Below are 113,658 nucleotides of genomic sequence, written 5' to 3'. Positions count from 1 at the left end.
CCTACCCCGGATGCGTCAGCACCGGATGCCTGGAAAATGGATCCAGCTCACGCTCGGCCGCAGCCACCAGCGCCTGCGTCAACAACCGGATCAGTTCCGACCCCAGATTCCACACATGCCAGTACAGCGGCACCGCCAGATATTGTCCCGGCGTCATGTCAACCGCCCGCCCCTGTCGAATCATCAACTGCCCCTGCTGATCAGGTACCATGCCACAGGCCAGGCCCAAGGCTATCAGCTCGCAGAAGGCTTCGGACGACGGAATGCGGTGCCGCGGATAGCTGTGCGGGGCCAAACCGAAGAACTGCTGTAGATAGCGATTCTGCAACCGATCCTTGCGGCTGAACTCGGCAACCGGCGCGTGACGAAAGCCTTCAGCCGTGACCCCCTCGGGGAAGTAACGCGCCAGATACGCCGTACTGGCCAGGCAGCGATACGGCACCACTCCCAGCGGCACGCACTGGCAGCCCGGCATCGCACGGGGCGACGAAGTAATGCAGCCGATCACTTCACCGTCGCGCAGCAGCTGGTGCGTCACATCCTGATCATCCACCTTCAGATCCAGCAGCAACCGCTGCTCGGTCACTAGCGTCGCCACTGCGCCCGGAAACCAGGTTTCCAAGCTATCGGCATTCAGGCCCAACGCCACCCGACTAAACCCCTGAGCATCCTGTTGTGAAAGCGTTTGTAGCAACTCCTGCTCCAACAGGCTGACCTGACGGTAGTGCTTGAGTACCCGCTGACCGGCTTCAGTGGCCTGTACAGGCGTACTGCGCACAACCAGTACCTGACCAAAGCGCTCCTCCAGCTGCTTGATGCGCTGGGATACGGCCGACTGGGTGACATGCAGACGCTGAGCAGCGCGCTCGAAGCTGCACTCTTCGATAACCGCGGCCAGTGCGGCCAGTTGACGCATCTCCAGTTTCATTAATGTCTCTAATGATTGATTAAAAAGATTAGTTTTACTTACCACCGTCACGAACGCAATATACGCCCCCTTATCGACCCCTGCCGCCACGGAGGATACCCCGGCATGACCCCATTATTGACGCTGGAATGGCTGGCCTGGAGCAAAGGCCTGGCCACCTCGGCCGGCCTGATCATGGCTATCGGTGCCCAGAATGCGTTCGTCCTGACACAAAGCCTAAAGCGCGAGTTTCACTGGCCCATCGCACTGCTGTGCATGTTTTTTGATGCCGTGTTGATGACCGCCGGCGTCATCGGCCTCGGCGTTGCCTTCAGCCAGTCACCCCTGCTGCTGGAAATTGCCCGCTGGGGCGGTGCACTGTTCCTGTTCTGGTTTGGCTTGCAGGCGGCACGCCGCGCGCTGGACAGCCATGCCCTCACGACGGACAACCGCGGTGCTGCCAGCCTCAAGAGTGCCCTGCTGACGACCGCCGCCGTCACGCTGCTTAACCCCCATGCCTATATCGACACCATCGTACTGATTGGCGGCATCGGCGGTCAGTATGCGCCGGAATTGCGCATCTGGTTTGCCGTGGGCGCCGTGAGCTTTTCAGTCATCTGGTTCAGCAGCCTGTGCATCGGTGCGCGCTGGCTGGCGCCCCTGTTCCGCAAACCGGTCGCTTGGCGCATTCTGGATGGCCTGATTTGTTTGATGATGTGGAGTATTGCTGTCAGCCTGATTTTCACCCTGTAAATCCGGCACAAAAAAAGCTGCCCGATACCGGGCAGCTTGAGCGGCCAGAGAGCCCGACCATAACCATACCTGAGGGGTATGGAGCGAAGAACACCTCTTACCTGCACCAGTATAGTCAGGCCATTGGCCTTTACCGGCAGCACAGCCCTATAATGCGTGAAACTTTTTCAATTGGGAGCTGACTGGCCATGACCACTCTGGGTACACCTTTATCAGCCAGCGCCACTCGCGTGCTCATGTGCGGCGGTGGTGAACTGGGCAAGGAAGTCGTAATCGAATTGCAGCGCCTGGGCGTCGAGGTCATCGTAGTTGATCGCTATGCCAACACACCGGCCATGCAGGTTGCACACCGCGCCCATGTTATCTCCATGCTGGATGGCGATGCGCTGCGGGCGGTGATCGAGCAGGAAAAGCCGCACTACATCGTGCCCGAGATTGAAGCCATTGCGACCGACACCCTGGCCGAGCTGGAAGAGGAAGGCTTCACGGTCATCCCGACGGCACGTGCCACCCAACTCACCATGAATCGAGAAGGCATTCGCCGCCTGGCTGCCGAAGAATTGGGGCTGAACACTTCGCCCTATCGCTTCGCTGGCGACCTGGAGGAGTTCCGAGCGGCCGTTGCCGCAATCGGCATGCCCTGCGTGGTCAAGCCAATCATGAGCTCATCCGGCAAGGGCCAGAGCACCATCAGGCAAGCTGACCAAGTCGATGCAGCCTGGGAATACGCACAGGAAGGCGGCCGCGCCGGTGGCGGGCGTGTGATCGTCGAGGGCTTTGTCGAGTTCGACTATGAAATTACCCTGCTGACGGTACGCCACATCGGCGGCACCAGTTTTTGCGAGCCGATCGGGCATATTCAGGTCGATGGCGACTACCGTGAGTCATGGCAACCGCAGCTGATGTCACCGGCCGCACGCAAAGCGGCTCAGGTGATGGCCGAAAAAGTAACCCACGCGCTGGGCGGACACGGCATTTTTGGCGTTGAGCTGTTCATTCGGGGGGATGACGTGATTTTCAGCGAAGTCTCGCCTCGCCCGCACGACACCGGCATGGTGACCCTGATTTCACAGGACCTGTCCGAGTTCGCCCTGCATGCCCGTGCCATTCTCAATCTGCCCATTCCGCAGATCCGCCAGCATGGCCCTTCCGCCTCGGCCGTCATCCTGCCGACCGGCGAATCAACACAAACCTGCTTTGCTCACCTGCAGGCTGCACTGGCAGCACCGGACACCGACCTGCGCCTGTTCGGCAAGCCTGAAATTCATGGCCGCCGGCGCATGGGCGTTGCGCTGGCGCGTGGCGAGACTATAGAGGAAGCCCGTGACAAGGCGCGCACCTGTGCCCAAACCGTGAGAGTTGAACTTTAGGGCGCGACAATCAGTCGCGACTTTCGAACCAGGGCAAGCGGCCGCTGCCATCAGGGTGGCCGTATCCCGGGCAATACCCTTGGTCACGCTCTACGAACCAGGGTGCCCCCGTCAGGGTATCCGCCGACTGCGCCAACGGGATCAGCTTGTCCTGCTGCACAATGAATTCCGCTTCGGTGGAAGGGCCGTCCGGGTGACCGTAGCTGCGGAACACCTTGCGCCCGACACGCTCATACCAGGGCAACACAGCGCGCCCCGCAGGGTGGTAGGCCGTTGGAAAGAGTTTGGTGCGGTCAGTCTTAAACATGTGGCATCAAAGCATCTATGGATGAGTGTCGCCGTATAGTAACACCACTCGTCGCCTTATGGATACATCTTACTGATCAACCGTTCCTTCTGATCCCGTTTCAACCGCTTCAAGGCCCACTCGCGCTGCAAGGCTGAACGGCGATCGTGCCCGCCTTCCACCCACGCCAGCTCAACCGGGCGGCGCGCTCGGGTATAGCGCGCGCCTCTTGGGCTGCCGCCTTCACCGTTATGCTCGGCCAGGCGCCGCCGAGGGTCGGTCGTGACACCGGTATAGAGACTGCCATCGGCGCAGCGAAGCATATATACCGACCAATTGTTCACTTCCATGTCGCTCACCTGCACCACACCAATGTCGGATTCCCCTCTGTTGTCACACCCGGTACGGGCGTAGAATTCATACTCCACATAATTTTGGGGGCTCGGTAACACCGATGCAAACGCTATTACTCATGATCGCAGGGCTCGCCTTCCTGATGATCGTGCTGGAAGATGTGATTCACATCAATAAGGCGAAAACGACACTTTTCCTCGGCACTCTTGCCTGGTTATTGCTCTTTCTCTTCCCGCCACACGGCACCGACAGCCACTTCATTCAGGAAAAACTCGACGAGAACATTCTCGAAATCGCCAGTCTATGGCTATTTCTCATGGCTGCCATGACGTTCGTGGCCTTCCTGAACCACCAGGGACTGATCGAGACACTCATCTACAAGGTCTTGCCCAAACGGCTCAGCGAGCGCAGGCTCATGTTTCTGGTTGCTGGTTTTGCCTTCTTCTTCTCCTCCCTCTCCGACAATATCACCGCTACCCTGATCTCCATCGCGCTGGTGCTGTCGCTGAAAATGGAAGCGAAGAAAACGGTCCGCTTTGCCGTACTGGTCGTATTTGCAGTGAACTCGGGCGGGGTAGCGCTGATCACCGGCGATGTCACCACCCTGATGATCTTCATGCAGCAGAAAGTAATGATTGATGACCTGCTGTGGCTGAGTCTGCCGGCCTTGGCCAGCGTCATGCTATTGGCCACACTGCTGGCACGCCCTCTGCAAGGCGAGGTGGTAATCAGCCCCAGCCCGCGTCGGGACGACAAGGTGGGCATGATGATCGCATTCATCTTCCTGCTGACCATCATCTCGACCATCATTCTCAACGTGATCGCGTCGGTACCGCCGCTGCTGACCTTCCTGTTCGGGCTGTCGATCATGTTCCTGATTGGACGACTGTGCTACAAGGACGATGAACGGGAAAGCCTGCTGGACTATATTCGGGTCATCGAGTTTGACACCCTGCTGTTCTTCCTGGGCATTCTACTGCTGGTGGGCATGATGAAGGAGATCGGCGTGCTGGACTCGCTGGTACGCGTCTACGAGGTGCTGCCCACCACCGGGGCCAACTTTGTCATGGGCCTGCTGTCGTCGCTCGTGGATAACGTGCCACTGACAGCCGCACTGCTCAAGTCCGATATCAGCATGGATGCCGCCAGCTGGCTGACCCTGACCTACGCGGTTGGCGTGGGTGGCTCACTGCTGGTGATCGGCTCTGCTGCCGGCATTGTTGCCATGAGCAAAGTGGAAGCCATCACCTTCATCAGCTTCATGCGCTACTCGGCCGTGATTCTGGTGGCCTATAGCGTCGGCTTTGCCGGCAGCTATGTGGTCGGCCACCTGCTGCACTGAGCCTCAGGCGCTCGTCGGTGCCAGACTCACCGGCGAGCGCTCCTGCCCAAACCAGGACAGCTGCGACTGGAGGGCCACAACTTCGCCCACTATGATCAGCGAGGGGGCCGGCAACTGAGCTTCAGCCTGCAGCTGCGGCAAGGTCGCCAGGGTACCGACCAGTACCTGCTGGTCCTGTGCCGTCCCGCGCGATACGATAGCCGCCGGCGTATCCGCCGGTTTGCCATGCGCCAGTAGCCCGGCACACAAATGCTCCAGCGTATGCAGCCCCATATAGAACACGATGGTCTGGTTGGGGTGGGCCAGTTCGGCGTAGTTAAGTTCAGTGGTGCGATTTTTCAGCTGACCGGTGACGAACTTCACCGACTGGGCATAGTCACGGTGCGTCAGCGGAATGCCGGCATAGGTTGAGCAAGCACTGGCCGCCGTGATACCCGGCACCACCTGAAAGGGAATGCCCGCCCGCTTCAGTTCAGCCAACTCTTCGCCACCGCGTCCGAAAATGAAAGGGTCGCCGCCTTTCAAGCGCACCACCCGCTTACCCAAGCGCGCATGATCAATCAGCAGCTGGTTGATGCCGTCCTGGGGCACGGCATGGTTGTCACGCTGCTTGCCCACAAAGATCAGGTCCGCATCACGGCGACACAAATCCAGCACGTCCGGCGACACCAGTCGATCATAAAGCACGACGTCGGCCTGCTGCATCAGTCGCAGCGCCTTGAAGGTCAGCAGCTCAGGATCCCCCGGGCCGGCACCGACCAGGTAAACCTCGCCTGTCTGATGTGAGGCATTGCCGGCCTTGATCTGTTCTTCCAGCAGGGATTCAGCTTCCGCTTCCTGACCGGCAAATACGCGCTCGGCCACTTGCCCCTGCAGTACGGACTCCCAGAAGATGCGACGCTCGTTCACGGTGCCGAAGCGCGCCTTAACCTTGTCACGCAGGCGCCCGACCAGCTGCCCAAGACGGCTATAACCCGTCGGAATCCAAGTTTCCAGCTTGGCCCTCAGCAAGCGTGCCAGCACCGGTGACTGACCACCGGAACTGATGCCGATCACGATGGGCGAACGGTCAACAATCGCCGGGAAGACAAAGGTACACAGCTTGGGATTGTCAACGACATTAACCGGCACGTTGCGGTCGACGGCATCGTAATGTACACGCTCATTGAGCGCATCATCATCCGTCGCAGCCAGTACCAGCACCTTACTGTCGATCAGTTCGGGATGATACTCACCGATGATGATCCGCCCCTGATGCTGCTCCAGCATCTCGCGTAGCTCTGGCAATACGGCATGGGCAACCAGGGTGATGTGTGCACCGGCCCGTGTCAGCAGCCGGGCCTTGCGCAGAGCGATATCACCGCCCCCCACCATCAGCACGGGGCGTTGTTTAAGATCGAAGAAAAGCGGCAGGTAATCCATCGTGTCGGCTCCGGGACGGTACAACTTGATACCGACCCACTATAGCCGCTTTTATGGTAATAAAAAATATATTATTGATAACTATTAGGTATATTAGTTATCACTTTTGTAATGGGAAGCGACCTTCCAAAAAGGCAACAATATCACTGGATTCGTACATCCACTCGCTGTGACCATCAGCATGATCAATACGCAGGCAAGGCACCTTCATGCGGCCACCCCCCTGGATCAGGTCCTGACGGTGATGATCATCTTCTCGCACATCACGCAATTCGATTGGCAAGTTTAGGCGGCGCATGGCACGACGCACCTTCACGCAGAATGGACAGGTGGGCAACTGGTACAGCGCATAACCTTCAATCGCCTCCTCGACCTGCTGCTGTGCCTGCGGGCTACGCTTGCCGCGGCGTGGCAGTGTCAGATAATGAAGGCCCATGACGATAAGACCCAGCACCCAGCGAACAGCTTTCATGGTGGCTTCAGCTCCTGTTCAAGAATAATCGCGCAGTGTACTACAATGATCAGGATCAAAAAACTGAGCAGCGGCCCCGGATGCCTGTCGGCCACTGCCGGTTACATGATATGGTTAACCGCATATCCAGAACCCACGAAGTTTCATGCACAGGGACTTCTTTCGTGAGCAAGAAAATGCCGATGGGCCACGCCGTGAATCAGGAATCCAACACCTGCTGCTTTCAGTTCAAGAGTACTCGCGCAGCGCTCAACGAACTGATTCTGAGCACCAGCGATACCGAGCAGCTGCAACCGCAGCTGGCCGCACACGCCGCCAAGGTTCCGATGCTGTTCAGCAACATGCCGGTTGTGCTTAACCTACAGCAACTGACCAGCGCCCCCACTCTGGTGGAGTTGCAGGCGCTGATCCGGCTGTGCCGGGAGCTGGCGCTGGTCCCCGTCGGCCTGAAGGCTGACCCAGAAACCTCTGCCGAGCTGTGCAATGTGACTCAGCTGGCCGACTTCAGCCACCAGCGCAGGCCCGTTCGTGATATGGAGGCGGCCCCCGAACCGGTTGCAGCCGAACCGCCTGCAGCGCCTGAACAGCCGTCGGCACCGGCTGCCAAGGTTATCACCACACCGGTACGCTCGGGCCAACAAGTCTATGCGCGCGGAACCGATCTGGTAATTCTCGCTCCGGTCAGTGCCGGCGCCGAAGTCATGGCCGATGGCCATATCCATGTTTATGGTCCCTTGCGTGGCCGCGCCATGGCCGGTGTCAACGGTGACACTGAAGCACGCATTTTCTGCCAGAGTATGGAAGCCGAGCTGATCTCCATCGCCGGCTACTTTAAGACCAGTGAAGATCTGCATGCCGAGTGCTGGCAGCAGCCGATACAGGCATTGCTCCGTGGCTCACGACTGGATACAGTTTCACTTTAATCTAACCGCTTCTTCAGATTTGATGGATACACATGCATGGCTGAAATTATCGTAGTCACTTCCGGCAAGGGGGGTGTGGGCAAAACCACCAGCAGCGCCGCGATCGGTACCGGGCTCGCCCTGAAAGGATTCAAAACCGTTTTGATCGATTTTGACGTCGGCCTGCGCAACCTGGACCTGATCATGGGCTGTGAACGCCGTGTTGTCTATGATTTCGTCAATGTCATCAACAAGGAAGCGACGCTCAACCAGGCGCTGATCCGTGACAAGCGTACCGAAAACCTGTATATCCTCCCGGCCTCACAGACACGTGACAAGGATGCCTTGAGTATCGAAGGTGTAGAAGCGGTGCTGAACGAGCTTGGCGAGAGTTTTGATTACATTGTCTGCGATTCCCCGGCCGGCATCGAAAAAGGTGCCCATCTGGCGCTCTATTTTGCCGACACAGCCATCGTGGTAACCAACCCGGAAGTCAGCTCGGTACGTGACTCAGACCGCATTCTGGGTGTACTGCAAAGCAAATCCCGCAAGGCCGAACAAGGCGAGACCGTCAAGGAGCACCTGCTGCTGACCCGCTATAACCCGAGCCGCGTCGATGCTGGTGAAATGCTCAGTGTTGAAGACGTCAAGGAGATTCTGGCCATCCCGTTGCTGGGTGTTATTCCCGAATCAGAAGCGGTTCTCAAGGCCTCCAACCAGGGTGTGCCGGTCATCATGGATAGCGACAGCGATGCCGGTCAGGCCTATGATGATGCCATTGCCCGCTTCATGGGTGAAGATCGCGAGCATCGCTTCCTTAACGTCGAGCGTAAAGGCTTCCTGAGTCGAGTATTTGGACGGAAAGGCTAATGGGTATTCTGAGTTATTTTCGCCCCAAACAGCAGACGTCAGCGAGCGTCGCCAAGGAGCGCCTGCAGGTCCTGGTGGCTTACGAACGCAATCAGCGCACCCAGCCCGAATATCTGCCCCAGATGCAGCAGGAGATTCTGGCTGTTATCGCCAAGTATGTCGACGTATGCACCGATGACATCCAAATCAACCTGGATGAAGACTGCTCCATTCTCGAACTGAACGTCACGTTGCCTGACAAAAGCTGAGCCCCCCAAAGATTTCCCCGAGAGGCTGCTTCTGGCCTCTCTCCTTCCTGCCAAGACGCCAACCCTCTCTCACCACTCCAACGGCCGTTAACGGGCCATCAGGCAAAAAGTAAAATAAAGCTTTGACTCACTCGGCAAATAGTATATTCTGAACAGGCTTAAGAGTAACACAAGCATTTATGCACCATTTCGACGTCCTGCCTAGTAGTTAGTACCTCGTTCTGTATCCATAAGTACCAACATTACCTCAAGCACTACTCGAACCTCAGGCAATGATGCCAGGGTTCAAAAACATTACTTAGATCGAGATTATTATTATGTCTACTACTACCGGCACAGTTAAATGGTTCAACGAAACTAAAGGCTTCGGTTTCATCGCTCAGGAAAACGGCCCGGACGTTTTTGCTCACTTCAGCGCTATTTCCGGCAGCGGTTTCAAGACCCTGGAAGAAGGCCAGAAGGTTGAGTTCACCGTGACTCAGGGCCAGAAAGGTCCTCAGGCAGAGAACATCGTCGCTATCTAAACCCCGGGTTTAGTCAGCTGACAAGAAAACGGGCCCCTGCGGCCCGTTTTTTTATGCCCCATTTCATCGCCTCACAGCTTTTTCTCCCAAAACAGCGCCACCCCGGTTTCCGGATCAAGCTCATAACCGGCAAAGCCGAAACGCTGATAAGACGCTTTCGCTGCCTCATTACCGCTTAAGACTTCCAGCGTGACCTTGCAGCATCCTCTTTCGCGAGCAATGGTTTCCACCCTCTCCAGCATTCTGTGACTCAGACCAACACCCCGATAGGGTTTCAATACCACAACGTCGTGTATATTGATGATCGGCTTGCAGGCAAACGTCGAAAACGCCTGGAAGCAATTCACCAACCCGGCCGGCTGCTCATCCACATATGCCAGCACGGAAAAGGCATTGGGCACGCGTGCCAGCGCATCCACCAAGCCAGTCTGCACCCGAGGGTCCAGCCCTTTGCCACCGCCCATGGGGTCTTGTGCATACTCGTTCAGCAGCATCGGAATATCATCCGCATGCCGCAGGTTGGCATAATCAGCCCGTACGATTTCAATATTCATCGGTAATGTTTTATCCCTTTGCGTGTATTCACTCAAAACGCGTGTATGTCCGTCAGTGCTGTATACCTGAACGCGCCACCGGGGCATTTCAACGTGTGATAAGAACGAGACACACCGACTGCACCGCCCTCTTCATGCCTCTCACACCTCTCGCCCGGCTCAACCCACGGCCGCACTCAGCACGCCCGATACGGCTGGCGGCAACGTAAACGGGCATGATATTCAGGCCTTGCCCAGTGCCGCAGTCGCCTGGAGACGGCATCTACCCATACATTCAACAGAGCAGTAACCGCGATCAGCAGGAAGGCGCGATCATAGCGCAGCTCTTCAAATGCGGAATCGACATAGAATCCCAGCGTGGTAATACCCAAGATGCCCAGAATCGCACTCTCGCGCAAAATGACTTCCCAGCGGTAGAACAGCAATGCCAGCAGCGCAGGGAAGCGCCGTGGCGTTTCGATATAGGCATATCGCAACAGCCCGCGCGGATCGTCCGGGCGCTGTCGGCTCGCCTGCTGCTCGGCATCACTGGCATTTGCGATCAGAAACGCGATCAGGCCCCCGTTATGCAACGCTAGCGCCAGCACAGCCGGAAGCCCCGACGGGCCGCACAGCAGCATGAACACGAAGGCCAACACCATCTCCGGTATCGAGCGCAGCACCAACAGCAGAAAACGGCCCGGCCAGCGCAACAACGGCCCGGCCAGCGCATACGTGGCCAGCGGGTAGACCAGTAGCGCAACGCCGGCTGTCAGCACCAGGGCCAATTGAGTCAGCAACAGCGTTTGCAGCAGCCCCGGCCACACCTGCTCGCTCAACATGCGGCCGTACCAGTCCAACGTACCGACCAGATCCCCCGTCCGCAGGGTGGCCGGCCAGATATCCTCACTGACAAATTGCCAGAAATAGCCGCCGTTGCTGAAGCCGATAGTGTCCGGCAACAGCCAGGCGGCCACCGGCAGATAGACCGGCAGCAGCCAGGGACGCAGCCAGAAACGGGTGGTGGCTATCAAGACCAGGAAGGCCCACAACAAGGTACCGGCCTCTGCATACTGTCCTTGCTTGAAGGCGGTTTCCAGGTGAAACCCAAGTGTCGGCAGCCCGATAAAACCGAGGATCGCACTGGAGCGCAGCGCACATTCAAAGCGGTAGCGGGTATAACTCAGCAGCGCCGGCAATGCCTGGGGGATCAGGGTATAGGCGTAACGCTTGCCGATGGCCAGCCCGGGCGCCAGCGTCAACGCCGGATCGCGGGCCTGCTGCTCGAAAATTTCGGCAAACACCTTGGCAAACATGCCGGCAAAGGGCACCAACAGGGCCAGCAGCCCGGTAGTGGCGCTCAGCCCGTACAGCTGCATGAAGATAAGCCCCCAAAACAGCTCATGCACTGAACGTATCGTCGCACAGAAAACGCGCACCAGACGCCAGTGAAACAGCATGGCCAATATCAGGCCCGCCGGAGCGGAAATCACCACCGCCAGCAGCGCGAAGGCCACCGTCTGCCCCACCGCCTCAAGCAGTATCCGAGGCTCATCCCAGGCGGGCAACAGCAAGCCATGCCCGATGCGTCCCAGCTCCTGCCAGGGGTCCACCGGGTACAGCGCCAGATCGGCCCAGGGCAGCGCCAGCAGGGCGCCCACCAACAACAACAGGCAGACACGATTCATGGCGCCCACGCTGGACGGCGCACGCACCAGCGACTTCATGGCCGACTCATCAGCCAGGGATCGGCGGCATCCGGCTGGCGTGCGGATTCCAGCGGCTCATCCTGCCGGTACCAGGCATTCAGGGCGGCTTCCGACAACGCGGATGCCGCGCAATCACAGCTGATTCGCCCGTCTCGCATGACGATGATGCGATCGAAATGCTGCAGCGCCAGCCGACGGTCATGCAGGCTAACAACCGCCGTCTCATGGCGCTCCAGCAGCAGCTCCAGCAGCAGCCCGGCCTGCAGCGGATCCAGTGCCGATACAGGCTCATCCCCCAGAAAAACCGGCTGCTGACGATACAGGGCACGCCCAATGGCAACACGCTGACGCTGGCCGCCCGAGAGCCGGTCCACCGACTGCCAGAGTTTGTCCGTCAGACCCAATGATTCTACCAGCGCCGCGATTGCTTTCCGGTGTGACGGCAAGGGCCGCAGCAGATTCCACAACGCAGGCAGTGTACCAACCCGCGCCAGCCCGCCCATGAACACGTTCTGGTACACCGACAGCATATCTACCAGGCCACCAGATTGCGGCTGCAGTGCGACTTGCTCAGGTTGCTGGTCGTGCAGAATATGCAACAGCGTGGTCTTGCCGGCACCGGACGGCCCCAGCAAGGCCACCTTCTCGCCACGACGAATCTGCAGGCTGATGTTGTCCAGCACCCGGTGGTCGCCATACGCCAGGGAGTGCCCCGAAAGCCGAAATACAACCGGCAGCCCACTCATGAGTGTTCAGTCATCCAGCAGGCCGATCGCTTTGGCTGTCGCCTCGATGGGCGCGTAGTCGTCATTGTCGGCCGGTACAAACGCTTGGCGCGGGAAGCTGGACAACAGCTCGGGATCCTTCATCTCCAGCAGCGCCGCGCGCACCCGCTCCTTGAAGCCGGCACCGAAATGCGCGTCGACATCGCCCCGCACGGTCCACTGGTAGTCCGGGTAGGTCGGTGTGGTCCAGATCACCCTGACCTTGTCGGCATCCACCCTGCCCTCTGCCAGCTCCTTTTCCCAGACGGCAAAGTTGACCGCACCCACCTGGTAGGCACCGGCCTGCACCTGTGCAATGGTCCGACTGTGGTCGCCGGAAAAACCGACCCGGTCGAAGATGTCCTCGGGGGCGGCCCTGAAATGCTCACGCAAATAGAATTCCGGCATCAGGCGGCCCGATGTGGACCCCTTGGAGCCGAAGGTGAACGTCTTGCCCTTGAGGGCATCGCTCAAACTCTCCGTCGGTGTCAGGCCGGTGTCGGCGTGCGCAATCAGGTAACTCTTGAAAAACTGATCCTCATAGCCCTGCGCCAGCGCTTCGGAGCCCGGCACCAGCCGCCGCGCCTGTACGCCCGACAAGCCGCCGAACCAGGCCAGCTGTACCTGGTTGTTGCGAAACGCCGTGATCGCCGCCGCATAGGACTTCACCGGGATATACCTAACCTCGACCCCCAGCGTCTCAGTCAGATAATCGGCCACCTTGCCGAAACGCTGCTGCAGGCGTGATTCGTCCGCATCCGGGATGGCCGTGAACACAAAGGTTTCGGCTTGGGCCAGTGCCGGCAGTACCAGCAGCGCCAGCACCATCAAGCGACGTATCAGCGTTGTCGTATCCCGGATGATCAAGGACTTACTCATTCGGCGCAGCCAATTGCTTGAAATGCAGAGCATGAAGAAAAACCGCCTCCAGAGCTTACCCAAAGCCCTGCACCGCTCTATCAAAGCGCTGCTACGTTCGCTGGAAACTCAAATCAAGACGATCACCAAACAGATCGATGAAGCTGTTGTGCAGGTCAAGCATTGGCGTATCAAAACCGAGATCCTGACCAGTGTACTGGGGGGCGGCAAAGTCCTCGCGTACACCCTGCTCAGCGAGCTTCCAGAGCTCGGCAAACGCAACTCGACGCGCTCGTCGGTGTCGCACCCATGAACCGTGATAGCGGCTCCTGGAATGGCAAACGGCGCATCCATGGAGGCCGTCACCGCATAGGCACCGTTATGTTCATGGCGATGCTGTCATCCATCCAATGTAACCCCGTTTTCAAACGCTTCTACGAGCATCTAAAAGCCCAAGGCAAACGGCCAAAGTCGCCATCATCGCTTGCATGCGAAAGCTCATTGTGGTGCTGAATACCATGCTCAAGAATGAGACACGATGGGGCGAAAATATTGCGTAAGTATTTAACTAGACACCACAGTCACTTGTGTCTGCCGGCACCCAAGCCATTACCCTGAATGCTATCGTGTTTGTCAAAACCAAATGTCTGGATCAAGCCGTTGGTGACTTGTCCGGCTACTGCAAGGCCCATACCCCCCAAACTGCCCATTGTACTGACGACTCGGGAAGTCTCTGCGCTGCTTTGTGAGCTGAACGGTATTCACTACTTGATGGCGGCGATGCTGTACGGCTCGGGCCTGCGGCGTATCGAGCTGGTAAGGCTTAGAGTCAGGGATATAGACTTTGATTACCGACAGGTTCGGGTGGTCAACGGAAAGGGTGGCAAGCACAGGTTGGTAACGCTGGCGGAAGAGCTTCTGCCCTTGCTGAATGAGCAAATCAGGAAGGTCGACAACTTCCTGCTGCAAGACCTGAGAACAGCCGGTTATGCCGGCGTGTGGCTGCCTGATGCGCTTGCTCGCAAGTATCCCAATGCGCCGTTCGAGTCTGGCTGGCATTATCTCTTCCCTGCTTCCCGCCTGAGTATTGACTCCGCCGGCAAAGTCCTGCGCCGGCACCATTACAATGAGAGTAACCTGAACAAACGGGTAAAAAAAGCGGCGCGGGATGCAAATATCCGTAAACCGGTATCCTGTCACACCTTACGGCACTCCTTTGCTACACACCTGCTGCAATCGGGCGTGGATATTCGGACGGTACCGCAACAGCTCGGCCACGCCGATGTCAAGACCACCGAGATCTATACGCACGTGTTGCAACGGGGAGTCCAGGGCGTCAGAAGTCCGTTAAGTACCCTGTAAGCGCCTTGTTTGTCTGGCTCTGCCCGTTCGACCCGGCTGTGACTGCCCTACCCGTGCCCACCAACCTGCTAAGCTGTGAACAGCGTCTCGTTCCTTAAGCAGGAGAAAAGTAATGAGCTATCAACATATTCTTGTCGCTGTGGACCTGTCTGACGCGAGCAAAGCTCTGATCGATAAAGCCATCGAACAAGCCAAGTCGGCCAATAGCCGGCTTTCAATCGTGTATGTTGAAACGGACCACATCAGGGAAGACCCAAAAGAAGAACAGCGAATACAGGCGCAGCTACAAACACTTGCCAACGAGTCTGGCTATCCCGTAGCGGAGACACTGTCGGTCATCGGGGATTTGCATATGAAGGTGGCCGGTTTGGTCGAGACCAGTGGTATTGATCTTGTCGTATGTGGCCACCACCATACCCTGATCAGCCGCCTCTTCAGTTCCGTTCCCAAACTCGTCAACCATGTGAAGGCCGACTTGCTGATCGTCAATCTCGATGAATAACGGCCTGCTGTAAACGCAAAAACCCGCACACGGCGGGTTTTCAAGACAACGACAGTGCCGAGATTACAGCTGCGTATGCAGCCCGCACTCACGCGTTTCAAGCGCCTTGGTCGGGTCGAAATAGTCGTGTTCGTTGGGCAGATCATGCGCGGCCAGGTAGGCGTCCATATCCGCTTCGCTCCAGTTGAACAGCGGTGCCACCTTGATGATGCCGTCCTTGCTGGCAGACACGATATCCAGTGACTGGCGGAATTCGGTCTGATCCTTGCGGATCGCGTTCAGCCAGAGGTCCGGCTTGAGCTCGGCCAGCGCGCGCTGGAACGGCTCCAGTTTTACCTGACGGGTAAACTCGTCATGCTGAGGATCATCCACGTCCGGGATGCCGCCCATCAGCACGTTGCGGCGTGCGGCACTCATCTCGGGGATATAGGTAACGATGTTCAGGTTCAGGTCCTTGATCAGCTTTTCCGCGAAGCGGTACGTGGCTGACGTGTTGTAACCGGAATCCACCCACAGCACCTGGATGTCAGGCTTGGCCTGTACGGCCATGTGCAGTATCACCGACTCGTAGGGACGAAAGTTGGTCGTCACCAGCGGCTGGTTGCTGTTGGCGACCGCCCAGGCAACGATTTCCTGCGGGGTCTTGCCCGCCAGTTCGGCGTTGGCAGCGGCCAGATCGATGCTCATTCCTGTTCTCCTTGTCAGCTTTGCGGGTAGGCCGGGCGGGTTACGGATGCGCCACCCTGGTAGCGAACGCTCATTTCGTCGAAGGCGTTCAGCACTTCCGGCGCGTAGCGGTCTTCCGGTACCAGCAGGGCATCGAAGCCGCAGCGCTCCAAGTGCGCCAGACGGTCACGGGTGACATCACCCACGGCCCGCAACTGGCCTTTGTAACCGGCACGGCGCAGCAAACGCGCAATGCTGAAGCCACGGCCATCGGTAAAGGCCGGGAATTCCACGGCGATCAGCTCAACCTGACCGTTCAGGGCCAGCACCTGCTCCAGATCGTCGTCGCCGTTGACCTGTACGCCGATGTCACGACCCGCCAGAGCCTCACGGTTTTCCAGCCACTGCGCCAACGGCAGAATGATGGCGCCGTCAGCGGGAATCGCTTGGTCTTCTGCCAGAGTGACCCACGTGTCTTCAGTGACCGGGGTACGATTAATGATCAGCGGCATATACGGCCTCCTTGAACGGCTGAACTCCGACACGACGCACCACATCCAGGAAGCTTTCCGCTTCGGATTCGCGCTGATCGATGTACGCGAGCAAAATCTTTTCGATGGTGTTGGCGACGTCATCCGCCGCGATGGCCTTGCCCAGCACCTTGCCCAGGGACGCGTCCGCTTCGGATGAGCCACCAAGCGTGAACTGATACCAGTCCTCGCCTTTCTTGTCGACGCCGAGAATACCAATGTGGCCCACGTGATGATGCGCACAGGCGTTGATGCAGCCGGACATATTCAGGCGCACTTCGCCGATGTCGTGCAGGTAATCCACGTTTTCGAACTTTTCGTTGATCTGGTCGGCGATATTCAGTGTCTTGGCGTTGGCCAGGCCACAGAAATCGAAGCCCGGGCAGACGATCATGTCGGTCAGAGTGCCGATGTTCGGGCGTGCCAGATTGTTGGCATTGAGGATCTTCCACACCTCGAGCAGGTCGCCCTGCTTAACGTCGGCCAGTACCAGGTTCTGGTGATGGGTGGCACGAATCTCGCCAAACGAGAAACGATCGGCGAGATCGGCTACAGCATCCATCTGCAGATCGGTGATGTCGCCTGGCGCTTGCAGGTGTGGCTTGAGCGATACCACTACAATACGATAGCCCGGCACCTTGTGCTCAACGGTGTTGCGCTCGAACCAGATGCGGAAGTCATCATTCTGAGCCAGTTGCGCATCCAGCGTGTTGTTGACCGCATCGGCCGCGTAGGCCGGCGGTGCAAACTGAGCCTTCACCTGGTCAATCTCGTCCTGTGACAGGCGCAGGTCGGATTCACGGATCTCGGCCCATTCGGCTTCCACCTGCTCGCGGAAGGCATCGATGCCCATGGCATTGACCAGGATCTTGATGCGCGCCTTGTACTTGTTGTCACGACGACCGTTGAGATTGTACACGCGAATGATCGCTTCGAGGTACGACAACAGATCCTGGGGTGCCAGGAAGGGTCGAATCTGCTTGCCGATGATCGGCGTACGGCCCAGACCGCCACCCACCAGCACTTCAAAACCGATTTCACCCTGTTCGTTCTTCACCAGATGCAGACCGATATCATGCACCTGAGACGCGGCACGGTCTTCCGGGCCACCGGTCACGGCAATCTTAAACTTGCGCGGCAGGTAGGCGAATTCCGGGTGCAGCGTGGACCACTGACGGATAATTTCACACCAGGGACGCGGATCTTCCAATTCACTGGCGATCACGCCGGCATAAGGGTCTGTGGTGGTGTTGCGGATACAGTTGCCAGACGTCTGGATGGCGTGCATCTGCACTTCGGCCAGCTCGGCCAGGATATCCGGCACTTCTTCCAGCTTGGGCCAGTTGTACTGAATGTTGGTACGCGTGGTGAAGTGGCCATACCCCTTGTCGTAGGTACGGGCGATATGGGCCATCTTGCGCAGCTGCGTGGACGACATCAGGCCGTAGGGGATAGCCACGCGCAGCATCGGCGCCTGACGCTGGATATAGAGGCCATTCATCAGGCGCAGGGCACGGAACTCTTCATCCGGCAGCTCGCCAGCCAGAAAACGCCGGGTCTGGTCGCGGTACTGCGCCACCCGTTCGTCAACCAGCTTCTGGTCCACTTCGGTGTACTGGTACATGTCAGGTCAACCTTGTTATTAAGCGTCATTAAAACAGGCTGACATGCTACCCACCCTCTTTTATAACGTAAAATACTAATTAATAATTTTGTTATTCTATTTTAGAATTTTAGACCTTAGTGGCGTCCGCAGGCTGGCATTCATGAACCTCCTTTATAGCTTAAAGGCATATGAGGATTCATATATATTCTTTTTTATTTTATAAACTCTTCGACATAATGCTTTTCAGTTATGAGCCCACAGGTTTACATGGGCTTTAAGGACTAACCAACTGAAAGAGTCGAATGATGAATCTGTTGCCGGAACACCGCCTGACCCATCTGAAACAGCTCGAGGCCGAGAGCATTCACATCATCCGCGAGGTGGCGGCCGAGTTTGATAATCCGGTCATGCTCTACTCCATTGGCAAGGACTCTTCGGTGATGCTGCACCTTGCCCGCAAGGCCTTTTATCCGGGTAAGCCGCCCTTCCCGCTGCTGCACGTGGACACCACCTGGAAGTTCAAGGAAATGATCCAGTTCCGTGACAAGATGGCACAGGAAGCCGGCATGGATCTGATCGTGCACATCAACCCGGAAGGCGTTGAAATGGGTATCAGCCCGTTCGAGCACGGCTCGGCCAAGCACACCGATATCATGAAGACTCAGGGCCTGAAGCAGGCACTGGACACGTACAAGTTCGACGCCGCTTTTGGTGGCGCGCGCCGCGACGAGGAGAAGTCCCGCGCCAAGGAGCGCGTATTCTCCTTCCGTGACAAGCACCACCGCTGGGACCCGAAAAACCAGCGCCCGGAACTGTGGAACACCTACAACACCCGTGTCGACAAAGGCGAGAGCATCCGTGTATTCCCCTTGTCCAACTGGACCGAGCTGGATATCTGGCAGTACATCCATCTGGAGCAGATCCCGCTGGTGCCGCTGTATTTTTCCGCCGTGCGCCCGGTGGTGGAGCGCGATGGCATGCTGGTCATGGTGGACGATGAGCGCCTGCCGCTGGCCGAGGGCGAAGTGCCGATGATGAAGAACATCCGCTTCCGCACCCTGGGCTGCTATCCGCTGACCGGTGCTGTCGAATCCGACGCCGACACTCTGCCCGAGATCATCCAGGAAATGCTGCTGACCACCACGTCGGAGCGCCAGGGCCGCGCCATCGACCACGACAGCGCCGGCTCCATGGAACAGAAGAAGATGGAAGGCTACTTCTGATCTCGATTTAACACGCGGTTACAGCCTTCATTGCGGGAGCCCGCCCTCCTGGGCACAGGCACATATTGAGACGCGCCGGACGGGCTCCACAGACAGAACACGGGAAAAGATAACATGTCACACCAATCCGATTTGATCGCTACCGACATCGATGCCTACCTGGATCAGCACGAGAACAAGGAACTGCTGCGCTTTCTGACCTGCGGCAGCGTGGATGACGGCAAATCCACCCTGATCGGCCGCCTGCTGCACGATTCCAAAATGATCTATGAAGATCAGCTGGCCGCCATCCAGAGCGACAGTAAGAAAGTCGGCACCACCGGTGAAGAGATTGACCTGGCCCTGCTGGTTGATGGTCTGCAGGCTGAGCGCGAACAGGGCATCACCATCGACGTGGCCTATCGCTACTTCTCTACCTCCAAGCGCAAGTTCATCATCGCTGACACCCCGGGACACGAGCAGTACACCCGCAACATGGCCACCGGCGCCTCCACTTGTGACCTGGCGATCATTCTGATCGATGCCCGTCACGGCGTGCAGGTACAGACTCGCCGTCACAGCTTCATCGTGTCCCTGCTGGGCATCAAGCACACCGTGGTCGCCATCAACAAGATGGACCTGGTCGGCTTTAGCCAGGAACGCTTTGAAGAGATCAAGCGGGAGTACCTGGACTTCGCCAAGGGCCTGGGCCTGAAGGATATCCACTTCGCGCCGATCTCCGCGCTCAAGGGTGACAACGTGGTCAACCCGTCGGAGAACATGCCCTGGTACAGCGGCGAATCGCTGATGCAGACGCTGGAAAACGTGGAGATCGCCGGCGACGCTAACTTCGAGGAGCTGCGTTTCCCGGTGCAGTACGTCAACCGCCCGAACCTGAACTTCCGCGGGTACTGCGGCACGCTCAGCGCCGGCATCGTGCGCCCGGGCGACGAAGTCACTGTGCTGCCCTCAGGCAAGTCCAGCAAGGTGAAGTCCATCGTCACCTTCGACGGTGAACTGCAGGAAGCCTTCGCGCCCATGTCCGTGACTCTGACGCTGGAAGACGAGATCGACATCTCGCGCGGTGACATCATCGTGCACAGCCATCAGGTACCGGAATCCACGTCACGCTTCGGGGCGCATCTGGTATGGATGTCCGAACAGGAGCTGGTGCCGGGCCGCAACTATGAGATCAAGCTGGCCAGCACCCGCACGGCCGGTCGTATCAGCGCCATTCGCCATCGCATCGACGTCAACACACTGGAACAGAGCCCGGCCGCGACCCTGGGCCTGAATGAAATCGCGCAGGTAGAAGTGACCCTCGAGCGCCCGATCGTTGCCGACGACTACCGTCGCCACAAGGGCACCGGTTCGTTCATCGTGGTTGACCGCCTGACCAATGCCACCGTTGCGGCCGGCATGATTGAAGCGCGCAGCGTCAATGACAGCGCCATCGAGCTGCAGAATGCGTCGGTTGTCAGCACTGAACTGCGTGCCCAGCGCTGTGGTCAAAAGGCTGCGGTGGTTCGCCTGCAGGGTGGCAACGAGGATCTGCGCAACACGCTGATATTCACTCTGGAGCAGCAGCTGTTTAACCGAGGCCGTCTGCCGCTGGCAGTGACCGACCAGAGCGCCGAGCAGATCGCGGCACTGAAAACGGCTGGTCTGCTGCTGCTGGATGGCCGTACAGACGGTGATGCCGACCTGGTGCTGACGCTGGACGCATCTCTGGACGGCACGCCGGCGGCTCAGGTCGAGTTTCTGCTGCAGCAAATCGAGCAGGCCGGCCTGATCTGAGGGCCTGCGCGGGCCGGCACTGCGCCGGCTTGCGCGTCAGCAGTTGTCAAACGTCAACAGGCTGATCTATACCCTGAGGTTATAAATCCGGTAAAATTAAGCAGAATCTAATACGCCTTGCAGGTTTTTTCTGCAGTGGCCGAGGCAATGACAGGGGCTATGACTGATTTTCTGCTCATCCTGATCAGCACCGTTCTGGTGAACAACTTCGTACTGGTACAGTTTCTGGGACTCTGTCCCTTCATGGGCGTGTCCAACAAGCTGGAAACGGCCATGGGCATGTCACTGGCCACCACCTTTGTACTGACGCTGTCATCGGTGTGCAGTTATCTGGTGTATTCAGCCCTGCTGCAGCCGTTCGGGCTGGAGTACCTGCAGACCATCGCCTTCATTCTGGTGATTGCCGTGGTGGTCCAGTTCACCGAAATGGTAGTGCATAAGACCAGTCCCATGCTGTACAAGCTGCTGGGCATCTTTCTGCCGCTGATCACCACTAACTGTGCCGTGCTGGGTGTCGCCCTGCTCAACATCAAGAAACAGAACGGCTTTCTCGAATCCATCGCCTACGGCTTTGGTGCCGCAGTCGGCTTTTCCATGGCACTGGTTCTGTTCTCGGCCATCCGTGAGCGCATCGCCGTGGCGGATGTACCCGTTCCCTTCCGTGGCGCCGCCATCGGCATGGTTACGGCCGGCCTGATGTCACTGGCGTTCATGGGGTTTGCCGGCCTCGTGCAGTTCTGAGGCGGAGTGTGCAATGACCACTGTTATTACTGCAATCCTGATTCTGTTTGGCCTGGCGGTGGTGTTCGGCATCATCCTGGGCTATGCCTCCGTCCGGTTTCGGGTGGAAGGCAACCCCATTGTTGACCAGATCGACGGCCTCTTGCCGCAGACTCAGTGCGGTCAGTGCGGCTATCCGGGGTGCCGCCCCTACGCCGAAGCCATCGCCAACGGAGATGCCATCAACAAGTGCCCGCCGGGCGGCCAAAGCACCATTGATGCCCTCGCCGACCTGCTCGATGTGGAAGCCGTGCCGCTGGATGCCGAGCACGGTGAAGAGCAGGCCAAGATGGTGGCCTTTATCCGCGAAGACGAGTGCATCGGCTGCACCAAGTGCATTCAGGCCTGCCCGGTGGACGCCATTCTGGGCGCCGCCAAGCAGATGCACACGGTCATCACCGACGAATGCACCGGTTGTGATCTGTGCGTGGAACCCTGCCCCGTGGACTGTATCGACATGATTCCGATTGAAACCACCATTGCCAACTGGAAGTGGCCGGCACCGGCCGAAGCGCCGGGTCTGATTGCCACCGACCGTGGCCGTGGCGAACTGCAGCAACAGGAGGCGCACTGATGGGCAAGGTATTCGCCTTTCATGGCGGCATTCACCCGCCGGAAAACAAGAAGCAGTCGACACGCACGCCCATTCGCCCGGTGCCGCTGCCCAAGCGTCTGTACCTGCCGCTGCAACAGCATATCGGCATGGCCTCCAGCCCGGTAGTGGACGTAGGCCAGCAGGTCCTGAAGGGCCAGCTTATTGCCGAGCCGGTCAGCCGCATCAGTGCTGGCCTTCATGCACCGACATCCGGCACCGTAGTATCCATAGGTCCGCACCCGGTTCCCCATGCCTCCGGTCTGGATTCGGACTGCATCTGCATCGAGTCGGATGGCCGTGACCAGTGGATCGAACACCAGGGCTTGGGCGATTACACCCGCCTTGAACCCGCCGAGCTGATCGACCATATCCGCCAGTGCGGCATCGCCGGCATGGGCGGCGCCGGCTTTCCGACGGATGTGAAACTGCACCTGGGCGATGATCACATCGTCAACACGCTGATCATCAACGCGGCCGAGTGCGAGCCCTACATCACCGCGGATGACATGCTGATGCGTGAACGCGCTGATGAAATCCTCGGCGGTATCCGCATCATCAGCCATCTGCTCAAACCCAGCCATGTAATCATAGGGGTTGAGGACAACAAGCCCCAGGCGATTCATGCGCTGGAGGCCGCGCTCAAGGGCTGTGAGCTGAATATCGATATCCGGGTGGTGCCCACCAAGTACCCATCCGGCGGCGAGCGTCAGCTGATCAAGCTGCTGACCGGCCTGGAAGTGCCCAGCGGGGGCATTCCGGCCGATATCGGCATTGTCTGCCAGAACCCCGGCACCGTGCGCGCTGTATACCGTGCCGTCACGTTCGGCGAGCCGCTGATTTCACGTATCGTCACAGTAACCGGTGATGCCGTGGCCCAGCCGCAGAACCTGGAAGCCCTTATCGGTACACCCTTTGGCGACCTGCTTGATGCTGCGCATGTATACGAGAACAAGCTGTACCGACTGGTAATGGGCGGCCCGATGATGGGTGTGACCGTCGAGCATGACCAGATTCCGGTCATCAAGACCAGTAACTGCATCATTGCTGCCAGCATCGACGAGATGCCGCCAGCCCCACCCGAACAGCCCTGCATTCGGTGCGGCATGTGTGAGCAGGTGTGCCCGGCCGAGCTGCTGCCGCAGCAGTTGTACTGGTTTGCCAAGGGCCGGGAATTCGACAAGGCCAAGCAACACAACCTGTTCGACTGCATCGAGTGTGGCGCCTGTGCCTATGTGTGCCCCAGCAGCATTCCACTGGTGCAGTATTACCGCTTTGCCAAATCGGAGATTCGCACCGAGGAAGCCGAACAGCGCAAATCCGACCACGCCCGGGCCCGCTTTGAGGCACGCCAGGCACGCCTCGAGCGCGAAAAGGCCGAGAAGGAGGAGCGCCGCAAGGCGCGTGCCGAAGAAGCTGCACGTAGCCAGAAGGTACGCAAGAGCGCAGAGAGCAGCGGTGTGGCGACTGAGCCAACCCAGGATATCAGTGCACTAAAGACCGCAGCGGCCGTGGCCCGCACCAAACTGAAAAAGGCGCAGAAGGCACTGGATGCGGCCCGCGACAGCGGTGACGGTGACATTCCAGCGCTGGAAGCGGCCGTGCAGGCTGCCCACACCAGTGCTGAACAGGCACAACAGGCGCTTGAAAAAGCCGAAGGAGTCAAGCCGACCGCTGCAAACATCGATACCAAACAGCTGAAGACGGCCGCCGCCGTCGCCCGTACCAAGCTGAAAAAGGCGCAGAAGGCACTGGATGCGGCCCGCGACAGCGGTGAAGGCGACCTGTCCGCGCTGGAAGCCGCGCTCAAGGCCGCCCAGGCCAGTGCCGACCAGGCACAGCAGGCGTTTGAACAGGCCGAATCCGGTGCTGCTGCAGGCACAACCGGGCCGGACCTCAAGCAGCTGAAAACCGCAGCAGCCGTAGCCCGCACCAAGCTGAAAAAGGCCCGCGATGCGTTGAAAAACGCCGAGGACAAGGGCCTGGAGGGCCTCGACAAGCTACGCGCAACCGTCACCACACTGGAGCAAAAAGCAGAAGAGGCGGACAAGGCCTACAAGGATGCCGAAGCCTCTGCCGGTGCAACCGAGGCCCCCGTGAACCAGCCCGTTCCGGTCGACCTGAAAGCGCTGAAGCAGCAGGTGTCGATCATGCGCACCAAGATCAAGAAGGCCGAAACGGCGCTGGCGGGTCTGGAAGGTGAAGCCCGTAGCCAGGCTGAACAGGCGCTGGAGGAACTGCGTCAGCGCCATGCCGAGGCAGACAAGGCCTTCAAGTCCGCCGAGCAGGCCCAACTGGACGCGGCTGCCGCTCAGGGGGTCGACCTCAAGCAGCTCAAGATCGATGCCGCCATGGCCCGCGCCGCCGTCACCAAATTGGAACGCAGCCTGGCCAAATCCGAGGCCAATGACGAACGTGCCAGCCTGGAGGCAGAACTGGCCGCCGCGCGCGACAAGGCCGAAAACCTGAACACAACGCTCAAGCAGCATGAGCCGGCCTGACGCCATGGCTGCTTGCACCCCTTTTTGTCGATAACGGGATCGAATTACACATGTCACTGATCCGGATGAGTTCACCTCATGTCTACAAGGCCAACAGCACCGCCAACGTTATGCGGCTGGTACTGTTGGCAACCCTGCCCGGCATCATTGCCCTGACCGTGTTCTTCGGCTGGGGCACGCTGATCCAGATTGCCTGGGCCGGCCTGCTCGCCGTCACGCTGGAAGCCGCCATTCTCAAGCTGCGCAAGCGCCCGATCGGGTTTTACCTGCGCGACGGCAGCGCCCTGGTGACAGCACTGCTGCTGGCGGTGGCCATTCCTCCCTTTGCACCTTGGTGGGTCACGGGCGTGGGCGTTATCGTCGCAATTGCCATTGCCAAGCACCTGTACGGTGGGCTGGGTCAGAACCCGTTCAACCCGGCCATGGTGGCCTATGCCCTGCTACTGATCTCCTTTCCGGTTGAAATGACACGCTGGAGCGCCCCCTTTGTGCTCAACGGCGATGGCTGGCAGATCGCCTCCTTCACCGACACCCTGGCGGCCATATTCGGTTCTGTTGAAACGGTCTGGTATGACAGCTTCACCGGTGCCACGCCGCTGGATGAACTGCGCCATCGAGGCGGCCTGACTAACGAAGAAGCCTGGCGCCAGTCTCGGGTGCTGTCGGAAGGCATCGGGGCCTGGCATGCGGTCAGTGCAGCCTGGCTGATGGGCGGCGTGTTTCTGTTGTACCGCAAGATCATCACCTGGCACGCGCCGATCTCCATGCTGCTGGCGCTGGCCATCTGCTCGGCCATGTTCTACGGCTACGATCCGGACAACTACGCCGGGCCCTTCTTCCACTTGAGTACCGGCGCCACCATGCTGGCCGCCTTCTTCATCATCACCGACCCGGTTTCCAGTGCGACCAGCAACCGCGGCCGCATCATCTTCGGGGCCGGCATCGGCGTGCTGATTTTCATCATTCGCACCTGGGGCAACTACCCCGACGGCGTAGCCTTCGCCGTACTGCTGATGAACCTAGCGGCGCCTTTCATCGATCTGTACTCGCAACCACGCAGTTACGGCCACCAGAAAGCCAACAAGGGACAGGGAGGCAAGGCATGAACGATATCATCGCCGCGATTCGCAGCAATGCACTGGCCATCGGCCTCTTTGCCATTGTCACCTCAGCCGTTATCGCGTTTACCCAGCTGGCCACCCGTGAACAGATTCGCCACAACAAGGCTGAATTCCAGGCCCGCGCCCTGTTCGAGATCGTGCCACAGTCGGTGGACCCGAACCTGATTGATCATCGCCTCTACCTGCAGGCCCCTGAACTGGGGCTGGACGCGCCCGCCGAAATCTACCAGGCGATTCAGAATGACCAAGTCACCACGGTGCTGATGCCGGTGGTGGCGCCGGACGGCTACAGCGGTGATATCGAGCTGCTGGTGGGCATCCATGCTGACAGCAGTCTGGCCGGTGTCCGCGTGCTGAGCCATAAGGAAACCCCCGGACTGGGTGACAAGATCGAGCTGGAAAAGTCGGACTGGATTCTGTCGTTCAACGGCGCTGAAATGGCCATGAGCGGCGATGATGACTGGGCCGTCAAAAAAGACGGCGGCCGGTTTGATCAGTTTACCGGCGCGACCATTACCCCCCGTGCCATCGTTGGCGCTACCGCACGCGCCATTGAATTCTTTCGCGCCCACCGCGAGCGTCTACTGACGCCGGTGACCGCATCAGCGCAGCCCACCGCTGCAGGAGCACCCCGATGAGCGTCGATTATCGCAAGATTACGCTGGACGGCCTCTGGCACAACAACCCCGCCCTGGTACAGCTGCTGGGCCTTTGCCCCCTGCTGGCCGTGACCGCATCGGTCGTGAATGCCCTGGGCCTCGGCCTGGCCAGTACCCTGGTATTGGTTAGCTCGAACCTGACGGTGTCCCTGTTCCGCAAGCTGGTACCGGAAACCGTACGACTGCCCATTTTCGTGATGATTATCGCGTCTTTCGTAACCGCAATCGAGCTGGTCATGCAGGCGCTGACCTATGAGCTATACCTGATTCTTGGCATTTTTATCCCACTTATCGTGACCAACTGCGCCATCATGGGCCGCGCCGATGCTTTTGCCGTCAAGAACCCGGTGCGCGCCTCGGTGCTGGACGGCCTGATGATGGGTATTGGCTTCAGCCTGGTGTTGGTGGTGCTGGGCGGCATGCGCGAACTGTTGGGCACCGGTGCCCTGTTCAACAACATGCACCTGCTGTTCGGTGAAGCGGCACGCACCTGGGAGCTGGTGATTTTCACGGATTATCCCGGCTTCCTGTTTGCTATCCTGCCGCCGGGCGCCTTTGTTGGGCTTGGCTTGCTGATCGCCCTGAAAAACGTGTTTGATGCGCGCGCCGAACGCCGACGCAAGGCGCAGGCCCCTGCCGAACCGGCCGTCAGCAAGCGCGTACGCGTGACAGGATAAACCTGCGGCAACTGCTGGTTGTATCACGCGGCGGTTTTGATTAACCTCAAAGTTAATCCGTGTACCCAAATACAACCGCAGGAGCCAAGGTGGGCAATCCCTTACCGGTCATCATTTGTGATGACTCGCGCCTGGCGCGCAAGCAGATGGAACGTGCACTGGCACAATGGAATCTGGACATCACCCATGCCACCCAAGGCCTGGAAGCGCTGGAAGCCGTTCGTGCCGGCAAGGGCGAACTCCTGTTTCTAGACCTCAACATGCCACTGCTGGATGGCTATGAGGTATTGGAGCGCATTCGTCGTGAAGATCTGCCCATTCTGACCCTTGTGGTGTCCGGCGATATTCAGCCCGAAGCCCGCGAGCGCGTTCGTCAACTGGGTGCACTCGACTTCATCCGCAAGCCGATCGACATGGAGCAACTGCGCCAGTCCCTGCGTGCCTTTGGCCTGCTGGAAGAACTGGAGCGTCCGGCCGCCGCCGTCACAGTACCGGTAACCGCTGCACCACCGGCCCCTGCGCCTGGTGTCATCAGTGAAACCCTGTCACTGCAGGAGCATTACCAGGAGCTGGCCAATGTGGCCATGGGCCAGGCCGCTGACCTGCTGGCACAACTGCTCAATACCTTCATCGAACTGCCCATTCCCAGCGTCAAATTACTCGAATATGGCGAGTTGGATATGGCCATGCAGCAAGCCCTCAGCCAAAGCGACTTGACCACGGTCTGTCAGGGGTTTGTAGCTCAGGGCATCTGCGGCGAAGCGCTGTTGATGCTCACGGGCACCCAGATCAACCAGCTGGCACACCTGCTGCGTCATCAGGGTGAACTCAACGCGCTAATCGAGCGCGAGCTGACCATGGAAATTGCCAATGTGCTGATTGGTGCCTTCCTGAACGGCCTGGGGCAACAGCTGGATATGACATTCAGCCAGAGTTCGCCACTGCTGATGGCAGACCTGCCAACACAAACATCACACCGCAACCGTCAGGAACGCATTCTCAGCATCGATATCAGCTACCGAATTGAAGGCTTGGCGGTTAACTGCGATCTGCTGCTGCTGTTCACGGAAGACTCGCTGCCCAAACTCAACGAACTGACGAGCCACCTGTAATGACCAATCTTTCCGAGCCCGTTGTCACCATGGATGAATTTCACTGGCAGCTGGGCCTGCTGCAGCATCTGGACGTCGGGTTGATGGTGCTGGACCGGTCCCACCAGGTGGTACTCTGGAACAGTTTCATGAGCAATCATTCTGGTATCAGCGATACCGCGGCCCGTGGCAAGAAGCTGGAAACCCTGTTCACCAATTTCCCCGTCGACTGGTTCAAGCGCAAGCTTGACAGCGTGTTTCTGCTGCGCAATCGCGCCTTCATCACCTGGGAAGAACGCGACTATCTGTTCCGCTTTAAGCCGCACCACCCGATCACCGGCACGGCGGAGTTCATGTACCAGAATGCGACGCTGATTCCACTGTCATCGCCCAACGGCACCATCGATCATGTCGGCGTGATCATTTATGACATGACCGCTGTTGCCGTCAGCCAGCAGGCGCTGCGCCGCGCCAATGCGGAACTGGAAACCCTCAGCCGCACCGACAAGCTCAGCGGCTTGGCCAACCGGGGCCATTGGGAAGACTCCCTGAGCCGGGAATATGAACGCTTCCGCCGTACCCAGACGCCTTCCAGCCTGGTGATGATGGACGTCGACCATTTCAAGAAAATCAATGACAGCTACGGACATCAAGCTGGTGACGAGGTCATCCGCGCCCTGTCAGCCCTGCTGCGTGACCATGCTCGCAGCAGTGACCTGCCGGGCCGCTACGGTGGCGAGGAATTTGGTGCCCTGCTGGTCAACACCAGCGCGGACAATGCACGCGTGTTTGCCGAGCGTGTCCGCCAAGCCGTGGAAGCACTTGAAGTACAACACGGCCCCCACCGGATCCGCTTTACCATCAGCCTGGGCATTGCGCAGGTGAGCAATGAACACCAATCCCACGAGGATTGGATGCGCGCGGCCGATGAAGCGCTATATCACTCCAAATCCAGCGGGCGAAACCGTACCACCCTGATTGAGGATCTGGAATAATATCGGGCTCATTCATAACAGCCGCCGTGCGCAACCATGAACGCCGACAAACGATACCAGATCTTCGCCCGCCTGCAGGCTCAGAACCCCAACCCCAAAACCGAGCTTGAGTACAACTCTCCCTTTGAGCTCCTGATCGCCGTGCTGTTGTCGGCACAGGCCACGGATGTCAGTGTCAACAAGGCGACCCGCAAGCTATTCCCTGTTGCCAATACGCCCGAGGCCATGCTGGCCCTAGGGGTTGAGGGCATCAAGGAGCACATCAAGACCATTGGCCTGTTCAATACCAAAGCCGAAAACGTCATCAAGACCTGCCGCATGCTGATCGAGCTGCACAACAGCGAGGTACCGCAAACCCGCGAAGCGCTGGAAAAACTGCCGGGCGTCGGGCGCAAGACCGCCAACGTCGTGCTGAACACGGCTTTCGGCCAGCCGGCCATGGCAGTGGACACGCATATCTTCCGTGTCTCGAACCGAACCCGCATCGCACCGGGCAAAACCGTGCTGGAAGTCGAGAAGAAGCTGCTGCGCTTTGTACCCAAACCTTTCCTGATCGATGCACACCACTGGCTGATTCTGCATGGCCGATACGTATGTACGGCACGCAAACCACGCTGCGGTGCCTGTGTGATTGAGGACCTGTGTGAGTACAAGGAAAAGACCGAAATCTGAGCCTGATGCTTACTCACAGAATCTGTGGATAAAATAGTGGATAGAGTTTGGAATACCGGCGCCAGACAGCGTATTTCAAGGCTTTCAGCGAATTGTAAAAAAAATGAACAGTTTTGCATAAAATGCAATAAAAACAATGGCTTATATATGTCAATAGGATTACGAGACTGTTTCATTTGTGGTTATGCACCGATGCTGGCGACGCCTGATCAGCCATGTGTACAAGCCGAAAAAAAAGCGCCTTGTCAAGGCGCTTTTCCACGTTTCAATGGCACAGAACTACACCGTCAGTCATCGGGCAGCTCAATCTCGATATGGGTCTTGGGCCGGCTACAGCAGGTCAAAATCTCGCCCTCCTGAAGATCCACGAGATTGTCCTGTACCTGCTCCACGGCACCGGCTACCAGCTTCACCTTGCAACAGCCACAATAGCCACCACGACAGTTATACGGTGCCGGAATATTCTGCGCCTCCAGGGCATCCAGCAGCGAGAATTCGTACTGGTAGTAAAAGGTGTGATAGTCGTTGACCTTGACGCGCGGAATGCCGGACATGGTCACCTCAATTACAGATCAAAGCCGTCGAAGTCATCCGTATCGACATCATTGTCGATCTGACCCACCAGATAGGAGCTGATCTCGGCTTCCTGCGGCGCCACCTGCACGTTATCGCTGACCAGCCAGCCATTCATCCAGGGCAGCGGATTCTGACGGGGCGGAAACAGCTCGTTCAGCCCGAGCGCCTTCATGCGCACGTTAGTAATATACTCGACATAGTCGCCCAGGATACGGGCGTTCAGACCAATCATGGAGCCTTCACTGAACAGATACTCGGCCCAATCCTTTTCCTGCTGCGCGGCTTCACGGAAGATATCGTAGACCTGCTCTTCACACTCGGCAGCAATCTGCTTGAAATCCGGGTCGTCGGCACCGGATGCCATCAGGTTGATCATGTGCTGCGTCCCGGTCAGGTGCAGCGCCTCGTCGCGGGCAATCAGCTTGATGATTTTGGCATTGCCCTCCATCAGCGCTCGCTCGGCAAAGGCAAAGGAGCAGGCAAAGCTAACATAGAAGCGAATGGCCTCCAGCACGTTCACCGATACCAATGTCAGGTACAGCTTCTTCTTCAGGTTGTAGAGGCTGGCATCGTAGCTTTCACCTTCAATGCGGTGCACGCCCGGACCATACAGGCTGTAAACGTTGACCAGCTGGATGAACTCGTCATACAGGCGAGTCACTGCCTCGGCACGCTTGATGATTTCCGGGTTGGTGACGATGGTATCGAACACCTCGGAAGGCTCGGTAATGATGTTGCGGATGATGTGGGTATAGGAGCGACTGTGAATCGTCTCGCTGAATGCCCAGGTTTCGAACCAGGTTTCCAGTTCCGGCAGCGAAACCACCGGCAGGAAGGCGATGTTGGGCGAACGCCCCTGCACCGAATCCAGCAGGGTCTGGTATTTCAGGTTGCTCAGAAAGATGTGGCGTTCATGGTCCGGCATGTCCATGAAGTCCTTGCGATCGTTGGTCAGATCGACCTCTTCCGGGCGCCAGAAAAAGGACAGCTGCTTCTCGATCAGCTTTTCGAAAATCGGGTACTTCTGCTTGTCATAACGGGCCACATTCACTGAACGACCGAAAAACATCGGCTCGCGCGTTGCATCGTGGTTGCTCGTGCTGAAAGTAGAATATGACATGAGTCGCGTGTTCCTGAACAAAACTTGCCGACCCTCCCCGGCAAGAACCGGGGAGGCGCGTTAACATTGGAGCTGAAACAGACCTGCAATCAGAGCTTGCAGGCGCCACCTTCACAGCCGCCGTCATCGGCCTGATCCGAGGCGCCGTCGCGAGTGTTGTGGTAGTACAGCGTCTTCACACCGTACTTGTACGCAGTCAGCAGATCCTGGAGCAGCTGTTTCATCGGCACCTTGTCACTGGTGAACTTGGACGGGTCATAGTTGGTGTTGGCCGAGATCGACTGGTCAACGAACTTCTGCATGATACCCACCAGCTGCAGATAACCGGTGTTGCTGGGGATGTTCCACAGCAGCTCATAGGCATCCTTGAGCTCCAGGTACTCGGGCACGACCTGCTTCATGATGCCGTCCTTGCTCGCCTTCACCGATACGAAGCCACGCGGCGGCTCGATGCCATTGGTGGAGTTGGTGATCTGTGAGGAGGTTTCACAGGGCATCAACGCAGTCAGGGTACTGTTGCGCAGGCCGAATTCACGGATATCTTCGCGCAGCGTCTCCCAGAAGTAATGCAGCGGCTCTTCACAGTAGCTGTCGACATCACGCTTGTACGTGTCGATTGGCAACAGGCCCTTGGCGTAGGTGGTCTCGTTGAATTTCGGACAGGCCCCCACTTCCTTGGCCAGCTGGTTAGAGGCCTTGAGCAGATAGTACTGGATTGCTTCAAAGGTGCGGTGCACCAAACCATTGGCACTGCCATCGGAGTATTTCACGCCATGCTTGGCCAAGTAGTAGGCAAAATTGGTAACGCCCACGCCCAGGGTGCGACGCGACATGGTGGCGTTGCGTGCCGCCGGGATCGGGTAGTCCTGGTAGTCCAGCAGGCTGTCCAGCGCACGCACGATCAGGTCGGACAGCTCTTCCAGCTCGTCCAGATTTTCCAGCGCGCCCAGGTTGAAGGCCGACAGGGTACAGAGAGCGATTTCACCCTCCGGATCGTTGACGTCGTTCAGCGGCTTGGTCGGCAGCGCAATTTCCAGACAGAGATTGGACTGCTTCACCGGTGCCACGCTCGGGTCAAACGGGCTATGAGTATTGCAGTGGTCCACGTTCTGCACGTAGATGCGACCGGTCGAGGCACGCTCGGACATCATCAGGCCGAACAGTTCGACCGCCTTGATGGTTTTCTTGCGAATCGATTCGTCCTGCTCGTATTGCAGGTACAGACGCTCGAACTCGTCCTGATCGGCAAAGAAGGCATCATACAGACCCGGTACATCATGCGGGCTGAACAGGGTAATGTTGCCACCCTTGATCAGACGCTGGTACATCAGCTTGTTGATCTGTACGCCGTAGTCGATATGACGCACACGGTTCTCTTCAACACCGCGGTTGTTTTTCAGCACCAGCAGGGATTCTACTTCCAGGTGCCAGATCGGGTAGAACAACGTGGCGGCACCGCCGCGCACCCCGCCCTGCGAGCAGGATTTCACCGCCGTCTGGAAATGCTTGTAGAACGGAATGCAGCCGGTGTGGAAGGCTTCACCGTTACGGATCGGGCTACCGATGGAACGAATACGGCCGGCGTTGATGCCAATACCGGCACGCTGGGATACGTATTTGACGATTGCCGCCGCCGTGGCATTGATCGAGTCCAAGCTATCATCGGTCTCGATCAGCACACAGGAGCTGAACTGGCGCGTCGGCGTGCGCACACCGGCCATGATCGGAGTCGGCAGCGACAACTTGAACAGTGAGCAGGCGTCATAAAATCGCTTGACGTAACCCAGGCGCGTTTCACGTGGATAGTTTGCAAACAGACAGGCCGCCACCAGCATGTACAGCTGCTGCGGACTTTCAAAGATCTGGCCGCTGACGCGGTTCTGCACCAAGTACTTGCCTTCCAGCTGCTTGACTGCGGCATAGCTGAAATTCATGTCACGGCCATGGTCCAGGTAGGCATTCAGCACATCGAATTCTTCGCGGCTGTAGTCTTCCAGCAGGTGGCGGTCATAGCGTTTCTGCTCCACCATGCTGACGACGTGGTCGTACAGGTGCGGCGGTTCGAAGTCATTGAAGGCTCGCTTTCGCAGGTGGAACACAGCCAAGCGTGCTGCCAAGTACTGATAATCCGGCGCTTCTTCAGAAATCAGATCTGCCGCTGACTTGATCAGCGTTTCATGGATATCGGACGTCTTGATGCCGTCATAAAAATGCAGATGCGCACTCAACTCAACCTGTGATACCGATACATTCTCGAGCCCTTCAGAGGCCCAGATAATTACACGATGGATTTTTTCAAGGTCGATCTGCTCACGCCGACCATCGCGCTTGGTAACCATCAGATCTTGCTGCATTGTGCACGCTCTTCCAGTTCTGTCATTGATAATACGTGAAACCCGTCTGGGCCCCGTTCCCTGCTCGTCCCTGTGTGCAACATTTCAGAACCAGTAACAAAAGGCGAGATACGGAGAAAACGCCTGTTGGGGTCACTTTGTTGAAAAAACACAAGATATAGTGCGGGATCGGTTACAGGGCACTAAATATAGATATTAGCCCGAGGATTTCAATCTTGATTTCTTACGCTTTCAGGTGTAACCCGAGAGAGCACTTACCCTGAAAGCCGCGCATTATGAGGGCTTGGCGTCGCTTTTGCCATGCTCTTTTCAACAAGAGTTTTTTTCATGCCTTAGGCTTAGCACATGAAAATCAAGCATAAGCCTCTCGGCCACTCCAGACGGGCCAACAGGGGTTTACAAGCCGTAACGGGATGTCTAAAATGCGCAGCCAATGTGGTGGGGTTCCCGAGTGGCCAAAGGGATCAGACTGTAAATCTGACGCGCAAGCTTCGGTGGTTCGAATCCACCTCCCACCACCATCGAATTCTCAAAAAAGCCCCGCTCAATCAGCGGGGCTTTTTTGTTGCCTGGCGGTTGTTGCCAGCCAGCGAAACAGCCTTAGTTGAGACGGCAAATACCACAAATACTCCGGGTGCCACTGCACGCCCAGTATCGGCTCATCCTCGGATTCAAACCCTTGCACGATCTGATCCAGGTCTCGTCCCACTACTTTCAGCCCTCGGCCGGAGCTGCGCACGGCCTGGTGGTGCAGACTGTTCACCCGCAGTCGTTCACGCTTGCAAACCTTTGCCATGTGACTTCGAGGGGCTAGCTGAACCTGCTTGGTCGGCAACAGACCGGGACGGTTGTAGGTCAGGCGGCGCAGCGCTCTCAGATCCTGGTGCAACTGCCCGCCGAGTACCACATTGATCAACTGCGCTCCTCTGCAGATACCCAGCATGGGCATGCCTGTCGCCAGCGCGTGGCTGATCCAGCGCATCTCCAGCTGATCGCGCTCCGGATCTGTACGCACCGGCATGCTCAGGTCGCCATCATAGTGCTCGGGACTGATATCATCGCCACCACCGATCACCAGTGCAGCCACGCTATGTTCAGGCACCGGATGGCGCACGCTGACACGCACCGCTTCAGCACCAACCAGCCAAAGCGCCAGACGCGTGCACCACCAGGACGGCGACCAGCGCCGACTGCTGCCGGTTACAGCCACCCGCGGTCGTTCAGCCATTGACTTACCTCCTGTACCCACTCGGAACGATTGACACCCAGCAGACCGGCAGATCGCTGCTGCCAATGCTGTGACAACACCTGTATGCCGTCGGTATCTGCTGCCAGGCGCTCGACCATCCACCAAGTATTCCATTCGTCAGCCAAGTCCCAGTCGGCGCGATCGATTTCACAATTGGGCAAGCGGTAATGCAGTGCCGGTCGTGATTTGATACGCGCATCATCTACATGGGCACGCACACGTGCTTCATCCAGATGGGCCAGCAGTGGCAGCAGGTCCAGGGCACGGTTACGGGTATTGTTGTGTGTCAGATAGAGCTCGAACAACCTGTCTCGGTCATCATCGGGCTGCTGCAACAACTGATCGACATAGGCCTGCGGATAAAGGTCCACATAGGGGGAAACCTTACGTGCCAAGTTGACGGCGTGGGCATCCACCAGCCACCACTGCAACAGACTGTAGGCCTTGAGATAGGCATTGATGGTACTGACCTTCACGTCCGGCAGTTCGGCGTTGATATGTACGCCCAGTGCGGCAATCAGTGAATCATCGGTCCCCTGAGCTCCGGTCCGGCGCAGGCGTGTCACCAGCGTATCCAGCACGTTGAAATCCTGCAAGGCCAGAGGCGGGCAGACCAACTCAACCGGCACCACCCGAGCCGCCATACGGCTGACGCCCTCCAGCCAGTCCGGTGTCACGGGGACATCGGCATATTCCTTTGCAACCTGTTTCAGCAGCGCCCAGTCCAACTCCAGGCCAAAGCGCCCCAGGTCGGTTTCAATGACGGTCTCGACCGGAGAGATACGCGTTTCCTGGCCCTGAAGTACCGCCTGTATCGTTTGCCGGGCCTGCTCAAACGTCAGCCCGGTAAACTCCAGTTCAAACCCCACGCGACGTGCACGGCCATCGGCACACATGCGGTGAGGCGGTTGTCGGTATCGACTCATAGATGCTCTCCCCTTTACTCCAGGCTCCGACCTTCGCATGAACGGCCATGAAATTCATCTCCGCTGAAAAGTCAGTCATTGGTGTAATGCTGGCCACCCCAAAACCATGATAGCCTTGATAAGAGCCCTTACACTCTTGATGCAGTACTCTGATGAATAACGATAATAACGAGTTCCTGTCAGAGCAGCTTTCGGCCAGCCCCGAACGCATGCTCCGTCTGCTGAACGAGCAGCAGATCATTCTGGACAATGCTGGTGTCGGTATCTGCTTTATCCTGAACCGCCAGGTTCAGCGCTGCAACGATCACTACGCCACACTTTACGGCTACGACTCCCCCGCCCAGATCCAGGGTCTGTCCAGTCGCGCACATTACCCGGACGACGACAGTCATGACCGCATTGGGCGCGAAGCCTACCCGATACTGGCTCAGGGCCGGCGCTTCCGAACCGAGGCCCGCATGCAGCGGTGTGATGGCAGCCTCTTTTGGTGTCGCCTGACTGGCAAAATGGTTGATCCCGAAGACCCCGCACGCGGGTCCATCTGGATTGTGGAAGATATCGACCAGCAACGCCGTGCCGACGACGCGCTCAAGGCCCTGACCTATCAGCAGCAACTGATCCTCGACCATGCCATGGTTGGCATACTGTTTTTACATGACCGCCAGATCACCAGCTGTAACCATCGCTTTGCAGACATGCTTGGCTACGAGATGCGCGAGCTCATTGGTCAAAGCACACGCATCTGGTATCCGGACCCAGCCCAGTGGGAAATCGCCGGCCGGTATTACAGCGACATTTTGGCACGCGGCCAAGCCTTTCGTGCCGAGATTCAGCTGTTGCGCAAGGACGGCAGCCTGATCTGGTGTGATGTGCGCAGCAAAGCCATCGTGCCGGATGATCTGCGCCAGGGGTCTATCTGGATCATGATGGACATTTCCGAACGCAAAGCCAGCGAACAGGCCCTGCTGCAGGCCCACCAGGCCCTTGAACAGCGGGTGGAAGAACGCACACAGCGACTAAAGCAGGTCGTCGACGACCTGCACCGGGAGATCGAGGAACGCAAGCTGGCAGAAGAGCGGATTCGCCATCTGGCCCAGCACGACGGACTGACCGGGCTGCCCAACCGCACCCTGTTCGAACAGCGCCTGGAGGAACAGATCGCGCGAGCGGAGCGCGAGGGGCATCGCCTGGCCGTGCTATTCATTGACCTGGACCGGTTCAAGCATGTCAATGATTCCATGGGACATCACGAAGGCGACATGCTGCTGCAAACCCTTGCAGAGCGCCTGCGCCAGGCCGTCAGCGGCATCCAGACCGTTGCCCGCATGGGCGGGGACGAATTTGTCATCATGTTACCCGACATCTATGATCACACTCAGGTGGAAACCTTCGTCAGGTCACTGCAACAGTCCTTGCAGCCTCACATCAACACCGGCCTACATGAGCAGCGTCTTTCCTGCAGTACCGGCATCGCCCTATTTCCGGATGATGGTACCACCCCCCAAACACTGATCCAGCACGCCGATGCAGCCATGTATCGCGCCAAAGCCAACGGCCGTAATCGTTTCCATTTCTACAACCCGCAGCTGGACCGTGAGCAGCTTGAGCGCGTGGCACTCGAAAATGCGCTGTTTCATGCCCTGCAGCATGGCGAGTTTGAACTGCACTACCAACCCCAAGTGGATATTCGCACGGGTCGCATCGATGGTGCCGAAGCCCTGATCCGCTGGAATCGCCCCGGCCACAGCCTGGTGTCGCCCGGCTGCTTTATTCCACTGGCAGAAGAGTGTGGCTTGATTGGCGATATCGGCAATTGGGTCTTGGAAGAAGCCTGTGCCCAGATGCAACGCTGGCAGCGTGAAGGTATCAGGCTGCGCGTATCGGTCAACCTCTCCGCACTGCAACTGGAAGACCCCGGTTTCTGCGATCGCGTTGCACAGATACTGGAACGACACACACTGGAGCCGGATCAGCTGGAGCTGGAGCTAACCGAAAGCCTCCTGATGAAGCACGTGGATGCTACCGTTGACCTGCTCCGTCAGCTCGACCGCATGGGTGTCCACCTGAGCATCGACGACTTTGGCACCGGCTACTCCAGCCTCAGTTATCTGAAACGTTTTCCGCTGGACAAGCTCAAAATCGACCAATCCTTCGTGCGCGAAATCAGCATTGACCAGGATGACGCCGTCATCTGCCGCACCATCATTTCGATGGCCGAAAATCTGAACTTGAAAGTGACGGCCGAAGGCGTCGAGCAAACCGAACAGCTGGCACTGCTGGCCGAATTCGGCTGCCACCAGTACCAGGGATTCCTATTCAGCCGCCCGGTGCCGGCACCCGAGCTTGCGCAGCTGTACCGGCAAAGCCAGACCGAAACGGAACCGGCCTGGGAAATCTGACACTTACTTGCCCAGCCCACCCATGATGCCACGGACGGCCGCCGGGATATCACCGGGCAACAACACGATCTTGGCGTTTTCGCCTTGCGACATTTCCTTGATCGACTCTACGTACTTGTCACCCAGCAGGTACATCACCGGCAGCTCGTTGCCCTGAATGGCCGAGGTTACCTTCTCGATCGCCGACTGGCTTGCCTGGGCCAGTACAACCTTGGCTTCCGCATCCCGGCGCGACGCCTCCAGGCGCCCTTCAGCTTCCAGAATGGCCGCAGCCTTTTCCCCATCGGCACGGGTCACGGTGGCCCGGCGCTGACGCTCGGCAGCGGCCTGCTCTTCCATCGCCATCTGCATAGTCTGCGACGGGTTAATATCCTGGATTTCAACGGTCTTCAGCGTGATACCCCAGTCCGAGATATCGTCCGAAATCGCGCCCTTGAGCTTGGCCTTGATTTGATCCCGGTTGGACAGCGCCTCATCCAGGCTCATCTCGCCGACAATGGAACGCAGCGACGTTTGCACAAGGTTCTGGATCGCCAGGCTGTAGTCCTCAACCCCGTACACGGCCTTTTCCGGCGAGACGATATTGATGTAGGCCACCGCATTGGCAATGATGACCGCGTTATCCAGCGTGATCACCTCCTGAGAGGGAATATCCAGCACGATATCCTTGGTGGTGACCTTGTAAGCAACACTGTCGATATAGGGAAATATCACGTTCAGACCCGGCCCCAGTGTGCGGTGATACTTACCCAGGCGCTGTACAACATGTTTGCTGCCCTGGGGGACCGTCTTGACCCCCAGAAACAGGGTTACCACAACCAGTGCCAGAAAAACGCCAGCCATGGTCAGTCCGTCGATCATCATATTCGAACTCCTTTCTTCAAAGTTGTGCAGCCATCAGCCGCGCTTTTTCACAATCAGCGTGTTGCCCGAAATTTCAGTGATCATCACCCGATCACCGATGGCAACGGGTTCTTCACAAATAAACTCCCATTCATCATCCCCCAGTACCGGCGTGGAAAAACGGACCTGCCCCCGGCGCGGCGGCTGAGGAGCCAGAATGACCTGGCCGGTTTCGCCCAGCACGGCTTCGCGGGCAATCCCCGCCTTGGTGCGATCTGCCATCATCGGTCGCAGCAGCTTGAACCAGGCCAGCGCAAACAGGCTTGAACCAACCGCCCAGGCCACCAGCTGGACACTCATGCCCAGCTCAGGCATCAGCCACAGCAACGCAGCTATCAACAGCGCCCCCAGGCCGAACCAGAAAATGGTAAAGCTGGGCACCACCAGCTCAGCCATGATCAGCAACATGCCGAACACCACCCAGTGCCAGTACTCGATCTGAAACGCCATGACATCTCCCTGTGCAGATTGTGTACGAGGATTATGCAGCACTCTCCCCCCGGGGTCGATTCAGGATTACGGACAGCACTTTGGCAGCAGGCATGGCCGCCATTCGACCCCTTAGCCTGTTGTCGTATATAACGCCTCTTGGCCTCATGCTAGAGTGCACGCTCTATCCGCAACAGGCTTCAGGTTGATCAGGTTCCTGCGCTTGATACACCCTGCACGACTCCCCATGCGCCCCCGCAGCGCTGGAGCTTCCGCCTCCTCGGCCTGTACCGGAACAGGCCGCCTCCCGTCGGGTCGTCGACCACGGCCCGCGAGCCGGTTTCTACACCAATAACAATATTTCCGCCCGTCCGGCGGACACATGAGACCGTTGTCATGCCCACAACCAGTATGAGTGCCTTTGCGCACAACTTTCTGGGCTCTGCCCCTGCCTGGTACAAGCAGCTGATTGTACTCTTCCTTGTTATCAACCCTGTTGCACTCTGGACGCTCGGCCCCCAGGTTACCGGCTGGCTGCTGATCGGCGAGTTCATCTTCACCCTGGCCATGGCGCTCAAGTGCTACCCGCTGCTGCCCGGCGGACTGCTGGCGACCGAAGCCCTGCTGCTGGGTATGACCAGCCCCGAAGCCCTGTACCATGAGGTGGAAACCAATCTCCCGGTCATCCTGCTGCTGATGTTCATGGTAGCCGGGATCTATTTCATGAAAAGCCTGTTGCTGGTGACGTTCACCAATATTCTGCTGCACGTGCGCTCCAAGTACCTGCTGGCGCTGCTGTTCAGCATGACCGCGGCGCTGCTGTCCGCATTTCTCGATGCCCTGACCGTAACGGCCGTCATCATCAGCGTGGCCGTGGGATTCTACTCGGTGTATCACAAGGTCGCGTCCGGCAAGGGGCATCAGCACAAGGACCATAATCCTGTGTCCGATCATGACGTCGTCGACCTGCACCGTAGCGACCTGGAAGGGTTTCGTGCCTTTCTGCGCAGCCTGCTGATGCACAGTGCCGTCGGCACCGCGCTGGGCGGCGTCTGCACGCTGGTAGGTGAGCCGCAGAACCTGCTGATCGCCAAGACGGCCGGCTGGGATTTTGCCGAATTCTTCCTGCTGATGGCGCCGGTCTCGATGCCGGTTCTCGCCGCCGGCCTGTTAACCTGCGTGGTACTGGAGAAACTGCAATTGTTCGGCTATGGCGCCAAGCTGCCGCGCCCGGTGCTACAGGTACTGAAGGAATTTGCCGAAGCGGAACGCGCCAGACGCACCCAGGCACAAAAGGCGGCCCTGATCGTGCAGGCGCTTGCGGCTGCAGTGCTGGTGGTGGGCCTTGCCCTGCATTTGGCGGAGGTCGGCCTGACCGGGCTGCTGGTGATCATCCTGATCACGTCTTTCAATGGCGTGACCGACGAGCATCAGATCGGCAAGGCCTTTGAGGAAGCGCTGCCCTTCACGGCGCTGTTGGTGGTCTTTTTTGCCATCGTGGCCGTGATCCACGAACAGCATCTGTTTTCGCCGATCATCACCTGGGTGCTGTCACTGCCGCCGGAACAACAGCCGGGCATGTTTTTCCTTGCCAACGGCTTGCTGTCGATGATTTCCGATAACGTGTTTGTCGCCACGGTGTATATCAGTGAAGTGAAGCAGGCGCTGGATGCCGGTGACATTACGCGGGCCCACTTCGACCAGCTGGCCATCGCCATCAACACCGGCACCAACCTGCCCAGTGTCGCCACGCCTAACGGTCAGGCAGCCTTCCTGTTTCTGCTGACCTCGGCCATTGCCCCCCTGGTACGACTGTCCTACGGCCGCATGGTCATCATGGCACTGCCCTACACTCTGGTACTGGGCAGCGTCGGCCTGATCTCGGTCATTCTGTTTACCTGACCGGCACGGAGCCGAAGACCACTTCGGCTCCGATTTCACCCCCGTACCAGCGGCCACCCCAGCAACAGGGTCGTCAGCGTCACGACCGCCACCAGCAGGTTCATCGGCACCCCGACCTTGAGAAAATCGGTAAAGCGATAGCCACCGGGGCCATACACCATCAGGTTGGTCTGATAGCCCAGCGGCGTGGCAAAGCTGGCCGAGGCCGCGATCATGATGGCAAAAATGAAGGGTTCCTGGTTCAACTGCGCCTTTTCCGTTACCTCCAGCACGATCGGCAACATCAGCACCGCGGCCGCATTGTTGGTGATCATCTCCGTCAACACCGACACCGCCAGGTAGGTCAAGATCAACAGCAGCCAGGGCGTACCCGCGCTCAAGTCAAGGATGCCATCGGCCAGAAAGGTGGCCACTCCGGTTTTCTGCAGCGCAGCACCCAACGCAAAGGATGCGGCAATGGTCAGGATCACCGTCAGGTCCAGGCTTTTCTCCGCCTGGGCCACGTTGCAACAGCCGGTCACTACCATCAACCCCGCACCCACCAGTGCGGCATTGAGCATGCTGACCAGCCCGGTGCCCGCGGCCAAAACCACCGCGGCCAAAATGCCCCAGGCCAGCCAGGCACGCTCATGGCGCGGCTGGGTCTTGTCCAGATCATTGATCAGCAGAAAGTCCTTGTTGTAGCGCTGACGGCTGACAAAGGCCGGGCGCGCTTCCAGCAGCAGGGTATCGCCGGCTTCCAGACGAATATTGCCCAGGTTGCCCTGGATACGCTCGCCGCTGCGGGCCACGGCCAGCACCACCGCGCCATAGCGATCACGAAAGCGGGCATCCCGAATGGCATGCCCCACGGCATCGCAGTGCGTCGAGACCACCGCCTCGACCAGACAGCGCTCGGCCCGATCCTGATTGAGGGTGTCGGAATGTCCGTTTTCCGGTGAGGGCACGATGCCGTTGATGCGTAGCAGGTCCGAAATGGCCTCGGTATCGCCGGCAAAGACCAGGCGGTCACCGCCCTGCAATTTCTCTTCCGAAGATACGGCCGTGACGATATTGCCCTTGCGCTCGATCTCGACCAGATACACCCGGTCCAAGCTGCGCAGCCCGGCCTGTTCCACCGTCTGGCCCACCAGCGGGCCATCCGGCGCCACCGCAACTTCCAGGGTAAATTCACGCAGGTTGGCAAATGCCCGCTTGTCGCTGCGGTCCGGTAACATGCGCGGGAACACCAACCAGATGAACAGCACCCCCACCAGCACCACCGGCAGCGCCACCGCCGTAATGGAGAACAACGACAGGCCTGCCTCGCCGGTGAGCTGCTGGTACTGGCCGTTCACGACCAGATTGGTGCTGGTACCGATCAGCGTCAGCGTGCCGCCCAGAATGGCGCTGTAACTCAGTGGAATCATCAATTTGGAAGCCGGCACGTTGATCTTGCGCGACCAGGCGTGAATGGCCGGGATCATGGTGGCAACCACCGGCGTGTTGTTGAGGAAACCGCTGAGCAGAACCACCGGTGCAAAAATGCGCCCCAGCGCCCCTCGCACGCCCTCGGGTCGCCCCAGCACCTTGTGCACCAGCAGATCGACACCGCCGGAAGAGTGAATACCGGCCGCGACCACAAACATGCAGGCCACGGTGATCAACCCGGAATTGGCAAACCCTGCCAACGCCTCATTCGGAGTCAGGACGCCGCTGATACTGAGCAGCGCCAGTACTGCCATCATGACGATGTGCGGACCGGTCCGCGTCAGAACCAGAACCGCCAGCGCCGCCAACATAGAACCCAGTGCGAACCAGCCTTGCCACTCCACAGCGATAACCCGTATCCAAATAAAAGCCACTAAGATACAGGGTTATTTTGATTCCATAAAAGAATAAATATTAACAAATCTAGACGATATGGAAATATGAAGAGCTGTTTTGCCCACTCGCTCACCCCATTGAAAACGGCTGTCGCCGTGGCAACCCCAGCGAGACCAGTACCGTCAACGCCAGCATTCCCGCCGAGATCCACAGGCAGGCCTGCAGCCCGCTGCTGCCCTGCCCCGACAGCTGAAACACCCACCCCGACAACAGCGTACCGATCAGGCGCCCCAGCGCATTAGCCATGTAGTAAAAGCCCACATCCAGCGACACGCCATCACTGCCAGCATAGCTGACGATCAGGTAACTATGCAGCGATGAATTGATCGCAAATACAGCACCAAACAGCAGCAGACCACCGATCAGCGTCCAGGCCGGATCGAACCCTGCCATAAGTCCCAACGCGATCAGCACCGGCAATACGGCCAGCCCCGCTGCCCATACGGTCGCTACACGGCCCTCCGGCACCCGCCCGGCGGCCTTGCCGGTAATCCTCGGCGCCATCGCTTGCACCAGGCCATAGCCGATCACCCAGAGCGCCAGGAAGCCGCCTGTCTGCGTGTGAGTCCAGCCCAGTGTCTGCGACAGAAACACCGGCAGGGCCACCACGAACCAGACATCACGGGCACCGAACAGACACATTCGCGCGGCGGAGAGGATATTGATCGCCCCGCTCTTGGAGAAGATATCGCGGAATTTCGGCTTGTTTTTCGCCTTGCCCAGATCCTTTTTCAGCAGCACCAGACTGAGCAGCCAAACCAATGTCAGTGCACCGACCATGGCCCCCACGGCACCGGCAAATCCCAGCCCCATCAACAAGGCACCGCCAAGGAAAAAGCCCGCTCCCTTGAGCGCATTCTTGGAGCCGGTCAGGATCGCCACCCACTTATAGAGCGTGCCCTGTGCATCCGACGGTACCAGCAGCTTGATCGAGCTTTTGGCGCTCATCTTGTTCAGATCCTTGGCGATTCCCGACAGCGCCTGTGCCGTCATCACCCAGGGCACCGTCAGCCAGGCAGGCGGCACCAGCAGCATCGCCAACGCCACCACCTGCAGGCCCAAACCGATATTCATGATGCGATTCAGCCCCAGATGAGCGCCAAGCCAGCCGCCAACCAGGTTGGTCATCACCCCGAAGATTTCGTAGAACAGAAACAGCAGGGCAATCTCCAGCGGCGAGTAGCCCAGCCCATGGAAATGCAGCACCACCAGCATGCGCAAGGCACCGTCGGTCAGGGTAAAGGCCCAGTAGTTGCCGGTCACCACCAAGTACTGGCGAATGGCGGGGGAAAGCTGGCTCAGCATGGTCATTGCTCGTTCATTGTATGGATTCGGTATTCAAAACTTTTGGCGTGTCGGCCGCTGGGTAGCCGCTATCCGACGCGCTGTCACCTCCCTGTTCGCTCAATGGACGCCATCCCTGGCGTCCAGCGGTCGGCTATCGGATACCCGGTGCCCTCAACAACCTGAGTGCCAAATTCAGGCCCGCCTGGAGCCTCGCAGCCAAGCTATCAGAGGCTGAAGGCAGGTCTGCCGGTGACCGTCGGCGCCAGGAACGGCGCCGTCGAGCGGCATGGATGCCAATTGCGCGTCATCGGGAGGTTCGCCTTTGGGCGGAGGCCACCCTCATGGCTGAAGCGGTCACCGCGCATACGCTATCCGACGCGCTGTCACCTCCCTGTTCGCTCGATGGACGCCATCCATGGCGTCCAACGGCCGGCTATCGGATACCCGGTGCCCTCAACAACCTGAGTGCCAAATTCAGGCCCGCCTGGAGCCTCGCAGCCAAACTATCAGAGGCTGAAGGCAGGCCTGCCGGTGACCGTCGGCGCCAGGGACGGCGCCGTCGAGCGGCATGGATGCCAATTGCGTGTCACCGGAAGGCCTGCCTTTGGCCGGCGGCACCAGCAACCAGCAACCAGCAACCAGCAACCAGCAACCAGCAACCAGCAACCAGCAACCAGCAACCAGCAACCAGCAACCAGCAACCAGCAACCAGCATGATTACGCCTGATCCAGCCGTCCAACCTTCAGCGCCAGTTCCGCCGTACGGTTGGCATAGCCCCACTCGTTGTCGTACCAGAGGTAGAGTTTCACTTGGGTGCCATTCACCACCATGGTGGACAGGGCATCGACCACGCTGGAACGTGGATCGGTACGATAATCGATCGACACCAGCGGACGCTCTTCGTAACCAAGCACGCCCTGCAGCTCCCCTTCGGCCGCCTGCTTCAACAGTGCGTTGACCTCATCCACCGAGGTTTCGCACTCAACTTCGAAGACACAGTCGGTGATCGAGGCATTGGCCAGGGGCACGCGGATCGCATGACCGTTCAGTTTGCCCTTCAGTTCCGGGAAGATATGCGTGATCGCCGTGGCGGAGCCGGTGGTGGTGGGAATCAGACTCATGCCGCAGGCGCGGGCTCGGCGTAGATCCTTGTGTGGCGCATCCAGAATGGTCTGGGTGTTGGTGATATCGTGAATGGTGGTCATGGAACCGTGCTTGATGCCCAGCTGCTCATGGATCACCTTCACCACCGGGGCCAGACAGTTGGTGGTGCAGGATGCGGCCGTGACGATCGGATACTGCTCGGGGTCGTACAGATCATCGTTCACGCCCATCACGATATTGAGCACACCCTCTTCCTTCACCGGCGCGGTCACCACCACCCGCTTCACGCCCTGATCCAGATAAGCCTGTAACAGCGCCCGAGTCTTCATCTTGCCGGACGCTTCGATCACCAGATCGCAGCCGGACCAGTCGGTATCACTGATCGCCTTGTTGCCAATCACTAGAGTGTGCTGGCCATCCACGATGATCTTGCCCGCTTCAGCTTCCGCCTCATGACGCCAGCGGCCATGCACCGAATCGAAATTCATCAGGTGCGCCAATGTTGTCGCATCACCGGCCGGGTCATTGATCTGCACGACCTCAACATCATCCGCCAGGTAATACAGCGCGCGCATGGTCAGACGCCCCATGCGCCCAAAGCCGTTAATACCAACTTTCATCGTCATTGATATATCCTCAAAACAGTTGCACAACCAGCTCAGCTATTCCGCCGCATCAAGCCGCTGGAAACCAGTGTCGAGTCCGGTTGGCAAAGGCCACCAGCGACAGCATCACCGGCACCTCCACCAGCACACCGACCACGGTCGCCAGCGCCGCGCCCGAATGCAGCCCGAACAAGGAAATGGCCACCGCCACGGCCAGCTCGAAGAAATTGGAAGTGCCGATCATGCAGGCCGGAGCCGCCACCCGATGCGGCAGGCGCAGCCGATAGGCGGCCAGGTAAGCCAGAAAGAAAATACCGTAGGTCTGAATCAGCAGCGGGATGGCAATCAGCACGATGGTCTGTGGCTGGCCAATCAGGGTCTCGGCCTGGAACCCGAACAACAGCACCACGGTCGCCAGCAGCCCCAGGATCGACCAGGGCTTGAGCCGGTGCAACAACACGTCAAGTGCCTGGCCATCACCCTGTTTTTCCAGCCGGTGACGGGTCCAGGCACCGGCCACCAGCGGCAGCACCACATAGAGTACGACCGACAGCAGCAGCGTTTCCCAGGGCACATGAATATCGCTGACACCCAACAAAAATGCCGCCAGCGGGGCGAAGGCAAACACCATGATAATATCGTTGATGGACACCTGTACCAGGGTGTAATTGGGGTCGCCCTTGGTCAACTGACTCCAGACGAACACCATCGCCGTGCACGGTGCCACCCCCAACAGGATCATGCCGGCGATATACTCGCCGGCACTTTGCGGGTCGACCCAACCGGCAAACAACACCCGAAAAAACAGCCAGCCCATGGCCGCCATGGTAAACGGCTTGATCAGCCAGTTAACCACCAACGTCAGCATCAGCCCCTTGGGCTTGCGCCCTACATTGCGGACGGCACTGAAATCGATCTGTACCATCATCGGGTAGATCATGATCCAGATGAACAGCGCCACCACCAGGTTCACATGGGCATACTCGAAGCTGGCCACCAGGGTAAACAGATCCGGGGCCGCGTTGCCCAGCACCACGCCGGCCAGGATAGCGAGCCCCACCCATACACTGAGATAACGTTCAAATACGCCCATGGTGTTTGTTCTCCTCAAATCGAGCGTTGGTTGACGCGCTGTGACAGAGCCTCGGCGCTTTCGACCCGCTCCGAATACCGGTCAGTCAGATAGGCGCTGCAGCCCCGAGTCAGCAGGGTAAACTTGACCAGCTCTTCCATCACATCAACGATGCGGTTGTAGTAGGGCGAGGGCTTCATGCGCCCCTCGTCATCAAACTCGGCAAAGGCCTTGGCCACAGAAGACTGATTGGGGATGGTCAGCAGGCGCATCCAGCGTCCCAGAATGCGCAGTTGATTGACCGTATTGAAGCTCTGTGAGCCACCGCAAACCTGCATCACGGCCAGTGTCTTACCCTGAGTCGGACGCACGGCGCCGATACTGAGCGGAATCCAGTCGATCTGGGACTTCATCACCGACGTCATAGCGCCGTGGCGCTCGGGCGAGCACCACACCATGCCCTCGCACCACTGCACCAGCTCGCGCAGCTCCTGTACCTTGGGGTGTGCTTCATCTTCGCCATCAGGCTGTGGCAGCCCTTCGGGATTGAAGAGCCGGGTTTCGGCTCCCAGCGCCTGCAGGATGCGCGCAGCCTCCTCGGTGGCAAAACGACTATAGGAACGGGTGCGCAGAGACCCGTACAGCAGCAGGATTCGGGGCGGATGAGCAGCCCCCGGACGCCAGAGTTCATCCAGCCGGGGTAACGGCAGATGCTCGGCTTTCAGGCTCGGCAGTTCTAGCGTGTTATCTTTCATGCTTCAGCTTCCTTGTCAGTGGGGCTGCACGGCGCCGAGGGCCGTGCCTGCATCTCGCGCAACCGCACTAGCAGCGGCTGCAACACATCGGCAGAGTGCTCACGGGTATGATGCAGCAGGTTATCTATCCAGCCGGGCAGCTGCGGGTGAAGACGGTAGAACACCCATTGCCCCTGGCGTCGGTCTGCCAGAATGCCCTGTTGACGCAACTGGGCCAGATGACGTGAAATCTTGGGTTGTGACTGCTGCAGTACCATCATCAGCTCACACACGCACAACTCACCGGCCTGCTGGATCAACAGCACGCTGTGCAAGCGCGTCTCGTCGGCCAATGCCTTGAACAGTACCAGTGCCGAAATATCCTGTGCCGTCATGGCAGCCCTCCGGTTTAAATATATGTAAAACCATATATATGATATTCCATATATACAACCACTGTCGGGTTACATTCAGGTTTCAGGCTGCATGCATCTGCCCTTTTCGGTATAATTTTGCCCCTTTGTCGCTACAGAAACCGCCTTGATCGCGTTTCTGCGCCGCCCGTCCGTTAGAGGTTGAGTGTCGATACCTCAGCTGTCATGGCGCGACCCCAGACTGGTCCCGCCCTCGTCCGTGCGGGCAGCCTCCGAACAACTTACAACTCAAGCAAGAGAGTGTAGATGCTGCAACGAATGAAACAGGAGTGGTTCTCCAACGTCCGCAACGACCTGTTGTCCGGCACGGTGGTCGCCCTGGCCCTGATCCCCGAAGCCATTGCCTTCTCTATCATCGCCGGCGTCGACCCCAAGGTGGGCCTGTATGCCTCCTTCTGTATCGCCGTGGTGATTGCCTTCTTCGGCGGCCGCCCCGGCATGATCTCTGCGGCCACCGGTGCCATGGCGCTGCTGATGGTCACGCTGGTCAAGGAGCATGGCCTGCAGTATCTGCTCGCCGCGACCCTGCTGACCGGGGTGTTCCAGATACTCGCCGGCTTCCTCAAGCTGGGTGACCTGATGCGGTTTGTATCGCGGTCGGTGATCACCGGTTTTGTCAACGCGCTGGCAATCCTGATTTTCATGGCCCAGTTGCCGGAACTGATCGACGTGACTTGGCACGTCTACGCCATGACAGCGGCGGGCCTGGCCATCATCTACCTGTTCCCTTATGTGCCAGTACTGGGCAAAAACCTGCCTTCGCCGCTGATCTGCATTGTCGGCCTGACCATCGTCTCCATGGTGATGGGCCTGGATATTCGCACCGTCGGGGACATGGGCGAGCTGCCGGATACCCTGCCAATCTTCCTGTGGCCGGATGTACCGCTGAACCTGAATACACTGATGATCATCCTGCCCTACTCACTGGGTCTGGCCGTGGTCGGTCTGCTGGAGTCGATGATGACCGCCAACATCGTTGACGAACTGACCGATACCAGCAGTGATCGCAACCGCGAGTGCAAGGGCCAAGGCGTAGCCAACATCGGTGCCGGCCTGTTGGGTGGCATGGCCGGTTGTGCCATGATCGGCCAGTCGATCATCAACGTGAAGTCCGGCGGCCGCGGCCGTCTGTCGACTTTCATTGCCGGTGTGTTCCTGATTATCCTGGTAGTGTTTCTGGATGAGTGGATCAGCCAGATTCCGATGGCCGCGTTGGTGGCTGTCATGATCATGGTCTCCATCGGCACCTTCTCCTGGGAATCGATCCGCGATCTGCGCAAGCACCCGCTGTCGACCAATATCGTCATGATTGCCACCGTGGCCGTGGTGGTCGCCACCCATAACCTGGCGATCGGCGTATTTGTCGGCGTGCTACTGGCTTCCCTGTTCTTCGCAAACAAGGTGGGCCAGTACATGACCATCACCAGCGAGAAGGATACCGACAGCGAGACCCGTACCTACCGCGTGGCCGGTCAGGTCTTCTTCACCTCCTGCGAAAAGTTCATCGCTGCCTTTGATTTCAAGGAAGTGCTTGATAAGGTCGTGATTGACCTGAACGATGCGCATTTCTGGGACATCAGTGCCGTGTCGGCACTGGACAAGGTCGTCATCAAGTTCCGTCGTGACGGCGTCGAGGTGGAGGTCATTGGCCTGAACGAGGCCAGCCGCACCATCGTTGACAAGCTGGCGGTCCATGACAAGCCGGAACAGGTCGAAAAATTCATGGCCGGGCACTGAGGAGCGAACATGAGCAAAATTATTGCCTGCATTGACGGTTCACGCACGGCACTGGCGGTGTGCGACGCCGCAGCCTGGGCTCAACAGCAGCTGGGCGCTCCGCTACAACTGCTGCACGTGCTGGAAAAGACTGACTACCCTACCGAAAGCGACATGAGCGGCAACATCGGCCTGGGCACCCGCGAACACCTGCTGGAAGAACTGGCCGAATTGGACAACCAGCGCAGCCGCCTGATGCTGGAGCAGGGCCGGTTCATGCTGGAGGAAGCGCAGCAGCAGATTGAAGCGGCCGGCGTGCCGCATGAACAGATCGACCGCCTGCAGCGCCATGATGCGCTGGTCGACACCCTGCAGGAGTGCGAGCCCGATACTCGCCTGCTGATTATGGGGCGTCAGGGCGAAGCCCACGCCGACATGGCCGCGGCCGTCGGCAGCCATCTGGAGAACGTGACCCGCACGCTGCATAAGCCGATGCTGGTTGCGCTGGATGACTTCAGTGCACCCAAGCGTTTCATGCTGGCGTATGACGGCAGCGCAACGGCCAACCAGGCCCTGACTCAGGTGGCTCAGAGTCCGCTGTTGAAAGGCGTGTCCTGCCATCTGGTGATGGCGGGCAAGCGTGTCGAGCGCCAGCGCGAACAGCTGGCCAACGCCGAGAAAATGCTGCAGGGCAATGGCTTTGACGTCACCACCGTGACGCTGGAGCAGGAAGAAGTACGCCCCGCCCTGATGGCTTACCTCAAGACCAACCAGATCGACATGCTGGTAATGGGCGCCTGGGGCCATTCGCGCATTCGCCAGCTGCTGGTCGGCAGCATGACCAACTGGATGCTGTACAACAGCCCGGTTCCCCTGCTGCTGTTACGCTAGTCAAAACAGCCATTGCATTAAAAAACCCGGCTACATCGGCCGGGTTTTTACCCCCTCTGCCTGCGCCCCTGCCATCTTGTATGGCCATCCCCCCCTATTTCTTCATTTTATGCATAAACTGTTGCTTGAAGGACTCCCGGACAAGGACAGCACTTTTCCGAATCATCAACGTGATTGCTGATCACGGGAGCTACACCCATGAAACAAACAATACGCGCCCTCGCTGTTTCCGCTTTGCTGACACTACCTGGTGCAGTGTTCGCCGACCATCATATGGGACCCAAGGATATCAACAGTCTAGTGGACAAGGCTGTTAGCCTGAATGCCGAAGGCCCTTTTGCGGGCAGTTTTGACACCTTGATTGCCTTGCTGACGGCTCCGGACGGTAACCGTGCCAGCATTCTGGCTGAACTGGATGACCGCGGGCAAAATACGGTTTTTGCGCCAACGGATGAGGCCTTTGAAGCACTGACCGAGACCGTTTTGACACTCGGCTATTGCAGTCTGGCTGATTTGGACCCTGCCGTCGTAGACAGCGTGCTTCTGTATCACGTTGCCCACGGCCGCTTGTATGCCGCAGATGTACTGGCTACCGAGCGTGTACGCATGCTGTCAGGGGGATTCCTGTTGCAGGATGCAGCCGTGCTCACCGATAACCTCAATCGCACCGCCAACCTGATTCCGGGCGCGCTGGATATTGAAGCGGATAATGGTGTGATTCATGCCATTGACACTGTAGTGCTGCCAGTGCTGCCTGATCCCGGCCCGGGTAGCTGCTTGTGACTCCGTGTAACTGGCCTCGAGTGGCCTGCAGAAACAGGCCACCCGTCCCCTGCGCTGCGCCATCGAATATGGCCAGCGCATCTGGTTTACCTCTCTCAACACTCGCACTCAACGGCTGGCCACCGCCTGTACCCGTCAACGCTCGATCGTGTACAGAATATCCGCCCCGCTGCCCAGTTCGCTGCTCTGCCCTTCAACGCGCCACTTGTCGCTGAGTTTATATCTCAGACTCAGGGTGTTCACGGCATCCAGTACGCCGATGCCATAACGCAGATAGAGGCGCGGTGACAGGTATTTGCCAATGAAAAAGGCTGATTCATCATTGGCGGTACTGTCAAAACCAAACTCGTCCAGCGACAGGCTTTCCCGCAACTTACCGGTAATCTTGTTACCCTGGCTCATGCCCAGCGCCAGCGCCGCCTGCATCAGCATCTGCTGCTCACCAACCGTACTGGCCCCCGGCGCCTTGCCCAGAAGCAGATACGACAGCACACTGCTGTCCGGCATGGCAGGCTCACCGTACAGATCCATCCGCGGCTCACGCAGGGTGCCGCTGACATTGGCGCCAACGATCACATCCTCGACCTGACGGCCGATGCGCAAATCGAGCCCCGGATTGTCGACCGGACCGGCGGCATAGACCAGCCCACCGCGTCGAATCTCAAGATCCTGCCCATACAGGCGGTACGCACCGCTTTCAACACCGACACTGCCGGTTGCGCGGGTAATCTGACCAGGTACCTCCTCGATCTGCAGCGCACCGATCAGGCGTCCCTTGAAGCCCAGCGCATCCACACGCACGTCATCACCCAACTCAAGACGCAGATCGGCATATACCGGCACGACAGGGGCTTTTTCAACCACCTGTCCATCCTGCACGCGCACCACGTCGGCCGAGGGGGTCACGGCGCTTTCCATCGACTTGGGAGGCGATATGTGTGCCATGGGCACCTTGACGGTGCCGTCCAGGCGGATCTCCCGCGCGCCCAGCGCCAGCTGCAGATCGGGACTGATCAGGGCCTGGATCTCGGGCGTATTCATGGCGGTAAAGCCATCACCCTGCAAACTCAGCTGACCGGCACGGGCAGCCAGATCATAGTCACCGACCAGCTTCAGGGTTCCCTCCCCCGAGGTCGCCGCAGCACTGAAGCGCAGCTGGCCGGGCAGGCCGCTCTGATTGAGCTGCAACTCCAGCGGCGTGATCACCAGTCCCATCGCCGGCAACTCCATGCCCCCTTCGCGATAGGCCAGCTCACCAGCCACCTCGGGCGCGCTCAGAGTGCCACCGAGCGTCAATTGACCATTCAACCGTCCCTGCATGTTCTGCACATCCGGTACCAGCACCGAAATCAGATCAAAGTCCGTGGCATTGAGGTTCAGTTCTCCACGCAGCCCCTGACGACCGCTCAGCCCGCGAACATCCAGTGCCAGCGCTAGATCGCCGGACAGGAAGCTCAAGGCGGTGGTGGCACTGGCATTCAGGCTGTCATCCGCCAAACGGACCCTCACTTCCAACGGGTCCAGCGGCAATGTCTGGTCTGCCTGCGCCGGTGTCAGCGTGCCGGCACTGGTGAGAAGTGTTGCCTGCAATTCGGGATAGCCATCGGGTTGCTGTCGGAAATCGACCTCGGCCGACAGCGTCGGGGTCATCTGTATGCCATTCAACACCGGGGTCAACAGGGACAGCGACAGCTGATCGAGATTGATACTGGCGTGGGTTCGACCGGCAAAACTACCATCGGCCTGCAGGCACAGCGTTCCGCCCGCACTCTGTTCATCAAGGCAGAAGCGCCCCAGGCGATAGCCATCAGGCGACAGTTGCAGCGGGGCCGCGGCAGTTGAGCGCCAATGACTCAGCGGCTCGGGCTTCAGCTCCAGGCTCGCCAGCTGGCCCGACCACTGTCGTGCCGTGGCTGCCCAGCCGCCGGACGCGGCCAGGGCGACCGTTCCGGGAGAGCCCTGCGCCGTCAGAGTCAGGCGGTGCTGTTCGGGTGTCCCGCTCAAGGTTAACGCTGCCTGCTCGATACGCTGCCCGGCGGCCTCGACCCCGTTCAGGGTCAGGTCGGCGGACCAGTCACTCTGCCCCGACAGGTCCAGCGCGATGTCGCCCTTGAGCTGCTGCAGGCGTGCCTGATCAGCATAGGCCAGTTCGGTTGCACGCAGGCGTGCCTGAATCGCCGGTTGCTGCAATGGCCCGCTGACCTGCCCGCCAAGATCCAGCGCCCCCTTGGCGGTGGGCAGCAGGCGTGCCAGGTTGGGCGCCTTGAGTGACCACTGCAATGCCAGCCGATCGCTGAGGGCACCGCTGATCTCGGCCCGGGCACCGGCATAGTTCAGCTGTAGAGCATCGATCTGCCATTGGCGGGTGTCACCTGCGAGCTTGGCCTGCGCATTGATCGGCTGCTGCTGCAAGCGTCCCTGCAGGCTGCTGATCTCCAGCGCCAGCGTCGGCAGCGCATCCCCCAGCCCCAGATGCCCCTGTGCTTCCAGCGCCAACTGTCCGGGCCAGTCCGGTGCCGCAAGCGCCGGATTGATGCCATCGGCACTGAGCTGATAGGCCACCTCGATGGCCTCCGGCGCACCGGCCGGTTGGCCATTTGCCTGCGCTTGCAAGTGTACTCGGGTGGTCTCCTGACGGACCGTCAGCGCCAAGGTCAGCGCCTGTGCGGCTCCGTCCAGATCCAGGACCAGATCCGCTGTCAGGGGCAGTTGCTCGGGCCAGTGCTCCAGCCTGACCCACTCGGTCAGCTCGGTGCTGCCCTGGAGTTCGAGGTGCGTCAGAAAGTGTTGCGCAGGTTCCGTCCAGCCTGTCAGGGTCAGATCGGTTCCCGGCTGCTGCAGGTGCAGCGACTCAATCTGGACCAGCTGACCACTGGATTTCACCGCCAGCGTGACGCTCAGTTCATCCACCAGCGTCTGCTCGCCCTGCATCACCTGCACTTGGCCGAGCTGCACCTGCTCAATCGACAGCGCCAGCGGCAATTCAACCGCCGGCAGCTGCGGCCACCGAAGCGGCGCCGCTGGGCGCTCATCCGTGGTCTGTTCCGCAGCGGCTTCGGGCAGCTGCACGCTCAGCCGCTCGGCTCCGAGTCGATGGATGGCAAGCCGCGGCTCGGTCAGGGCCCACAACGACCAGTGCAGCTGCACGTCGGTCAGTTCAAGCGCCAGCTCGTCCTGTACGAACGCCGCCCGGCTAATCCGCACATCGGAGGCCAGGGTACCGTTAATGCCGTCCAGCTCGAGTCCAGGCACGGCCGAATCCACCAGATTGAGAGCAAAACGCGTTCCCGAAGGCAGCCATAGAATCGCGGTCACCAGCAACAGTATACTCAGAACAAGGACCAGCACCGTCACCAGCCCCCAACGCAACATCGGTCTCACAAGTCAGGCCCCAGGGTGAAATGAATTTGCCAGCCGTCTTCATCCAGCGGTATGGCAAAGTCCAGTCGCACCGGCCCGACCGGCGACTGCCAGCGCGCCCCCAGACCGGCGCCGGTTTTCAGCTCCGTGTCGCGATCATCAAAGGCATTGCCTGTATCCACGAAGGCAGCCACACGCCAATTGTCCCGGATCAGGTAGTCCACTTCCAGGCTCGCCGTAGCCAGGTAGCGGCCGCCGATCACATCCCCTTCGTCGCCGATGGGTCCGAGGGACTGATAATCGTAGCCGCGCACGCTATTGTCCCCCCCCGCGTAGAAACGCAGGCTGGCCGGCAGGTCGTCAACGGAATCGATGAAGGTCACGCCCAGCTCGGCACGGGTCAGCAGACGCCAGCGCTCGGACAGCGTATCCACGCGCTTGCCGCGAATGTCCAGCTGCAACAGGTCGGTATCCGACAGCAGTGACTGCGACGCGACCGTTGCACCCAGGCTGATCTGGTGTCCGCGGCTGGGGTTCATACGGTTATCGGTGCGGGTGCGACTGAAGCGCGCACTGGGCAGCAGCAGCGTGGAGGTCTGCTCTTCACCTTCAAAGGTCCAGGTTTCGTGCTGCCAGTCCAACGCCAGACGCCGCTCCCACTCGCCCAGCTGCCGTTGCCAGCTGCCGCCGAGGGCCAGGGTACGTGAGTCGATGGTGTCCGAATCTTCATCTTCCAGCAGGAAGTTGAGTGCAAAGCGGTCAGTGGTCGGGTTGGCTCCCGGAATCTGATAGCTGGCGGTCAGCTGCTGACGAATCTGCGACAAGCGCAAGCGCGCCTCCAGCGTGTGACCACTGCGATTGAGCCAGCGCCGGGTCAGACCCAGCTGCATGCGCGCGCCGGTATCGGTGCCGTAACCAACGCCGCCCTGATACAGACTCTGCTTTTGCGGCGTCAGTTTGACATCCACCGGCAGCCGAGCGTCAGATAACTCGTTCAAACGCGGGCGCACTTCCACGTCGGCGAAGTAATTGCTGTTGATCAGGTTGCGTTGATACTCGACCAGTCGCGCGGTGTTGACCGGGTCACCGGACTGAAACGGCAGATAGCGGCGCAGCAGCGATTCGGAAACCGGGGCCGGCTGCAGTCGAATCTCACCGATGCGCGCACGCGGCCCGGTGGCATAAATCAGGGTGATATCGGCCCGGTTCGCGGTGGTATCAACTCGGATCTCATTGCGTTCGAACCCCGCCTGGTAATAGCCGCGCTCGGCAGCACGGGACTGCAGGGCGCTTTTCAGCGCGGCATAATCGGCATGGATCAGCGGCGCACCCGCCTTGATCGGGGTATCGGCCATGACCTGTTGCAACTGAGCATCGTCTACCCCTTCACCTTTCAGTATCAGGCGCGCTTCGCCGATTAACGTCTGAGGCCCGGGATTCACCTGATACTCTGCCCGCCACTGGCTGCTGTCGCCGTCCAGCATGACCTGGAGCTTGAGTTCCGGGTTGTAGTAACCATAAGGCTCAAGCGCCAGACGGATTTCATCTGCTGCCTGCCGATGCAGGTAGCGCAGACGGCTGCGCGTGGGCAGCGGGTCCTGCTCCAGCGCCTGATCGATACTCAGCAGAGCACGGATGTTATCGGCCGGCTCGCCCTCGACACCGCTGAGGGTAAAACGCTCGGCCAGCGCAGGGTGACTGCCTGCCAGCAACAGCAGACAGACCAGCAAACGCGAGAAAAACGACAATGGCACTCAGACGGCTCCTTCGATTGAGTCTCATTTATTTTAACCCGCTGTACGCGCCACGTCCCGCCCTGGACCCGATTACAGCGAATGCCTCCTTTAAAAATTAATGTTATGTAGTAACATTGAAATTTCATTCTGCTGAGGAGCCTATCATGTCTGTATGGCTGTTTGCCCTTTTGGCCCTGTTTTGGCCGTTCTCGCTTTCAATGGCTGCCGGGGTACATCAGCACGGCGTGGCCCAACTGGATATGGTCGTGGAACCGCCGCTGGTAGCCATCGGCCTCAGCTCTCCCCTGGCCAACTTGATTGGTTTCGAGCACCGCCCGGCCAATGCCGCAGAGCAACAGGCCTGGCACCAGTTGCAATCCGATCTGCGCCAAGTATCGCAGCTGTTCGCGTTGCCGACCGACGCTGACTGCAGCCTGAGCCAAGTGAATCTGCACCTGCCCTTTGCCGGCACACCGGCAGCCTCGCATGAACATCACCATGATGAGCACTCCAAACATCAGGATGCACATGCCCATACGGATCTGATGGCGGAATATCAGTTCCTGTGTGCCAATACCGATGCACTCAGGCACCTGGAGCTGCCCTTACTGCAACGCTTCCCGGCCATCGAACAGCTGCAGATCCAACTGATTACCCCCAGCGGCCAGCATAGTCGAACGCTGCACGCCGGTGAAACACGCCTGAGCCTGCCATGACCCCCATACTGCATGCCGAGTCACTGAGTTTTGCCTGGCCCGGGCAGCCACCCTTGTTCCAGCTGCCTGAATTGATACTGCCCGCCGGGGAACACCTGGTTATTACCGGCCCTTCGGGCAGCGGCAAGACGACGCTGCTCAACGTGCTGGCAGGCCTGCAGGCGGGCCACAGCGGTCACCTGAGCGTTGCCGGAGAAGCACTGTCGACGCTGTCATCGCGTGCGCTGGATCGACTCAGAGCCGACCGGATGGGCCTGCTGTTTCAGCAGTTCAACCTGCTGCCATACCTGAACCTGATCGATAATGTCACCCTGCCCTGTACGCTTTCCAGCGTGCGTCGCGATGCCGTCAGCCGTCAGGGCCTCGCCCCGGCCGAAGCCGCCGAACGCCTGCTTACCCGTATGCAGCTGGACCCAGCACTCTTCTACCGCCGCCGCGTGGCCGAGCTGTCCATTGGCCAGCAACAGCGGGTTGCGGCGGCACGGGCGCTGATCGGCAACCCGGCCCTAATCCTTGCCGACGAGCCGACGTCAGCGCTGGACCCGGACAACCGTGACCGCTTCATGGCTCTACTGCGTGACGAACTCGCCGCGTGCGGCAGCAGTCTGGTGATGGTCAGCCATGACCCGGCGCTGATACGGGGCTTTGATCATCACCTGGACCTGGGAGCCCTGATCTCATGCTGATTCGACTGGCCTGGAACAGCCTGCGCAGTCGACGCGCCACGGTATTACTGACACTGTTCACCATTGCCCTGAGCACAGCGCTGCTGCTGGGCGTGCAACAGGTACGTGAACAAAGCCGCCAGAACTTCATGGCCACGGTATCCGGCACCGACCTGATCGTGGGCGCGCGGGCCGGGCCTGTCCAGCTGCTGCTCTACTCCCTGTTTCATATCGGCTCGGCCACCAGCAACATCAGCTGGACAGGCTATCAGGCACTGGCCGAGGACGACCGGGTTGCCTGGACGATTCCGCTGTCCCTGGGGGATTCTCACCGGGGGTATCGCGTGGTCGGTACACGCAACCTGATATTCGAACATTATCGCTACGGCGATGATCGCGCGCTGAGCTTCGCCCAAGGCGAGCCCCTGAACGATCTTTTTGCCGTGGTTCTGGGGGCCAAAGTGGCACGCCAACTGGGTTATCAACCGGGCGATGAGCTGGTTATCGCCCACGGCACCGGCAATACCAGCTTCATGCAACACAAGCAAATGCCGTTTACCGTCAGCGGTATCCTGGCACCGACCGGCACACCGCTGGATCGTACCCTGCTGGTCTCGCTGGAAGGGCTGGAGGCCGTGCATCTGGGCTGGCGTGCCGGCGTGCCCCTGCCCGGCCTGCAGGTCAGTGCCGAACAGGCCCGCCAGCGCGACCTGGCACCTCGACAGGTTACCGCCGTACTGGTTGGCCTGAAGTCTCGCCTGCAGACATTCCACCTGCAGCGCGAATTGAACAATCGCCGTGACGCCCCCCTGACGGCACTGCTGCCGGGCGTGGTGCTGCAGGAGTTGTGGCAGGTCATCGGGGTCGCCGAACGGGCCCTGCTGGTGGTTTCGGCGGCTGCGCTGCTGATCGGCATCGCCGGTATGCTGGCGCTGATGCTGGCCGCCGTTGCCCAGCGCCAGCATGAAGTAGCCGTGTTGCGCGCCCTTGGCTGCTCGCCCCTGCGCATCGCCGGGCTGTTAATGCTGGAAAGCCTGTTGCTGACACTGGGCGGCGTGATCCTGGGGTTGATCGTCTTGCAGGCAGGCCTGGCCGCGGCACAAACACCATTGCTGGAGCACTTCGGCCTGCTGATCCAGCCGGCGCTGCCGTCGTCGGAGCAGCTGTTCCTCTGCGGCCTGATCCTGACTCTGGGCCTGCTGGCCGGCCTGTTGCCCTCACTGCAGGCCTGGCGCCTGGCAACCGCCAGCCGCCTGATTCGTCGCTACTGACTTGGATTGACCGACATGAAGCACTTTGCACTCACACTATGCCTGCTCCTGAGCCTGCCCCTGATCACCGCACCGGCCTGGAGCACAGAAGATGAAGACGCGATTCGCGTCAATGGTGAACCGGCCCCCGAGCTGGACTGGGAAGCGTTGATGCCGTCCGATTATGTGTTGTCACTGGAAAGCCTGTACAACAACCCCGAACTGGATCAGCTGGATGACTATAGCGACAGGGCACAACGCCTTTACGACGAGCTGCAGCAGTCACTGGCCTCGGCGCCTGTGGTGGACGCCCTGGACGGGCGCATGATCAGCATTCCCGGCTTCGTGGTACCGCTGGAAGGTGAAGGCGACCGGGTGGGTCGTTTCTTTCTGGTGCCCTACTTCGGTGCCTGTATTCATGTACCGCCACCGCCCTCCAACCAGATTATCGATGTACATTATGCGCCCGGAACCCGCATCGACAGCCTGTATGACGCCGTCCTGATCAGTGGCCGGCTGACCACCGAGGTGTTCAGTCACGAGATGGGCACGGCAGGCTACCGCCTGGAAGCCTATCGTATCGCGCCTTACGAGATTGAATATGAGGACGCACCGGCCGAGTGACGCTGCCACAGCCGGTGCAGTACCAGAGTTACCGCCGTCAGCAGCAACAGAACCAGCACCAGCGTGGCTCCAGCAGGCCAATCCAGCCACAAGGCAAGCCATAAGCCCAGAGCCAGGCCGACGCCAGCCACCAGCATGGCCAAACGCCGACTGGCACACAACTGCGCCACCAGTGCCGGAGCGATCAGCGTCACGAAAACCAGGTAGACCCCGAGCAAGGGCACCGAGGTACTAACCAGCAGGGCAAATACCGGATAGAAGGCACGGCCCTGTAACCAGTGGCAGCGCCATCGGGTCAGCCCCAGAAAAAGGGCGGTCAGTCCTGCCAGCGGCACAAGATCCGACCAGTTGACCCAGAGAATATCGCCATTGAGGCTTGAGGACAGGCGATGCCCTGCATGTGGATCTGCCGCCAGCACCAACAGCAGGGTTGACGCCGCCCCCGCGTACACCAGGCCGATCACCGCTTCTCGCTGCTCGACAAAACGCTCGCTCAATTGGCCGATGATGACGGCCCCCGCTATGGCCAGCAACAACCCGCCCAGCAGGGGCGCACCTGAGCCGTCGCCCAACCACTGCCGGGCCAAGAGGCTGCCCAATGCGGCCAGCTGGGCAACGGCCAGGTCGATGAACAGGATACCGCGCCGCAGCACCTGTCCACCCAGCCAGAGATGGCTGACCAGCACCAACAGCCCGGCGGCCAGAGGTGGCAGCAGCACCGCCAGCTCAAACAACCAACCTTGTCCCAGGTCAATCGGCATGATGTGCATCCAGCAACTGCTGCAACAGATATTCAAACAGCTCGGCCGGCGTTTCCAGGCCTTGTTCAGCCATTGTGGTCGATGGCAGTGACACCACCGGTATCCCGGTTCTCTCTGCCAACCAATGGGCACTGTTCGGATCCTGGTACCAGCTGTGAACGATCGCAAGCGGTCTGTTCTGCTCAACCTTGGCGACCAGTGCATTCAGATGTCTCGGTGTGGGGGGGACACCCGGCTTGGGCTCCAAATCGGCCACCACCTCTATGCCCAGCCATCGCCACCAGTAGTCAAAGGTACTGTGTTGCACCACAACCCTCTGCCCCTTCAGGGGACGTGCCCGCTGCCGCCAGTCATCCAGGCGTTGCTGCCACGCCAGCGACCAGCGCAGGTAACGGCTGCGGTAAGCACCAGCCTGTTGCGGATCAACCTGCGCCAGGCGCTGACTCAAAACCGCAGCCGCCTTGCGCATGCGCTCCGGGTCCAAATGCAGATGCGGATTACCTTCAGGATGCACATCACCCGCGCCCAGGGGCACATGCTCCACCTGGCCAATCGTTTCCACCTGCTCAGCCACAAACAACATGCCTGCCTGGCCGGGCTGCACAGCCGGGTTAGCCGCACGCTGCTGCAGCGCCGGCAGCCAGCCGGCTTCCAGTGCCGCCCCGCTGCAGACGGCCAGGTCGGCACGGCGCAGACGGGCAATCAGACTGGGACGCGCTTCGATGTAGTGCGGGTCTTGATAGGCATGGGTGGCACTGGTGATGTGGGCACCCGGTGCCAGCTGACGGGCCAGCGCAGCCCATTCGGGCTCACAGGCGAAGATGTTCAGTGCCTGGGCCGACAATGGCGCCCAGGCCGCCACGGCCAGCAACGCCAGTTTAGAACGCGTGCGCATCATGCGCCCCGAAGCTCACTATGTACTGCACGGTTACCGTATTATCCGCACCGGCAAAGGTATCATGCCAATCTTCAACCGCATCCTGATGGGTATATTGCACCCGCAGCGTCTGACTGTGAGACGGGCTCCAGGCCAGCATGGCCGTGGTCTCTTCCAGAGCCCCGTCGTGGAAATGGTCGTCATGCCCCAACTTCACATCAACGCGACCATGACGCAGACCGGCGCTCCACTGGGGTGCAAATCGATACACCGCCGAGCCATACCAGCCTTCATGATACTCATCACTGGAAGCATGTTCGTTCAGATCAGTGGCCCGCGCATACTCGGCGGACAGCGTCAGCTGGCGGTTGCGGTTGTTGCCTTCGGGGGCCCACTTCCACACCAGATCCGCCAGGTACAGGTGCTTGCCCGCGTATTCGGCTCCATGGCTGTGGCCATGCGCCCCACCCTCGTGGTCGTGTTCATGGTGATGATGGTCGTCATGCGCATCCGTGTCGGCTTCCAGCATGCGGTTGCGCAGGTAACTGACACCCGCCTGCCAGCTGTGTGAACGCGACAGATCACCTCCCAGTGTCGTTGAAAGCGCCCAGGTCCCCACCGTTGAGTCCGTTTCATATTCACCCAGCTCACCGCCATCAAAGGCTTCGGCACTGATGCGCCAGTACAGATCGGTTGGCACGACCAGGCTCACGCCAACCCCGTCGTCGTAGTAGTGGCCACCGAGAAAGGCACGGTACATGAGAGGACGCTGAGTGAAACTGTCAGCGTGCGGATGCTGGCCATTCAGGTAGCCCAGATCAGACAGAAAACGGCCGGCACGCAGGGTCATGCCCGCTGGCAGCGACAGTGACTGCAGGTACGCCTCCTCAACGCTGACATCCGTTTCGTCTTCATTGGCTTCCAGTACGGTAGTCAACGTACCACGGGCAAAACTGCCAAATTGCTGGCTGATACCCAGCTCGGTATGGCTCAGCCCCCAGCCCTTGGTACGACCACCCAGCGCGGTGTCGTTGGAGCTGTGGTAGGCATCGATGATCAGGCTGATGTCAGGCGCTTGCACTTCGGCATGTGCCTGAGCCCCCGCCAGCAAGGCCAAAGGTACAAACCAGCGAACAGAAGAAAAAGTCATGAATTACCGCATCCTTTATGTTACAACGTAACATTATAATACTTTTGTTATAACGTAACATCAAGAGTGCAAAAAACACGCCCCCTTCAGGGGTTGGTGCCTGCCAGCATCTGGTCGGACACCAGCGCCTCCACCGGCATTGGTCGACCGTACAGGTAACCTTGCACACTGTTGCAGCCATGCCGCTCCAGAAACTGGCTCTGTTCGACCGTTTCGACACCTTCGGCCAACACTTCTACCCCGAGGCTGCTTCCCAGTGCAATTGCACTGATGACAACTGCTTCATCCTTGGGATTGTGACCGATATCACGCACAAAGCTTTTGTCGATCTTGATGCGATTCAATGGCAAGTATTTGATTCTGTTCAGTGAAGAATAACCGGTGCCAAAATCATCCAGTGCCAGATGATAACCACACATGCGCACGCGCTGCAGCTGCTGAATGACGAAGTCCGGATCCTGCATGATCGTGGACTCGGTAATTTCCAGCTCCAGCCACCGATGTTCAAGGCCATATCGATCGAGTGTTTCGTTCAGTCGCGCAATGAAATCGGCCTGCAGCAGCTGCTGGGGCGAAATATTGACGGCAACAACAGCCAAAGGCTGTCCTTGTGCCTGCCAGTCAGCCAACTGACGACAGACACTCTCGATCACCCACCACCCCAACGGCACGATCAGGTGCGTATCTTCCGCAACCGGAATGAAGCGATCCGGCCCCAGAAAACCCTGCTCGGGGTGCTGCCATCTGACCAGCGCTTCATACCCGCAAAGCTGCAACCCGTTGAGGGCAAACTGGGGCTGGTAGTGAAGCAGTAACTCATCATTACGGATCGCCTTGCCCAGATCCTGCTCGATGGAAAAGTGTTCGACCGCACTCTGTGTCTGCTCTTGTGAATAAAGCTCGAATCGATTCTTGCCGCAGCTTTTGGCACGGTACATTGCCGTATCGGCATGCTGGAGCAGCGTATCGGCTGTATCACCGTGGGCCGGAAACAGGCTGATCCCGATACTGGCTGTCAGTTGCAGCTGATGCTCACCCACAGCGAAGGGCTGTGCAGCCAGTGTTAATACCTGCTGAGCTTGTGCCTGCGCCTGCGCCACATCTCCGGGTACCAGCAGAATGAATTCGTCCCCCCCCATGCGGAAAAGCTGACTATCATCGGGCAATGCCTCTGCAAGGGTTACCGACAGTGACTGCAACAGGCGATCTCCAATATGATGCCCCAGGCTGTCATTGATCAGTTTGAAGCGATCCAGGTCGATAAAGAGGACAGCAAAAGCCTGTTCACGCTGGTGAAGCTTCTACTCCAGCCGTTGTTTCAACCCCTTTCGGTTCTGCAACCGGGTCAGGTCATCATGCAATGCCTGCCAGGCCAGATCTTCCGTTTGCTGCCGTACACGTGCCTCCAGCAGGCGCTCGCGATGATGCATGGCCAGAATCAGCAAAACCCCCAATGCACTGACTCCCACCAACAATATTTGCAGATATTGTGCCTGGCTGACCGGGTGCGTCGACAGGTAATCAGGCCCGGCGCGCGCATCAATCTGCCACTCCTGCTGCGCCAGCTGCACACTGAATGCCTGACGCAACCCCTTTCTGTCATTGTCACCCTTTACCAACCAGGTGTCATAGAAAGGTTCCTCGCCGGCTTCCGACACACGCAACCCAATCAGGCGACCATCCGTTGACACTTGAGCGGCATCCAGCAGCCGCGACACGGTAAATACGCCGACCACAAAACCTCTAAGTTCACGCCGACTGTTCAACAAATCATTGCCCACCAGCCGGTATACCGGCTGCATGACCAGTAGCCCGGGCTCATCCGGTGCCTGGGTCAGGTACAGCACTTCAGTTGCCACCGCTTCACCACGTGCCTGCGCCAGCTCAACCCAACGCCGTCTATCCGGCATTGAATACAGATTAAAGCCCAACGCAGCACGATTGGTCGCCAATGGTTCAACAAACTGCACCGGTATCAAGGTAGGCCGGTCAGTTGGCGACTCACCGTATACCTGGTATTCCGGCCACTGCAGCTGTTGGCGTGTCTGGGCTTCGAAATCGGCACGTTGATGGCTCTGTATCAGTGGGTCCCACGAATAGGCACGCAAGGCTGGATTGTCCGCCATCAACGGTTCAACCTGCTCACGGAACACATGTGCGGTAACGTCTGGTTCCTTGCCCAAGGATTGCCCTATTCGCGAAAGGTCTCTCAGGTTTTGTTGAATAATGGCCTGGATACGAGCATCCAGCAGCTGCGTGTCCTGTGCAAAGCTTTGTTTGAGCACCCCGTTCAGGTGCAACAGGTAATATTGATTAACCAGCACCACCGCCAGCAACACACCCAACAGGCGCGCTGCCAGGTTCAGCTGAGCGCGTTGGCGTTTGGCGTCCGCAATGGCCAGAAACAGCGGCGTGCCCAGCAGGACACCAAAACTGTCTCCGAGCCACCAGCTAACACCGTTTTCCAGCATATCAGCCGTGCTGCCACCCTGGTTGAAGACGGTCACCGCCAGCGTACCCAGGCTGGCATTAACCAGGCACACGACTACCCCGCTATACAGTACAAAGGGTGTCATCCAGCGCTCACGCACAGGCTTCAGCGGATCGGCCCCGAGGCGTTGCAACAGGCACATGGCCATCCAGCCCTGCACCACAGCCCCTGACGCAATCACCAACGCGGCGTACACATGATGCGGAGCCAGCGGCCCCTGCAGAGCAGGAATGGCAAGATTGACGGACAGGCTACCCAGCGCTACACCCGGCAAAAGTTTGCATCCACTTCGCAACAGGGCAGCCAGTGCCAAACCGGCCGGCAACCACAGAGGTGCAATCTGCTCATGCATGCCGGTGTAGGAGCACGCCAGCCCCATCAGCATATAGCCCAAGGCCAGCAAGAGGTTTGCACTGATAATGGACATGGAAGGAGCAGCAGGTTTCACAGGCGCTTGGGCTCTCCGATGAATAGCAGTAAGAAACTGAACGCTTGTTTGATCCTACAGTAAAAGTCTGTACGGCGTACGGCTACTTCCGATTATTTTCACGCAAGAGTCTCCGAACTGCTACAGATCAACATGGGCGTCCCGTAACAGCCGCTCCAGCTCGACAACCGGCAAGGGCCGACTCATCAGATAGCCCTGAATATGGTCACAAGCCAGCTGCTCCAGTGCTTGTTGCTGAGCCGGGGTTTCGACCCCTTCGGCCAGCACATCAAGTCCCAGGCGATGGCCCAGCAAAATGATGGTTTCCACGATGGCATGTGCTTCCTTACTGCCCAGCAGGTCATCCGTAAATGACTTGTCAATCTTGAGGAGATCCAGCGGGAAGCGCTTGAGATACGCCAGCGATGAATAGCCGGTCCCGAAATCATCGATCGCCAGCCTGACGCCCTGTTCGCGCAGGGCCTGCAGCATATCTTCGGCATTCACGCCCGGGGACATCAGGGCGCTTTCGGTCACCTCCAGTTCCAGACGCTCGGGTTCTATTCCGGATTCCTCCAGCGCGGCCGCCAACTCGTCCACCAGAGAATGGTAGTGCAGTTGTTGCGGAGACACGTTCACAGCCACCCGCGGCACCGGCACACCTGCCGCCTGCCAGCGGGCGACCTGTCGACAAGCCTCCTGCAACACCCAGCGCCCAATCTGGCCGATCAGACCGCTTTGTTCGGCCACCGGAATGAAGGCAGCAGGCGGTATCATGCCCCGGTCAGGATGTTGCCAACGAATCAGGGCTTCAACCCCTGTCAGGTGGCCTCCATCCGTTGACCACTGCGGCTGGTAGTACAGGCAGAACTCTTGCCGTTCCAACGCCTGTCGCAGGCTTTGCTCCATGGCCAGTCGCTGCTGTACGGCCACGGTCATGTCATCACTGAAGAAGCTCAGGCTGCCACGCTGTTCCTTGGCACGAAACAGCGCTGCGTCCGCCTGTTGCAGGATCTGCTGTGAGGGCGAGCCTGACTGGTCCACCAGACTGATACCAAAACTGACACTCATCTGAACAGCCTGTCCGCCCGAAAGTTTAAACAACGGCTGTAGCTGTTGCATCAGCCGAGTTGCAACCTGAGCCGCATCCCCCTCATCATGGATCTGTTCCAGCACAACGGCAAATTCATCACCGCCCAGATGATAGAGTTCAACATCATCACTCAGTTCGGACCGGAACCGCCGGGCCACCTCCAACAACAACTGATCGCCTTCAAGATGACCAAAGCTGTCGTTGATGGCACGAAAGTTATCCAGATCAGACAGCAGCAGTGCGGATAAACGACGGTACTTGCGGTTGTACTGGCTGCAGTGCTCAAGTTGACGAAACAAGGCCTTTCGGTTTGGCAGTCCGGTAAGCGCATCATGCGTTGAAAGGTGTTCCAATCGTGACTCGGAGTCTTTCAAACGGCTCAAGTCCGTATAGACACCCACGAACCGTACCTCTTCATCCATGTCCAGGCGACTGATGCTGAGCAGGGCCGGGAAGAGCTCCCCGTGACGTCGACGGCTGACGATTTCGCCCTGCCAATGCCCCTCTGTATTCAGGTGATGCCACACATCCCGGTAAAAGACGTCATCATGCAAGCCTGAACGCAACACCGCTGTTGAGCGGCCCTGCAGATCCGCCTCGCTCCAGCCGAACATATCCCGGAAGGCCGGGTTGACCTGCAGAATATATTTATTTGCATCCGTGATCAGTACCGCTTCCCGCGTGCTGTCGAGCACGGCGGCCGCCTGTTGCAAGCGCATCTCTTGCTGCCGACGTGCCGTAATGTCAACCAGAACACCTTCGATACTCTGGACCTTGCCGGTCATATCCCGCTGCACATGGGTTCGGTCTTCCAACCAGATCACGCCTCGATTCCCCGGCAGCACCAAACGGTAAGTCTGGGTGTAACTGTTCAGCCCTTGCGCCAGATAACGCTCCACCTCGGTTTCAACCCGGCCACGATCCTGCTCATGAATCATGGCCGCAAAGTTGTGGCTATCCCCCTGCAGGTACTCAGGCTCAATTCCCCAGCGACGCACGTTGTCTGACACGAACTCAACCGGCCAGCCCGTCACCGCTTTCCAGCGGATCAACACATACGGACTGGAATTGATCACCTGGCCTGCCGCTGCCAACGCCTGGTCCCGCTGCAGCGAGTCGAGCGCAAAGCCAATATCACTGGCCATTTCTTCCAGCGTAGCCACCAAAGGCTCGGTAAAAAAACCCACCGAATCGGCATACAGCGTCAAATTGGCAAACACGCGCCCCTGATGGAGTAACGGCATGGAGATGGCTGACAGGCAACGATAGCGGCGTGAAAAACTGTGCCAAGGCCGGTAAGTGACAACCGACAGGGTGTCGTTAACAACCACCGTACGCCCCTCTGCGATAGCCTGTTCGCTGAGCCCCTGACCCGGATGAGCGGCAAATATCTCAAACAGCTCGTGCACGCCCGATGCCATTTGACGGTCACCCGCGTGCGCCAGCGCTGACACAATGTGCCCTTGATCGTTGCATTGACCAATCCAGGCAAAGCTCATTTGCCCGTCCTCCACGGCGATCCGACATGCCGACGCCAGCACGTCCTCGGCCGAGTCACTGTGCACGATCAGCTGGTTGACCCGGGACAGCATGCTGTACAGGTTGCTCTGGCGCTGCAGCGCCTGTTGTGCCGCCTGCTCGTGCCGCAGGTCATGTACCATACAGATCGCATGCTCGGGCTCGCCCGCAGGGTCTCGCAACAGGCGTACGTAGATACGCACCGGCACCATCTCACCCGAGGCTGCAACGAAGCGCTTTTTGAGCTCGTAGGCATCGCATTCCCCCGCCATAAGCCGCTCAAAGGCCTGCTGGTCGGCTTCCAGATCATCCGCATGGGTCAGTCCCTGCCAGTCGCGCTGACACAAGGCTTCACTGTCAAAACCGAGCAGGGCTTGCAGAAACTCATTAGCCCTCAGCCACCGCCCGGTCGCCGGGTCCGTGAATCCCATGCCGATATAGGGCATGTCGAAGAAGCCGACCAGCAGTTGCTCTCGGCGCAAAGCCTCATGACGTGTGAAACGTGACAGGGCTTCATACAGTTGTCGGCGGGAATTCAACAGCAGGATAAGGCTGGCCAGTACAGCCAGGACGCCGGTCAACAGCCACCAGGGCCAGTGCTCTTCTGTCAAGCCCGGCTGCCCCTCCAACCAGTGACTCAGGGTGCCCCCGGCCGTTGGCATCAACAGAACGATCAACAGCAGACCGGCAAGCACGGTCCAGTGGCCGGATGACTGGTGAAATCTATCGATACGAAATACCGGACGCCACCGGCTCAATGCCCCGTAGATCAACCCAGCACTGAGCAGCACGAACACGGTGCCCTTGAAACGGCTCACCTGCTCGAATGAGGCGACCGTGCTGGTCATGGCGGCAATCAACACGTCTGACCCATGTACCCAGAACAAGCCGAACAGCAAATACAATACCGCCAAGGCCAAAGGCCGCCCTTTTTCACTCTGCATCATCCGTTGCCACCCTTTGGCGTTGCGCCCCCGGCGGGGCTGCCAGGCACAGGCGCCCTCTACCAGTCGATCACTGTGCCATCATAATTCAAAAAGGTCCCGCTCTGTTCTCGTGTCAATTGCCCCAGCAGTCCTCGCATGGCCGTGACACTTTCTTCGGCGCTGATCAACGCTTGCGGTCCCCCCATGTCAGTCTGTACCCAGCCCGGGTGCAAGGCAATGACCTTGATGCCGGCACCACTCAGATCAATGGAGAGACTCTTGACAACCTGATTGAGTGCGGTTTTTGAGCTGCGGTAATAGTAGCCGCCGCCGGACTGGTTATCACTGATGCTGCCCACCTTGCTGCTTAGAAATGCCACGGTTTTCAGCTTGCTGGTGGCAATACGCGGGTACAGTGCCTGCGTCAGCATCAACGGACTCAGTGTGTTGGTTTCCAGCACCTGCCGCCAAAGCTCACGTTCCACCTTGCCAAAACAGACCCCCTTGGGACCGTAATACCCCGCGTTGTTGATCAACAGATCCAGGGTTTCGTCCCCCAGCACTCGATCAAGGGCCGTGATCTGGCCATCACGGGTGATATCCAGGGTATGCAAATGCACCTGCTCGGGGAAACGCGCCTCAAGTGCCAGCAGCTCCTCGGCATGTACCAGATCACGTACGCAGGCATGGACCCGCCAGCCGTCGCGGGCATACTGATAGGTAAACTCCAGTCCCAGACCACGGTTACAACCAGTAATCAAAACAGTTCCTGACATGTGACCCACTCCCAATGAGAACTGTATTCAGTCAAGCAGCCTCCCTGCCATCTGACAAGTCCCGAGCACTCTGGCACAATCATGCCACACTGCCCGGGAGCCACCTTACATGCGCGTTCTACTGCTGTCCGCCTATGATGCATTGAGCCACCGCTATTGGCGACAGGGGCTGGTTGATGCCTTGCCAATGTATGACTGGACCGTACTGACCCTACCACCCCGTTTTTTTGCCTGGCGGGTGCGCGGCAACAGTCTGAGCTGGGCCTTCAACGAACGTATAACCCTTCAGCAGCCCTATGACCTGATCGTAGCCACCTCGATGGTCGACCTGACCGGGCTGCGCGGGCTGGTACCTGCACTGGCCAACACCCCTACGCTGGTATATTTCCACGAAAATCAGTTCGCCTATCCGGTTTCGGGTCATGAGGTCAACTCGGTTGAGCCGCAGATGCTCAACCTCTACAACGCACTCGCGGCCGACCGGATCCTGTTCAACTCGGAGTTCAACCGCCGCACCCTGCTCGACGGAGCCGCCAAGCTGCTGAAAAAGTTGCCTGACCAAGTTCCAGCAGGACTGTGTGACATCGTTGCCGCACGCTCCAGGGTTCTGCCGGTCCCGCTACCGGATGACGTGTTTAATCAGCCACAGCCACAACCAGGCCCTCTGCAGCTGATCTGGAACCACCGCTGGGAGTTTGACAAGGGGCCAGAGCGGCTGCTGGAAGCGATCCGGGCAGTACAGACACGCGGCGTAGATTTCCGCCTGCATGTCGTCGGTCAGCAGTTTCGACACACTCCCAAGGTATTCGATAACATTCGTCACGCCTTGGCCGAAGGCGGCAATTTAGGGCACTGGGGCCATGTGAAGGCCACTGCCGATTATCGCCGCCTGTTGCAACAGGCCGATATCGTACTGTCGACAGCACTGCATGATTATCAGGGTATCGCCGTGCTGGAAGGTGTCGCCGCTGGCTGCACCCCGCTCGTACCTGACCGGCTGGCGTACCGGGACCTGTTTGCCGCCGAGTATCGCTACGGCGGCGATGAAGAAGCCGAGAACCTCGCATCACACATTGCCCGCCTGGCAACCGCCAAGGCCTCGGGGACGCCGCTGCCCTGTCCGGACATTCGTCACTTGAGCTGGTCCAATCGCGCACAGGATTACGAGCATGCCATGCACGCGACTCTGGAGACATGCTCGCACGACTAGTCTTTCTCGGACTCATTCGCCTGTGCGCGCGTTTCAGAAAACCGATGCAGCGCCTTGAAGTGTATATCGCAATGACGACAGTGGCGGCACATCATCAAGTGCGCCTTCAAGCTGAACCGCTCAGTATTCGACAGCTCCCGATCCAGCTGTTGTGACATCAACTCGGTTGCGCGCTTACAGGACCGCATTGTCTTCCCCCTTGTCAAACCAGCCGTTTTCGAGACAAGCGCGCAGCTTCAGGCGCGCTCGATGCAAAATCACCCAGCAGTTTTGCTCGCTGATGCCCAATGCCGCACAGATTTCTGCCGTTTCCAGCCCCATCAGTTCGCGCATGGAAAACACGCGCGCAGTGCTTTCCGGCAGGTGCAATACACAGAAGTCAAAGACCTGCCAGAAGCCGTCCTGCAGGCAAGCCTGCTCGGGCTCCTGCCATTTTTTCGGGCGTGCCGCCGGCAACCAGTGCGCACGCGGGTTGAACAGCCCCTCCACATCCGGCATGTCATCCGGATCAAAGCCGGTGGACTGCTCACGGCGGCGGTGGCGTATTTCATCGACCAGCTTGTGCTTGAGGATACTGAATACCCAGGTTTCCAGCCGCGCCCGGCCGTCGAATCGCTCGACTCCTTCCCAAGCACCGATCAGAGCTTCCTGAACCAGATCCTCCGCCTGGCTTTCATCGCCCAGCTGCAGCCGGGCAAATGCCAGCAACCTGGGCCGCAGACCGTCCAGCTGCTGATGAAATGCTTCCTGCCCAGCCCTCTTTTCAGTTGTACTCAAGCGTCTGTCTCCCGGCTCGGTTCCACACTTTTCTTGGGTGGTATGCCAAGCATAGTCGTTTATGACCGCCAAACCTTACATGCACCTGACATTGCCCCCTCCGGTATGGCTGCCCTATCATGCTGCCTTTCACGGTGCCAATAGAGAATACGAAGACCGGCATGAACCCGACAGCGCCCGCCTTTACCCTGCGTGACTACCAGCAGGATGCCGTAGACGCCACGCTCAAGCATTTTCGCGCCGGCAATGATCCGGCCGTGATCGTGCTGCCCACCGGCGCCGGTAAAAGCCTGGTGATTGCGGAGCTTGCCCGACTGGCGCGACGGCGCATCCTGGTGATCACCCATGTGCGCGAGCTGGTGGAGCAGAACCACGCCAAGTACGCGGCACTGGGACTGGAGGCCGGCATTTTCTCGGCGGGTCTGGGGCGCAAGGAATTCAGCCATCAGGTTACTTTTGCCAGTGTGCAGTCGATCTCGCGCAATCTGGAACACTTTGCCGCCGCCTTTTCGCTGCTGATCATCGACGAGTGCCACCGCGTCAGCGAGGACGAGGACAGCCAGTACCAGCAGGTCATCACCCATCTGCGTGATCACAACCCGGGGCTCAAGGTGCTGGGCCTGACCGCCACCCCTTATCGTTTGGGGTACGGCTGGATCTACCGCACCCATTACCGCGGATTCGTGCGCAGCGAGGAGCCGCGGGTGTTCGACAAGTGCATCTTTGAACTGCCGCTCAGTCACATGATCCGCCACGGCTACCTGACGCCACCGGAGGTCATCGATGCCGCCATCGCCCATTATGACTTTTCCTCACTGACACCCTCGGAAAGCGGCCACTACCCGGAGCGCGAACTCAACAGCCTGCTGGCCAGACACCCGCGCGTGACCCGTGCCATCTGCGAGCAGATCGAAGAGCTGGCGGCCCAACGCCAGGGCGTGATGATCTTTGCCGCCACCGTGAAGCACGCCCATGAGATCGGCGGCTACCTGCCCGCCGCCGACACCGCCGTCATCACGGGGGCGACTCCCGGTGAGGCGCGCGAGCAGCTCATCCAGCGCTTCAAGGCCCGCCAACTGAAATACCTGGTCAACGTGGCGGTGCTGACCACCGGCTTCGATGCGCCCCATGTGGACCTGATCGCCATTCTGCGCCCGACTGCTTCGGTCAGCCTCTATCAGCAGATCGTCGGCCGCGGCCTGCGCCTCAGTGATGGCAAAGACAACTGCCTGGTCATCGACTACGCCGGTAACGGTTTCAACTTGCACCATCCCGAGGTGGGCACGCCCAAGCCCGACAGCAACTCCGAGCCGGTACAGGTGTTCTGCCCGGGCTGTGGCTTTGCCAACATCTTCTGGGGCAAGACCGACAGCAACGGCCAAGTGGTCGAACATTACGGCCGCCGCTGCCAGGGGTTGCTGGAGATGGAGGGCGAAAAATCAGAACAGTGCGACTACCGTTTCCGCTTCAAGGAGTGCCCCCATTGCGGCGCTGAAAATGACATCGCCGCACGCTACTGCCAGAGCTGCCGGGAAGCGATCATCGACCCGGATGACCTGCTCAAGCGTGCGCTGCAGCTGAAGGATGCGTTGGTGATCCGCTGCGCCGGTATCAGCCTCAGCGCCAGCGGCGAATGTCTCACCGTGACCTATCACGAGGAACAGGGTGAGGAGTTGCGTGAGCGCTTTCACTTGGACCGCCCGGCGCAGCGTGCCCTGTTCAACAAGCTGTTCGGCCGCCGCTGCAACAACGGCGAGTCGCCGCGCCAGTTCAAGACCGCCACCGAAGCGCTGGCCGCCGAGGCATTGTTGCCCGCGCCGGACTTTGTCATCGCCAAGCAGACAGGCAAGAAAGGTCGCCAAGGCGGCGGTTACTGGCAGGTGCGCGAGCGCCTGTTCGATTATCAGGGGGCTTATCGCAAGGCCAACGCGCTCTGACCAAGCCCGCATTAACCCTTGCGCTGCGCCTTCAACCGCTCACTGAACGGCACCGATGGCCCCAGCAGAATGGGCAGATAGCGCCAGGCAAAGAGTGCAAACGCCAGCAGCCAGAGCAGTCCGGAGACCATGATCAGCGCCATCATGCCCTGGGGAAACAGCGCGGCCAGCACCCGAACCAGCGCCGCCAGGTGCAGGGTGACAAAGGCCAAAGTCAGGATCGGGCCTGCGGTCAATTCGCGGCCGGTGTGTCCCAGTGCGGCCCGTGAGGCCACCGCCATGATCATGCCGCCCATGGCCCCCACCGTCAGCGCATGCAAACCCGCACTCATTGCCCACAGCCCGGCGCTGCTGCCCGCCAGCAGCAACAGGCCGATACCGAGCCAGGCGTAACCGATATGCAGGACCAGCAACAGGGGTTCGGAGCGGGTTTGCCAGCCGTGCCAACGCCACAGGCGCAGCAGTTGCGCAACGCCCGCCAGCAGCAATAGTACCGCCGTCAGCATGGCGGCAGGCCAGAACACCCAGATTATCCCCGCCACCGGCGTCAACGCAGCCGCTGCCACATCGACCAGGCCAAAGGGTGCCGGCATCCGTGTGCTTCTGACTTCCTGGCGGTTCAGCCAGTTACGGGTAAACGCCGGGGTGATGCGGCCACCGATCAGGGTCAGCAGCATCAACACCAGTACCAGGGTCAGGTGCAGTACCTCCAGCGCGGGCAGCCAGTGCAGATGATAGGCCAGGATCAACAGCGCAAAACCGGCGAGGATCACCAGCACCTTGAGGTTACGCCGATTACCCGCCTTGATCAGCTCACGCCCAAACAGAAACGCCAATAGTAGCCAATAGCTGACCGCCCCCAAAGCATTGACCCCATCCGGCCAGTCTCCCCCCAAAAAGGCGACTGCGCGGGCCAGCAGCCAACTCGCCGCCAGCAACATCAAGGGCGCGCCCGCCACCGGCTTGCGCCCGGTCCAGTTAGCCACTGCCGCCAGCAGAAAACCGCCAATGGCTGCCCCGACAAAGCCGAACAGCATTTCATGCCCATGCCACACCACCGTTGACACCAATGTTGCAGGCGGTGCCAGCCAACCACTCCAAAACAGCAGCCAGGTGGCCAGCATTAGAAGTGCCTGGGTGGTTGCCAGCACAAAGAGTGGCCTGAAGCCGTTGCTAAAAATCCAACCAAGGCAGCTATCGGGTTGTGCTTCCAAATTGACCATGGCCACACTCAAATTAGATGTAATTCAAAAACATTTTTATAGTGATCAATATTTACTCATCGCCTGATCAATGTCCATGTCTTGGCAGAAAATTTGTCGTACGATCAAAAGTTGAACACAACAGGTCCGCGACAGGATACACTGCACACCATCATAAAAATCAAACACCTATTTGAAACGCATGAGCAAAAGTTCCTCCCGCATTTTGAAGCTGATCTGGATTCTGACGGGCATCAACCTGTCGGTCATGTTCTTCATCATGTGGAACGACCAAGGCAATAACAGCATTGATGCGCGTGTCATCGGTATCTCCCTGTTTTTGGTATTCGCATTGCTGTTTCTGCTCATGGGGGATCTCCTGCGACGCTTCATGATGTTGCGCCAGCAGTCGGAATCGGCCCGTGAGCGTATGCGCGACGCCGTGGAGAGCCTGTCCGAGGCCTTTGCCCTCTACAGCCCCAAGGGCAAGTTGATCCTGTGCAATCAGCGCTGGCGCCAGATCTACCCTTGGCTCGACAGCCTGGAATTCGAATACTGGGACGACTTCCAGCAGCAACTGCGCCCCCATGTAACTCGCGAGGAAAAGGTTGAAAGCCATCAGCCCGGGGCCAGCAGCTATATCGAACATCTCGACAGCGGCCATGCCATTTTGGCCAGTGACAGCCGTACCCGGGAAGGCGGCATCGCCTGCGTGCGTACCGACATCACCCAGACCCAGAAAAACGAGCAGCAGCTGCGCACCCTGGGCCGCGCCATGGAGCAGATCCCGGCTTCGGTGATGATCACCGACACCCGCGGCACCATCGAATACGTCAATCCAAAATTCTGCGAAACATCCGGCTACAGCCTGAAGGAGGCTCAGGGGCAGAAGGCCGACCTGCTGCGTTCAGGAGAGATGTCTGCAAGTGTCTATGATGATCTTTGGCAGACCCTCCAGCAGGGACAGGAGTGGCACGGCCAACTGCTGAATCGGCGCAAGGATGGTTCGCTGTTCTGGGAACAGGCCTCCATCTCAGCCGTGCGCAACGAACATAATAATGTGCAGAGCTATATTGCCATCAAGGAAGACATCACCCAGCAAAAGGCCATTGAAGAACAGCTGCGCATGATCGAAGCGGTCTTCCGTACCAGCAACGAGGCCATCATGGTGGCCGACCGCAACGGCCTGATCAAAACCATTAACCCGGCGTTCACGCGTATCACCGGCTACACCCTCGAAGAGGTGCGAGGCAAGAACCCGAGCATGCTGAGCTCCGGCCGCCATGACGCCCTCTTCTACCAGGAAATGTGGGAAGAGATTGGCCGCAACGGCTCCTGGAGCGGCGAGATCTGGAACCGGCGCAAAAGCGGCAACATCTACCCCGAGTGGCTATCGGTTTCGGTTATCCATGATGAACATGGCGAGCCTAATGAATATGTTGCCGTTTTCTCTGACATCACCAAGCGCAAGAACGATGAGGCGCAAATCGTCCGGCAGGCCTACTACGACGACCTGACCGAACTGCCCAACCGCACCCTGCTGGCCGACCGACTCAACCTGGCCATTGCGACAGCCGACCGTGACGAGCAGGTCATAGCGCTACTCTTCATCGACCTGGACCGCTTCAAATACGTCAATGACTCCATGGGGCATGAGTATGGTGATGACCTGCTCAAGCAGGTGGCCAAGCGCCTCAACGGCTGTGTACGCGATACGGATACCGTTGCCCGCTTTGGCGGAGATGAATTTGTCATCCTGCTGCACAACATCAAATCCGACTCGGATGCCGCTTACGTCGCCAGCAAGCTGCTGGAAAGCCTCTGCACTCCCTTTGTCCTGGCCGGGCGCGAGATCATTATCGGCGCCAGCATCGGTATCGCCATGCACCCCGGCGACGCCAATACCGCCGAAATGCTGATACGCAACGCCGATCTGGCCATGTACAAGGCCAAGCAGTCCGGGCGCAACCAAGCCCATTTCTTTACCAGCGCCATGCAGGAGCATGCCAACGAGCGCATGACTCTGGAACAGGACCTGCGCCATGCGCTGGAGCTGAACCAACTGGAAGTCTATTATCAGCCGATTGTCGCCGGTGACAGTGGTCGAGTCGTCGGGGTGGAAGCTCTGCTGCGCTGGCACCACCCGGAACACGGCGCCATCCCACCGGACCAGTTCATTCCGCTGGCCGAAGAAACCGGCCTGATCGGCCAGATCGGCGAGTGGGTGCTGGAGACCGCCTGTCAGCAGGTCCAACAGTTGAACCGAAACGGCGCCGGGCTTTACCTGTCGGTCAACATTTCCGAGCGTCAGCGTGACCTGGGGCTGGATGCCGACGCCGTCAGTGCCGTGCTGGCACATTATGCACTGCCGCCAGATGCCTTGATGTTAGAGATTACCGAGGGACTGCTGCTGCAGGACAGCGAGGAAACGCTGGCCTGGCTGGAAGGGTTCAAGGCACTGGGCGTGTCCCTGGCCATTGATGACTTCGGCACCGGCTACTCGTCACTGGGGTATCTCAGGCGCTTCCCGGTCGACACGCTCAAGATCGACCGCGAGTTCATCCGTGATCTGAACAATGACCGCTATGCCGACTCACTGGTGGCGGCCATCATCTCCATGGCTGCAAGCCTGGAACTCCGACTCATCGCCGAAGGGGTCGAAACCGACAAGCAGCAGCGCACCCTGGTCAGCCAGAGCTGTCGCTACATGCAGGGCTACCGCTTCTGCCATCCACTTCCGGGCCCAGCACTGACCGAATGGCTGGATACGTACCAGCCCGAACCTTGTAACGAAGAGCCCTGATAGGGTCGTCAGTCCTGCGCTGGCGATAACGGTTCCAGCGCCTGCGCCAGCGTCGGGCTGAACGCCAGACGTCCGGCTTCCGGTGCCATGCCGGCCCGTGCCAGCGCACGCAACGGCTGGAACTGCAAATCGGCAATCACCAGTTCGACATCACGCGCCCGGCAGTCCGCCATAAAGCCTTCCAGCGCGCTCAGGCCACCGGCATCCAGCAGCGGCACCGCATCCATGTACAGCACGACCCCGCGCGCGTCTCGACTGGCCTGCCCCAACTCATCAAACACGCGATCAGCGGCGGCAAAAAACAGCGGACCACTGAGCTTGAACACCCGCCAGCCGGGTGTCAAAGGTGCCGGCACATGCTTGCGCTGCTCGGAAATATCCGTGAAGCGGGTCATGCCGGCCAAATCACGCATGAACAGCAAAGAGGCCAGCACGATACCGGCAAAGATGGCGATCACCATATCAAACAGCACCGTTAGCAGCATGCAGGTGAGCAACACCAGCACATCCCCCCGTGGCGCACGGCGCAGCAGCTGTACCACCTTGGGGGCCTCGCTCATGTTCCAGGCCACCATCAGCAGCAACGCGGCCATACTGGCCATGGGCAGGTAAGCCAACGCTGGCGCCAACGCCAGCAGCCCGGCCAGTACCACACCGGCATGGATCATGCTTGCTACTGGCGAGCAGGCGCCGGCCCGGTAATTGGCAGCCGAGCGCGCCAAGGCGGCGGTCGCCGTAAAGCCGCCAAAAAAAGGGGCGACCAGATTGCCGATACCCTGCCCCAGCAGCTCGCCGTTGGCATGGTGGCGTCGCCCGCTCATGCCGTCCAATACCACGGCACAAAGCAGCGACTCGATCGCCCCCAGCATGGCAATGGAAAAGGCCGCCGGCAGCAGCTCACGCACCAGCGACCAGCTCAGTGCCAGCGGCTCGCCATCGGGGCCAGGACGATCCCAGGGCCAGGCCAGCTCGGGAAAGAACGGCGGAATGCCAGCGCCCAGAGTGCCATCGGGCAACAGATAGCTGAAGCGGCTGCCGATGGTCTCGACCTCATGCCCCATGCCGGTGGCAACCCAAGCCACCGCCAGGCCGGCCAGCAGCGCCGGCAGATGCCCCGGTATCGGGATACGCAGGCGCGGCCAGAGAATCAGGACCGCCAGCGTGACCGCCGCCACGGCGGTGGCTGCCGGATCCAGCGACGGCAGCGCATTCGCCAGCACCACCACCCGCTCCGCCCAATGCTCAGGCAGTTCGGCCAGTGACAATCCAAACAGGTCCGGTACCTGCAGCGTGGCAATCACGATGGCGATCCCCGAGGTAAAACCCAGCGTTACCGATTCAGGGATATATTCGATCAGACGCCCCATACGAGCAAACGCCAGGCCGATCAGTATCAGTGCCGACATCAATGTTGCCAACAGCAGACCGGCCAGGCCATAGGCCTGCGCCACCGGGTACAGAATGACGACAAAGGCCGCCGTTGGCCCCGATACGCTATAGCGGGAGCCACCACTGAGTGCAATCAGGAAACCGGCCACAATGGCGGTGTACAGGCCATACTCAGGCTTGACTCCACTGGCGATCGCCAGCGCCATGGACAACGGAATGGCGATCACGCCCACGCTCAGCCCGGCCATCAGGTCGCGCAGTAACGCTTGGCGCCCGTATCCTTCCCGAAGGACCTCCCGAAGTGCACTGGCGAACGAGAGCGAATGGAGCCGAGCTTGCCTGGACATGGTGCATCATCCTGCTGTTTTGCAAAGGGGACATTACACTAGCGGTTGATCATATATGATTCAATGTTAATATGATTAACATAAAGTTGAATATCATTTTGTCCCGCCAGCGTTGAGATTTTTCATGGAAAACCGTACCGCCCGCCTGACCCTGCTGATCGACCCGAAGAAAAAAGCCGTGTTCGAACGCCTGTGCAACGACCGCGACGTGACGCCGTCACAGATGGTGCGCAAGTTCATTCGTGACTTCATCGAGGACGAGCTGGGCCCGGAGTGGCAAGACGAGGTCTTTGGCAAGGACGACACCCTGCCCCGAGGCTAATCCCTGCCCGCCGTCGGTATTTGTTGCCGACCGTTTGATGTATTATCTGGTCACTAATTAATCAGGAGATCCTTCATGCGTCTCGCCGAGATGGAAGCCATCATGCTTAACATCGGCCTGGCTGTATTTGCCGGCGCCATCTTTTTCATCATCTATGACCTGGCCAAGAAATCGAATGCCGGCCGTTTCGGCACCTTCGTACTGTTCTTTGCCCTGGGCCTGGGCCTGGCAGCCTTTCTGATCAAGACTCTGGTGGTGGAGATGATCGAAGGCGGCGGCATCTGAGCCTTCCGTACCGACCGGAACGCGGTATAGTGGTGGCAAGGAATCAGTCGAGGCGCTTATGGATACAGGTTTGATCATCGTGCTGGCGATTGCTGTCATCGCCGCGTTCTACTTCATCTCGCTCTACAACCACCTGGTGCAGCTCAAACACGGCGTGACCCGCGCCTGGGCCAACATCGACGTACTGCTCAAGCAGCGTCATGACGAGCTGCCCAAGCTGGTGGAAACCTGCAAGCAGCACATGGGCTACGAGCAGAAAACCCTGACCGATGTGATCACGGCACGATCGGCCGTTGCCACGGCGCGCGAGCAGGGTGACGTTGCAGCCCTGGGACGTGCCGAAACCCAGCTGCGACTGGGACTGGGCAACCTGTTTGCCGTCGCCGAGGACTACCCCGAGCTTACCGCCAGCGACAGCTTTCATCACCTGCGCAGCCGCATTACCGGGCTCGAGTCCGGCATTGCCGACCGGCGCGAGTACTACAACGATTCCGTCAACCACCTGAACGTGCGCATCGAACAGTTCCCCGATGTCATCATCGCGCGCCGTTTCGGCTTCGCCGCCGCACCGCTGCTGGAGTTTGACGACGCCGACAAGGCAGACGTAAACCTGCAGCAGCTGTTCGGCTAGGCACAGTGCTGCTCGATCTGCACCTGACGGCCGATACGCAGTGGCTACTGGCCCTGCTGTGTCTGGTTGCCATCGCCGTTGCACTCTGGTTCGTATTCAGCCGTCTGGCCCGTTACCGCCTGATCGCGGACACCCCGACCGCTCGCATTCGCTCGGCGCCGCAAGGCTATGTTGAGCTGATCGGGCACGTCATTGCCGGCGAGGACGGCAACCTGCGCGCGCCACTCTCCGGACGCCCCTGTGCCTGGTATGCCTACCGGGTCGAGGAGCTGGATGATGACGGCCGTACACGCTGGCGCCTGCTGCGCAGCGGGCGCTCCAACGAGTGGTTTCAAATCAACGACGGCACCGGCACCTGTCTGGTGGACCCTGACGGCGCCGAAATCAGCACGCTGCACAAACACAGCTGGAGGGCGCACACCGCCTTCCCCGCCGGACTGGAACAACACCCCCAGGGAGCAGCAGCGCTGCTCAGCCTGCAGCGTGGCGAGGAGCGCTACCGTTTTACCGAATGGCTGATTCTGGAGCATGAGGCCATCTACGCTCTGGGACACTTTCATACCCTGGGCGGCGGGCGTGACCAGCTCGATCTGAACCAGGCCGTGCGTGAACGCCTGAGCCACTGGAAACAGGACCCGGAGGCCCTGCTGGCCCGGTTCGATCATGACGGTGACGGTCGCATCGATCTCGATGAGTGGCAGACGGCACGCGAAACCGCCCTGCAGGAGGCGCAGGCTGAACAGCAGGCTCTGCACGCACTGCCTAGCATGCACGTATTGAGAGATCCGCAACAGCCGCGCAAGCCGTACCTGTTATCGACACACGATGAAACTCGGCTGATGTTGCGTTTTCGCTTGCTGTCCGCCGGATGTTTTCTGGCCGCACTGATCTTTTTCTGGCTTTTTATCGAGGTCATGCTGGCAAAATGAGCCCATTGCGCTCAAGCTGAAGACAGAAACGCCGACAATTCACTTGTCACCTGCGTTTGAGGTCGAAATCATGGCTGACTCAAAAAACTACTTGCAGCACCCCGAGCAGATCGAGCTTGAACTGCGTCCCCTCAAGGCCCATCAGCCCGTTGCAACACCGCCCATGTCTCTTGGACTTCTGTTGCACAGCGCCCACTACTATCCCTGCGGCAAATGGCTGCGCATTCAGGCGCCGGCCCTGACCGAAGAGTTGAGCATCGATGCTCAGGTGGTTGACTGTAGCCGTACCCGACAGGGCGACTACCTGCTGAAACTGGCCTTCGAGGACCCCGAGCAACTGTTTCGCGCCCGCATGTTCGAGCAACTGTGCCAGATCTGCATCCACCAGGATCAGGCACCGGAACAAGACCCGGATCAACGTGCACTGGAATGGATCGAAGCACGAGCGGCACATTTCCCCTCGAATGGCTTATAATCGCGCTTTTGCCAAGCCAGTGACGAGAGGTTGATATGCAGCAAAAAGTCGTGCACGCCGGATCCATCGAAATCGGTAACGACAAGCCGATGGTGCTCTTCGGCGGGATGAATGTCCTGGAATCACGTGACCTGGCATTGCGCATCGCCGAGCACTACGTGGAAGTGACGCAGAAACTGGATATTCCCTATGTCTTCAAGGCGTCGTTCGACAAGGCCAACCGTTCATCACTGACCTCCTTTCGCGGCCCGGGCCTGGACGAGGGGCTGAAGATACTGGAAGAGGTGAAGAACACGTTCAACGTGCCGCTGATCACCGATGTACACGAGCCTTATCAGGCGGCACCGGCGGCCGAGGTGTGCGATATCATCCAGCTGCCGGCCTTCCTGTCCCGCCAGACCGACCTGGTGACCGCCATGGCGGCAACGGGTGCAGTCATCAACATCAAGAAGGCTCAGTTCCTGGCCCCTCAGGAAATGAAACACATCCTGCACAAGTGTGAGGAAGCCGGCAATGAACGCCTGATTCTGTGCGAGCGCGGCAGCAGCTTCGGCTACAACAACCTGGTCGTCGACATGCTCGGCTTCAGCGTCATGAAGGAATTCGGCTACCCGGTCATGTTTGATGCCACCCATGCCCTGCAGATGCCCGGCGGTCGCTCAGACTCCGCCGACGGGCGCCGGGCGCTGGTCGCGCAGCTGTCACGTGCTGGCCTGTCCCAGGGCATAGCCGGCCTGTTCCTGGAAGCACACCCTGATCCGAACCAGGCCAAATGCGATGGCCCCTGCGCCCTGCCGCTGGCCAAGCTGGAACCCTACCTGCAACAGATGAAGGCCGTCGACGAGCTAGTCAAGTCGTTTGCACCGCTGGATACCGGCATCTGAGCTGCCGGATGGCCGGGCACTCGACTGCATCGGCCATCCGATCGCCCCGTGATTCCGACCCGCCCGACAAGGAAGCAGACGACGGATGACACACCCTTCTGAAAAAGCTTTTGCCGCGCTCCGGGAAGAGCTGGTGATCGGCCCGGACCATCACCGTTTTCAACTGGTGAGCCATCAATGTGACCACTTTCTCGGATCACTATGGCTGGCCGAAGATATTTCCACTGCTGCACGCACGCCGGTCAGCCTGTTGCTGTTACGGCCGGAGTTGGTACGCCGCCCCGGTTTCAACGACCAGCTGCGCAAGCGTATCACCCGCCTGCGCCCGGCCCTGCAGCACCCCCATATTGCGGCCTGTTATGGCTATTTCAGCTGGCGCGGCCTGGAGTTCTTGTCATACGAGGCACTGGACGGCAAGACTCTCTCGGACCTGATGCGGCGCAAACAGGCCAGCCGACTCAGTGCCAGCCAGAAGCAGGGGCTACTGACCCAGCTGGCCAAAGCCCTGGATCATGCCCGCCAGCAGTCACAGTTGCCACACGGCACCCTGGCGCCTGACCAAATCTTTCTCAACAGCGGCGCCGGTGTCAAACTGCTGGGATCTGGCCTGCGCGATTTGCTCGATCCCCTGCGTGACCTTCTCCCTCTGGCAGCGGAATACCCCCGCTATCAGCCCCCGGAAGGCTTTCACCCCCAGCCGCTGACACCGGCCGCGGATGTCTACGCGCTGGCAGTGCTCGCCTGGGAACTGCATACCGGCAAACAGGCCTTCCAGGCCGATGAAAATGAAGCCTCACGCTATCAGCGTGAGCTCAAGGCCCCCTCCTCGCTCAGCAAGCCGCAATGGAGCACACTGCGCACGGCCCTCAACCCGGACCCTGAACAACGCTACAGCAGCTGTACGGCACTGATACGCGCGCTTTACGCGCCTGAACCAAGCCCGGAGCCAGATGAGGCACCTGACTTGGCACTGGACGCTGAGCAGACACCTGCTTCAGGCGTTGTGAACGCTGAAACAGCGTCTGCCAAAACGGCCACCGCTGAGCCCCTCACCTCCGAACAACCGTCAGACCGCACCCCGAGATGGCGGCAGCTGGCTGCACGTTTCTCGCCCAACCAGGCACTGCTGCGCTGGCTATTGGGCGGCGCCCTGTTTGGTGCCGGCTTTGTGGCTGGTGTCTGGGCCACCCTGCTGCTGCTGCAGGAGCAGCTCGATACGGTCAGCGGCCAGGCGCTCGCACAGATGAAACAGAACCGGGAACTGCGCAGCGCCTTTGAATCGCTGGAACAGACCAACAGGCAACTTGAGCATCGCCTGGAAGAAGCCCAACGCCGGGCTCCCTCTGCGCCAGCTATCGCCGAGGCAGAACGAATCGAATCCGCCAAGGCCTTGCGCGAAGCCAGCCAGCCGGTGGCGAATTTAAGTTTGTTTCAGGATGAACTTGCAGGCGGTGGTCGTGGTCCACAAATGGCAATCCTGCCGTCCGGGCGTTTCCGCATGGGTGACCTGCACGGCCAGGGGGATGACAACGAGTACCCTGTACATGAGGTCGTGATTGCACATGGTTTTGCACTGTCACGTCATGAAGTGACCTTTGCCGAATATGACCGCTTTGCCCAAGCGACAGGACGCCCGCTACCAGCGGATGAAGGCTGGGGGCGCGGCTCGCGACCGGTCATCAACGTCAGTTGGCGCGACGCCAGTGCCTACACGGTCTGGCTGCGTGAACAGACCGGACAGCCCTACCGACTGCCGACAGAAGCCGAATGGGAGTACGCGGCCCGAGCCGGCACAGAGTCAATGTACTGGTGGGGCGACAGCCCCATGGACGGCTACGCCGTATGCGACGGTTGCGGCAGCCAGTGGGACGGTCAGCAGACCGCTCCCGTGGGCAGCACCCGAGCAAACCCCTGGGGCCTGTTTGATCTGAGCGGCAACGTGGATGAGTGGGTGCAGGACTGCTATCAGCCTGACTATAGCCAGGCCCCCAAAGACGGCAGTGCCGAACAGGCCAGCGGCTGTCATCAGCGTGTCATGCGCGGGGGCTCATGGTTTGACATTCCGCGCCTGGTGCGTCCGGCCAGCCGTTACCGGCACCCGGAAGACAGTGCGCGCAACAGCTGGGGGTTCAGGGTCGCGCTCGACCTGCCCGACAGCATGCAATAAGGAGAGCACCACATGCTGAAGATGCGATACGCCACCCCCGTTGGCCTGACACTGGGGCTCCTGTCCACACCGGCCCTATGGGCCCAACCGACCGGCGAGTACCACCTGGATGAAAGCAGCCGAGGCGCTCTGGCGCTAACACTGTATCAACAGAACCTGGCTCTGGTAGAAGAGCGCCGAGCGGTACCGGAGCTGAAACCGGGCAGTCGTGTCATCCTGCAGGGAATCAGCCCGCAGATGCAGGCTCAGACGCTGCAGATCAGCGGCGCCGGCGAGATTACCGAGCAGAACCTGGAACAGAACCTGATCAGCCTCAATGCCCTGTTGCAGGCCCGTATCGGCCAGACCATCACCCTGGCACGCTTCAACAGCGTGACCGGCAGTGAAAGTCGCCAGCAGGCGCGGCTACTAAAGGCAGAAGGCAATCAGGTGCTGGTCGAAAACGACAGCGGCCAAATCGAATCGCTGCCGCTCAACCATGGCAACTGGCGTGTCATTTTTGACACCCCGGCTCAACACTATGCTCTCAAGCCACGGCTGTCCTTTACCAGCCAGGGGCTGACCTCACCCGGCCAGGCGCAGCTGCGCTACCTTACGCACGGGCTGAGCTGGAGCATGGACTACGTCATCAATCTGGATGCGGACGGCAGCAGCCTGAGCCTGCAGGGCCTGGCTACTCTCAACAACCAGAGCGGCCTGACCTGGCCCGACGCCAGGATCAAGCTGCTGGCCGGTCAGGTCAACCAGCCTGCTCATATGCGTCAGGCCGAAGCCATGATGGCGCGCGCCGCGCCCATGGACAAGGCCGGCAGCAGCAACAGCCCCGGTGCCGTGCAGGACTATCACCTGTACACCCTGCCGCAGCCGCTGACATTGAACGACCAGCAGCAGAAACAGGTCCCGCTGATTCAACGCGATGGAGTGCTCGCCGAGATCCGTTACCATCAGTTGATCCGCGTTGCGGCGCATCAGCAGATGCCGCCCCAACAGCAGCAGGCGGATATTCGACTGAGTTTCGCGGCTCCGGAGATGGATGGTGTCAAGACGCCTCTGCCGGCCGGACAGGCACGGGTCTTTCGACCGGATGATGATGGGCAGTTGCAGTTTGTCGGCGGCAGCCACCTGCAGGCGACCGCCACCGGAGACCGTGCCGAGCTGGCACTGGGCAAGGCGTTCGATGTCGGTGTGGAGTACCGCCAGACCGCCTTCAGCAAGGTATTTGACGGTTATGAAGTCAGCTACAGCGTGACCCTGAACAACCGCTCCGACAACAGTAAGCCCTTTACCCTGAATGCGCTCATGCCCATGCCCTACACGCTGGAAGACACGGACATGGCGCCTTCAGATACCTCGGCGTCCATGCTGGAGTGGACGTTCGAGCTTGCTCCGGGCGAGGAAAAGCAGCTCAACTTCAGCGCCCGCCTGATCAAGTCCTGATGTTCGCCTCGGGCAGAGGCTGTTGGCGTTGGCGCCAGCAGCGCGCTCGTCCGGGGTCGATGGCGGTGCCCAGAGCGCCGTCTTCATAGACCTCGATCATGCGCTTCACTGCCAGCGGGTGCTGCTGCTCACCCGCCAGGCGGTAGTAGGCCAGCGCCTTGACCGCGTCCGGGCGAAAGTAATGTTCAAAACCCTGCTCGTAAATGCGCCCCATCTGATACTGCGAACGAGCATCGCCCATGTCTGCTGCACGCTGCAGGTAAATGCCGCCCTGAATGCGGCTGGCTACATCCTCGCCCCTGAAGTGCAGCAGATGGCCATAGGTCGATAACGCCGCTCGATTGCCCTGCTCAGCTGCCCAGCGGTACAGCCGCATAGCCACGCGGTGGCGCAGGCGCGAACCACGCCAACACGGAAGGTGAAACAACTGCCCGGCCAACCCGTTGATCAGGGGGGCCATGCACCGTGCCAACCCGCTCATATATATCCCCTGGAACTAAATACTGTTATTTTTATAACAATATGATAAAAATAGAGACCTTAGTTGATACACTGAACTATACCGGTTACCCGACGGATTGCAGAAGTCCCTTCCGGCATCTCAGTGTTCCCTTACGCATCGAACAGCTTTGGAGTGAGCCCGCAGATGAACATCTATGAAGATAACGCCCTGACCATTGGCAACACCCCCCTGGTCCGCCTCAAGCACCTGTGGCCAGCCGGCAACCTGTTCGCCAAGATCGAATCGCGCAACCCGGCCGGATCGGTTAAATGCCGTATCGGCGCCAACATGATCTGGGCTGCCGAACAGGAAGGCCGCCTCAAGCCCGGCATGACCCTGATCGAACCGACCAGCGGGAACACCGGCATCGCACTGGCCTTCGTGGCTGCCGCCAAGGGATACCGCCTGATTCTGACCATGCCCTCGTCCATGTCGCTGGAGCGCCGCAAGCTGATGAAGGCACTGGGGGCCGAAATCGTACTGACGGAACCCCCCAAGGGCATGAAGGGTGCCATCGAGAAGGCACAGCAACTGGTGGATGAAAACCCGGACAGCTTCCTGATGCTGCAGCAGTTCGAGAATCCGGCCAACCCGGCTATTCACGAACAGACCACAGGACCGGAGATCTGGCGTGATACCGATGGCGGCGTGGACATTTTCGTGGCCGGTGTCGGCACCGGCGGTACTTTGACCGGTGTATCCCGCTATATCAAGCAGTCTCAAGGCAAGGCAATCACCAGCGTGGCGGTAGAGCCGGAAGATTCACCGGTCATTTCACAGACACTGGCCGGTGATGAGGTCAAACCGGCCCCACACAAGATTCAGGGTATCGGCGCCGGTTTTGTGCCTGCCAACCTGGACATGAGCCTGGTAGACAAGGTGGAGCGAGTCAGCAATGAGGAGGCTATTGCCACAGCGCGTGAGCTGATGCAAAAGGAAGGCATTCTATGCGGCATTTCCTGCGGCGCGGCACTGACTGCGGCACTGCGCCAAGCGCAACTGCCGGAAAATGCGGACAAGCAGATTGTAGTCGTGCTGCCGGACTCCGGTGAGCGTTATCTCTCTTCAGCCCTGTTTGAAGGCATGTTTACTGATAACGAAACCGTTCAATAAACGCGTACGTCCCCGCAGCCTCCACTGCTCGTGCAGACACACCACACGTACAATTAAAAACAGCCGCGAATGCGGCTGTTTTCGTTTCCAGTACCCCTAATAACCTCAGGGCTTGCATATCGGGCAGTCGGGTACTGCGATAACTCTGGATTACCCCATCAGCTCGCGTACATCCTGGTGGCTGGGGAAATCACTCAGGTCACGAACCGTGACGGACTTGTCGCCGGTGCGAGTCAGAATGTAAGAGCTTGGCTTACGTGCACTTCCCTGGTAAACGCCGCTGACCTGAAAGTTTTCGCCGTCCACGCCCAGAATTGCAATTGCACGCTCGTGTGATTTTACTTGTACATCCATACTTGCTCTCCGCCCTGTGATTGTGTAGTTTTATTACATAAATGATAGCCTATAGTCAGTTTTTAACAACCCTGTTGGGGTTTTATTGTTATTTGATGACAAAACAGCGGCCACTCAACGACGGGGCTCCAACACCTCGGATGCCTTTTGATACCCCAAGTCGATCATCTCCGCCGCTCGATGGAACTCCAACAACTGACAAGCATTACGGCCAATCTCAATGACACGATCCGGAGGGTAAACCGCCAACTTCTGCCGGGTAATCGTGCTTTGCATCGCATCAAAGGCCTCAATGGCAACATCATAGGCATCCCAGTCGTGCTCGCTGTCATTACTGCGGTCGGGCTGCAGCCGTTGAATGAAACGGTTGATGCTGCTACGTAAGGGGGATATCAGCTCAGTAGCGGAATGCTCGGGGGGCTTGACCTGCTCCGGCCGAGTCAGTGCACCGTTCAGGTTGACCGCCAGGGTCATGCTGGTGCGGTCGTGAAACGTGGGCGCGATAGGCACCGGGTTGAGCACACCGCCATCCACCAGCGTCAGCCCCTTGTACCTGAAGGGCGTGAACAGCAGTGGGATGGCAATGGATGCACGAATGGCGTCAAACAGCCGGCCACGGTTGATCCAGACTTCCTTCTGGCTCTGCAAATCGGTGGCAACGGCCGTGAACGGCAGGTCCAATTCCTCCACCCGCACATCACCCACCAGATCCACCAGCGTTTCGATCAGCTTGTCGCCGCGTACCAGCCCGCCACGGTCCCAGGTCAGGTCCAGCAGCGCCATAATGTCCATGCGGGTGATGGAACGCACCCACTGTTCGTACTCTTCCAGCTTGCCTGCTGCGTAGATACCGCCGATCAGAGCGCCGATGGAGCACCCCGATATCGAACGGATATGGTAATCATGCTCTTCCAGCCAGCGAATCACGCCGATATGAGCCAGCCCGCGCGCGCCGCCACTGCCCAGTACCAGCGAAACCGTTTTATCCTGCTTGGATGTCATCCTGTGTTCCCTTTGATCATGCGTCTGATCGCTGCCGGCCGGCAGGGCATAGTCCGCCACAACAGGCCGGCCATAAAACTGTGACAGCTGCTGATACCTAACATACAGCAGTACCGCACTGCGCCCCAGCCGCTTCAGCATTGTCCACGCTCCTGCTTCTTGGCGGGACAATTGCCGCCCGTGTCACCGCCACCGCCGTCCGCCGAGACCGAGCCGCTGAGGGTACGATTGCTGCGCTTGAGGCTCAGCGTCAGGCTGACACTGGACTCCTGGGTCTGATTGAACACGGTCAGGGTCAATGTATAGCGTCCGGCCGTGCCATAGTCATGAACCGGCGCCACTTCGGTCGAAACACCGCCATCCCCGAACAGCCACAGATAATCGCGCGGCCCACCGCCGGTGCTGCTGCCGGCATCGAAACGACACACAAACCCAGTGCAGTCATAGCTGAATGCCGCCAGCAGGGGCGCCTCCTCCGGAGGCGGAGCCCCTGTACCGACGAGTGCCGCCGCCACATCCAGGCGACCATGACGGGTCCAGCTCAGCAGATCCTGGCCAGCCGCACCGGTGGCGGCCGCCCCGTTCAGTAATCGCTGCCGCACCACCTGATTGCAGGCGATGCCATCCAGGGTACAGGCGCCCGGTCCACCAAGCCCTGACTGAGTGGCATACAGGTCCGACCAGACCAGAGCGGCCGCGCCGGCGACCAGCGGTGCCGCCATGGAAGTGCCGTCCCACCAGTCGACACAGCTGTCGACCGAGGGTGCCAGACCGCACTGGACATCCGGCAGGATACCGATAACCGCTTCACCGGGTGCCGCCAGCGCAACCCAGGGATCGGCGGAAGTACTGTAGGTGGAGAAAGCAGCGCGGTCATCATGGTGATCTGATGCAGCCACGGCGATTACACTGGAGTTGCCCGAGGCATCCGTACAAGCCGCCGGATAGACACGTCCGGTATCGCCATTATTGCCCGCGGCGGCCACCACCAGCACGCCCTGCTGCTCAGCCACCGCGATCGCATCACACTCGGCATTCGATTCGGTTGTCGGCGTGATGTTGCCCACAGGGTCGACAGCATCACTGCCATAACTCATGGTAATCACGTTGTAGCGCGTGCGTATCCGCACCCCATCAGCATCAAAACGGTCGTGGGTGGCGTCTTCGATGGCGGCAATCGACCCGGACACCGGACACAGCCCAACCAGAAACAGGTTGATGCCATCGGTCACAAGCTCCTGGTAACACACCTTAAAAATACCCAGCCCCGTCTGCCAGCCGATGCCGGCGATACCCTCGCCATTGTCGGTATTGGCACCGACTTCCGAGCTGACAAAGGTGCCGTGCCCGAGGTTGTCACAGGCCGGCTCGGCGGCAGAACAGGCATCGCCCCAGCTGCCGGCGTTCAGCCCTACCAGGTTGACCTGTTCCAGGCATTTGCCCTGCAGTTCCAAGGTGTTGCAATCGGCACCGCTGTCCAGCACAGCGACCTTGGGTGTATCCGTGGCGGCCAGATCCAGGCTGGGCCGACCGATGCTGGCCTCCCAAGCCTCGGGAGCGTTGATATCGGCCCCGGCCGTGCCACGGGTGGACCGCAGCTGGCTGCCGAACAGGCCGGTTTCGACGCGGGTGTGATCCTGCCCGATGTTGTGCAGATACCATTGCTCTGCAAAGTAATCGCCTCCCCCGGCCGGGGTCGGACCGGGTTCTTCACTCGGTATGCGCAACAGGCGGTAGTAATCCGGCTCCGCGTAGAGTACGTTCGGGTTGCGTGCATACAGGTTCACCACAGCCGGGACCTGACCGCTGGGCACCTGTACCAGGCGCACGTCGATGGACTCGAAACGTTCAATGACACGCCCACCCGCCCGGGCGTGTGCCTGCTCGCGCTCCACAGCAGCCGTGCCCGGTCGAAACTTGACCAGCACCCGGTCGGGCACATAGGGCGCCTGCTGCAGCGCCTGCAGGGACAGCGGCGACGCGGCCGCCTGAACTGCTGCTAAGCCGAAGAGGCTCACAAGCAATACCAATGCCCATAAACGATACAACATGACATGCCCTCCTCCGGTTAAACCGGTCAGCGTGGGGGCACGTGATGCCAGGCCTGTGAACAGCGTTAACACCCGGTAACTGATTCAGATATAGGTCAGCCACCCACGCTATGCACCCTGTTGCATCCCTGTATGAGTGTTATGCCTGATTTACAGTTTTGGGAAAAATCCAGTTTAGACAAGGCTTTGGCATACAAGCACCGGGCAGGTGCAGGAAAATGAAATTTTGTACGGCAGGAATGCAGCTGCCCCGAATGCATTCATGCAGGGCAGCCGGTGAAGCTGATTCAGGCGAAGGTTGACAGGTACAGCTGTTCGACCTTTTCGCGCGCCCAGGGCGTGCGGCGCAGAAACTTCAGCGACGACTTGATGGACGGTTCGTGCTGAAAGCAGTTGATGTCGATTCGGTCACCCAGCGCGTCCCAGCCATAATGATCCACCAGACGCGTCAGCAGGGCCTCCAGGGTTACGCCATGCAGCGGGTTGTTCGGTTGCATATTCATCGGGCACCTGCCTCGGCCAGAGAGCTTTCGATAGCAGGCATCATTTCAGCATCTGACCAACATAAGCGGCTGTAAAGGCCGCTTCCTGAAACCCCTTGAGGCCAGTTTCGGCAAAGGGAATCGGCAGCGGATGCGACGCCAGGGTCGACTTGATCTGGGCTGGCGACAGCAGCTGTACATCCAGTTCCTGGATCAGCTGAATCGCCGCCTCCAGCTTGAAGCTGACCGCACCGCCGGCAAACTTGCCCTTGTGCATGCGCTCGCGAATCACCACGCGGTCAATGCCGTAGTCCTGCATCAGCTTGGCAAAAGCAAACTGAAATTGCTGCAGGTCCTCACGGGTGTGGTCCTTTTTCAGGCTCAACTTGCGCACGCGGCACTCGGGAATCAGAAACTGCCCCTGATCCAGGCCCAGCAGACACACCACGGCATCACTGCCGGACAATTCAACACCACAAATATTCATCAATTATCCCGTTTCAGTCATTCGATGCAGCCACCCCGGGCTGCCCGGCATCAGGGTACGCTGCCGGCATTGACAGCTGCGCACCCTGCTTCTTGCAAGCACCCGGGGCTTACAGGAAATCAGCCAGTTCTTCAGTCAGCAGCTCCAGTTCATTCTGTGCTTTCTGACGCGCCTTTTTCTTCAGCGACTCCACTTGGGCGGTCTTTTCAGCCACCAGGGCCTGGGCCGCCGCCGCCTTGTCCTCAGCCTGCTCAACCTGCTCCAGCAGCGGGCGGATCTGCATCAGGATGGCACGGCGACGTCCTTCTTCGGCACGGGCGATTTCCTCGGCCGATTTCGCCTTCTCCTTGACTTCTTCCTTCTGCTTACCCGCGCTGTTGTCAGTCAGCGAACGGATGCCGACGGCATGGCGCACCTGGTCCAGGAAAGGTGCCGAGTACTCGCGCGCCTTTTCCGCTCCCTTGTGCAGCACGGCCTCGACCTCGCCCAGATCGTTCATCAGCTCATTGTAGCGCGCACGCGGGGCCGTCAGGTGGGCATCGATATATTCGAACAGTTCCTTCTTGGCATCACCCCAGCCGATTCCCTCGATGAAGCGCTGGCGCATGGCCGCGCTCTCGGCTTCGGACGCAAAGCAGCGGTACAGGTGCATCAGGGTGTTGTCCGGGTCTTTCGGCTCACCCGGAGCACGGGTATCAGTCACGATCTGGTTGATCAGCTTGCGCAGGTCATCCGAGGAGCTGAACAACGGGATGGTGTTGTTGTAACTCTTGGACATCTTGCGGCCGTCCAGACCGGGGATCAGTTGAGTCTCTTCATCCACCTGCGCCTGCGGCAGCGTGAACAGGGGCTCGAACTGATGGTTGAAACGGCCGGCGATATCGCGGGCCATTTCAATGTGCTGCACCTGATCCTTGCCCACCGGGATGATATCGGCATTGAACATCAGGATATCGGCCGCCATCAGGATCGGGTAGCTGAACAGCCCCATGGTCACGCCGTCATCCAGATCGTCGTTGCCGGCATCGCGGTTGGCATCCACCGCCGCCTTGTAGGCGTGGGCACGGTTCATCAGGCCCTTGGAGGTCTGACAGGTCAGAATCCAGGTCAGTTCGGTGATCTCGGGAATATCGGTCTGACGGTAGAACGTCGCCTTGTCGGTATCCAGCCCCAGCGCCAGCCAGGTGGCGGCAATTTCACGGGTGGAACGGGCAACGCGCTCCGGCTCCTGACACTTGATCAGGGCGTGGAAGTCGGCGAGGAAAAAGTAGCTGTTGAACGCCGGATTCTCGCTGGCCTCGATGGCCGGCTTGATGGCGCCCAGGTAGTTGCCGATGTGCGGCGTACCGGTGGTGGTAATACCGGTCAGAACGGTTTTTTTACTCATCATTCACTCGTCAGTCGTTTCATCCTGCCGGGGTCCCTGGCTGATGGATGACCCAGCTTTGATCAAAAGGCTATGATACACAACTTGCAAAGCCGCTGTCCCAGCGTAATATCCAACTGATACATTGAAAGTGAGATAAACATGGATGATCATCTGCCTTCATGGATAACCCTGTCGGGATTCATACTCCCTGCCGTCATTCTGATTCTGCGTGAAAATCCCCGCGACATGGCCGCCATCAGCTTTCTGCTGATCATTGCCGCCCTGTGCATGCTGGGCGGGCTGTTATTTTCAGCGCTATGGATGTATCTGCTGCCGGAGCTGATCCGGCCGCTGATCAGTTCGCTGCTGGTGCTTGTGGGTGCACTGCTGGGCCTGATACTGCGCAGCCTGTGGATGCAGCTGGCAAAGCCCGACTGAAACACTCGGGTTTTGACAAGCGCAAGGGCTTGGCCATAATAGAGTCACACCAAGTGCACGATCTCTGACGATACGGAGGATCACATGGATACATCACAGCACACCTTTACGGCCCTGTTCGAGCAGCTGGGTCTGGCCAGCGACAAGGATGCCATCGAGCAGTTTATCCGCACCCACCAGTTGTTCAGTGATGAAGTGCCTCTGCACGAAGCCTCGTTCTGGAGTGAATCCCAGTCCGAGTTCCTGCGCGAAGCCCTGACCAGTGATTCCGACTGGGCCGAGGTGGTTGATGCGCTCAACAACAGCCTACACAGTTGAGCCCTGTAGCGACTTTACCGGGCGGGCCTGATCCCGCCCTTTTCATTTGTAACAGACCAAGGTACCCACGCCGATGCTGACTCTGGTTTCACCAGCCAAAACCCTGGATTATGACTCACCGCTGGCCACCGATGCCTTTACCCGACCTCGCTTTACCGATCATTCACAGGTGCTGATCGACACCCTGCGACAGCTATCCGTGCAGGATGTTGCCGACCTGATGAAACTCAGTGACAAGCTGGCCAGCCTGAACGTGGCCCGTTATGAAAGCTGGCAGCCCGAGCACACCCCGGACAATGCGCGCCAGGCCGTGCTGGCCTTCAAGGGTGATGTCTACACCGGCCTGGATGCCGACAGTCTGAATGACGACGACTTCGACTTTGCCCAGCGTCACCTGCGCATCCTCTCCGGTCTCTATGGCGTGCTACGCCCGCTCGACCTGCTGGAGCCCTATCGTCTGGAAATGGGTACCCGCCTGGAAAACCCGCGCGGCAGCAACCTCTACCAGTTTTGGGGCAGCCTGATTACCGACAGCCTGAATACAGAACTGGCCGAGCAGAACGATGATGTCGTGGTCAACCTGGCCTCCAACGAATACTTCAAGGCGGTCAAGACCAAAGCACTCAAGGCGCGCCTGATCACACCGGTGTTCAAGGACTTCAAGAACGGCCAGTACAAGATCATCAGCTTCTACGCCAAGAAGGCCCGCGGGCTGATGAGCCGTTACATCATCCAGAACCGCATCGACACGCCAGATGCACTCAAGGGCTTTGACCTGGAAGGATACTACTTCAGTGACGCGCAGAGCCAGGGCGATACCTGGGTGTTTCTGCGCGACGAACCGCCGGCCAAGTAAGGTCTGTTCGGGCGGGCTCAGCCTGCCCGGCGCCCGTCACTGACTTCAAATGCCCCGACCAGCTGCTGCAGCTTGGCGGCCGTGCCCTTGACCTGATCCGAACTCAGCTGCAACTCGCCGACGGTTGTGTTCATGCGCGTGGCAATATCGGTGACCGAACGGGCATGACCGCCATGTGCCTGACTGTGGCGGTCGATATGCTTGATGGTATCGAACATCTGTGCCACGGCATCATGCAGCGCGGAACTGTCCGAGGTGGACTGCTCGGCCAGTATCAGGCCGCGGTCCACATCCTCTACCCCGGACTCCATGAACCGTACCGCCGCCTCGCTTTCACTCTGAATGCGCTCGACACGCTCACCGATTTCCCGCGCCGCGGCCTGGGTCCGTGAAGCCAGTGCCCGCACCTCGTCCGCCACCACGGAAAAGCCGCGTCCATGCTCACCGGCCCGGGCGGCTTCGATGGCGGCATTCAGGGCCAGCAGGTTGGTCTGGGCCGTGATATCGGTAATCAGACCCACCATTTCATCGATTTCGCCGGTGCGCTGATTCAGCGCTTCCACCCGTTGTGCCGAGGTCTGCACGATGTCCCGTATGGCCCGCGTCCCGGCCCGCACAGACTCGTACTGCTCGCGCGCACGCGCGACCACATCCTCCATCGCGCCTTTCATCACCTCTGCCGTGGCCGAGGCCTGGCTGATACCGGCCAGCTGCGCTTCCACCTGCTCCAGCATCTGGTCGGCGGCAGTGTCGACAGCCGCAGCCGCCTCCAGCGCCGTACGATTGCGGCTCTGCATTTGCCGGCTATGCGTATCCACGTCACCGGCGGCACGAATCACCTGTGCCACAATACTGTCGAGGTTGTCGACAAAGCTGTTGATCCAGCGGGCCAGATCACCGGTTTCATCCGCGCGCATATCGGCACTGTCCAGGCGCTGGCTCAGGTTGCCCTGCCCTTCGGCCAGGTTACGAATGACGGCGGTCATCGCCTCCAGCCGCCGTGACAGCGGCCGGATGCACAACTGCCAGAACAATAGTACGGAAAGCATGACCAGCCCCGTATCCAGCCCCCAGGCCTGCCACGACGACAATGCCAGTACCGATTGCACAGCCGCACTGGTGCCCAGCCCTAGGGCCAGTGTGGCCACCAGCCCCAGCGGCAGGCGTACACTGAGCGACCGGCGCCGGTACACCTCTTCCAGATCCGATTCGCACATCATCCCCCAGCGGTCCGGCGATCCCGGCAGCGAGAAGGTCACGCCCTTGCCGATCACCGGAATATGCCGGTAATCAGAATAGCCCGGATAGGTGACGAACAGATTTTCTCCGCACCGAATGGTCTCGCGCACGCCGGGGTGCAGCTGTCCCGTGGCCGGGTCGGTAAAACGCAGCTCCAGCTCGGTATGCCGCATCACCTTGACCCTGCCCCAGCGGGTGTGGATGCCGCTTTTCAGATTTTCGCCATGCGAAAAGGTGTCATCTTCAAACCGCGAGCGTGACAGCGCCGTGCCCGGTGCAATGGCAGGATCAAACCGGGATTCCACCATGAACAGGTAGTTGTCCCCGGATTCGGGGTAAACGTGTCCGGCTTCCCTTTGAATCAGGTCACCCAGCACATCATTGGGCACCCGGGCACGAGCAGACCCCGTGTTTCTCCACGGTGCCGTATGGGCTGATAAAACATCAATGTCACCGCATCATGAAACGCGGAGGAGCGTGGCCCCAACTGTAGCGTTACCGGGTCCACGTACGGGCCATGCAGAAAAGGCGCCTCGCGCCCCCGGCGCAGCGCATCGGCATCCAGATCCTGACTGCCGATACGCTGCGCCGCCGTCGACTGCAATACCCGACCCTGGCAATCCACCCAAGCCAGTTCGGTCCAGTCCGGTGCCTGTTGCAGACGCTGTTCCAGCAAGGACCGCGCGGCCTCGGGCTCGACCTGTGCCAGCTGTTCGGCCAGTGCCGACAACTGATCCCACTGCGTTTGCGCGGCTGTGTTGCACTTAGGTGTTGGTCACAGCAGTCAGCAGCAATCCCTGACATGACTTTCTGTTCTGCTTCATATACCTGAACCAGCTGAGGTAGTTGGGTAGATACGCTCGCCCCACGCCCCTGAAACGCACCATCCACTCTTTCCAGTTCATCATGTAGTTGTTGAGTGTTTGGATGTGGTAGATGCCCTCCACAACTCTTATCTTATCTAGCCCAACAATACGTTTATGATCGATTTTGCAGCCATTAGCGACCTCGATATAGGACTTATTTCCATCGGTGCAGAGTACGGAACCTTCAGCGATTTTAGGCTGGAGAAAGCGGCAGATACTTTCCTTGGTATTCTGGTCGACAACCTCATGAACAACCGAGCCATCGCGATTCATGGCGATTAGAATCGGCGTTTTGGGAACCTTGCCGCCACCTCGCTTCCTGGCGCTTCGGTGCAGCTTACGCTTCCCCTTAAATGATTCATTTACAAAGGTTTCATCGGCTTCAATAACGCCTGACAGAGGCTGCACGTCAATGCTTGAAGGCGCTTTGAGAAAGGCATGCCGCCAACGAAAAGCTGTACGGAGATTAATGCCCAACTCCGCTGCACACTTGCGCAACGGAGCACCATGCCACATAAGCTCGTTGTATTTGAGCCACTTCTGATTCATGCGCATTCTGTACAGAGGTGTTCCTTTCAACGCATTGAACGTCTGCAAACAGGCTTTGCATTTGAACCGCTGAATGCCCTGTTTTGTGAACCCCCATCGGGCAAGCCGGTTGCAGCTACAGTGGGGGCATTCGACCAGGTTTTCTTCTCGTTTCGCAATGACTTCACCGACCTGATTTTTGGATATCAGGTCATCAACTTGATGCTTAAGCTTCTTCAGCTCTGCGTATGTGAGGTCTTCGATATGTGGGAGAATACTGCGAAGGCGCTGAGTGCTCATGAAAGCTCCGGTCCATCTGGGGTATAGACCTCAGTGTAGGCTACCAACACTCAAGTGCAACACAGCCGTTTGCGCCCATTCAGTCAGCAAGCGCACACGGATCTGGGCAATGCCTTCAAAGGTCTGCTCGATCACCGGCAGCATGTGGCGGTTCAGCCAGCAGGCGCGGCGCATGGCGAACTTGCCGGTGGCACCCCACAGGGGCAGCCAGTGGCGCTCGGCCCGAGACAGTGACATGTGTGAGCCTTTCAACACCGACATCATTTTACTCCATCTGTTGGTCCATGGAGACAATGCAACAAGCGCGCCAACGCACTTTCAGCGTATAACAGGGGGAGGAATTCAGTGTTGATGCTCTCGAACTGAGCAGGAGGGGTAAACGGTGGTGCATGCGCACCAGAAAGAGGCAGGGCCACGGCCCGGTCGGGCCGTGGCGGGCCGGTATTAACCGGCCTGTTCGATACCGACGATGATCCAGTCGGCGTTGTCCTGGCTCATGTCGCGGCTCAGGTGCCAAACTTCACTGAACTCGCTGCTTGGCTGACCGGATTCGGCGATCCAGCCATAGAAGTGAATGCTGGCCACCACTTGACCCGGTTCTTCGGTGAAGTTAACCAGTTCAGCCATGACCGAATCCACCTCGGTATGCTGCTGATCCGGCAGCTTGGCGCGTTCTTCCTGCAGAGCCGCAAACATTTCGTCGGACATGTAGTCGCGAATCTCGCTCCAGTCACGGGTATCCCAGGCTTTCTGCAAATGGGTAAAGTGCTGCTGAGCACCTTCAACAAACGCTTTTTCGTTGAACCAGTCCGGCAGATTCAGACGTGCCGCCGTGAGCCCGGCGTTGCCCGTGCCGCCAAAACGCGCCGGCGCCGGCTGAGACGGCTGGGGTTCCGGCTGCTGGCGCATCATGCCGCCATCCGGGGTGGCGTAGGCCGGCTGCGCCGGTTGCACCTTGCGCCGCGTCAACAGCTTGAACGCCACGAACCCGATTACCGCGATCAGCAGGATGTCCATGAACTGGATGCCCTCGAAGGCACCGCCCATGAACAGGGCCGCCAGCAGGCCACCGGCCAGCAGACCGCCCAGCATGCCGCCAAAGCCCTTGGACTTGGTGCCCGTGGCCGACGTTGTCTTGCCCGCCGTGGTGCCGCTGGAGGCCTGTTCCTTGCTGGGCGCTGGCGCAACCCGCTTGGGTGTGGAATAACTCTTGCCGAAGCTGGAGCCGCCCCCCAGGCGCTTGGCTTCCGCCATGTCCGGCACCATGGCCAGACCCAGCACCAGGGCAAAAAACGTGGTCATCAGTGTTCGCATTGTCTCTCCTCAATGATGAAATGCTCACCCGCACGCCGCGTGCAGGCCGGAATGCAAATAGTGTACAGGGGTTCTGACACCGACGGCAGACCGACGTTCGGCTCAGGCGCCACTTTCGCTGCCACGACGCAGCAGCCGCGCCAGCAGGGTGTGCGGCGGGTCTTCTCCGGTCAGCAGATAGTGCAGCACGTTGTAGTTATTGATGCTCCATTCCATCTGCCGCTTGGCGGGGCTCAGGCCGCAAAACAGGATTTCATCCCCCACCTGCAGCGCGTGCAGCTCGCCGGGCAACAGCTTGACGCCTTCCAGGGTCTTGAGCAACAGCGGGAAACAGGGCAGCTGCCGGTCGCGCTGGCGCGGGTCCTTACTCAGATAGCGCAGCGATACCGGCCGCTCATCCAGCATAGCCAGAATGGCCGGGGCCGTTTGCGCGGTGACCTGCACAGCCCAGCTGTCCAGCTCCCGATCACCGACCACATTGCTCATGCGGTTGATCAGCGTATGTGCCCAGACATCGTCCTGCTGGTGTAGGTGCTCCATAAACAGCGGTAGCAGCGGCGTTTTCAGCTGCGCCAGGATGCGGTTGGCGATGATCCGGCCCGGCTCCATGATGAAATCGCAGCGGCTGTTGCGGAACACCAGCCCATTTTCATGCAGGTTCTGCCGCACCACCGTGGTCAAACGGGGATTGAGCTCGCGCGCCGTCATAATGATCGAGAGGTTGTCGGCATCGTTGGCGGTGCCGGCGATGATGCCCACCGCGGATGTCACCCCGGCGGCTTCAAGGGTATGGGCTTCGGTGCCCACGCCAACTACGGCATTCTTCAGCGCAGCCAGATTGCCGGGGCTGGGATCGATGATGGTCATCTCCATGCCCTCGGCTGAAAAGGCCGCCGCCAGCGCACGTCCGAAGCGGCCATAGCCACAGATGATCCAGCGTCCCGGTGCGTGCTTGTAAGCACTGGACAGGGTCCGGTGATGCGGGTTCATCAGCCAGTCATAAGCCAGCAACTTGTGCGGCGAACGCGCTGCCAATGCCATGTAGTCGGCGTAGGTCTGGAAGGGGTCGACGATCATGTCGGTGCCGAAGGAGGCCATGTTGGCCGTGGTGACCTGAGCGTTGGTACGCGTGATCACCTGCCGCCGCGGCGCCAGCAACTTGCTGGCAATGGCGATCGACAGGTTGACGTTGTCGTTGTTGGTCAGTGCCAGCACGCCGATGCAATGCGGGTGCTGGAGCCCGGCATGATCGAGGATATCGGGCAGCGAGGCATCGGCACAGATGGACGGCACCGGCAACTCCAGATTATCCAGCTCCAGTGCATCGATACGGTCCTGATCGATATCGACCACCACCACGCGGATGCCCCGATTGATCAGGCGCCGCACTACGATGCTGCCGGTGACGCCATAGCCGCAGACCAGATAAAAGGGCTGGTGCAACTTGCGCACATGAGCAATGAATCCGCGCAACCGCATCAGGCGCCCGAACATCGGCTCCTGCAGCACCGCCAGCGTCTGACCAATACCGTACAGCCAGCTGATGACGGTGGCATAGATCGACAGGGTGACCCACATGCGCTGGGCGCCGGTAAACTCGTAGGGCACCTCGCCGAAACCAATAGTGGTTCCCATGTAGGACACGAAATAGAAGGCATGGAAGAAATCCATGTACCAGACGTTGCCATCGGCATCCCGGCCCGGAATCAGCGTCATGCCGAACACCGAGATGGCGTATACCGTGATCAACGTGATCAGCGGCGCCCGCAGACGCCGCATGAACAGAAAGACCAGATTATTCATGGCCTCAACGCCGTATCAGCGCCGTTTCCACGACCAGCAGCACCACCGAGATCAGGTTAGCCACCGCCGCTCCGGCGGCAAAGGAGACGACACTGGCCATCATGCGCGGCGTCATGCCTCCGGCCATCACCTGCTCGCCATAGCCCCAGAAGACCGCCGCGATGATCAGCTGCAGGTCGGCCACCAGGCTGGTTGCCAGCATCAGCGCCCCCAGATGGGTCCGGTCGCCAAACTTGAGCACGGTACAGATCAGGCTGACGACCAGTGCCGCAAAAAGCTCGAACACATCATGATGGTCGGCGTTGTCCAGATCACCCAGCACAAATCCGAAGTTGAGTGTCAGCGCCAACACGATGAAAAATGCAAAGATCACCTTTTCGCGGTTCATCCGTTCGTTTCCTATCCTGTAAACTTCGGCTGATTGTATCGACTGTCCGCGTCCACTGCACCACCGTGGATCAACGGAATTGAACCCCAATTCGCCACCGGGGTCGTATGCTTCTACTGAACGCGTTATCAAAGTGAGGGACTATGCTGTATCTACGCCAACAGGCAGCCTTTGCGCTGCTGCTCCTGCTGTCCTGCCTGGCCCTGCCACTGCGGGCCGAGATCATCACCAGCCCGCTGGATACACGCAGTTATCGCCCCCTGCAGCTGGACAACGGCCTACGCGCTGTCCTGGTGTCCAATCCCGGTGCCGACAAGGCTGCCGTGTCGCTGAACGTCGAAGTCGGCTCCAATGCCAACCCGGCATCACGTCCGGGCCTGGCGCACTTTCTGGAACACATGCTGTTTCTGGGCACCGAGAAATACCCGGAGGCCGATAGCTACCAGCAGTTCATCAGTTCCCACGGCGGCAGCCACAATGCCTTCACGGCCTATGAAAACACCAACTATTTCTTCGATGTGAAAGCCAGCGCCCTGCCCGAAGCCGTTGACCGCTTCAGCCAGTTCTTTATTGCGCCGCTGTTTACCGCCAAATACGTGGATCGCGAGCGTCATGCCGTGCACTCGGAATATCAGGCCAAGCTGCGCGACGACGGCCGCCGCAGTTTTGAGGCCCAGAAGCAGATTCTCAACCCTGAGCATCATTACAGCCGCTTTGCCGTCGGTAGCCTGGAAACCTTGTCCGACGAGGATGACAGCCGTATTCGTGACGAACTGATCCGTTTCTACGAGCGCTATTACTCGGCCAACCTGATGACGCTGGCGATCAGCGGTCCACAGCCGCTGGATGAGCTGGAAACCCTGGTCCGCCAGGCTTTTGGTACCATCGAAAATCGCCAGGCCGCCCCCTACCGAGACCAGGCACCGCTGCTGCTGGACAACACCCTGCCGGCCCAGCTGAATATCGAAACCCTGCGCGAGACTCGCATGCTCAGCCTGAGCTTCCCGGTGCCGCCCGTGCGCGAGCACTGGCAGCAAAAACCGCTGTACTTCCTCAGCAGCCTGATCGGCTACGAGGGGCGCGGCAGTCTGCTGTCGCTGCTGAAGGAAAAGGGCTGGGTGCGCAGCCTGGCCGCCTCACCGGTGCTGGACCTGCCGGAGCAGTCGATGTTCCGTATCCGCATGGAGCTGACCGAAGCGGGAGCGGCGCAGGTCGATCAGATTACCGCCGACACCTTTACCTTCATCGAGCGGCTGCGTCAGAACGGTATCGACCCGGCCCTGTTTGCCGAAGAGCGCCAACTGGCGGCCACCGAGTTCCGCTTCCGCATGGCCGGCGAGCCCATGCATGAAGTGCTACGTCTGGCGCAGGCACAGATGTACTACCCGACCGCTCACCTGCTGGATGCCGATTACTACTTCGGCACCTTCGATGCGACGCTGCTGGACAACTACCTTGATCGCATGCGCCCGGAAAACCTGTTGCTCACTCTGGAGGGTCCGTCAGTGGCCACCGACCGAATCGAGCCGCGCTACCAGACGCCCTACGCCATTCTGCCGATCGAGGACGAGCGCCTGGCCCAGTGGCAACAGGTCGAGATCGACCCGCGCCTGCAGGTCCGTGCCCTCAACCCTTATGTGGCTAAGGACCTGTCACTGATCGATACAGCCCCCCAAAGCCGGCCACAGGCCGTCTGGTCGACGCCCGGCGCAGTCCTCTGGTATATGCCGGATCAGGCGTTCAAGCGTCCCAAGGCCGACTTCCGCTTTGCCCTGCTATCGCCGGTGGCCGGCCAGTCCGCCCGCAATACACTGCTCGCCGGCCTCTATACCCGCATGGTGCAGGATCAGCTCAATGAGCCGCTGTACGATGCCGCGCTGGCAGGCATCAGCCTGAACCTGTACCCGCACCTGCAGGGCATCAGCCTGCAGATGGGCGGTTTCAACGACCGTCAGCCACAGTTGCTGACGCGTGTACTGGATGTCATGCGTCAGCCCGAGGCCAATGCCCGGCGTTTTGCCCGTATCAAGGATCAGTTGCATGAGGAGCTGGACAACAGCCTCCGGGAAAAGCCTTACAACCAGGCCTTCAGCCACCTGTATACCCATCTGCTGGGCAGCTGGAGTACCGAACAGAAGCTGGCGGTGCTGGATCAGCTGACCCTGGACGATCTGATGACCTTTTACCCCCGTCTGCTGGAGCCGGCCGGCCTGCGCATGCTGGCCCATGGCAACCTGACCCGGGAAGATGCCATTGCCATGGCGAAGCAAGTGCGCGACCGCTTGCAGCCGGCCGACCTGGGCTGGGTGGCCGAAGCTCCGCACGTCCTGTCGTTGCCGGTGGATGAGCCCCTGATCGACAGTTTTAGCACCGAGCACAATGACGCTTCCGCCCTGCTCTACCTGCAGGGACCGGATGAAAGCCTGCGCACCCGAGCCGCTGTCGCGTTGCTGAGTGAAATGATGTCTACGCCCTTCTACTCGCGCCTGCGCACGGAAAAGCAGTATGGTTATATCGTCTTCGCCAACTTCATGCCGATCCGGGAGAGAGCCGGCCTGTCACTGGTCGTGCAGTCACCGGGCACCGATCCGTTCGTGCTGGCAGCGGAATACGCCGAGTTCCTGGCCGATCAGCGCCAGCGCCTGAACAGCCTGAGCGATGCCGACCTCTCGCGCTACAAGCAGAGCCTGCTGTCGCGTATCAATGCGCGCGACAACAGCCTGAGCGAGCGCACCAGTCGTCTCTGGCGCGAGCTGGATCGCGACAATACCGACTTTGATACCCGCGAACGCCTCAGCGCGCACACCCGGGATCTAAGCCGTGAAGAGTTGAGTGAGATGCTGGACGCACTGATGGCGCGCCAGCTGCTGATTCGCAACTTTGGCGCCACCGTGGACGAGGATGTGAAGCAGCAGGCGCTGAGTGATGATGATGCCCGCCTGAATGCACTGAAGCAGGACCAGCTGGGCATCCCGGCCAGCTGAGCTGGCTCTACTCGGCCGGTTCCTCGACAAACACGCGCCCCGGTGCCTTGGTGCCGGGGCCACCATCCGGTGAATTGAGTCCAAAGGGGTCAATGGAATCCGGTATGGGCGGCTCCGGCTCGGCATCCATCGGAGCGTTGTCGGTCAACACTTCCAAGCCATCGTCTCGACCGGTCCAGTCCTCATCACCTTCCTGCTCATCCCCCAGGTACACGCCGGGGATCGCCTTGACCTCATCGGTACAGATATTCTGAAAAATGCAGCGCTGAATCGCCTCATCCAGGCGAATCTGATCGAATACCCGGTCTTCACCGGCCAGCACGATTTCAGGCTTGGGACGCACAACCACCTCATGTACCGGCGGCAGCGCTGAAGGATGTACCACTTGCACCGGCAGTGGCTTGGCGATGCGATCCGCCGGGCGCACCTCGCGCAACGGCTCCCAGTCACGGTCGCCACGTCCCTTGCCCTCGTAGGCGTCTCGACCGTGCACGCGACCGGCCGAAAAACGGTCTGCCCCGGTCACGTCATAGGGGATCGGGGCCGCACGGCGCTCAGAACCGGCGGCGGCACCGCTGGGGATGACCATCAGCCCTGCCAGCAGCAATGCGGAGGTCAGGCTAGAGATACTCGCCCGGATAGATCGATTCGGCATACAGCGCCAGCTCCTCCAGTATGTGGCGGTCTCGATCCGGCAACTGCGGATCCTGAGCAATGGCGTTCAGGTCCTTGAACAGCTGCGGCAGACTGTAGCAGCCGCCCTCTCCCTGCAGCAGCTTGCGACTGCGGTACTCTTCCCAGCGCAAGGCTTCATCTTCGGTCAGTGTATATTCAAAGTTACGCGCCTTGTAGCGCAACAGCATTTCTTCCAACCGGGCATCCTGAAACGGCAAGTCCAGTTCGGCCAACTCGGCCGGATCGGCATTACGCACCCGCTCCATCAGGGCACGGTCGTGGTCGGAAAAGAAACCACCGCTGTAGAGCATGTGGTCCGGGTCGGCATCCGACTCGAACGGGCTCTCACTGAAGATATCGGCCAGTTTGGCCGCCAGTCCAGTTTCATTACGCAACATTTGCAGATGCAGCCGACAAACATCGCCGTCGATGTGCAAGCGTTCGGCGGACTCCTTCACCAGGCTTGCCGGTGCAATAATCGGGCACTTGTTGGCCAGTACCTGCTTGAGCGCAATGCGCGGCGCACCTTCCGGCAGCTCATCATGGCGCGTAAAAAGCAGCTTGCGCAGCTCCGGCACGCTCAATTCGAACAGCGGCGTCGGGTCTTCACGCAGATCCCATACCAGCGTGCTGTTGCGATTGGTCGGGTGGCAGGCGACCGGTGCCACCAGTGCAGCGTTGCCCCACTCGGTCGGGTATTTCGAGGACACGTGCAGCACCGGCTTCATCCGCGCCACATCCAGCTGCGCCTGTACGGCACGCTTACCGCGGTTGTTCAGTACATAATCGAACAGTTTGGGTTGGCGCTCCTTGATCAGCCGCGCCACGGCGATGGTGGCATACACGTCTGACAGGGCGTCATGCGCATTGCCATGGTCGATTCCGTTGGCCCTGGTCAGATCCTCCAGGCGCAGGCTCGGAGTGCCGTCATCGTATTTCGGCCAGACAATGCCCTCAGGCCGCAGCGCCCGGGTCAGACGCAGCATATCGATGATGTCCCAGCGCGAGCAGCCGTTTTGCCACTCGCGAGCATAGGGGTCGTGGAAGTTGCGATACAGCGTGTAGCGCGTCACTTCGTCGTCAAAGCGAATGCTGTTGTAGCCGACACCACAGGTCCCCGGTGTGGCCAGCTCGGCATGAATGCGGGCGATGAACTCCGCTTCGTTGACACCTTCCCGCAGCGCGGTTTGCGGCGTGATGCCGGTGACCAGGCAGGCGCGCGGATTGGGCAGCACATCCTCCGAGGGACGGCAGTACAGCATCATCGGCTCGCCGATGATATTGAATGCTGCATCGGTGCGAATACCGGCAAACTGCAGCGGCCGGTCGCGGGCCGGGTCGATGCCGGTGGTTTCGTAATCGTGCCAGAAAAAGGTGTGCTTGTGCTCGCCCGCCATGAGGTCCGTATCTCGACTTTTGTCAGTGGGAATGGTTAGATCAATCGAACATTCAGATTAACATTTCAACCTTCAGGGATCACCCACATGCCGATCGATACTCAGGATATGGACACCCGCTGCCCCTGCGGATCAGGCAAGCCTTTCAGCTTCTGCTGCGAACCGGCCATCTCCGGTCGTAAGCCGGCCGCCACGGCCGAAGCCCTGATGCGTTCGCGATACACAGCATTTGTGCTCGGCGCCGTTGATTACCTGATCAACACCACAGCAGCCCGCAAGCGCTCGCCACTGGATGCCGAGTTGCTGTCCGAACAGACCCAGGTCACGACCTGGACCGGACTGGAAATTATCGATACCGAAGCCGGCTCCGCGCTGGACCAACAGGGTGTCGTGGAGTTCAAGGCCTCCTTCGACAGCCCCGAGGGCAGTGCCATCCTGCACGAACGCTCACGCTTCGAGCGCGAGCAGGGGCTGTGGGTCTACACCGACGGTGATGTCGAGTTGCTGCACACTTGATACCCGGCCGCCCTTCTTTTATCAGCGCGGGGGCCGCCAGTTGACGCAGACATCGACGAGTGCACATGTGAACCACAACAGGTAAAAGTCGCACATGCCGGCATCCGCACGCACTGAAAATCACACGGGGGTGGTCCGAAGGCGCCGTTTTTACCTATCTGAAGGTGGGCAGATCGGAGACTTCGGGAGCGGGATCCAGGCATCCGATACACGTGCTTTAAACGGTTGTCGTCCATTCAGCATCTGTCAAGGCTTTTCCTTGCACTCCCCTGCCCGTTAGAATAGCGGCCCCCCCGTGTATCCAATTGATACGGATACCGGGATCTCTTCTGGTAGTGGTGACTGATGTTTGCAAACCTGTTCAAGCCCAAGTGGCGTCATTCGGACCCGGATGTACGTGCCTCCGCCGTACACAAGTTACAACCGGACCACCCCGAGCAGGCCGTCATTCTGCGCCAGCTCGCGCTGAATGACAGTAATCCGCAGGTACGTCTAAGTGCCGTGCGCCGACTGTCGGATACCGATTCTCTGCTCCAGGTGCTGCAGCAGTCCAGCGATCCCGACATTCGTTATCAGGCCGGGCTGCGCGTCAGCGAATGCCTTGACAGCCACAACAACCTGTCCGAGCTAACCCGGCTACTGGAGCAGATCGACGACACCGATGCCCGCACCCAGATCATCATTCACACCCGCAGCCCGCACATTGAAAGTCAGACGCTCAACAGCATCGACGACGAAAAGGTGTTGATGGAAATCGCGCTGAATGCGCGCCTGGCCGACATCCGTAAGGAAGCCGCCAGTCGCATATTCGATACCGACCTGCTCGAAGAGATCCAGCGTGCCTCGCGTGGCCGCGATAAGACCGTACACCGTATCAGCCGTGACAAGCTGAATCAGCTGCGCGAGCATGCACGCCAAGCCGCTGAGCAGCAGGAACGCCGCCTGCAACTGCTAGAGCAGCTGGAGCAACTGACCCTGACCGAAGATACCCAGTATCTGCAGGCGCGCGTACAAGCCCTTTATCAGGACTGGCAGCAGCTGGACAAAGCCGCGGCGGACGATCAGCAGCGTTTTGATCAGTTATATACACGGGTCAAACAGCGCCTGCAGGAGCAGGCCGATGCCGAAGCGTATGTGCGCCGGCAACAAGCTGAACGGGCGGCTCGTGACGCCCATTCCCGAGCGCTGCAGTCTGAACTGACCGAACGGCTGAACACGCTGCCAGCATCGGCCAATACCCTGGAAACAGCATTGAACACACTGGACGCCGACTGGCAGGCCCTGGAGCTGCCACAGGACTCTGATACCGCTCGCCGCTGGCAGGCCGACATGCATCAGGCGCGCCAGCTGCAACAGGCACAGGCACGGCTGGAGCAACACCAGGACGAGATTGAGTCTCTGCTGACGGCCGAGCAGGATACCGAACAGTTACGCCCGCTGCGCAGGCTGCTAAGCAGCCTGGATTGGCCGAAGGCCTTGGTCCAGCCCGAATCGCTGCAAAAGCTGAACACCCTGCAACAGCAGCTCAAGCAAAAACAGGACCAGCTGCGCCAAGAAGCTCGCCAGCACAGCGATGAGGTTGCACGCCAGCTGGACACCTTGGAATCCGCCCTGGACACTGGCCACCAAGTGGAAGCCGATCGCCTGCATGGCCGGCTGGCTCAACACATGGAGCGCCTGAACGGCCTGCTGCCCGATACCCTTGAAGCCCGTTTCCGTACCCTCAATGCCCGCTTGGCTGAACTGCATGACTGGCAGGGCTTTGCCGCCGCCGGCAAGAAAGAAGCCCTGTGTGAGCAGATGGAAGCCCTGGTGGGTGTGGACATGCAACCCCAGCCACTGGCTGACCGCATTCGCGCCCTACAGCAGGAATGGAAACAGGTTGATGCCACCGACCCGGTTCACTCGCAGAAGCTGTGGAAACGCTTCCATGACGCCGGAGAAAAAGCCTATGCTCCCTGCCAGGCTTGGTTTGGCTCGCAACGCAAACAGCGTGAATTCAATCTGGCGCAGCGCCAGCAGATTTGTGACCAGCTCGCGCTTTACCTGGAGCAGATGGACTGGAGCCAGGCCGACTGGCCGGCCGTTGAAGCCGTCAGCCGCACCGCCCGCGAAGAATGGCGCACCTTCACCCCGGTGGATCGGGCCCCGGGCAAGCCGCTGCAACAGCAGTTCAATGCCCTGCTGCGCGACTTGGACCAGCATATCAAACACCACCGCCAACAGTGTGCCGACATCAAGGAAGCCCTGATTGCCCGCGCTGCCGAACTGGCCGAGCAGGACGATGCCCAGACTGCGGCCCAGGAAGCCAAACAGCTGCAGCAACAGTGGAAGGCCGCTGGCCCGACTTTCCGCAGTCGCGAACGCGCACTCTGGCAGGCCTTCCGCGAGCACTGTGACATGATTTTTGCGCGCCTCAAGCACCAGCGGCGCGAACAGGCCGCCAACGAGCGCAAGCAGGTTAAGGAAGCCGCACGTCAGCCCCTTAGCAATACCGCTGTTGATGCCTTGCAACGCCTGGCACTGCTGGCTGAACAGGCCGAAGAAGAACTGGCTACCCAAGGCAGTAGCGACACCCTGGCAGCCCTGTTGACTCAGGCCATCACCGGTCCCTCACCCGGCGCCGTCTGGCGTGAACTCATCGGGCAGCGCCTTGAAGCCATTCGATTGATCAGTGCCGGTAACCGCAGTATTGAAGAGCAGTTGATGATCTCCGAACGCCAGGCACGCGAGCTGTGCATTAGACTGGAAATCCTGTTGGGACATCCCTCGCCGGAAGAAGACGAGGCTCTGCGTATGGAGTATCAAATGGAACGTCTGAGCCAGGCGCTAGCGCAGCAGGATGACGAGCCAACACCTGCAGCCCTGCAGGCACTGGAGCTGGAATGGCTAACCCTGCCGTTCGCCTGGCAGTTTACTGAGCTGCACGAACGCTTTGTGCAGCTCCTGCAGCCGGCCTGATCCTGCCTCCCACCACGGCGTCGGCATAAAAAACCGGATGACTCAAGGAGCCATCCGGTGCCTTCAACCAGCATCTCGCGTTTTATCTACCTGCAGATTCAAGCTGCATGGTGCACCATCTCCGGCTTGTCATCAGACAATGACGCATGTGCCAGCTCCACTTCTACCCGAAACAGGTGATAGGCCTCAGGACCGAAGGGGTCCAGCGCCGTATCCATGTATTCGTAGTCCATGGCCACCGGCTTGCCAGTCATGGCGACACGAAATGCGGCGGTACACGTTGGTACATCAGCCCGCAGCGGCTCTTCAACCCACATGAAGAGTCCCTTTTCGGCTACCAGGTACTCGAACCGCACCACCTGATAGCCATGTTTCAGGTGCAGGGTATTCAGGCTGTCTGATGCTTCAAGACGGTACTTGTGGATCGCTTTCATGGTCGGACTCCTCGTCTCGTTGGCTTACGCACTTATAATGGACAAGGTTAACCAAAGAAAAAAGCAGATTTATTCATCTAAATTGTCAGATTTTTTCGACGTCAAAGCCCCTTGGCAGATCGCCTGTACCGCCGCATGGCGCGGCTGCGGCCCCCGCGTGATGGCATAGAGCGTATCACGCACCGACTCCACCCGTCCCAACATCTCGACCTGATACTGGCGACAGACCTCATCGGCAATCACCGCCGGCGCCGCAAACACGCCCATACCATGATGGCCAAACACCTTGATCAGCGCACTGTCATCCACCTGGGCCCGAACGGAGACGCTGACCCCCTGGTCTGCAAACCACTGCATCAACTGACTGACGTAAGGGGCCGCCACGGCATTGGCCAGAAACGGCTGGCCGTCCAGGCTGGCCGGAAACCCGTCACGGAGCGACTGAGCCAGTGCGGGCGCGGCAAACAGACTCATCGGCGAGCTGCCCAGATCATGCAAATGCAAACGGGAGTCCGGCTGCAACACCGGTGGACGGTCGGTCAGCACAACATCCAGATCATGCCGCTTAAGGTCATCCAGCAGGTTGGGGGTGCGGCCGGTTTCACAACTCAGGTTCAGTCGCCGCTCCAGCTGCAACGCCGGCTCGATCAAACGCCAGGCAATCAGCTTGTGAATGGAGGCGGAAATCCCAACCGACAGCCGCAAGGGGCGCTCATCAGCGGGGGTCTGCAGTTCCTGCTGCAAGGCCTCGGCTGCTTCAAAGATGGTATCGGCATGCGCCTGTACGGACTGGCCCAACTCGGTCAGCTTGAGCCCGCGTCCCTCGCGTCGAAACAGCAGCCCGCCAATCTCGCTTTCGAGCGTTGCCACCTGACTGCTGAGTGTTTGTGGCGCCAAATCCAGTATCCGGCTGGCCTTGGCCATACTGCCCTCTCGGGCCACCACCCAAAAATGGTACAGGTGGCGAAAATTGAGTGTGTTCAACATGCGTAACGCTCCTGGTCCGTGTGTCGCACGTGATCCCTCAGGGGGTACAATCACCACAGATCAGCGAAGCGATCCCGGTGGCACAGATACAGGCGCAGCTCGAACTCCAGCTGATGGTAATCAGGCTCCATGTGGCAGCACAGCTTGTAAAACGCCTTGTCATGCTGCTTTTCACGCAAGTGTGCCAGTTCGTGCACCACGATCATGCGCAGAAACGGCTCCGGCACCCGGCGAAACAGCGACGAGACCCGAATTTCGCTTTTCGCCTTCAGCTTCTTGCCCTGCACCCGTGACGCCTGGGTATGCAAGCCCAGCGCATTATTGATGATATGAATCTTGTCATCATAGACAACCTTGCTGATCGGCGAAGAACTGCGCATATAGCGGTTCTTAATTGCCTGCGCGTACTCGTAAAGCGCCTTTTCAGCGGTCACATCATGCGCCTGAGGATACTTGTTCAACAACCAGGTACCGGATTGTTCATTGTCCAGCAATGCCTGCGCCTGCTGCTGAACCTGAGCACTGTATCCAATGAGATAGCGGGGTTTTGCGGGCTTACTCATGACAGCATCACTCTCTCAATCCGCAGCCAGCTTGTCGGTAACACTCTGAATCTTGTCGTCAATACTCTGCGCCCGGTCGGTGCGGGTGCCCAGGCGCATGGAAGATGTGATACGCGGCGCCCCCATCGCATGGACAACTTCATGACAG

At 59.4% G+C, this 113,658-nt stretch carries 107 protein-coding genes, 1 tRNA gene and 1 pseudogene (1 of these 109 cut by a window edge); 51 read left to right on the top strand and 58 right to left on the bottom strand.

Annotated features, from left to right (window positions below; translation table 11 throughout):
* Position 1: 1 nt before the first annotated feature.
* A complete protein-coding gene (locus KTN04_RS05640; protein WP_217334237.1) occupies positions 2–928 on the bottom strand; it encodes a LysR family transcriptional regulator ArgP in 927 nt (308 codons plus the stop codon).
* 105 nt (positions 929–1,033) lie between these two features.
* On the opposite strand from KTN04_RS05640, the gene KTN04_RS05635 reads away from it, so the two are divergent.
* A complete protein-coding gene (locus KTN04_RS05635) occupies positions 1,034–1,660 on the top strand; it encodes a LysE/ArgO family amino acid transporter (protein ID WP_217334236.1) in 627 nt (208 codons plus the stop codon).
* A 188-nt stretch (positions 1,661–1,848) separates the two neighbouring features.
* Entirely contained in the window at positions 1,849–3,030 is a 1,182-nt protein-coding gene (gene purT / locus KTN04_RS05630; protein WP_217334235.1) for a formate-dependent phosphoribosylglycinamide formyltransferase, read from the top strand.
* 10 nt (positions 3,031–3,040) lie between these two features.
* Here purT and KTN04_RS05625 read toward each other — a convergent pair whose 3' ends face one another.
* Both KTN04_RS05625 and KTN04_RS05620 read right to left on the bottom strand, forming a co-directional pair.
* Entirely contained in the window at positions 3,041–3,337 is a 297-nt protein-coding gene (locus KTN04_RS05625; protein ID WP_217334234.1) for a hypothetical protein, read from the bottom strand.
* A 56-nt stretch (positions 3,338–3,393) separates the two neighbouring features.
* Positions 3,394–3,666, bottom strand: a complete 273-nt coding sequence (locus KTN04_RS05620; protein ID WP_254262389.1) for a GIY-YIG nuclease family protein — start codon at positions 3,664–3,666, stop codon at positions 3,394–3,396.
* Positions 3,667–3,770: 104 nt separating this feature from the next.
* Here KTN04_RS05620 and nhaD point away from each other — a divergent pair, with 104 nt between their 5' ends.
* A complete protein-coding gene (gene nhaD, locus KTN04_RS05615; protein ID WP_217334233.1) occupies positions 3,771–5,012 on the top strand; it encodes a sodium:proton antiporter NhaD in 1,242 nt (413 codons plus the stop codon).
* A 3-nt stretch (positions 5,013–5,015) separates the two neighbouring features.
* Here nhaD and cysG read toward each other — a convergent pair whose 3' ends face one another.
* Both cysG and KTN04_RS05605 read right to left on the bottom strand, forming a co-directional pair.
* Positions 5,016–6,434: a siroheme synthase CysG gene (cysG, locus tag KTN04_RS05610; protein WP_217334232.1), complete on the bottom strand. Its 1,419-nt coding sequence runs from the start codon at positions 6,432–6,434 to the stop codon at positions 5,016–5,018.
* Positions 6,435–6,534: 100 nt separating this feature from the next.
* Entirely contained in the window at positions 6,535–6,906 is a 372-nt protein-coding gene (locus KTN04_RS05605; RefSeq protein WP_217334231.1) for a glutaredoxin family protein, read from the bottom strand.
* A gap of 164 nt (positions 6,907–7,070) precedes the next feature.
* Between KTN04_RS05605 and minC the strand changes: the two genes are divergently transcribed.
* The 4 genes from minC to cspE all read left to right on the top strand — a co-directional run bounded on the left by minC (position 7,071) and on the right by cspE (position 9,450).
* On the top strand, positions 7,071–7,829 hold the full coding sequence (gene minC / locus KTN04_RS05600) for a septum site-determining protein MinC (RefSeq protein ID WP_217334230.1): 759 nt from the start codon (positions 7,071–7,073) through the stop codon (positions 7,827–7,829).
* Positions 7,830–7,865: 36 nt separating this feature from the next.
* A complete protein-coding gene (minD, locus tag KTN04_RS05595; RefSeq protein ID WP_217334229.1) occupies positions 7,866–8,678 on the top strand; it encodes a septum site-determining protein MinD in 813 nt (270 codons plus the stop codon).
* On the top strand, positions 8,678–8,926 hold the full coding sequence (gene minE / locus KTN04_RS05590) for a cell division topological specificity factor MinE (RefSeq protein ID WP_217334228.1): 249 nt from the start codon (positions 8,678–8,680) through the stop codon (positions 8,924–8,926). The genes minD and minE overlap by 1 nt, the downstream gene beginning before the upstream one ends.
* A 317-nt stretch (positions 8,927–9,243) precedes the next feature.
* On the top strand, positions 9,244–9,450 hold the full coding sequence (gene cspE, locus KTN04_RS05585) for a transcription antiterminator/RNA stability regulator CspE (protein WP_217334227.1): 207 nt from the start codon (positions 9,244–9,246) through the stop codon (positions 9,448–9,450).
* Between the two features lie 71 nt (positions 9,451–9,521).
* On the opposite strand, the gene KTN04_RS05580 is transcribed toward cspE, so the two are convergent.
* The 4 genes from KTN04_RS05580 to KTN04_RS05565 form a co-directional block, all read right to left on the bottom strand.
* Entirely contained in the window at positions 9,522–10,004 is a 483-nt protein-coding gene (locus KTN04_RS05580) for a GNAT family N-acetyltransferase (RefSeq protein WP_217334226.1), read from the bottom strand.
* A gap of 176 nt (positions 10,005–10,180) precedes the next feature.
* A complete protein-coding gene (locus KTN04_RS05575) occupies positions 10,181–11,710 on the bottom strand; it encodes a PhnE/PtxC family ABC transporter permease (protein ID WP_217334225.1) in 1,530 nt (509 codons plus the stop codon).
* On the bottom strand, positions 11,707–12,438 hold the full coding sequence (locus tag KTN04_RS05570; protein ID WP_217334224.1) for an ATP-binding cassette domain-containing protein: 732 nt from the start codon (positions 12,436–12,438) through the stop codon (positions 11,707–11,709). The genes KTN04_RS05575 and KTN04_RS05570 overlap by 4 nt, the downstream gene beginning before the upstream one ends.
* 6 nt (positions 12,439–12,444) lie before the next feature.
* Complete coding sequence (locus tag KTN04_RS05565; protein ID WP_217334278.1) at positions 12,445–13,284, bottom strand: putative selenate ABC transporter substrate-binding protein; 840 nt, start codon at positions 13,282–13,284, stop codon at positions 12,445–12,447.
* Positions 13,285–13,315: 31 nt separating this feature from the next.
* Here KTN04_RS05565 and KTN04_RS05560 point away from each other — a divergent pair, with 31 nt between their 5' ends.
* From KTN04_RS05560 to KTN04_RS05545, 4 genes are all read left to right on the top strand, one after another.
* On the top strand, positions 13,316–13,627 hold the full coding sequence (locus KTN04_RS05560) for a hypothetical protein (protein ID WP_217334223.1): 312 nt from the start codon (positions 13,316–13,318) through the stop codon (positions 13,625–13,627).
* On the top strand, positions 13,624–13,827 hold the full coding sequence (locus KTN04_RS17375; RefSeq protein ID WP_217334222.1) for a transposase: 204 nt from the start codon (positions 13,624–13,626) through the stop codon (positions 13,825–13,827). Before KTN04_RS05560 ends, KTN04_RS17375 begins: the two co-directional genes overlap by 4 nt.
* Positions 13,828–13,932: 105 nt before the next feature.
* Entirely contained in the window at positions 13,933–14,676 is a 744-nt protein-coding gene (locus tag KTN04_RS05550; RefSeq protein WP_217334221.1) for an integron integrase, read from the top strand.
* 112 nt (positions 14,677–14,788) lie between these two features.
* Entirely contained in the window at positions 14,789–15,178 is a 390-nt protein-coding gene (locus tag KTN04_RS05545; protein WP_217334220.1) for a universal stress protein, read from the top strand.
* Positions 15,179–15,241: 63 nt separating this feature from the next.
* On the opposite strand, the gene KTN04_RS05540 is transcribed toward KTN04_RS05545, so the two are convergent.
* Genes KTN04_RS05540 through KTN04_RS05530 form a run of 3 tightly spaced genes read right to left on the bottom strand, consistent with a single transcriptional unit; the run spans position 15,242 to position 17,998 of the window.
* On the bottom strand, positions 15,242–15,865 hold the full coding sequence (locus KTN04_RS05540; RefSeq protein ID WP_217334219.1) for a phosphoadenosine phosphosulfate reductase domain-containing protein: 624 nt from the start codon (positions 15,863–15,865) through the stop codon (positions 15,242–15,244).
* A gap of 14 nt (positions 15,866–15,879) precedes the next feature.
* Entirely contained in the window at positions 15,880–16,356 is a 477-nt protein-coding gene (locus KTN04_RS05535; protein ID WP_217334218.1) for a DUF934 domain-containing protein, read from the bottom strand.
* Complete coding sequence (locus KTN04_RS05530; protein ID WP_217334217.1) at positions 16,340–17,998, bottom strand: nitrite/sulfite reductase; 1,659 nt, start codon at positions 17,996–17,998, stop codon at positions 16,340–16,342. Before KTN04_RS05530 ends, KTN04_RS05535 begins: the two co-directional genes overlap by 17 nt.
* Positions 17,999–18,285: 287 nt before the next feature.
* Here KTN04_RS05530 and cysD point away from each other — a divergent pair, with 287 nt between their 5' ends.
* The 11 genes from cysD to nth all read left to right on the top strand — a co-directional run bounded on the left by cysD (position 18,286) and on the right by nth (position 30,067).
* Positions 18,286–19,203, top strand: a complete 918-nt coding sequence (gene cysD / locus KTN04_RS05525) for a sulfate adenylyltransferase subunit CysD (RefSeq protein ID WP_407659243.1) — start codon at positions 18,286–18,288, stop codon at positions 19,201–19,203.
* A gap of 114 nt (positions 19,204–19,317) precedes the next feature.
* Positions 19,318–20,979 (top strand): sulfate adenylyltransferase subunit CysN, encoded by a 1,662-nt coding sequence (cysN, locus tag KTN04_RS05520; protein WP_217334216.1) that lies wholly within the window; start codon positions 19,318–19,320, stop codon positions 20,977–20,979.
* A 159-nt stretch (positions 20,980–21,138) separates the two neighbouring features.
* Entirely contained in the window at positions 21,139–21,720 is a 582-nt protein-coding gene (gene rsxA / locus KTN04_RS05515; protein ID WP_217334215.1) for an electron transport complex subunit RsxA, read from the top strand.
* A 13-nt stretch (positions 21,721–21,733) separates the two neighbouring features.
* Positions 21,734–22,333, top strand: coding sequence for an electron transport complex subunit RsxB (gene rsxB / locus KTN04_RS05510; protein WP_217334214.1), 600 nt, complete (start codon positions 21,734–21,736; stop codon positions 22,331–22,333).
* On the top strand, positions 22,333–24,852 hold the full coding sequence (gene rsxC, locus KTN04_RS05505) for an electron transport complex subunit RsxC (RefSeq protein ID WP_217334213.1): 2,520 nt from the start codon (positions 22,333–22,335) through the stop codon (positions 24,850–24,852). The genes rsxB and rsxC overlap by 1 nt, the downstream gene beginning before the upstream one ends.
* Positions 24,853–24,902: 50 nt before the next feature.
* On the top strand, positions 24,903–25,958 hold the full coding sequence (gene rsxD / locus KTN04_RS05500) for an electron transport complex subunit RsxD (protein WP_217334212.1): 1,056 nt from the start codon (positions 24,903–24,905) through the stop codon (positions 25,956–25,958).
* Positions 25,955–26,611 (top strand): electron transport complex subunit RsxG, encoded by a 657-nt coding sequence (rsxG, locus tag KTN04_RS05495; RefSeq protein WP_217334211.1) that lies wholly within the window; start codon positions 25,955–25,957, stop codon positions 26,609–26,611. Before rsxD ends, rsxG begins: the two co-directional genes overlap by 4 nt.
* On the top strand, positions 26,608–27,309 hold the full coding sequence (locus KTN04_RS05490) for an electron transport complex subunit E (RefSeq protein ID WP_217334210.1): 702 nt from the start codon (positions 26,608–26,610) through the stop codon (positions 27,307–27,309). Before rsxG ends, KTN04_RS05490 begins: the two co-directional genes overlap by 4 nt.
* 89 nt (positions 27,310–27,398) lie before the next feature.
* The gene (locus tag KTN04_RS05485; RefSeq protein WP_328515961.1) at positions 27,399–28,421 is read left to right on the top strand and encodes a response regulator; all 1,023 of its coding nucleotides are present in this window, start codon (positions 27,399–27,401) and stop codon (positions 28,419–28,421) included.
* Entirely contained in the window at positions 28,421–29,395 is a 975-nt protein-coding gene (locus tag KTN04_RS05480) for a GGDEF domain-containing protein (RefSeq protein WP_217334209.1), read from the top strand. The genes KTN04_RS05485 and KTN04_RS05480 overlap by 1 nt, the downstream gene beginning before the upstream one ends.
* Positions 29,396–29,431: 36 nt before the next feature.
* A complete protein-coding gene (gene nth / locus KTN04_RS05475; protein WP_217334208.1) occupies positions 29,432–30,067 on the top strand; it encodes an endonuclease III in 636 nt (211 codons plus the stop codon).
* 287 nt (positions 30,068–30,354) lie between these two features.
* Here nth and yfaE read toward each other — a convergent pair whose 3' ends face one another.
* From yfaE to nrdA, 3 genes are all read right to left on the bottom strand, one after another.
* On the bottom strand, positions 30,355–30,621 hold the full coding sequence (gene yfaE, locus KTN04_RS05470; RefSeq protein ID WP_217334207.1) for a class I ribonucleotide reductase maintenance protein YfaE: 267 nt from the start codon (positions 30,619–30,621) through the stop codon (positions 30,355–30,357).
* Positions 30,622–30,632: 11 nt separating this feature from the next.
* Entirely contained in the window at positions 30,633–31,763 is a 1,131-nt protein-coding gene (gene nrdB, locus KTN04_RS05465) for a class Ia ribonucleoside-diphosphate reductase subunit beta (RefSeq protein WP_217334206.1), read from the bottom strand.
* Positions 31,764–31,852: 89 nt separating this feature from the next.
* Entirely contained in the window at positions 31,853–34,117 is a 2,265-nt protein-coding gene (nrdA, locus tag KTN04_RS05460) for a class 1a ribonucleoside-diphosphate reductase subunit alpha (protein ID WP_217334205.1), read from the bottom strand.
* A gap of 437 nt (positions 34,118–34,554) precedes the next feature.
* Between nrdA and KTN04_RS05455 the strand changes: the two genes are divergently transcribed.
* A tRNA-Tyr gene (locus tag KTN04_RS05455) sits at positions 34,555–34,638 on the top strand.
* Positions 34,639–34,661: 23 nt separating this feature from the next.
* Here KTN04_RS05455 and KTN04_RS05450 read toward each other — a convergent pair.
* Together KTN04_RS05450 and KTN04_RS05445 are read right to left on the bottom strand one after the other, a co-directional pair.
* Positions 34,662–35,345 (bottom strand): gamma-glutamyl-gamma-aminobutyrate hydrolase family protein, encoded by a 684-nt coding sequence (locus tag KTN04_RS05450; protein WP_217334204.1) that lies wholly within the window; start codon positions 35,343–35,345, stop codon positions 34,662–34,664.
* A complete protein-coding gene (locus KTN04_RS05445) occupies positions 35,318–36,292 on the bottom strand; it encodes an amidoligase family protein (RefSeq protein WP_217334203.1) in 975 nt (324 codons plus the stop codon). The genes KTN04_RS05450 and KTN04_RS05445 overlap by 28 nt, the downstream gene beginning before the upstream one ends.
* Before the next feature lie 152 nt (positions 36,293–36,444).
* On the opposite strand from KTN04_RS05445, the gene KTN04_RS05440 reads away from it, so the two are divergent.
* Positions 36,445–38,691, top strand: a complete 2,247-nt coding sequence (locus KTN04_RS05440; protein ID WP_217334202.1) for an EAL domain-containing protein — start codon at positions 36,445–36,447, stop codon at positions 38,689–38,691.
* A 3-nt stretch (positions 38,692–38,694) separates the two neighbouring features.
* On the opposite strand, the gene KTN04_RS05435 is transcribed toward KTN04_RS05440, so the two are convergent.
* Both KTN04_RS05435 and KTN04_RS05430 read right to left on the bottom strand, forming a co-directional pair.
* A complete protein-coding gene (locus tag KTN04_RS05435; RefSeq protein ID WP_217334201.1) occupies positions 38,695–39,555 on the bottom strand; it encodes an SPFH domain-containing protein in 861 nt (286 codons plus the stop codon).
* Between the two features lie 33 nt (positions 39,556–39,588).
* Positions 39,589–40,044, bottom strand: coding sequence for an NfeD family protein (locus tag KTN04_RS05430; protein ID WP_217334200.1), 456 nt, complete (start codon positions 40,042–40,044; stop codon positions 39,589–39,591).
* 375 nt (positions 40,045–40,419) lie between these two features.
* Between KTN04_RS05430 and nhaB the strand changes: the two genes are divergently transcribed.
* A complete protein-coding gene (gene nhaB / locus KTN04_RS05425) occupies positions 40,420–41,925 on the top strand; it encodes a sodium/proton antiporter NhaB (protein ID WP_217334199.1) in 1,506 nt (501 codons plus the stop codon).
* A gap of 35 nt (positions 41,926–41,960) precedes the next feature.
* On the opposite strand, the gene KTN04_RS05420 is transcribed toward nhaB, so the two are convergent.
* Both KTN04_RS05420 and arsJ read right to left on the bottom strand, forming a co-directional pair.
* Positions 41,961–43,739 carry an SLC13 family permease gene (locus KTN04_RS05420; RefSeq protein WP_407659242.1) on the bottom strand — a complete coding sequence of 593 codons (1,779 nt, stop codon included), beginning with the start codon at positions 43,737–43,739 and terminating at the stop codon, positions 41,961–41,963.
* A 121-nt stretch (positions 43,740–43,860) separates the two neighbouring features.
* Complete coding sequence (arsJ, locus tag KTN04_RS05415; RefSeq protein ID WP_217334198.1) at positions 43,861–45,102, bottom strand: organoarsenical effux MFS transporter ArsJ; 1,242 nt, start codon at positions 45,100–45,102, stop codon at positions 43,861–43,863.
* A gap of 559 nt (positions 45,103–45,661) precedes the next feature.
* Between arsJ and KTN04_RS05410 the strand changes: the two genes are divergently transcribed.
* Positions 45,662–45,805 (top strand): hypothetical protein, encoded by a 144-nt coding sequence (locus tag KTN04_RS05410; RefSeq protein ID WP_217334197.1) that lies wholly within the window; start codon positions 45,662–45,664, stop codon positions 45,803–45,805.
* On the opposite strand, the gene KTN04_RS05405 is transcribed toward KTN04_RS05410, so the two are convergent.
* From KTN04_RS05405 to KTN04_RS05390, 4 genes are read right to left on the bottom strand one after another with little or no spacing between them, the layout of a single operon-like run.
* The gene (locus KTN04_RS05405) at positions 45,796–46,809 is read right to left on the bottom strand and encodes an ArsJ-associated glyceraldehyde-3-phosphate dehydrogenase (protein ID WP_217334196.1); all 1,014 of its coding nucleotides are present in this window, start codon (positions 46,807–46,809) and stop codon (positions 45,796–45,798) included. The two genes, KTN04_RS05410 and KTN04_RS05405, sit on opposite strands and share 10 nt — an antisense overlap.
* A 49-nt stretch (positions 46,810–46,858) precedes the next feature.
* A complete protein-coding gene (gene arsB, locus KTN04_RS05400; RefSeq protein ID WP_217334195.1) occupies positions 46,859–47,881 on the bottom strand; it encodes an ACR3 family arsenite efflux transporter in 1,023 nt (340 codons plus the stop codon).
* 14 nt (positions 47,882–47,895) lie between these two features.
* Complete coding sequence (gene arsH, locus KTN04_RS05395; RefSeq protein ID WP_217334194.1) at positions 47,896–48,615, bottom strand: arsenical resistance protein ArsH; 720 nt, start codon at positions 48,613–48,615, stop codon at positions 47,896–47,898.
* Complete coding sequence (locus tag KTN04_RS05390) at positions 48,612–48,989, bottom strand: metalloregulator ArsR/SmtB family transcription factor (RefSeq protein ID WP_217334193.1); 378 nt, start codon at positions 48,987–48,989, stop codon at positions 48,612–48,614. Before KTN04_RS05390 ends, arsH begins: the two co-directional genes overlap by 4 nt.
* Positions 48,990–49,274: 285 nt before the next feature.
* Here KTN04_RS05390 and KTN04_RS05385 point away from each other — a divergent pair, with 285 nt between their 5' ends.
* The 3 genes from KTN04_RS05385 to KTN04_RS05375 all read left to right on the top strand — a co-directional run bounded on the left by KTN04_RS05385 (position 49,275) and on the right by KTN04_RS05375 (position 52,418).
* Positions 49,275–50,765 (top strand): SulP family inorganic anion transporter, encoded by a 1,491-nt coding sequence (locus tag KTN04_RS05385; RefSeq protein ID WP_217334192.1) that lies wholly within the window; start codon positions 49,275–49,277, stop codon positions 50,763–50,765.
* A 9-nt stretch (positions 50,766–50,774) separates the two neighbouring features.
* Positions 50,775–51,635: a universal stress protein gene (locus KTN04_RS05380; RefSeq protein ID WP_217334191.1), complete on the top strand. Its 861-nt coding sequence runs from the start codon at positions 50,775–50,777 to the stop codon at positions 51,633–51,635.
* Between the two features lie 198 nt (positions 51,636–51,833).
* Positions 51,834–52,418 (top strand): fasciclin domain-containing protein, encoded by a 585-nt coding sequence (locus tag KTN04_RS05375; protein ID WP_217334190.1) that lies wholly within the window; start codon positions 51,834–51,836, stop codon positions 52,416–52,418.
* A 135-nt stretch (positions 52,419–52,553) separates the two neighbouring features.
* Here KTN04_RS05375 and KTN04_RS05370 read toward each other — a convergent pair whose 3' ends face one another.
* Together KTN04_RS05370 and KTN04_RS05365 are read right to left on the bottom strand one after the other, a co-directional pair.
* Positions 52,554–55,790 carry a translocation/assembly module TamB domain-containing protein gene (locus KTN04_RS05370; protein WP_254262401.1) on the bottom strand — a complete coding sequence of 1,079 codons (3,237 nt, stop codon included), beginning with the start codon at positions 55,788–55,790 and terminating at the stop codon, positions 52,554–52,556.
* A 5-nt stretch (positions 55,791–55,795) separates the two neighbouring features.
* Positions 55,796–57,532, bottom strand: coding sequence for an autotransporter assembly complex protein TamA (locus KTN04_RS05365; protein WP_328515960.1), 1,737 nt, complete (start codon positions 57,530–57,532; stop codon positions 55,796–55,798).
* 146 nt (positions 57,533–57,678) lie between these two features.
* Here KTN04_RS05365 and KTN04_RS05360 point away from each other — a divergent pair, with 146 nt between their 5' ends.
* From KTN04_RS05360 to KTN04_RS05345, 4 genes are read left to right on the top strand one after another with little or no spacing between them, the layout of a single operon-like run.
* A complete protein-coding gene (locus tag KTN04_RS05360; RefSeq protein ID WP_217334188.1) occupies positions 57,679–58,230 on the top strand; it encodes a DUF2796 domain-containing protein in 552 nt (183 codons plus the stop codon).
* Complete coding sequence (locus KTN04_RS05355; RefSeq protein WP_217334187.1) at positions 58,227–58,916, top strand: ABC transporter ATP-binding protein; 690 nt, start codon at positions 58,227–58,229, stop codon at positions 58,914–58,916. The genes KTN04_RS05360 and KTN04_RS05355 overlap by 4 nt, the downstream gene beginning before the upstream one ends.
* Entirely contained in the window at positions 58,910–60,166 is a 1,257-nt protein-coding gene (locus tag KTN04_RS05350; RefSeq protein WP_217334186.1) for an ABC transporter permease, read from the top strand. The genes KTN04_RS05355 and KTN04_RS05350 overlap by 7 nt, the downstream gene beginning before the upstream one ends.
* A 15-nt stretch (positions 60,167–60,181) precedes the next feature.
* On the top strand, positions 60,182–60,769 hold the full coding sequence (locus KTN04_RS05345; RefSeq protein ID WP_217334185.1) for a DUF3299 domain-containing protein: 588 nt from the start codon (positions 60,182–60,184) through the stop codon (positions 60,767–60,769).
* Here the strand turns inward: KTN04_RS05345 and KTN04_RS05340 are convergent.
* From KTN04_RS05340 to KTN04_RS05310, 7 genes and pseudogenes are all read right to left on the bottom strand, one after another.
* Positions 60,733–61,530, bottom strand: a complete 798-nt coding sequence (locus KTN04_RS05340) for a metal ABC transporter permease (RefSeq protein ID WP_217334184.1) — start codon at positions 61,528–61,530, stop codon at positions 60,733–60,735. The genes KTN04_RS05345 and KTN04_RS05340 overlap by 37 nt on opposite strands.
* Complete coding sequence (locus KTN04_RS05335; protein ID WP_217334183.1) at positions 61,520–62,425, bottom strand: metal ABC transporter substrate-binding protein; 906 nt, start codon at positions 62,423–62,425, stop codon at positions 61,520–61,522. The genes KTN04_RS05340 and KTN04_RS05335 overlap by 11 nt, the downstream gene beginning before the upstream one ends.
* A complete protein-coding gene (locus KTN04_RS05330; RefSeq protein ID WP_217334182.1) occupies positions 62,409–63,557 on the bottom strand; it encodes a porin in 1,149 nt (382 codons plus the stop codon). Before KTN04_RS05330 ends, KTN04_RS05335 begins: the two co-directional genes overlap by 17 nt.
* Positions 63,558–63,643: 86 nt before the next feature.
* A pseudogene (locus KTN04_RS17370) lies at positions 63,644–64,837 on the bottom strand (putative bifunctional diguanylate cyclase/phosphodiesterase); the annotation flags it as partial.
* A gap of 21 nt (positions 64,838–64,858) precedes the next feature.
* Positions 64,859–66,496, bottom strand: coding sequence for a CHASE domain-containing protein (locus tag KTN04_RS05320; RefSeq protein ID WP_217334180.1), 1,638 nt, complete (start codon positions 66,494–66,496; stop codon positions 64,859–64,861).
* 120 nt (positions 66,497–66,616) lie between these two features.
* A complete protein-coding gene (locus KTN04_RS05315) occupies positions 66,617–70,033 on the bottom strand; it encodes a bifunctional diguanylate cyclase/phosphodiesterase (RefSeq protein ID WP_217334179.1) in 3,417 nt (1,138 codons plus the stop codon).
* A gap of 56 nt (positions 70,034–70,089) precedes the next feature.
* A complete protein-coding gene (locus tag KTN04_RS05310) occupies positions 70,090–70,788 on the bottom strand; it encodes an SDR family oxidoreductase (RefSeq protein WP_217334178.1) in 699 nt (232 codons plus the stop codon).
* A 109-nt stretch (positions 70,789–70,897) separates the two neighbouring features.
* Between KTN04_RS05310 and KTN04_RS05305 the strand changes: the two genes are divergently transcribed.
* On the top strand, positions 70,898–71,998 hold the full coding sequence (locus KTN04_RS05305; RefSeq protein WP_217334177.1) for a tRNA-queuosine alpha-mannosyltransferase domain-containing protein: 1,101 nt from the start codon (positions 70,898–70,900) through the stop codon (positions 71,996–71,998).
* Here KTN04_RS05305 and KTN04_RS05300 read toward each other — a convergent pair.
* Both KTN04_RS05300 and KTN04_RS05295 read right to left on the bottom strand, forming a co-directional pair.
* Positions 71,995–72,156: a zf-HC2 domain-containing protein gene (locus tag KTN04_RS05300; protein WP_254262398.1), complete on the bottom strand. Its 162-nt coding sequence runs from the start codon at positions 72,154–72,156 to the stop codon at positions 71,995–71,997. The genes KTN04_RS05305 and KTN04_RS05300 overlap by 4 nt on opposite strands.
* Before the next feature lie 16 nt (positions 72,157–72,172).
* Positions 72,173–72,775 carry a sigma-70 family RNA polymerase sigma factor gene (locus tag KTN04_RS05295; protein WP_217334175.1) on the bottom strand — a complete coding sequence of 201 codons (603 nt, stop codon included), beginning with the start codon at positions 72,773–72,775 and terminating at the stop codon, positions 72,173–72,175.
* A 161-nt stretch (positions 72,776–72,936) separates the two neighbouring features.
* On the opposite strand from KTN04_RS05295, the gene KTN04_RS05290 reads away from it, so the two are divergent.
* Positions 72,937–74,712: a DEAD/DEAH box helicase gene (locus KTN04_RS05290; protein WP_217334174.1), complete on the top strand. Its 1,776-nt coding sequence runs from the start codon at positions 72,937–72,939 to the stop codon at positions 74,710–74,712.
* A gap of 11 nt (positions 74,713–74,723) precedes the next feature.
* Here the strand turns inward: KTN04_RS05290 and KTN04_RS05285 are convergent, their stop codons facing one another.
* Positions 74,724–75,935 (bottom strand): NnrS family protein, encoded by a 1,212-nt coding sequence (locus KTN04_RS05285; protein ID WP_256449055.1) that lies wholly within the window; start codon positions 75,933–75,935, stop codon positions 74,724–74,726.
* 181 nt (positions 75,936–76,116) lie between these two features.
* Here KTN04_RS05285 and KTN04_RS05280 point away from each other — a divergent pair, with 181 nt between their 5' ends.
* Complete coding sequence (locus KTN04_RS05280) at positions 76,117–78,717, top strand: EAL domain-containing protein (protein WP_217334172.1); 2,601 nt, start codon at positions 76,117–76,119, stop codon at positions 78,715–78,717.
* A gap of 8 nt (positions 78,718–78,725) precedes the next feature.
* Here the strand turns inward: KTN04_RS05280 and dauA are convergent, their stop codons facing one another.
* On the bottom strand, positions 78,726–80,453 hold the full coding sequence (gene dauA / locus KTN04_RS05275) for a C4-dicarboxylic acid transporter DauA (RefSeq protein ID WP_217334171.1): 1,728 nt from the start codon (positions 80,451–80,453) through the stop codon (positions 78,726–78,728).
* A gap of 124 nt (positions 80,454–80,577) precedes the next feature.
* On the opposite strand from dauA, the gene KTN04_RS05270 reads away from it, so the two are divergent.
* From KTN04_RS05270 to KTN04_RS05235, 8 genes are all read left to right on the top strand, one after another.
* A complete protein-coding gene (locus tag KTN04_RS05270; protein ID WP_217334170.1) occupies positions 80,578–80,775 on the top strand; it encodes a CopG family transcriptional regulator in 198 nt (65 codons plus the stop codon).
* A gap of 75 nt (positions 80,776–80,850) precedes the next feature.
* Positions 80,851–81,060, top strand: a complete 210-nt coding sequence (locus KTN04_RS05265) for a DUF2788 domain-containing protein (RefSeq protein WP_217334169.1) — start codon at positions 80,851–80,853, stop codon at positions 81,058–81,060.
* 58 nt (positions 81,061–81,118) lie between these two features.
* A complete protein-coding gene (locus KTN04_RS05260) occupies positions 81,119–81,691 on the top strand; it encodes a LemA family protein (RefSeq protein WP_217334168.1) in 573 nt (190 codons plus the stop codon).
* A gap of 5 nt (positions 81,692–81,696) precedes the next feature.
* A complete protein-coding gene (locus KTN04_RS05255) occupies positions 81,697–82,620 on the top strand; it encodes a GIDE domain-containing protein (RefSeq protein ID WP_217334167.1) in 924 nt (307 codons plus the stop codon).
* 70 nt (positions 82,621–82,690) lie between these two features.
* Complete coding sequence (locus KTN04_RS05250; protein ID WP_217334166.1) at positions 82,691–83,095, top strand: hypothetical protein; 405 nt, start codon at positions 82,691–82,693, stop codon at positions 83,093–83,095.
* A gap of 35 nt (positions 83,096–83,130) precedes the next feature.
* On the top strand, positions 83,131–83,979 hold the full coding sequence (kdsA, locus tag KTN04_RS05245) for a 3-deoxy-8-phosphooctulonate synthase (protein WP_217334165.1): 849 nt from the start codon (positions 83,131–83,133) through the stop codon (positions 83,977–83,979).
* A gap of 85 nt (positions 83,980–84,064) precedes the next feature.
* Positions 84,065–86,146: an SUMF1/EgtB/PvdO family nonheme iron enzyme gene (locus KTN04_RS05240; protein WP_217334164.1), complete on the top strand. Its 2,082-nt coding sequence runs from the start codon at positions 84,065–84,067 to the stop codon at positions 86,144–86,146.
* A 12-nt stretch (positions 86,147–86,158) separates the two neighbouring features.
* Positions 86,159–87,583, top strand: a complete 1,425-nt coding sequence (locus KTN04_RS05235) for a DUF4139 domain-containing protein (RefSeq protein ID WP_217334163.1) — start codon at positions 86,159–86,161, stop codon at positions 87,581–87,583.
* On the opposite strand, the gene KTN04_RS05230 is transcribed toward KTN04_RS05235, so the two are convergent.
* A complete protein-coding gene (locus KTN04_RS05230) occupies positions 87,573–88,064 on the bottom strand; it encodes a tetratricopeptide repeat protein (protein WP_254262388.1) in 492 nt (163 codons plus the stop codon). The two genes, KTN04_RS05235 and KTN04_RS05230, sit on opposite strands and share 11 nt — an antisense overlap.
* 165 nt (positions 88,065–88,229) lie before the next feature.
* Here KTN04_RS05230 and cysK point away from each other — a divergent pair, with 165 nt between their 5' ends.
* Positions 88,230–89,198: a cysteine synthase A gene (gene cysK, locus KTN04_RS05225; RefSeq protein ID WP_217334162.1), complete on the top strand. Its 969-nt coding sequence runs from the start codon at positions 88,230–88,232 to the stop codon at positions 89,196–89,198.
* Between the two features lie 150 nt (positions 89,199–89,348).
* Here cysK and KTN04_RS05220 read toward each other — a convergent pair whose 3' ends face one another.
* The 6 genes from KTN04_RS05220 to KTN04_RS05195 form a co-directional block, all read right to left on the bottom strand.
* Positions 89,349–89,552, bottom strand: coding sequence for a hypothetical protein (locus KTN04_RS05220; RefSeq protein ID WP_217334161.1), 204 nt, complete (start codon positions 89,550–89,552; stop codon positions 89,349–89,351).
* Between the two features lie 114 nt (positions 89,553–89,666).
* A complete protein-coding gene (locus KTN04_RS05215; protein ID WP_254262387.1) occupies positions 89,667–90,695 on the bottom strand; it encodes a patatin-like phospholipase family protein in 1,029 nt (342 codons plus the stop codon).
* Complete coding sequence (locus KTN04_RS05210) at positions 90,689–92,605, bottom strand: S8 family serine peptidase (RefSeq protein WP_217334160.1); 1,917 nt, start codon at positions 92,603–92,605, stop codon at positions 90,689–90,691. Before KTN04_RS05210 ends, KTN04_RS05215 begins: the two co-directional genes overlap by 7 nt.
* 287 nt (positions 92,606–92,892) lie before the next feature.
* Entirely contained in the window at positions 92,893–93,108 is a 216-nt protein-coding gene (locus KTN04_RS05205; RefSeq protein ID WP_217334159.1) for a VF530 family protein, read from the bottom strand.
* 40 nt (positions 93,109–93,148) lie between these two features.
* Complete coding sequence (locus tag KTN04_RS05200) at positions 93,149–93,574, bottom strand: DUF3010 family protein (RefSeq protein WP_217334158.1); 426 nt, start codon at positions 93,572–93,574, stop codon at positions 93,149–93,151.
* Between the two features lie 109 nt (positions 93,575–93,683).
* The gene (locus KTN04_RS05195) at positions 93,684–94,961 is read right to left on the bottom strand and encodes a tryptophan--tRNA ligase (RefSeq protein WP_217334157.1); all 1,278 of its coding nucleotides are present in this window, start codon (positions 94,959–94,961) and stop codon (positions 93,684–93,686) included.
* Between the two features lie 141 nt (positions 94,962–95,102).
* On the opposite strand from KTN04_RS05195, the gene KTN04_RS05190 reads away from it, so the two are divergent.
* The 3 genes from KTN04_RS05190 to yaaA all read left to right on the top strand — a co-directional run bounded on the left by KTN04_RS05190 (position 95,103) and on the right by yaaA (position 96,555).
* Complete coding sequence (locus KTN04_RS05190; protein ID WP_217334156.1) at positions 95,103–95,381, top strand: hypothetical protein; 279 nt, start codon at positions 95,103–95,105, stop codon at positions 95,379–95,381.
* Between the two features lie 84 nt (positions 95,382–95,465).
* On the top strand, positions 95,466–95,699 hold the full coding sequence (locus tag KTN04_RS05185) for a DUF2789 domain-containing protein (RefSeq protein WP_217334155.1): 234 nt from the start codon (positions 95,466–95,468) through the stop codon (positions 95,697–95,699).
* Positions 95,700–95,772: 73 nt separating this feature from the next.
* A complete protein-coding gene (gene yaaA / locus KTN04_RS05180) occupies positions 95,773–96,555 on the top strand; it encodes a peroxide stress protein YaaA (RefSeq protein ID WP_217334154.1) in 783 nt (260 codons plus the stop codon).
* 17 nt (positions 96,556–96,572) lie between these two features.
* Here the strand turns inward: yaaA and KTN04_RS05175 are convergent, their stop codons facing one another.
* The 7 genes from KTN04_RS05175 to KTN04_RS05145 all read right to left on the bottom strand — a co-directional run bounded on the left by KTN04_RS05175 (position 96,573) and on the right by KTN04_RS05145 (position 102,993).
* On the bottom strand, positions 96,573–98,171 hold the full coding sequence (locus KTN04_RS05175) for a methyl-accepting chemotaxis protein (protein WP_217334153.1): 1,599 nt from the start codon (positions 98,169–98,171) through the stop codon (positions 96,573–96,575).
* Complete coding sequence (locus KTN04_RS05170; RefSeq protein ID WP_217334152.1) at positions 98,156–98,524, bottom strand: PDC sensor domain-containing protein; 369 nt, start codon at positions 98,522–98,524, stop codon at positions 98,156–98,158. The genes KTN04_RS05175 and KTN04_RS05170 overlap by 16 nt, the downstream gene beginning before the upstream one ends.
* Positions 98,525–98,558: 34 nt before the next feature.
* Positions 98,559–99,488, bottom strand: a complete 930-nt coding sequence (locus tag KTN04_RS05165; protein WP_217334151.1) for an IS1595 family transposase — start codon at positions 99,486–99,488, stop codon at positions 98,559–98,561.
* A 30-nt stretch (positions 99,489–99,518) separates the two neighbouring features.
* Complete coding sequence (locus KTN04_RS05160; protein ID WP_217334150.1) at positions 99,519–99,749, bottom strand: hypothetical protein; 231 nt, start codon at positions 99,747–99,749, stop codon at positions 99,519–99,521.
* Positions 99,750–99,932: 183 nt separating this feature from the next.
* Positions 99,933–100,802: a Tim44 domain-containing protein gene (locus KTN04_RS05155; protein WP_217334149.1), complete on the bottom strand. Its 870-nt coding sequence runs from the start codon at positions 100,800–100,802 to the stop codon at positions 99,933–99,935.
* A gap of 102 nt (positions 100,803–100,904) precedes the next feature.
* On the bottom strand, positions 100,905–102,605 hold the full coding sequence (locus KTN04_RS05150; protein ID WP_217334148.1) for a potassium channel family protein: 1,701 nt from the start codon (positions 102,603–102,605) through the stop codon (positions 100,905–100,907).
* Positions 102,606–102,609: 4 nt separating this feature from the next.
* Entirely contained in the window at positions 102,610–102,993 is a 384-nt protein-coding gene (locus KTN04_RS05145; RefSeq protein WP_217334147.1) for a DUF6394 family protein, read from the bottom strand.
* 143 nt (positions 102,994–103,136) lie between these two features.
* Here KTN04_RS05145 and KTN04_RS05140 point away from each other — a divergent pair, with 143 nt between their 5' ends.
* Positions 103,137–105,977, top strand: a complete 2,841-nt coding sequence (locus KTN04_RS05140; RefSeq protein WP_217334146.1) for an insulinase family protein — start codon at positions 103,137–103,139, stop codon at positions 105,975–105,977.
* Between the two features lie 7 nt (positions 105,978–105,984).
* Here KTN04_RS05140 and KTN04_RS05135 read toward each other — a convergent pair whose 3' ends face one another.
* Together KTN04_RS05135 and sbcB are read right to left on the bottom strand one after the other, a co-directional pair.
* A complete protein-coding gene (locus KTN04_RS05135) occupies positions 105,985–106,632 on the bottom strand; it encodes a hypothetical protein (RefSeq protein ID WP_217334145.1) in 648 nt (215 codons plus the stop codon).
* On the bottom strand, positions 106,598–108,049 hold the full coding sequence (sbcB, locus tag KTN04_RS05130; protein ID WP_217334144.1) for an exodeoxyribonuclease I: 1,452 nt from the start codon (positions 108,047–108,049) through the stop codon (positions 106,598–106,600). The genes KTN04_RS05135 and sbcB overlap by 35 nt, the downstream gene beginning before the upstream one ends.
* 87 nt (positions 108,050–108,136) lie before the next feature.
* Between sbcB and KTN04_RS05125 the strand changes: the two genes are divergently transcribed.
* Together KTN04_RS05125 and KTN04_RS05120 are read left to right on the top strand one after the other, a co-directional pair.
* On the top strand, positions 108,137–108,565 hold the full coding sequence (locus tag KTN04_RS05125; protein ID WP_217334143.1) for a YchJ family protein: 429 nt from the start codon (positions 108,137–108,139) through the stop codon (positions 108,563–108,565).
* Positions 108,566–108,910: 345 nt separating this feature from the next.
* A complete protein-coding gene (locus KTN04_RS05120) occupies positions 108,911–111,526 on the top strand; it encodes a DUF349 domain-containing protein (RefSeq protein WP_217334142.1) in 2,616 nt (871 codons plus the stop codon).
* Positions 111,527–111,624: 98 nt separating this feature from the next.
* Here the strand turns inward: KTN04_RS05120 and KTN04_RS05115 are convergent, their stop codons facing one another.
* From KTN04_RS05115 to KTN04_RS05100, 4 genes are all read right to left on the bottom strand, one after another.
* Entirely contained in the window at positions 111,625–111,960 is a 336-nt protein-coding gene (locus KTN04_RS05115) for a DUF7352 domain-containing protein (RefSeq protein ID WP_217334141.1), read from the bottom strand.
* 69 nt (positions 111,961–112,029) lie between these two features.
* The gene (locus KTN04_RS05110) at positions 112,030–112,947 is read right to left on the bottom strand and encodes a LysR family transcriptional regulator (protein WP_217334140.1); all 918 of its coding nucleotides are present in this window, start codon (positions 112,945–112,947) and stop codon (positions 112,030–112,032) included.
* A gap of 50 nt (positions 112,948–112,997) precedes the next feature.
* Positions 112,998–113,510, bottom strand: a complete 513-nt coding sequence (locus KTN04_RS05105; RefSeq protein WP_217334139.1) for a M48 metallopeptidase family protein — start codon at positions 113,508–113,510, stop codon at positions 112,998–113,000.
* A gap of 15 nt (positions 113,511–113,525) precedes the next feature.
* Positions 113,526–113,658, bottom strand: partial view of an MTH1187 family thiamine-binding protein gene (locus tag KTN04_RS05100; protein ID WP_217334138.1) — the 3' end only. It continues 173 nt past the right edge of the window; only the last 133 of its 306 coding nucleotides appear in the window; its start codon lies beyond the right edge, outside the window; it ends in the stop codon at positions 113,526–113,528.

Origin of the sequence: Marinobacterium weihaiense, from assembly GCF_019061305.1 — a bacterium.
Taxonomy (GTDB): Bacteria; Pseudomonadota; Gammaproteobacteria; order Pseudomonadales; family Balneatricaceae; genus Marinobacterium; species Marinobacterium weihaiense.
This window is presented reverse-complemented; position numbering and strand designations above follow the sequence as displayed.

What these genes read in the sequence shown, in the direction of transcription:
- KTN04_RS05640 (WP_217334237.1), bottom strand. Translation starts at nt 928, where the DNA reads ATGAAACTGGAGATGCGTCAACTGGCCGCACTGGCCGCGGTTATCGAA.
- KTN04_RS05635 (WP_217334236.1), top strand. Translation starts at nt 1,034, where the DNA reads ATGACCCCATTATTGACGCTGGAATGGCTGGCCTGGAGCAAAGGCCTG.
- purT (WP_217334235.1), top strand. Translation starts at nt 1,849, where the DNA reads ATGACCACTCTGGGTACACCTTTATCAGCCAGCGCCACTCGCGTGCTC.
- KTN04_RS05625 (WP_217334234.1), bottom strand. Translation starts at nt 3,337, where the DNA reads ATGTTTAAGACTGACCGCACCAAACTCTTTCCAACGGCCTACCACCCT.
- KTN04_RS05620 (WP_254262389.1), bottom strand. Translation starts at nt 3,666, where the DNA reads ATGGAAGTGAACAATTGGTCGGTATATATGCTTCGCTGCGCCGATGGC.
- nhaD (WP_217334233.1), top strand. Translation starts at nt 3,771, where the DNA reads ATGCAAACGCTATTACTCATGATCGCAGGGCTCGCCTTCCTGATGATC.
- cysG (WP_217334232.1), bottom strand. Translation starts at nt 6,434, where the DNA reads ATGGATTACCTGCCGCTTTTCTTCGATCTTAAACAACGCCCCGTGCTG.
- KTN04_RS05605 (WP_217334231.1), bottom strand. Translation starts at nt 6,906, where the DNA reads ATGAAAGCTGTTCGCTGGGTGCTGGGTCTTATCGTCATGGGCCTTCAT.
- minD (WP_217334229.1), top strand. Translation starts at nt 7,866, where the DNA reads ATGGCTGAAATTATCGTAGTCACTTCCGGCAAGGGGGGTGTGGGCAAA.
- minE (WP_217334228.1), top strand. Translation starts at nt 8,678, where the DNA reads ATGGGTATTCTGAGTTATTTTCGCCCCAAACAGCAGACGTCAGCGAGC.
- cspE (WP_217334227.1), top strand. Translation starts at nt 9,244, where the DNA reads ATGTCTACTACTACCGGCACAGTTAAATGGTTCAACGAAACTAAAGGC.
- KTN04_RS05580 (WP_217334226.1), bottom strand. Translation starts at nt 10,004, where the DNA reads ATGAATATTGAAATCGTACGGGCTGATTATGCCAACCTGCGGCATGCG.
- KTN04_RS05575 (WP_217334225.1), bottom strand. Translation starts at nt 11,710, where the DNA reads ATGAAGTCGCTGGTGCGTGCGCCGTCCAGCGTGGGCGCCATGAATCGT.
- KTN04_RS05570 (WP_217334224.1), bottom strand. Translation starts at nt 12,438, where the DNA reads ATGAGTGGGCTGCCGGTTGTATTTCGGCTTTCGGGGCACTCCCTGGCG.
- KTN04_RS05565 (WP_217334278.1), bottom strand. Translation starts at nt 13,284, where the DNA reads ATGGTGCTGGCGCTGCTGGTACTGCCGGCACTGGCCCAAGCCGAAACC.
- KTN04_RS05560 (WP_217334223.1), top strand. Translation starts at nt 13,316, where the DNA reads ATGATCAAGGACTTACTCATTCGGCGCAGCCAATTGCTTGAAATGCAG.
- KTN04_RS17375 (WP_217334222.1), top strand. Translation starts at nt 13,624, where the DNA reads ATGAACCGTGATAGCGGCTCCTGGAATGGCAAACGGCGCATCCATGGA.
- KTN04_RS05550 (WP_217334221.1), top strand. Translation starts at nt 13,933, where the DNA reads ATGCTATCGTGTTTGTCAAAACCAAATGTCTGGATCAAGCCGTTGGTG.
- KTN04_RS05545 (WP_217334220.1), top strand. Translation starts at nt 14,789, where the DNA reads ATGAGCTATCAACATATTCTTGTCGCTGTGGACCTGTCTGACGCGAGC.
- KTN04_RS05540 (WP_217334219.1), bottom strand. Translation starts at nt 15,865, where the DNA reads ATGAGCATCGATCTGGCCGCTGCCAACGCCGAACTGGCGGGCAAGACC.
- KTN04_RS05535 (WP_217334218.1), bottom strand. Translation starts at nt 16,356, where the DNA reads ATGCCGCTGATCATTAATCGTACCCCGGTCACTGAAGACACGTGGGTC.
- KTN04_RS05530 (WP_217334217.1), bottom strand. Translation starts at nt 17,998, where the DNA reads ATGTACCAGTACACCGAAGTGGACCAGAAGCTGGTTGACGAACGGGTG.
- cysD (WP_407659243.1), top strand. Translation starts at nt 18,286, where the DNA reads ATGAATCTGTTGCCGGAACACCGCCTGACCCATCTGAAACAGCTCGAG.
- cysN (WP_217334216.1), top strand. Translation starts at nt 19,318, where the DNA reads ATGTCACACCAATCCGATTTGATCGCTACCGACATCGATGCCTACCTG.
- rsxA (WP_217334215.1), top strand. Translation starts at nt 21,139, where the DNA reads ATGACTGATTTTCTGCTCATCCTGATCAGCACCGTTCTGGTGAACAAC.
- rsxB (WP_217334214.1), top strand. Translation starts at nt 21,734, where the DNA reads ATGACCACTGTTATTACTGCAATCCTGATTCTGTTTGGCCTGGCGGTG.
- rsxC (WP_217334213.1), top strand. Translation starts at nt 22,333, where the DNA reads ATGGGCAAGGTATTCGCCTTTCATGGCGGCATTCACCCGCCGGAAAAC.
- rsxD (WP_217334212.1), top strand. Translation starts at nt 24,903, where the DNA reads ATGTCACTGATCCGGATGAGTTCACCTCATGTCTACAAGGCCAACAGC.
- rsxG (WP_217334211.1), top strand. Translation starts at nt 25,955, where the DNA reads ATGAACGATATCATCGCCGCGATTCGCAGCAATGCACTGGCCATCGGC.
- KTN04_RS05490 (WP_217334210.1), top strand. Translation starts at nt 26,608, where the DNA reads ATGAGCGTCGATTATCGCAAGATTACGCTGGACGGCCTCTGGCACAAC.
- KTN04_RS05480 (WP_217334209.1), top strand. Translation starts at nt 28,421, where the DNA reads ATGACCAATCTTTCCGAGCCCGTTGTCACCATGGATGAATTTCACTGG.
- nth (WP_217334208.1), top strand. Translation starts at nt 29,432, where the DNA reads ATGAACGCCGACAAACGATACCAGATCTTCGCCCGCCTGCAGGCTCAG.
- yfaE (WP_217334207.1), bottom strand. Translation starts at nt 30,621, where the DNA reads ATGTCCGGCATTCCGCGCGTCAAGGTCAACGACTATCACACCTTTTAC.
- nrdB (WP_217334206.1), bottom strand. Translation starts at nt 31,763, where the DNA reads ATGTCATATTCTACTTTCAGCACGAGCAACCACGATGCAACGCGCGAG.
- nrdA (WP_217334205.1), bottom strand. Translation starts at nt 34,117, where the DNA reads ATGCAGCAAGATCTGATGGTTACCAAGCGCGATGGTCGGCGTGAGCAG.
- KTN04_RS05450 (WP_217334204.1), bottom strand. Translation starts at nt 35,345, where the DNA reads ATGGCTGAACGACCGCGGGTGGCTGTAACCGGCAGCAGTCGGCGCTGG.
- KTN04_RS05445 (WP_217334203.1), bottom strand. Translation starts at nt 36,292, where the DNA reads ATGAGTCGATACCGACAACCGCCTCACCGCATGTGTGCCGATGGCCGT.
- KTN04_RS05440 (WP_217334202.1), top strand. Translation starts at nt 36,445, where the DNA reads ATGAATAACGATAATAACGAGTTCCTGTCAGAGCAGCTTTCGGCCAGC.
- KTN04_RS05435 (WP_217334201.1), bottom strand. Translation starts at nt 39,555, where the DNA reads ATGATGATCGACGGACTGACCATGGCTGGCGTTTTTCTGGCACTGGTT.
- KTN04_RS05430 (WP_217334200.1), bottom strand. Translation starts at nt 40,044, where the DNA reads ATGGCGTTTCAGATCGAGTACTGGCACTGGGTGGTGTTCGGCATGTTG.
- nhaB (WP_217334199.1), top strand. Translation starts at nt 40,420, where the DNA reads ATGCCCACAACCAGTATGAGTGCCTTTGCGCACAACTTTCTGGGCTCT.
- arsJ (WP_217334198.1), bottom strand. Translation starts at nt 45,102, where the DNA reads ATGACCATGCTGAGCCAGCTTTCCCCCGCCATTCGCCAGTACTTGGTG.
- KTN04_RS05405 (WP_217334196.1), bottom strand. Translation starts at nt 46,809, where the DNA reads ATGACGATGAAAGTTGGTATTAACGGCTTTGGGCGCATGGGGCGTCTG.
- arsB (WP_217334195.1), bottom strand. Translation starts at nt 47,881, where the DNA reads ATGGGCGTATTTGAACGTTATCTCAGTGTATGGGTGGGGCTCGCTATC.
- arsH (WP_217334194.1), bottom strand. Translation starts at nt 48,615, where the DNA reads ATGAAAGATAACACGCTAGAACTGCCGAGCCTGAAAGCCGAGCATCTG.
- KTN04_RS05390 (WP_217334193.1), bottom strand. Translation starts at nt 48,989, where the DNA reads ATGACGGCACAGGATATTTCGGCACTGGTACTGTTCAAGGCATTGGCC.
- KTN04_RS05385 (WP_217334192.1), top strand. Translation starts at nt 49,275, where the DNA reads ATGCTGCAACGAATGAAACAGGAGTGGTTCTCCAACGTCCGCAACGAC.
- KTN04_RS05380 (WP_217334191.1), top strand. Translation starts at nt 50,775, where the DNA reads ATGAGCAAAATTATTGCCTGCATTGACGGTTCACGCACGGCACTGGCG.
- KTN04_RS05375 (WP_217334190.1), top strand. Translation starts at nt 51,834, where the DNA reads ATGAAACAAACAATACGCGCCCTCGCTGTTTCCGCTTTGCTGACACTA.
- KTN04_RS05370 (WP_254262401.1), bottom strand. Translation starts at nt 55,790, where the DNA reads ATGTTGCGTTGGGGGCTGGTGACGGTGCTGGTCCTTGTTCTGAGTATA.
- KTN04_RS05360 (WP_217334188.1), top strand. Translation starts at nt 57,679, where the DNA reads ATGTCTGTATGGCTGTTTGCCCTTTTGGCCCTGTTTTGGCCGTTCTCG.
- KTN04_RS05355 (WP_217334187.1), top strand. Translation starts at nt 58,227, where the DNA reads ATGACCCCCATACTGCATGCCGAGTCACTGAGTTTTGCCTGGCCCGGG.
- KTN04_RS05350 (WP_217334186.1), top strand. Translation starts at nt 58,910, where the DNA reads ATGCTGATTCGACTGGCCTGGAACAGCCTGCGCAGTCGACGCGCCACG.
- KTN04_RS05345 (WP_217334185.1), top strand. Translation starts at nt 60,182, where the DNA reads ATGAAGCACTTTGCACTCACACTATGCCTGCTCCTGAGCCTGCCCCTG.
- KTN04_RS05340 (WP_217334184.1), bottom strand. Translation starts at nt 61,530, where the DNA reads ATGCCGATTGACCTGGGACAAGGTTGGTTGTTTGAGCTGGCGGTGCTG.
- KTN04_RS05335 (WP_217334183.1), bottom strand. Translation starts at nt 62,425, where the DNA reads ATGCGCACGCGTTCTAAACTGGCGTTGCTGGCCGTGGCGGCCTGGGCG.
- KTN04_RS05330 (WP_217334182.1), bottom strand. Translation starts at nt 63,557, where the DNA reads ATGACTTTTTCTTCTGTTCGCTGGTTTGTACCTTTGGCCTTGCTGGCG.
- KTN04_RS05315 (WP_217334179.1), bottom strand. Translation starts at nt 70,033, where the DNA reads ATGATGCAGAGTGAAAAAGGGCGGCCTTTGGCCTTGGCGGTATTGTAT.
- KTN04_RS05310 (WP_217334178.1), bottom strand. Translation starts at nt 70,788, where the DNA reads ATGTCAGGAACTGTTTTGATTACTGGTTGTAACCGTGGTCTGGGACTG.
- KTN04_RS05305 (WP_217334177.1), top strand. Translation starts at nt 70,898, where the DNA reads ATGCGCGTTCTACTGCTGTCCGCCTATGATGCATTGAGCCACCGCTAT.
- KTN04_RS05300 (WP_254262398.1), bottom strand. Translation starts at nt 72,156, where the DNA reads ATGTCACAACAGCTGGATCGGGAGCTGTCGAATACTGAGCGGTTCAGC.
- KTN04_RS05290 (WP_217334174.1), top strand. Translation starts at nt 72,937, where the DNA reads ATGAACCCGACAGCGCCCGCCTTTACCCTGCGTGACTACCAGCAGGAT.
- KTN04_RS05285 (WP_256449055.1), bottom strand. Translation starts at nt 75,935, where the DNA reads ATGGTCAATTTGGAAGCACAACCCGATAGCTGCCTTGGTTGGATTTTT.
- KTN04_RS05280 (WP_217334172.1), top strand. Translation starts at nt 76,117, where the DNA reads ATGAGCAAAAGTTCCTCCCGCATTTTGAAGCTGATCTGGATTCTGACG.
- dauA (WP_217334171.1), bottom strand. Translation starts at nt 80,453, where the DNA reads ATGTCCAGGCAAGCTCGGCTCCATTCGCTCTCGTTCGCCAGTGCACTT.
- KTN04_RS05270 (WP_217334170.1), top strand. Translation starts at nt 80,578, where the DNA reads ATGGAAAACCGTACCGCCCGCCTGACCCTGCTGATCGACCCGAAGAAA.
- KTN04_RS05265 (WP_217334169.1), top strand. Translation starts at nt 80,851, where the DNA reads ATGCGTCTCGCCGAGATGGAAGCCATCATGCTTAACATCGGCCTGGCT.
- KTN04_RS05260 (WP_217334168.1), top strand. Translation starts at nt 81,119, where the DNA reads ATGGATACAGGTTTGATCATCGTGCTGGCGATTGCTGTCATCGCCGCG.
- KTN04_RS05250 (WP_217334166.1), top strand. Translation starts at nt 82,691, where the DNA reads ATGGCTGACTCAAAAAACTACTTGCAGCACCCCGAGCAGATCGAGCTT.
- kdsA (WP_217334165.1), top strand. Translation starts at nt 83,131, where the DNA reads ATGCAGCAAAAAGTCGTGCACGCCGGATCCATCGAAATCGGTAACGAC.
- KTN04_RS05240 (WP_217334164.1), top strand. Translation starts at nt 84,065, where the DNA reads ATGACACACCCTTCTGAAAAAGCTTTTGCCGCGCTCCGGGAAGAGCTG.
- KTN04_RS05235 (WP_217334163.1), top strand. Translation starts at nt 86,159, where the DNA reads ATGCTGAAGATGCGATACGCCACCCCCGTTGGCCTGACACTGGGGCTC.
- KTN04_RS05230 (WP_254262388.1), bottom strand. Translation starts at nt 88,064, where the DNA reads ATGAGCGGGTTGGCACGGTGCATGGCCCCCCTGATCAACGGGTTGGCC.
- cysK (WP_217334162.1), top strand. Translation starts at nt 88,230, where the DNA reads ATGAACATCTATGAAGATAACGCCCTGACCATTGGCAACACCCCCCTG.
- KTN04_RS05220 (WP_217334161.1), bottom strand. Translation starts at nt 89,552, where the DNA reads ATGGATGTACAAGTAAAATCACACGAGCGTGCAATTGCAATTCTGGGC.
- KTN04_RS05215 (WP_254262387.1), bottom strand. Translation starts at nt 90,695, where the DNA reads ATGCTGAAGCGGCTGGGGCGCAGTGCGGTACTGCTGTATGTTAGGTAT.
- KTN04_RS05210 (WP_217334160.1), bottom strand. Translation starts at nt 92,605, where the DNA reads ATGTTGTATCGTTTATGGGCATTGGTATTGCTTGTGAGCCTCTTCGGC.
- KTN04_RS05205 (WP_217334159.1), bottom strand. Translation starts at nt 93,108, where the DNA reads ATGAATATGCAACCGAACAACCCGCTGCATGGCGTAACCCTGGAGGCC.
- KTN04_RS05200 (WP_217334158.1), bottom strand. Translation starts at nt 93,574, where the DNA reads ATGAATATTTGTGGTGTTGAATTGTCCGGCAGTGATGCCGTGGTGTGT.
- KTN04_RS05195 (WP_217334157.1), bottom strand. Translation starts at nt 94,961, where the DNA reads ATGAGTAAAAAAACCGTTCTGACCGGTATTACCACCACCGGTACGCCG.
- KTN04_RS05190 (WP_217334156.1), top strand. Translation starts at nt 95,103, where the DNA reads ATGGATGATCATCTGCCTTCATGGATAACCCTGTCGGGATTCATACTC.
- KTN04_RS05185 (WP_217334155.1), top strand. Translation starts at nt 95,466, where the DNA reads ATGGATACATCACAGCACACCTTTACGGCCCTGTTCGAGCAGCTGGGT.
- yaaA (WP_217334154.1), top strand. Translation starts at nt 95,773, where the DNA reads ATGCTGACTCTGGTTTCACCAGCCAAAACCCTGGATTATGACTCACCG.
- KTN04_RS05165 (WP_217334151.1), bottom strand. Translation starts at nt 99,488, where the DNA reads ATGAGCACTCAGCGCCTTCGCAGTATTCTCCCACATATCGAAGACCTC.
- KTN04_RS05160 (WP_217334150.1), bottom strand. Translation starts at nt 99,749, where the DNA reads ATGTCGGTGTTGAAAGGCTCACACATGTCACTGTCTCGGGCCGAGCGC.
- KTN04_RS05155 (WP_217334149.1), bottom strand. Translation starts at nt 100,802, where the DNA reads ATGCGAACACTGATGACCACGTTTTTTGCCCTGGTGCTGGGTCTGGCC.
- KTN04_RS05150 (WP_217334148.1), bottom strand. Translation starts at nt 102,605, where the DNA reads ATGAATAATCTGGTCTTTCTGTTCATGCGGCGTCTGCGGGCGCCGCTG.
- KTN04_RS05145 (WP_217334147.1), bottom strand. Translation starts at nt 102,993, where the DNA reads ATGAACCGCGAAAAGGTGATCTTTGCATTTTTCATCGTGTTGGCGCTG.
- KTN04_RS05140 (WP_217334146.1), top strand. Translation starts at nt 103,137, where the DNA reads ATGCTGTATCTACGCCAACAGGCAGCCTTTGCGCTGCTGCTCCTGCTG.
- KTN04_RS05135 (WP_217334145.1), bottom strand. Translation starts at nt 106,632, where the DNA reads ATGCCGAATCGATCTATCCGGGCGAGTATCTCTAGCCTGACCTCCGCA.
- sbcB (WP_217334144.1), bottom strand. Translation starts at nt 108,049, where the DNA reads ATGGCGGGCGAGCACAAGCACACCTTTTTCTGGCACGATTACGAAACC.
- KTN04_RS05125 (WP_217334143.1), top strand. Translation starts at nt 108,137, where the DNA reads ATGCCGATCGATACTCAGGATATGGACACCCGCTGCCCCTGCGGATCA.
- KTN04_RS05120 (WP_217334142.1), top strand. Translation starts at nt 108,911, where the DNA reads ATGTTTGCAAACCTGTTCAAGCCCAAGTGGCGTCATTCGGACCCGGAT.
- KTN04_RS05115 (WP_217334141.1), bottom strand. Translation starts at nt 111,960, where the DNA reads ATGAAAGCGATCCACAAGTACCGTCTTGAAGCATCAGACAGCCTGAAT.
- KTN04_RS05110 (WP_217334140.1), bottom strand. Translation starts at nt 112,947, where the DNA reads ATGTTGAACACACTCAATTTTCGCCACCTGTACCATTTTTGGGTGGTG.
- KTN04_RS05105 (WP_217334139.1), bottom strand. Translation starts at nt 113,510, where the DNA reads ATGAGTAAGCCCGCAAAACCCCGCTATCTCATTGGATACAGTGCTCAG.